At 47.3% G+C, this 115,343-nt stretch carries 109 protein-coding genes, 3 pseudogenes, 1 riboswitch and 1 other annotated feature (1 of these 114 running past the window's edge); of the genes and pseudogenes, 100 read left to right on the forward strand and 12 right to left on the reverse strand.

Annotated elements, in window-relative coordinates; all coding sequences use genetic code 11:
* Positions 1-1,089, forward strand: a 1,089-nt coding sequence (locus RCO25_RS12105; protein ID WP_308996406.1) for an energy-coupling factor transporter transmembrane component T, incomplete at its 5' end; no start/stop codon positions are given.
* On the opposite strand, the gene RCO25_RS12110 is transcribed toward RCO25_RS12105, so the two are convergent.
* Positions 1,069-1,662: an HAD-IA family hydrolase gene (locus RCO25_RS12110; RefSeq protein WP_308996407.1), complete on the reverse strand. Its 594-nt coding sequence runs from the start codon at positions 1,660-1,662 to the stop codon at positions 1,069-1,071. The genes RCO25_RS12105 and RCO25_RS12110 overlap by 21 nt on opposite strands.
* On the reverse strand, positions 1,659-2,870 hold the full coding sequence (locus RCO25_RS12115; RefSeq protein WP_308996408.1) for an MFS transporter: 1,212 nt from the start codon (positions 2,868-2,870) through the stop codon (positions 1,659-1,661). The genes RCO25_RS12110 and RCO25_RS12115 overlap by 4 nt, the downstream gene beginning before the upstream one ends.
* Positions 2,871-3,038: 168 nt before the next feature.
* Here RCO25_RS12115 and lepB point away from each other — a divergent pair, with 168 nt between their 5' ends.
* The 22 genes from lepB to RCO25_RS12225 all read left to right on the forward strand — a co-directional run bounded on the left by lepB (position 3,039) and on the right by RCO25_RS12225 (position 31,911).
* Positions 3,039-3,581 carry a signal peptidase I gene (lepB, locus tag RCO25_RS12120; RefSeq protein WP_308996409.1) on the forward strand — a complete coding sequence of 181 codons (543 nt, stop codon included), beginning with the start codon at positions 3,039-3,041 and terminating at the stop codon, positions 3,579-3,581.
* Between the two features lie 19 nt (positions 3,582-3,600).
* Positions 3,601-4,530, forward strand: a complete 930-nt coding sequence (locus RCO25_RS12125) for a DUF4184 family protein (RefSeq protein ID WP_308996410.1) — start codon at positions 3,601-3,603, stop codon at positions 4,528-4,530.
* A 164-nt stretch (positions 4,531-4,694) separates the two neighbouring features.
* Positions 4,695-6,173, forward strand: a complete 1,479-nt coding sequence (locus RCO25_RS12130; protein ID WP_308996411.1) for a sensor histidine kinase — start codon at positions 4,695-4,697, stop codon at positions 6,171-6,173.
* Complete coding sequence (locus RCO25_RS12135; protein ID WP_308996412.1) at positions 6,151-6,840, forward strand: response regulator transcription factor; 690 nt, start codon at positions 6,151-6,153, stop codon at positions 6,838-6,840. Before RCO25_RS12130 ends, RCO25_RS12135 begins: the two co-directional genes overlap by 23 nt.
* 24 nt (positions 6,841-6,864) lie before the next feature.
* Entirely contained in the window at positions 6,865-9,894 is a 3,030-nt protein-coding gene (locus RCO25_RS12140; protein WP_308996413.1) for an efflux RND transporter permease subunit, read from the forward strand.
* Between the two features lie 200 nt (positions 9,895-10,094).
* Positions 10,095-10,433, forward strand: coding sequence for a DUF3889 domain-containing protein (locus RCO25_RS12145; RefSeq protein WP_308996414.1), 339 nt, complete (start codon positions 10,095-10,097; stop codon positions 10,431-10,433).
* Positions 10,434-10,513: 80 nt separating this feature from the next.
* A complete protein-coding gene (locus RCO25_RS12150; protein WP_308996415.1) occupies positions 10,514-10,825 on the forward strand; it encodes a YbjQ family protein in 312 nt (103 codons plus the stop codon).
* Between the two features lie 184 nt (positions 10,826-11,009).
* Positions 11,010-13,379: a hypothetical protein gene (locus RCO25_RS12155; protein ID WP_308996416.1), complete on the forward strand. Its 2,370-nt coding sequence runs from the start codon at positions 11,010-11,012 to the stop codon at positions 13,377-13,379.
* Between the two features lie 107 nt (positions 13,380-13,486).
* Positions 13,487-14,419 carry an ABC transporter ATP-binding protein gene (locus tag RCO25_RS12160; protein ID WP_308996545.1) on the forward strand — a complete coding sequence of 311 codons (933 nt, stop codon included), beginning with the start codon at positions 13,487-13,489 and terminating at the stop codon, positions 14,417-14,419.
* Positions 14,416-15,318 (forward strand): ABC transporter permease, encoded by a 903-nt coding sequence (locus tag RCO25_RS12165; protein WP_308996417.1) that lies wholly within the window; start codon positions 14,416-14,418, stop codon positions 15,316-15,318. The genes RCO25_RS12160 and RCO25_RS12165 overlap by 4 nt, the downstream gene beginning before the upstream one ends.
* Before the next feature lie 108 nt (positions 15,319-15,426).
* The gene (locus tag RCO25_RS12170) at positions 15,427-17,193 is read left to right on the forward strand and encodes a coiled-coil domain-containing protein (RefSeq protein ID WP_308996418.1); all 1,767 of its coding nucleotides are present in this window, start codon (positions 15,427-15,429) and stop codon (positions 17,191-17,193) included.
* A gap of 15 nt (positions 17,194-17,208) precedes the next feature.
* Positions 17,209-18,198, forward strand: a complete 990-nt coding sequence (locus RCO25_RS12175) for an AAA family ATPase (RefSeq protein ID WP_308996419.1) — start codon at positions 17,209-17,211, stop codon at positions 18,196-18,198.
* Entirely contained in the window at positions 18,195-19,199 is a 1,005-nt protein-coding gene (locus RCO25_RS12180) for a DUF58 domain-containing protein (RefSeq protein WP_308996420.1), read from the forward strand. Before RCO25_RS12175 ends, RCO25_RS12180 begins: the two co-directional genes overlap by 4 nt.
* Before the next feature lie 37 nt (positions 19,200-19,236).
* Positions 19,237-21,237 carry a vWA domain-containing protein gene (locus RCO25_RS12185; RefSeq protein WP_308996421.1) on the forward strand — a complete coding sequence of 667 codons (2,001 nt, stop codon included), beginning with the start codon at positions 19,237-19,239 and terminating at the stop codon, positions 21,235-21,237.
* Complete coding sequence (locus RCO25_RS12190) at positions 21,221-24,106, forward strand: VWA domain-containing protein (RefSeq protein WP_308996422.1); 2,886 nt, start codon at positions 21,221-21,223, stop codon at positions 24,104-24,106. The genes RCO25_RS12185 and RCO25_RS12190 overlap by 17 nt, the downstream gene beginning before the upstream one ends.
* An 88-nt stretch (positions 24,107-24,194) precedes the next feature.
* Positions 24,195-24,506 (forward strand): rhodanese-like domain-containing protein, encoded by a 312-nt coding sequence (locus RCO25_RS12195; RefSeq protein ID WP_308996423.1) that lies wholly within the window; start codon positions 24,195-24,197, stop codon positions 24,504-24,506.
* A gap of 254 nt (positions 24,507-24,760) precedes the next feature.
* Complete coding sequence (locus RCO25_RS12200) at positions 24,761-24,988, forward strand: hypothetical protein (RefSeq protein WP_308996424.1); 228 nt, start codon at positions 24,761-24,763, stop codon at positions 24,986-24,988.
* Positions 24,989-25,168: 180 nt separating this feature from the next.
* On the forward strand, positions 25,169-25,915 hold the full coding sequence (gene map, locus RCO25_RS12205; protein ID WP_308996546.1) for a type I methionyl aminopeptidase: 747 nt from the start codon (positions 25,169-25,171) through the stop codon (positions 25,913-25,915).
* 178 nt (positions 25,916-26,093) lie between these two features.
* On the forward strand, positions 26,094-26,498 hold the full coding sequence (locus tag RCO25_RS12210) for a hypothetical protein (protein ID WP_308996425.1): 405 nt from the start codon (positions 26,094-26,096) through the stop codon (positions 26,496-26,498).
* 85 nt (positions 26,499-26,583) lie between these two features.
* Positions 26,584-26,816, forward strand: a binding site (T-box leader).
* A gap of 174 nt (positions 26,817-26,990) precedes the next feature.
* The gene (locus RCO25_RS12215) at positions 26,991-28,862 is read left to right on the forward strand and encodes an arginine--tRNA ligase (RefSeq protein ID WP_308996426.1); all 1,872 of its coding nucleotides are present in this window, start codon (positions 26,991-26,993) and stop codon (positions 28,860-28,862) included.
* Positions 28,863-28,933: 71 nt separating this feature from the next.
* Positions 28,934-31,228 (forward strand): heavy metal translocating P-type ATPase, encoded by a 2,295-nt coding sequence (locus RCO25_RS12220; RefSeq protein WP_308996427.1) that lies wholly within the window; start codon positions 28,934-28,936, stop codon positions 31,226-31,228.
* Positions 31,225-31,911: a sulfite exporter TauE/SafE family protein gene (locus RCO25_RS12225; protein WP_308996428.1), complete on the forward strand. Its 687-nt coding sequence runs from the start codon at positions 31,225-31,227 to the stop codon at positions 31,909-31,911. Before RCO25_RS12220 ends, RCO25_RS12225 begins: the two co-directional genes overlap by 4 nt.
* Positions 31,912-31,916: 5 nt before the next feature.
* Here the strand turns inward: RCO25_RS12225 and RCO25_RS12230 are convergent, their stop codons facing one another.
* A complete protein-coding gene (locus RCO25_RS12230) occupies positions 31,917-32,360 on the reverse strand; it encodes a FixH family protein (protein ID WP_308996429.1) in 444 nt (147 codons plus the stop codon).
* 189 nt (positions 32,361-32,549) lie between these two features.
* Positions 32,550-32,707, forward strand: a riboswitch (cobalamin riboswitch).
* Positions 32,708-32,851: 144 nt separating this feature from the next.
* On the opposite strand from RCO25_RS12230, the gene RCO25_RS12235 reads away from it, so the two are divergent.
* The 18 genes from RCO25_RS12235 (at position 32,852) to RCO25_RS12320 (ending at position 52,348) form a co-directional block, all read left to right on the forward strand.
* On the forward strand, positions 32,852-33,844 hold the full coding sequence (locus tag RCO25_RS12235; RefSeq protein ID WP_308996430.1) for an ABC transporter substrate-binding protein: 993 nt from the start codon (positions 32,852-32,854) through the stop codon (positions 33,842-33,844).
* Positions 33,845-33,848: 4 nt separating this feature from the next.
* Complete coding sequence (locus tag RCO25_RS12240) at positions 33,849-34,886, forward strand: FecCD family ABC transporter permease (RefSeq protein ID WP_374992103.1); 1,038 nt, start codon at positions 33,849-33,851, stop codon at positions 34,884-34,886.
* Entirely contained in the window at positions 34,883-35,671 is a 789-nt protein-coding gene (locus RCO25_RS12245; RefSeq protein ID WP_308996432.1) for a heme ABC transporter ATP-binding protein, read from the forward strand. Before RCO25_RS12240 ends, RCO25_RS12245 begins: the two co-directional genes overlap by 4 nt.
* A 25-nt stretch (positions 35,672-35,696) precedes the next feature.
* Positions 35,697-36,764 (forward strand): nicotinate-nucleotide--dimethylbenzimidazole phosphoribosyltransferase, encoded by a 1,068-nt coding sequence (gene cobT, locus RCO25_RS12250; RefSeq protein WP_308996433.1) that lies wholly within the window; start codon positions 35,697-35,699, stop codon positions 36,762-36,764.
* Between the two features lie 10 nt (positions 36,765-36,774).
* Positions 36,775-37,371 (forward strand): bifunctional adenosylcobinamide kinase/adenosylcobinamide-phosphate guanylyltransferase, encoded by a 597-nt coding sequence (cobU, locus tag RCO25_RS12255; protein ID WP_308996434.1) that lies wholly within the window; start codon positions 36,775-36,777, stop codon positions 37,369-37,371.
* Positions 37,368-38,348, forward strand: coding sequence for an adenosylcobinamide-phosphate synthase CbiB (cbiB, locus tag RCO25_RS12260; RefSeq protein WP_308996435.1), 981 nt, complete (start codon positions 37,368-37,370; stop codon positions 38,346-38,348). The genes cobU and cbiB overlap by 4 nt, the downstream gene beginning before the upstream one ends.
* Positions 38,330-39,142, forward strand: a complete 813-nt coding sequence (gene cobS / locus RCO25_RS12265; RefSeq protein WP_308996436.1) for an adenosylcobinamide-GDP ribazoletransferase — start codon at positions 38,330-38,332, stop codon at positions 39,140-39,142. Before cbiB ends, cobS begins: the two co-directional genes overlap by 19 nt.
* 20 nt (positions 39,143-39,162) lie before the next feature.
* The gene (gene cobD / locus RCO25_RS12270; protein ID WP_308996437.1) at positions 39,163-40,263 is read left to right on the forward strand and encodes a threonine-phosphate decarboxylase CobD; all 1,101 of its coding nucleotides are present in this window, start codon (positions 39,163-39,165) and stop codon (positions 40,261-40,263) included.
* Positions 40,263-41,867 carry a cobyric acid synthase gene (locus RCO25_RS12275; RefSeq protein WP_308996438.1) on the forward strand — a complete coding sequence of 535 codons (1,605 nt, stop codon included), beginning with the start codon at positions 40,263-40,265 and terminating at the stop codon, positions 41,865-41,867. The genes cobD and RCO25_RS12275 overlap by 1 nt, the downstream gene beginning before the upstream one ends.
* The gene (locus tag RCO25_RS12280; RefSeq protein ID WP_308996439.1) at positions 41,867-42,577 is read left to right on the forward strand and encodes an adenosylcobinamide amidohydrolase; all 711 of its coding nucleotides are present in this window, start codon (positions 41,867-41,869) and stop codon (positions 42,575-42,577) included. Before RCO25_RS12275 ends, RCO25_RS12280 begins: the two co-directional genes overlap by 1 nt.
* Before the next feature lie 176 nt (positions 42,578-42,753).
* Positions 42,754-43,704, forward strand: a complete 951-nt coding sequence (corA, locus tag RCO25_RS12285) for a magnesium/cobalt transporter CorA (protein ID WP_308996440.1) — start codon at positions 42,754-42,756, stop codon at positions 43,702-43,704.
* A gap of 25 nt (positions 43,705-43,729) precedes the next feature.
* Positions 43,730-44,554: a hypothetical protein gene (locus tag RCO25_RS12290; RefSeq protein WP_308996441.1), complete on the forward strand. Its 825-nt coding sequence runs from the start codon at positions 43,730-43,732 to the stop codon at positions 44,552-44,554.
* A 28-nt stretch (positions 44,555-44,582) separates the two neighbouring features.
* Positions 44,583-47,117 (forward strand): ATP-dependent helicase HrpB, encoded by a 2,535-nt coding sequence (gene hrpB, locus RCO25_RS12295; RefSeq protein ID WP_308996442.1) that lies wholly within the window; start codon positions 44,583-44,585, stop codon positions 47,115-47,117.
* Positions 47,118-47,181: 64 nt separating this feature from the next.
* Positions 47,182-47,472 carry a DUF1294 domain-containing protein gene (locus tag RCO25_RS12300; RefSeq protein ID WP_308996443.1) on the forward strand — a complete coding sequence of 97 codons (291 nt, stop codon included), beginning with the start codon at positions 47,182-47,184 and terminating at the stop codon, positions 47,470-47,472.
* Between the two features lie 80 nt (positions 47,473-47,552).
* A complete protein-coding gene (locus RCO25_RS12305; RefSeq protein ID WP_308996444.1) occupies positions 47,553-49,628 on the forward strand; it encodes a HelD family protein in 2,076 nt (691 codons plus the stop codon).
* 55 nt (positions 49,629-49,683) lie between these two features.
* A complete protein-coding gene (gene modB / locus RCO25_RS12310) occupies positions 49,684-50,346 on the forward strand; it encodes a molybdate ABC transporter permease subunit (RefSeq protein WP_308996445.1) in 663 nt (220 codons plus the stop codon).
* A gap of 56 nt (positions 50,347-50,402) precedes the next feature.
* Positions 50,403-51,260 carry an EcsC family protein gene (locus RCO25_RS12315; RefSeq protein ID WP_308996446.1) on the forward strand — a complete coding sequence of 286 codons (858 nt, stop codon included), beginning with the start codon at positions 50,403-50,405 and terminating at the stop codon, positions 51,258-51,260.
* 2 nt (positions 51,261-51,262) lie between these two features.
* Positions 51,263-52,348 (forward strand): nitric oxide synthase oxygenase, encoded by a 1,086-nt coding sequence (locus tag RCO25_RS12320; protein ID WP_308996447.1) that lies wholly within the window; start codon positions 51,263-51,265, stop codon positions 52,346-52,348.
* Positions 52,349-52,351: 3 nt separating this feature from the next.
* On the opposite strand, the pseudogene RCO25_RS35100 reads toward RCO25_RS12320, so the two are convergent.
* Positions 52,352-52,558 (reverse strand): annotated as a pseudogene (locus RCO25_RS35100) (phytoene desaturase family protein); the annotation flags it as partial.
* A gap of 598 nt (positions 52,559-53,156) precedes the next feature.
* Between RCO25_RS35100 and RCO25_RS12330 the strand changes: the two are divergent.
* From RCO25_RS12330 to cysI, 6 genes are all read left to right on the forward strand, one after another.
* Positions 53,157-54,305 (forward strand): DUF3900 domain-containing protein, encoded by a 1,149-nt coding sequence (locus RCO25_RS12330; protein ID WP_308996449.1) that lies wholly within the window; start codon positions 53,157-53,159, stop codon positions 54,303-54,305.
* 47 nt (positions 54,306-54,352) lie between these two features.
* Entirely contained in the window at positions 54,353-54,712 is a 360-nt protein-coding gene (locus RCO25_RS12335) for a Lin0512 family protein (protein WP_308996450.1), read from the forward strand.
* A gap of 33 nt (positions 54,713-54,745) precedes the next feature.
* Positions 54,746-56,059: a hemolysin family protein gene (locus RCO25_RS12340; protein WP_308996451.1), complete on the forward strand. Its 1,314-nt coding sequence runs from the start codon at positions 54,746-54,748 to the stop codon at positions 56,057-56,059.
* A 51-nt stretch (positions 56,060-56,110) separates the two neighbouring features.
* Positions 56,111-56,899, forward strand: a complete 789-nt coding sequence (locus RCO25_RS12345) for an undecaprenyl-diphosphate phosphatase (RefSeq protein ID WP_308996452.1) — start codon at positions 56,111-56,113, stop codon at positions 56,897-56,899.
* A gap of 381 nt (positions 56,900-57,280) precedes the next feature.
* Entirely contained in the window at positions 57,281-59,143 is a 1,863-nt protein-coding gene (locus tag RCO25_RS12350) for an assimilatory sulfite reductase (NADPH) flavoprotein subunit (protein ID WP_308996547.1), read from the forward strand.
* Positions 59,144-59,197: 54 nt separating this feature from the next.
* Entirely contained in the window at positions 59,198-60,919 is a 1,722-nt protein-coding gene (gene cysI / locus RCO25_RS12355) for an assimilatory sulfite reductase (NADPH) hemoprotein subunit (protein WP_308996453.1), read from the forward strand.
* A gap of 184 nt (positions 60,920-61,103) precedes the next feature.
* Here cysI and RCO25_RS12360 read toward each other — a convergent pair whose 3' ends face one another.
* Together RCO25_RS12360 and RCO25_RS12365 are read right to left on the reverse strand one after the other, a co-directional pair.
* Positions 61,104-61,397 (reverse strand): DUF3817 domain-containing protein, encoded by a 294-nt coding sequence (locus tag RCO25_RS12360; protein ID WP_308996454.1) that lies wholly within the window; start codon positions 61,395-61,397, stop codon positions 61,104-61,106.
* Between the two features lie 26 nt (positions 61,398-61,423).
* Positions 61,424-62,038 carry a TetR/AcrR family transcriptional regulator gene (locus RCO25_RS12365; protein ID WP_308996455.1) on the reverse strand — a complete coding sequence of 205 codons (615 nt, stop codon included), beginning with the start codon at positions 62,036-62,038 and terminating at the stop codon, positions 61,424-61,426.
* A gap of 133 nt (positions 62,039-62,171) precedes the next feature.
* On the opposite strand from RCO25_RS12365, the gene RCO25_RS12370 reads away from it, so the two are divergent.
* Positions 62,172-64,394, forward strand: a complete 2,223-nt coding sequence (locus RCO25_RS12370; protein WP_308996456.1) for an MMPL family transporter — start codon at positions 62,172-62,174, stop codon at positions 64,392-64,394.
* A 144-nt stretch (positions 64,395-64,538) separates the two neighbouring features.
* Positions 64,539-65,120 (forward strand): hypothetical protein, encoded by a 582-nt coding sequence (locus RCO25_RS12375; protein WP_308996457.1) that lies wholly within the window; start codon positions 64,539-64,541, stop codon positions 65,118-65,120.
* On the opposite strand, the gene RCO25_RS12380 is transcribed toward RCO25_RS12375, so the two are convergent.
* Entirely contained in the window at positions 65,104-66,516 is a 1,413-nt protein-coding gene (locus tag RCO25_RS12380) for a hypothetical protein (protein ID WP_308996458.1), read from the reverse strand. The two genes, RCO25_RS12375 and RCO25_RS12380, sit on opposite strands and share 17 nt — an antisense overlap.
* 122 nt (positions 66,517-66,638) lie before the next feature.
* Between RCO25_RS12380 and RCO25_RS12385 the strand changes: the two genes are divergently transcribed.
* Positions 66,639-67,079 (forward strand): DUF6376 family protein, encoded by a 441-nt coding sequence (locus RCO25_RS12385; RefSeq protein WP_308996459.1) that lies wholly within the window; start codon positions 66,639-66,641, stop codon positions 67,077-67,079.
* Positions 67,080-67,105: 26 nt separating this feature from the next.
* Positions 67,106-67,381: a hypothetical protein gene (locus RCO25_RS12390; protein WP_308996460.1), complete on the forward strand. Its 276-nt coding sequence runs from the start codon at positions 67,106-67,108 to the stop codon at positions 67,379-67,381.
* A gap of 63 nt (positions 67,382-67,444) precedes the next feature.
* Here the strand turns inward: RCO25_RS12390 and RCO25_RS12395 are convergent, their stop codons facing one another.
* Entirely contained in the window at positions 67,445-68,896 is a 1,452-nt protein-coding gene (locus tag RCO25_RS12395) for a SulP family inorganic anion transporter (protein ID WP_308996461.1), read from the reverse strand.
* 280 nt (positions 68,897-69,176) lie between these two features.
* The gene (locus tag RCO25_RS12400; RefSeq protein ID WP_308996462.1) at positions 69,177-69,794 is read right to left on the reverse strand and encodes a DedA family protein; all 618 of its coding nucleotides are present in this window, start codon (positions 69,792-69,794) and stop codon (positions 69,177-69,179) included.
* A gap of 551 nt (positions 69,795-70,345) precedes the next feature.
* Between RCO25_RS12400 and RCO25_RS12405 the strand changes: the two genes are divergently transcribed.
* The 21 genes from RCO25_RS12405 to fabI all read left to right on the forward strand — a co-directional run bounded on the left by RCO25_RS12405 (position 70,346) and on the right by fabI (position 91,456).
* Complete coding sequence (locus RCO25_RS12405) at positions 70,346-71,752, forward strand: MDR family MFS transporter (protein ID WP_308996463.1); 1,407 nt, start codon at positions 70,346-70,348, stop codon at positions 71,750-71,752.
* Between the two features lie 17 nt (positions 71,753-71,769).
* Positions 71,770-72,717 carry a serine hydrolase domain-containing protein gene (locus RCO25_RS12410; RefSeq protein WP_308996464.1) on the forward strand — a complete coding sequence of 316 codons (948 nt, stop codon included), beginning with the start codon at positions 71,770-71,772 and terminating at the stop codon, positions 72,715-72,717.
* A 328-nt stretch (positions 72,718-73,045) separates the two neighbouring features.
* Positions 73,046-74,371 carry a 5'-deoxyadenosine deaminase gene (locus tag RCO25_RS12415; RefSeq protein ID WP_308996465.1) on the forward strand — a complete coding sequence of 442 codons (1,326 nt, stop codon included), beginning with the start codon at positions 73,046-73,048 and terminating at the stop codon, positions 74,369-74,371.
* 67 nt (positions 74,372-74,438) lie between these two features.
* Complete coding sequence (locus RCO25_RS12420; protein ID WP_308996466.1) at positions 74,439-75,542, forward strand: XdhC family protein; 1,104 nt, start codon at positions 74,439-74,441, stop codon at positions 75,540-75,542.
* A complete protein-coding gene (locus RCO25_RS12425; RefSeq protein WP_308996467.1) occupies positions 75,454-76,083 on the forward strand; it encodes a nucleotidyltransferase family protein in 630 nt (209 codons plus the stop codon). Before RCO25_RS12420 ends, RCO25_RS12425 begins: the two co-directional genes overlap by 89 nt.
* A gap of 293 nt (positions 76,084-76,376) precedes the next feature.
* A complete protein-coding gene (locus RCO25_RS12430) occupies positions 76,377-77,534 on the forward strand; it encodes a BMP family ABC transporter substrate-binding protein (RefSeq protein ID WP_308996468.1) in 1,158 nt (385 codons plus the stop codon).
* Between the two features lie 168 nt (positions 77,535-77,702).
* Positions 77,703-79,238 carry an ABC transporter ATP-binding protein gene (locus RCO25_RS12435; RefSeq protein ID WP_308996469.1) on the forward strand — a complete coding sequence of 512 codons (1,536 nt, stop codon included), beginning with the start codon at positions 77,703-77,705 and terminating at the stop codon, positions 79,236-79,238.
* 95 nt (positions 79,239-79,333) lie between these two features.
* Positions 79,334-80,365: an ABC transporter permease gene (locus RCO25_RS12440; protein WP_308996548.1), complete on the forward strand. Its 1,032-nt coding sequence runs from the start codon at positions 79,334-79,336 to the stop codon at positions 80,363-80,365.
* A gap of 17 nt (positions 80,366-80,382) precedes the next feature.
* Positions 80,383-81,312 (forward strand): ABC transporter permease, encoded by a 930-nt coding sequence (locus RCO25_RS12445; RefSeq protein ID WP_308996470.1) that lies wholly within the window; start codon positions 80,383-80,385, stop codon positions 81,310-81,312.
* A 19-nt stretch (positions 81,313-81,331) separates the two neighbouring features.
* Positions 81,332-82,270: an FAD binding domain-containing protein gene (locus RCO25_RS12450; protein ID WP_308996471.1), complete on the forward strand. Its 939-nt coding sequence runs from the start codon at positions 81,332-81,334 to the stop codon at positions 82,268-82,270.
* 20 nt (positions 82,271-82,290) lie between these two features.
* Positions 82,291-84,567 (forward strand): xanthine dehydrogenase subunit D, encoded by a 2,277-nt coding sequence (gene pucD, locus RCO25_RS12455; RefSeq protein WP_308996472.1) that lies wholly within the window; start codon positions 82,291-82,293, stop codon positions 84,565-84,567.
* A gap of 6 nt (positions 84,568-84,573) precedes the next feature.
* Entirely contained in the window at positions 84,574-85,074 is a 501-nt protein-coding gene (locus RCO25_RS12460) for a (2Fe-2S)-binding protein (RefSeq protein WP_308996473.1), read from the forward strand.
* Complete coding sequence (locus RCO25_RS12465) at positions 85,071-85,556, forward strand: nucleoside deaminase (protein WP_308996474.1); 486 nt, start codon at positions 85,071-85,073, stop codon at positions 85,554-85,556. Before RCO25_RS12460 ends, RCO25_RS12465 begins: the two co-directional genes overlap by 4 nt.
* Entirely contained in the window at positions 85,553-86,053 is a 501-nt protein-coding gene (uraD, locus tag RCO25_RS12470) for a 2-oxo-4-hydroxy-4-carboxy-5-ureidoimidazoline decarboxylase (RefSeq protein ID WP_308996475.1), read from the forward strand. The genes RCO25_RS12465 and uraD overlap by 4 nt, the downstream gene beginning before the upstream one ends.
* A 16-nt stretch (positions 86,054-86,069) precedes the next feature.
* Positions 86,070-87,029, forward strand: coding sequence for a factor-independent urate hydroxylase (pucL, locus tag RCO25_RS12475; RefSeq protein ID WP_308996476.1), 960 nt, complete (start codon positions 86,070-86,072; stop codon positions 87,027-87,029).
* Positions 87,026-87,400 carry a hydroxyisourate hydrolase gene (gene uraH / locus RCO25_RS12480; RefSeq protein ID WP_308996477.1) on the forward strand — a complete coding sequence of 125 codons (375 nt, stop codon included), beginning with the start codon at positions 87,026-87,028 and terminating at the stop codon, positions 87,398-87,400. The genes pucL and uraH overlap by 4 nt, the downstream gene beginning before the upstream one ends.
* Before the next feature lie 66 nt (positions 87,401-87,466).
* Positions 87,467-88,528 carry an adenosine deaminase gene (add, locus tag RCO25_RS12485; RefSeq protein ID WP_308996478.1) on the forward strand — a complete coding sequence of 354 codons (1,062 nt, stop codon included), beginning with the start codon at positions 87,467-87,469 and terminating at the stop codon, positions 88,526-88,528.
* A 324-nt stretch (positions 88,529-88,852) separates the two neighbouring features.
* The gene (locus tag RCO25_RS12490) at positions 88,853-89,074 is read left to right on the forward strand and encodes an ADP-ribosylglycohydrolase family protein (protein WP_374992104.1); all 222 of its coding nucleotides are present in this window, start codon (positions 88,853-88,855) and stop codon (positions 89,072-89,074) included.
* Positions 89,075-89,111: 37 nt separating this feature from the next.
* Complete coding sequence (locus RCO25_RS12495) at positions 89,112-89,651, forward strand: hypothetical protein (RefSeq protein WP_308996479.1); 540 nt, start codon at positions 89,112-89,114, stop codon at positions 89,649-89,651.
* A 409-nt stretch (positions 89,652-90,060) separates the two neighbouring features.
* The gene (locus tag RCO25_RS12500) at positions 90,061-90,651 is read left to right on the forward strand and encodes an AAA family ATPase (RefSeq protein ID WP_308996549.1); all 591 of its coding nucleotides are present in this window, start codon (positions 90,061-90,063) and stop codon (positions 90,649-90,651) included.
* A gap of 28 nt (positions 90,652-90,679) precedes the next feature.
* Positions 90,680-91,456, forward strand: coding sequence for an enoyl-ACP reductase FabI (fabI, locus tag RCO25_RS12505; RefSeq protein ID WP_308996480.1), 777 nt, complete (start codon positions 90,680-90,682; stop codon positions 91,454-91,456).
* Between the two features lie 166 nt (positions 91,457-91,622).
* Here fabI and nagZ read toward each other — a convergent pair whose 3' ends face one another.
* Positions 91,623-92,885 (reverse strand): beta-N-acetylhexosaminidase, encoded by a 1,263-nt coding sequence (gene nagZ / locus RCO25_RS12510; protein WP_308996481.1) that lies wholly within the window; start codon positions 92,883-92,885, stop codon positions 91,623-91,625.
* Positions 92,886-93,102: 217 nt separating this feature from the next.
* On the opposite strand from nagZ, the gene RCO25_RS12515 reads away from it, so the two are divergent.
* Complete coding sequence (locus RCO25_RS12515; protein ID WP_308996482.1) at positions 93,103-94,299, forward strand: oxalate decarboxylase family bicupin; 1,197 nt, start codon at positions 93,103-93,105, stop codon at positions 94,297-94,299.
* A gap of 65 nt (positions 94,300-94,364) precedes the next feature.
* Here RCO25_RS12515 and RCO25_RS12520 read toward each other — a convergent pair whose 3' ends face one another.
* Complete coding sequence (locus RCO25_RS12520; RefSeq protein ID WP_308996483.1) at positions 94,365-94,727, reverse strand: winged helix-turn-helix transcriptional regulator; 363 nt, start codon at positions 94,725-94,727, stop codon at positions 94,365-94,367.
* A gap of 161 nt (positions 94,728-94,888) precedes the next feature.
* Here RCO25_RS12520 and RCO25_RS12525 point away from each other — a divergent pair, with 161 nt between their 5' ends.
* The 20 genes from RCO25_RS12525 to RCO25_RS12620 all read left to right on the forward strand — a co-directional run bounded on the left by RCO25_RS12525 (position 94,889) and on the right by RCO25_RS12620 (position 109,301).
* On the forward strand, positions 94,889-96,088 hold the full coding sequence (locus RCO25_RS12525) for an MFS transporter (RefSeq protein ID WP_308996484.1): 1,200 nt from the start codon (positions 94,889-94,891) through the stop codon (positions 96,086-96,088).
* An 18-nt stretch (positions 96,089-96,106) separates the two neighbouring features.
* Positions 96,107-96,946, forward strand: a complete 840-nt coding sequence (locus tag RCO25_RS12530; protein WP_308996485.1) for an aldo/keto reductase — start codon at positions 96,107-96,109, stop codon at positions 96,944-96,946.
* 131 nt (positions 96,947-97,077) lie between these two features.
* Positions 97,078-97,332, forward strand: a complete 255-nt coding sequence (locus tag RCO25_RS12535; protein WP_308996486.1) for an MmcQ/YjbR family DNA-binding protein — start codon at positions 97,078-97,080, stop codon at positions 97,330-97,332.
* A gap of 44 nt (positions 97,333-97,376) precedes the next feature.
* Complete coding sequence (locus tag RCO25_RS12540) at positions 97,377-97,919, forward strand: NUDIX hydrolase (protein ID WP_308996487.1); 543 nt, start codon at positions 97,377-97,379, stop codon at positions 97,917-97,919.
* A gap of 121 nt (positions 97,920-98,040) precedes the next feature.
* Positions 98,041-98,796, forward strand: a complete 756-nt coding sequence (gene hisA, locus RCO25_RS12545) for a phosphoribosylformimino-5-aminoimidazole carboxamide ribotide isomerase (protein ID WP_308996488.1) — start codon at positions 98,041-98,043, stop codon at positions 98,794-98,796.
* Between the two features lie 152 nt (positions 98,797-98,948).
* Entirely contained in the window at positions 98,949-99,884 is a 936-nt protein-coding gene (locus RCO25_RS12550) for an aminoglycoside phosphotransferase family protein (RefSeq protein WP_308996489.1), read from the forward strand.
* Positions 99,881-100,312, forward strand: coding sequence for a hypothetical protein (locus tag RCO25_RS12555; protein WP_308996490.1), 432 nt, complete (start codon positions 99,881-99,883; stop codon positions 100,310-100,312). The genes RCO25_RS12550 and RCO25_RS12555 overlap by 4 nt, the downstream gene beginning before the upstream one ends.
* Before the next feature lie 89 nt (positions 100,313-100,401).
* Complete coding sequence (locus tag RCO25_RS12560; RefSeq protein ID WP_308996491.1) at positions 100,402-100,842, forward strand: GNAT family N-acetyltransferase; 441 nt, start codon at positions 100,402-100,404, stop codon at positions 100,840-100,842.
* A 46-nt stretch (positions 100,843-100,888) separates the two neighbouring features.
* Positions 100,889-101,551, forward strand: coding sequence for an HAD family hydrolase (locus tag RCO25_RS12565; protein ID WP_308996492.1), 663 nt, complete (start codon positions 100,889-100,891; stop codon positions 101,549-101,551).
* A 534-nt stretch (positions 101,552-102,085) separates the two neighbouring features.
* Positions 102,086-102,613 (forward strand): YfiT family bacillithiol transferase, encoded by a 528-nt coding sequence (locus RCO25_RS12570; RefSeq protein WP_308996550.1) that lies wholly within the window; start codon positions 102,086-102,088, stop codon positions 102,611-102,613.
* 10 nt (positions 102,614-102,623) lie between these two features.
* Positions 102,624-103,019, forward strand: a complete 396-nt coding sequence (locus RCO25_RS12575; protein ID WP_308996493.1) for a GNAT family N-acetyltransferase — start codon at positions 102,624-102,626, stop codon at positions 103,017-103,019.
* Between the two features lie 34 nt (positions 103,020-103,053).
* A complete protein-coding gene (locus RCO25_RS12580) occupies positions 103,054-103,779 on the forward strand; it encodes an alpha/beta fold hydrolase (RefSeq protein WP_308996494.1) in 726 nt (241 codons plus the stop codon).
* A 267-nt stretch (positions 103,780-104,046) separates the two neighbouring features.
* Positions 104,047-105,036, forward strand: a complete 990-nt coding sequence (locus RCO25_RS12585; protein ID WP_374992106.1) for an ABC transporter substrate-binding protein — start codon at positions 104,047-104,049, stop codon at positions 105,034-105,036.
* Between the two features lie 145 nt (positions 105,037-105,181).
* Positions 105,182-105,541, forward strand: a complete 360-nt coding sequence (locus tag RCO25_RS12590) for a glyoxalase superfamily protein (RefSeq protein WP_308996496.1) — start codon at positions 105,182-105,184, stop codon at positions 105,539-105,541.
* Positions 105,542-105,600: 59 nt separating this feature from the next.
* On the forward strand, positions 105,601-106,401 hold the full coding sequence (locus tag RCO25_RS12595; protein ID WP_308996497.1) for an inositol monophosphatase family protein: 801 nt from the start codon (positions 105,601-105,603) through the stop codon (positions 106,399-106,401).
* 27 nt (positions 106,402-106,428) lie between these two features.
* A complete protein-coding gene (locus RCO25_RS12600; protein ID WP_308996498.1) occupies positions 106,429-106,908 on the forward strand; it encodes an SRPBCC family protein in 480 nt (159 codons plus the stop codon).
* Positions 106,909-106,973: 65 nt separating this feature from the next.
* Complete coding sequence (locus RCO25_RS12605; RefSeq protein WP_308996499.1) at positions 106,974-107,705, forward strand: ZIP family metal transporter; 732 nt, start codon at positions 106,974-106,976, stop codon at positions 107,703-107,705.
* Positions 107,706-107,818: 113 nt separating this feature from the next.
* Positions 107,819-108,241: a nucleoside hydrolase gene (locus RCO25_RS12610; RefSeq protein WP_308996500.1), complete on the forward strand. Its 423-nt coding sequence runs from the start codon at positions 107,819-107,821 to the stop codon at positions 108,239-108,241.
* Entirely contained in the window at positions 108,180-108,785 is a 606-nt protein-coding gene (locus RCO25_RS12615) for a nucleoside hydrolase (RefSeq protein ID WP_308996501.1), read from the forward strand. The genes RCO25_RS12610 and RCO25_RS12615 overlap by 62 nt, the downstream gene beginning before the upstream one ends.
* A gap of 3 nt (positions 108,786-108,788) precedes the next feature.
* Positions 108,789-109,301 carry an acyl-CoA thioesterase gene (locus RCO25_RS12620; RefSeq protein ID WP_308996502.1) on the forward strand — a complete coding sequence of 171 codons (513 nt, stop codon included), beginning with the start codon at positions 108,789-108,791 and terminating at the stop codon, positions 109,299-109,301.
* Between the two features lie 305 nt (positions 109,302-109,606).
* Here RCO25_RS12620 and RCO25_RS12625 read toward each other — a convergent pair whose 3' ends face one another.
* On the reverse strand, positions 109,607-109,747 hold the full coding sequence (locus tag RCO25_RS12625; RefSeq protein WP_308996503.1) for a hypothetical protein: 141 nt from the start codon (positions 109,745-109,747) through the stop codon (positions 109,607-109,609).
* A 132-nt stretch (positions 109,748-109,879) separates the two neighbouring features.
* Between RCO25_RS12625 and RCO25_RS12630 the strand changes: the two genes are divergently transcribed.
* From RCO25_RS12630 to RCO25_RS12660, 7 genes and pseudogenes are all read left to right on the forward strand, one after another.
* Positions 109,880-110,299: a BlaI/MecI/CopY family transcriptional regulator gene (locus tag RCO25_RS12630; protein WP_308996504.1), complete on the forward strand. Its 420-nt coding sequence runs from the start codon at positions 109,880-109,882 to the stop codon at positions 110,297-110,299.
* A complete protein-coding gene (locus RCO25_RS12635; protein WP_308996505.1) occupies positions 110,296-111,153 on the forward strand; it encodes a M56 family metallopeptidase in 858 nt (285 codons plus the stop codon). The genes RCO25_RS12630 and RCO25_RS12635 overlap by 4 nt, the downstream gene beginning before the upstream one ends.
* 54 nt (positions 111,154-111,207) lie before the next feature.
* Positions 111,208-111,942 (forward strand): thioredoxin-like domain-containing protein, encoded by a 735-nt coding sequence (locus RCO25_RS12640; protein WP_308996506.1) that lies wholly within the window; start codon positions 111,208-111,210, stop codon positions 111,940-111,942.
* A 218-nt stretch (positions 111,943-112,160) separates the two neighbouring features.
* Complete coding sequence (locus tag RCO25_RS12645) at positions 112,161-112,538, forward strand: VOC family protein (protein ID WP_308996507.1); 378 nt, start codon at positions 112,161-112,163, stop codon at positions 112,536-112,538.
* Positions 112,539-113,000: 462 nt separating this feature from the next.
* Positions 113,001-113,330 (forward strand): carboxymuconolactone decarboxylase family protein, encoded by a 330-nt coding sequence (locus RCO25_RS12650; RefSeq protein ID WP_308996508.1) that lies wholly within the window; start codon positions 113,001-113,003, stop codon positions 113,328-113,330.
* Positions 113,331-113,489: 159 nt separating this feature from the next.
* Positions 113,490-114,463: pseudogene (locus RCO25_RS12655) on the forward strand (aldo/keto reductase).
* 194 nt (positions 114,464-114,657) lie between these two features.
* Positions 114,658-115,343: pseudogene (locus tag RCO25_RS12660) on the forward strand (MFS transporter); it runs 484 nt beyond the window's last position.

The raw sequence follows: 115,343 nt of genomic DNA on the forward strand, positions 1-115,343 counted from the left end.
CCGCAGGCGCTTCGCGCGCTGGCGGAGCTGCGCGCAAAGGCGGCTTTGCCGCCGCTAGAGGCGGCGCTGGGCAGCGGAGCGCCGTGGCCGGCACCGCGCGAGACTGCAGCGGCGATTGTCGCGGAGCTGGAGCGCAGGGCGCAGGAGCATGAAGCCGTTGTTACAAGCGGAAACAGACGCGCTGCGAATGCAATTGAATCAAGAAGCGGAAAGAGCGTTCGTTCAGACGCCAAGGAGCACAACATAGAAAAAAGACAAAGGGATGAAATATCGGGGAAGCCTGAAGAGGAAAAGGGGTTCACTAACGAAAAACAGCTTTATATTAAAGCGCCGGCAGTTATAGGATCGAAGCTGCTTCGTTCTGACCGCTTCGATCCTCGTGCGGTTATACTCGTCTATTTATTTCTGGCAGCATGCGTATTGGCGCAAAAAACAGCTTTAGAGCTGTCGTTAGCTGCATTGGTTATCTTAGTTCTGCTGGCGCCGTTTCAAGTGCTTATATGGCCTTGGATCCGAGTGATTCGGGCGTATGCCATTATGATTATCATTTTTTGTATAATCGGCGGGATTGGAATTGTGCCGCTTTCCTTCGATTGGGATAAGGTATGGCCGATTGCGCTGAGGTTTGGAAAGCTGCTGCTTGTCATGGTTTTAAGCATGCCTATTCTAAAGCTGATGACGCCATATAGACTGCAGCGTGCCATTGAGCAAACCTTTGGATTTCTTGAGAGAATAAAGCTGCCTATTCATTCCTTCGCACTCATTGTTACGCTTATTTTTCGATTTATTCCGTTGCTGACAGGGGAGTGGGAGCGATTTGCCAAGCTTGCCCATGCGAGAGGAAAAGCTGTCACGCCTTTAAAAACGGTCCCGTTTAAAAATTTGGTTCCTATTCTTATTCCTTATGTACGTTCCGTTCTCCGTCTGGCCGAGCAAATGGCAGATGCCCTTGAAGCACGCGGCTTCGGTTATAAGAAGCGAAAGCCGACTTACGCCTTTCGTCTTCGCTTTAACCAAGCGGATGCAGGCTTGCTCAGCATCGGGTTCGTTAGCGGAGCTCTACTTCTGTTACTCGCCTATTTGCTTTAAAAGCGGAATGACCTTTTTAATCCAAAGTCCTTCCTCATCGGCAAGCAGCGTTCGCCAGCCAAGCGAAGCTGCTTGTTTTGTGTTTTTGGGATGATCATCGACAAATAAAACGGGACTGCCAGCAGGCAATTTTTCGATAACCTTAGCGAAGATATCCGGATGAGGCTTTTTCAAAGCGACCTCATTTGAAATGGTCATACTTTTCAAATAAGGTCTGATCGGCTGAACAATAGGATCAACCCAAGCGGATAGATGATTGCTGAGCAGATGGATTTCTGCGACTTCACTCCATTCCGCTACTTTTGCGAGAGCAGGAAGCGGCTGAAGACTCCGATCAATATAGCCGCGAGCCTGCTCCTTGTTTAGCTGATGCGCATAGGACTGGACCCAGTCCCAAAACTGCTCCTCGGTAATAACGCCCGTCCATAATCGTTCGCTCACCAGTTTTTTATAATCACCATAGATTACATCTTCAGCAAAGCCGACATCAGCCGCAAGAAGCTGCCAGAAAAGCGGTGACAAATTGGTTGCAAGCACACCACCGATATCAAGTACAAGTTGTGGCCTATTCATCCTGTAATCTCCTCTTTACGATGAAGCTGATTGTTATGAGCGACTTTAAGCTCTGACCTTGCCCATACTACGACTAACACGAATGCTAATGCGCCAAGCAGCGAACCGAATAAAAATCCTCCGTTTAGGCCCCAGCGTTCGTTCAGCCATCCTGCCAAAAAAGGACCAGAAAACATGCCGATGGCATATAAAGCTTGATATAAGCCCATTGCTGTCGCTCGACCAGGAAGCGCAACATCCCGAATGGCCAGACCAAGCAGCAGAGGCATGTGCAGGCCTTGGGCAAAGCCGTTCACCGCCTGCGTAGCTACCAAAACGCCGAAAGAATCCCCAAAAACCATTGCCGCAGTGCAAACGGTGCTCAGTATAAAACCAATGCCTATCGTGCCCCAATTACCAAATCGAGGCGTGAACCACCTTGCTGTCACGAGTGAAGCAAAAGCATGAGGGAGCATGAATGCAAATACAACTATCGTCAGCTTAAGCCCGTCTGCTCCAAGTTCCTCGGCCTTGAGCGGCGTAAAGCCAAACATCGTAATAAAAAGGACACCATGCGCAAGAATGGAGAGCAGGGATACCTGTAAAAGCGTTTTCGTTCTCACGACATTTTTAATCATTGCAAATGACATTCCTGGCTGATCCTTTTGCTCGGAACGAGGTTCTTTCAGCATGAAAGTAAGACCCAGCCCCAGTACTGCGATGACAGCTCCCATCACAAAAGGCGCATTCGCACTAAAGCCGTCTGTAAGCCAGCCGCTTAGCAGCATACCGATCATTTGACCGGATACCGTCATAACGCTAATATTTCCCATCGCCTTGCCTGTTTGTCCAGCACCAAAAAAACTGGCGTACAGAACGGTGAAAGCCACCCACGTGGAAGCACAAACGCCTGCCATAAGTCTGCCGGCGAGCGGCCAAAGCCACAGACCAGGGATGAGGAATAGGAGGCAGCTTATACAAGCCGTCAGCATGCCGAGTAGAATAAATGGCTTGCGCTTACCGAAACGGTCGGACATAATACCGAGCGGGAATCTCACGAACATTTGAACGAAGCCGTAGCTTCCCAGCACGATGCCGATAAAAGGCAGGGAAAAACCGCGATCACTAAGAAAAGGCGATAAAGTTGGGACATATACGTACATAGAAGTCCAGTATAAAATGGTTATCGTTGTAAATAGAAATCGCTGCGCCGCGGAGATCGGATTCATATTTGCGGAAGCCCCCTTTCGTTTCCACTTTAGCGCATCAGGGCTTCCATTGTCACTTTCTATTTTCAGAGTGCATATGGAAACTTTCTCCAATCAAATGCGTAATAAGCAAAGGCATTTTAAATAGCGCCCAGCAGCAGCTATTATTAATTGAAGAGGTGAAACCGAATGAAAACAGAAAAACGACAATCAAAAGGCTTCATGAAGGAATTAAGAGAATGGACGATATCGCTAGGGATTGCCTTTATTGCAGCCCTGCTGTTTCAAAACTATGTATATGCGCAATCCGAGGTTCAAAATGTTTCCATGCAAAATACGCTAATTGCCGGTCAAAGATTAATCGAAGATAAGTGGTCCTATCATTTTCATGAGCCGCGGCATGGCGATATTGTCATTATAAATGGACCGGAGAGTGATTTGAGGTTGATTAAGCGTGTCGTAGGCATTCCGGGAGATGTCATTGATATCCAAAACGGAGAAGTATATTTAAACGGAGAAAAAATTAACGAAGAATACGTTAAAGGACGGACATTTGCCGGCAGCGTACCCGTTCCTTTTACAATAGAGGATGGACAGTTGTTTGTCATGGGTGACAACCGTGAGCATAGCATGGACAGCCGCGCACTTGGACCAATCGCCAGATCAAGCATTGAGGGAAAAGCGGTATTGCGCATTTGGCCGCTGCCTAAGTTCGGTACACTTAAAGAATAAAAGGAGGATTTAAACCCGCATGCCATTTACGTTGTCACACCCTTTGTTTGCGGCACCCCTAAAGAAGGTAATTCCGTCATTAAGCATGACAGGCTTAATCCTTGGCAGCTTGTCACCGGACATAGAGTACTTTATCGCGATGCAGCCCTTTCGTTCCATTGGCCATTCCATAGAAGGATTTTTTCTGCTGGTTCTGCCCATTTGTATCGCTTTTGCTTTTGGATTTCACTTTATTATTAAGCCTTCCCTGCCAGAGCTGCTGCCAAAAATCGGCGGTATTCATCAATATGCTTCTTATCTGAACCGGACTTGGCGTATGAGCGAGATCGCGGACTGGATAAGGTTTATCATTTCCTTATTTATTGGTTTTTTGTCCCATGTGTTTTTGGATCATTTTACGCACAGCGGAGGTTGGTTCGTACTTCGAGTCCCTTTTCTGCAAACCGAGTTCATGGGCGATTATGTCTATCATATTCTCCAGCTCTCGTTATCGGTTCTTGGAGCTGCTATACCAGGACTTTATTTCATATATCGCTACTTAGATTGGAAAAGGAACTACAATCGGTCTGCGGCTTACCAACAATCGCGAAGCCCTTTTAAGTATTGGGGGCTTTTTCTATTGGCAGCATCTGTTCTTTTATTCGGCAAACTCATGATTTCAGGCAACTTTTTTTCAATAAGTATTTGGGTCGTTGCCCCAATTACTGCCGCGGTTTTGGCTTTATATTTAACTTCAATACTGCAATTGGCCTACATGTCCCATCAGAAAGGATGGGGGATATTTTTTGCTGTTCTTATATTAGCAATTATTGGAGGCTTTGAATGGGTTACCTATAATCAGAAGTTTTCAACGATAAGCTGGATATTATACACTTGGCTGCTTACAGCCGTTTTGCTCATAAGTTCTTTATCCATCATTAGTAAATCGAAAAGATATTCGACTAATTAACGAAGCTTAAATTTAATATCATTAAATAGTTATATCATTAATTAATTCTGTAAAGTCGATCAAACGTAATAATTTTGTAAGAATTGGTTTCAAGTTCGTTTAGAAATTGCCATTATGATAAACCATAGATTCAACAATATTGCATCTGCGAGGCGTGATCGGAATTGTCGATTCGAGTAAAGCTGTACATGTCCTACATAGCGATGGTCATCGTGCCGCTCATATTAATGAGTGCTTTCATGATATTCATTTTTTATGCTCGCGGGGTTGAGGATGTCCGGCAATATTTTGAAAAGGAAAACAAAGAACCTTATCTTCAAGCACTCGTGTATGGCGAGTTGTCTTATGTGCTGCGAAATGATGCGGGCGAGTTGGAGAAGCAGGAATACCTAGCCGAAATTCAAGAGAGGTTAGGCGAGCAGTGGGCGGGACTTCTTGTATCACGGGATGGACAAATCAAATCAGTCGCTCCTTTTTTGAAAGAGGCTGCACCGAATGCGGATTGGCAGAATTTGTTGGATCAACCGCCTTCAACCGTGACGTTTAATTCGTTTCGTTTTGAAACAAGTGCCGTTGATTTTTCTTATCCGGATGGTGGTAAGGGAAGAGCCCTGCTGTTCCGAAGATATGATACGGTACCTATTTATTGGAGGCCGGTCGGAACGGCATTCAGCCTGGCATTCATTGGCTTAACCAGCCTGCTGCTCACTTATTTCGTATCAAGGAGCATTATACGGCCGATCAAGAAGCTTGAAGCGGCAGCTCTTCAAATTAAAGACGGAGACCTCTCTCATAAGGTAGAGGCGACGACTAAGGGGGAGATTGGCCAGCTTAGCATCGCATTTGAGGATATGCGGGTGAGACTGAAGCAATCGATTGATCAGAGCCTTCAATATGAAGAAAACCGAAAAATGCTGTTGTCGCATATTTCGCATGATTTAAAAACACCGATATCAGCAATTAAAGGTTATGTCGAAGGCATCATGGACGGTATTGCGAATACCGACGAGAAGCGGATCCGGTACATGGAAACGATTTACCGCAAAGCATCAGACATGGATCAATTGATTGACGAGCTGTTCCTGTTCTCGAAGCTTGATCTCCAAACGGTGGCTTTCGATTTCAAGGTCATCGATATTCGCCGCTATATGGAGCATTTTTTGGACGAGCAGCGGTTTGATTTGGAGAAATCGGATATGGAATTAATTTATTCGATTCAAGAGGCAGAGCCGCTTTTCATTGCTGCTGACCCGGATAAGCTGAGTAGAGTGCTGACCAACATTTTGAACAATTGCGTGAAATACATGGGTGAGCATACCGAACCTGCTAGTATGAAAATTTTGGTTCAAGTAATGGAGCAGGAACAGCATGTTTTAATTGTGATCGAAGATTCCGGACCAGGGATTGACGAGGATGATTTACCATTTATATTCGATCGTTTCTATCGCGCAGAACAATCACGCAATCTAGAAACAGGCGGAAGCGGACTTGGCCTTGCGATCGTCAAACAAATAATCGAAGGGCATGGCGGTACGGTTTGGGCGGAAAATGCAGAGCATGGCGGTGCCCGGTTCTGTTTAAAGCTTCCTAAATCAGCAACCGTTAAAACGGTGGATGATCATGAAGAGCATACTAATCATTGAAGATGAGAAAGCCATTGCAGAGCTGGAACGCGATTATTTGGAGAGCTACGGCTTTTCCGTTCACATAGAAGGAAGAGGCGATATCGGACTTCAGAAAGCATTGGAAGGAAAGTTTGACCTTATCATTTTGGATGTCATGCTCCCAAAAGTCGATGGTTTCGAGATTTGCCGCCAAATTAGGCAATCCATTAATATTCCCGTGCTTATGGTAACAGCGAAAAAAGAAGATATTGATAAGATTAGAGGACTTGGTTTAGGTGCGGACGACTACATGACGAAGCCATTCAGCCCGAGCGAGCTAGTGGCAAGGGTGAAAGCGCATTTGGCTCGTTACGAGCGTTTGACAGCGAATAAAGGGGAGCGGGGCGAGCATATTCGTATTCGCGGTTTGTTTATTGATAAACCGTCTCGCAGAGTCATGATTCATGAACAGGAAGCGATGCTGACATCTAAGGAATATGAATTGCTGCTGCTGCTCGCTTCCCATCCTAATCGTGTGTTTGAGAAAGAAGAGCTCTTCGAGCGAATTTGGGGTTTGGATTCAAATGGAGACGCTGCTACGGTTACGGTTCATATTCGGAGGCTGCGCGAAAAAATTGAGCATGACCCGTCAAAACCCCAATATATCGAGACGATTTGGGGAGTCGGTTATCGTTTTAAAGTATAGATAGATGATAAGGAGTGGGGAAAATTGAAAAGTATTATCCGTTTTTCGCTTAATAACAAATTTGCTTTATGGATTTTGACGCTGCTAGTTTTATTTGCGGGACTCTATTCGGGTTTGAATATGAAAATGGAAACCCTGCCTGACATTACGGTTCCGATCGTCAGCGTCACAACGGTCTTTCCCGGAGCTGCGCCGGAAGAAATCATGGACAAAATTACGAAGCCGATTGAGCAGCGCACGCGAAATCTGAAAGGCGTAGAAGTGATCAGCTCTACGTCCTATGAAAATGCTTCATCGGTCGTTATTGAGTATACGTACGAGACGGATATGGATAAAGCAGCGACGGAAGTGAAAAACGCGCTGTCTGAGCTGACGCTGCCGGATGGTGCGCAAGACCCAGCGGTATCCCGTATCAGCCTGAATGCTTTTCCAGTTGTTTCGTTAAGCCTCTCTAATGATAAATTGGATCTGGAGCAGCTTACGAAGGAAGTGCAGGATAATGTTCTGCCGCGTCTGCAAGGGATTGAAGGTGTAGCCAGCGTACAAATTTCCGGACAGAACGTGAAGGAAGGCGAGCTTGCATTTAAACAGGATAAACTGAAGCAAACTGGTTTGACTGAGGACATGGTAAAGGGCATTATTCAAGCGTCTGCCGTCTCTGTGCCGCTCGGTATTTATGAGTTCGGTGACTCTGAGAAAGCACTCGTCATTGACGGCAATATTTCCACCGAAGATGATTTGAAAAATATGATCATCATGCCGGGCATCAAGCTGAGCGATATTGCGGATATCAGCGTTATCGGGAAAGCCGAGTCGATTTCCCGTACGAACGGCAAAGCAGCCATCGGATTAAACATCGTTAATTCCGCTGACTCCAATACGGTTGATGTCGTTAACAACGTAAAAGAGGAAATTAAAGAGCTTGAGAGCAAAAATGAAGGACTATCGTTTGTAATGACGCTTGATCAAGGCAAGCCGATCGAGGATTCCGTTCACACCATGCTTAGCAAAGCCATTATAGGAGCATTGTTCGCTGTCATTATTATCATGATTTTCTTACGCGATATCCGCTCCACGATTATTGCTGTCGTATCGATCCCGCTGTCCATCCTTATCGCGCTGTTAATATTAAGCCAAATGGATATTACGCTTAACATTATGACGCTGGGAGCGATGACCGTTGCAATTGGACGTGTTATCGATGATTCCATCGTCGTTATCGAGAACGTTTACCGCCGAATGGCTTTGCCTACGGAGATGCTGAAGGGCAAGGAGTTAATCCTTGATGCGACTAAAGAAATGTTCGTGCCGATATTGGCATCGACAATCGTAACGATTGCAGTATTCCTGCCACTGGGGCTTGTATCCGGCATGATCGGTGAAATATTTCTTCCATTCGCATTAACCATCGTATTCGCATTGCTGGCATCTTTGGTAGTAGCGATTACCGTTGTGCCTATGCTGGCACACATGATGTTCCGTAAAGGAACGAAGGCAGGCAAAGCGCATCATGATAAACCGGGTCGTCTGGCTGAATGGTATAAAAGCGTGCTGCGTTGGTCACTGGACCACAAAGCGATTGCTTTTGGTTTGGCTGTTCTCCTTTTAGTCGGCAGCTTGTTCCTTGTTCCCGTTATCGGCACAAGCTTCTTAGCTGGCGATGAACAGAAAATGATGGTCGTTTCTTATAACCCTGCGCCTGGGGAAACGCGCGAACAGGTTGAAAAAATGGCGCTTGATGCTGAAAAGCAGCTTCTGGGTCGCGAAGGACTTACCGTTGTCCAGTATGCAGTAGGCGGACAAAATCCGTTTAGTCCCGGCGCTTCAAAACAAGCGTTGTTCAACCTAAGCTATGAAGAAGATTTTGAGGATTTCACGGCTGAAAAAGAAAAAATCGTACCGCTTCTTCAAGAACTTGGCGGAGAAGGGGAGTGGAAGCAGCAGGACTTCTCAGGCGGCGGCCTAGGCGGATCAGGTATATCCATGCTGGTATATGGACCGGATATGAAGTCGCTCCAGCCTGTTGTGGATGATCTGACTAAGAAGCTTGCTGAAAATAAAGACTTGAAAAACATCGATTCCAGCTTATCGGAAACGTATGAGCAATACCGACTCGTTGCAAATCAAGAAAAACTGAGCCAAAACGGCTTAACCGCAGGCCAAATTGCGATGGCTTTAAGTCCCGTACGGGAGCGTCCGGTACTGACTACCATCGAAAAGGATGGCGAGCAATTTAACGTTTATGTGAAGGTTGAAGCGAAAACCTACAGCAATAAAGCAGATCTTGAAAATGTGAAATTGACTTCGCAAATGGGTACTGAGGTTTCGCTTAAAGATGTGGTAACGATTGAAGATGGCGAATCGCCTAATACGATTACAAGACGTGATGATCGCATTTATGCTGAAGTATCTGCGGATGTAACCGCATCTGATGTTGGTAAAGTATCAACTGAGCTGCAGAAAATGATTGACGAGACGGAGCTCCCGGCAGGTGTTGACATTGATATGGGCGGTGTAACCGAACAAATTAATGAATCATTCACTCAGCTCGGGCTTGCGATGCTCGCAGCCATTGCCGTGGTGTATCTAGTTCTTGTCATTACCTTTGGCGGTGCAGTAACGCCATTTGCCATTTTGTTCTCATTACCGTTTACCATAATTGGCGCATTAGTCGGTCTTCTTATCGCAGGTGAAACACTTAGCGTAACGGCAATGATAGGAGCACTTATGCTGATCGGGATTGTCGTCACGAATGCGATTGTCCTCGTTGACCGCGTGATCCAAAAGGAAAAAGAGGGACTTTCAATTCGCGAATCCCTTATCGAAGCGGCGGGCACTCGCCTTCGTCCGATCTTGATGACGGCGATTGCTACGGTTGGTGCCCTTCTCCCGCTTGCATTCGGTTTTGAATCCGGCGGTTTGATTTCGAAAGGGATGGCAGTTACCGTAATTGGGGGACTAACAAGCTCCACCTTGCTTACGCTCATTATTGTTCCTGTCGTGTATGAATTCTTGAATCGCAAGCGGAAGCACCGTGCGGTTGAAGAGGGCTAATAAAGTCACGGATTGCATTTGAAACGCAGAAGGCTGTCTTGAGGTGAAAACCTGAAGGCAGTCTTCTTTTTTCTCTTACTTCGTTTGATAATCATCTAGAGCAGGCTAACCTTCTGCTGGATGCTTTTGCAAACGCGAATAGGACGATTCTAAGTTGGTGAACCTAAGCCTATCTTTTTCAATTGACAGGTGGTGGTTAAATGCTGCGTCATATCGTAATGAAGGCTGTCTTTGTTTTGCTCAGCCTAGCTCATTCTGAGGTGACTTCATCGGGCGAAACGGCAATATATTCAGAGCCTGCTTACGCAAAGTGGGGGAGGATTGCAATCGAGGAAACGTCAAAGACTTACCGCGATGCCTCGATTATTGATTATAAATATGAAGGCAGAAAAGTTTTATCTGATGAACAAGCCGAGGAGAGCTTTGTGCTGTGGCTGCGTAAGGATGCCAGAGAATTTGGAGTCAGGGTCCGGATGACGATTCAAATTGGTTCAGATGAGCTTTTGCAGCTCAAGCTGGTAGAGCTTCCTTCCAATTAATTGAAACATTTAGCCAAGCTTCATCGTAATAGAAGCAAAACAATAAGAAACGCTTCTAGAGAAGCGAGAGGAGCTTAAGCATGCTAATTACGACAACGCCAACCATTGAAGGTCGTCCTATTCAGGATTATGTAGGAGTCGTTACCGGTGAAGCGATTATGGGTGCAAACGTCGTACGCGACTTCTTTGCATCGATAACGGATATTGTCGGAGGACGTTCGGGCGCATATGAGAGTAAACTAAAGGAAGCACGCGATGTAGCGATTGATGAGATGAAAAACCAAGCGGCAAGGCTTGGAGCAAATGCGATCGTTGCAATCGATATCGACTATGAGGTCGTACGTGAAGGCATGCTGATGGTCGCCGTTAGCGGGACGGCCGTTCGTTTATAAGGAAAATCATAGAATTTAAAGCGACAGTGTTCAGGTTAGCATAAGTTATTCTTATGCAATCGGTACTGTCGCTTTTTTTTGCTCAATTTGAAAATTAGGGAATTTTTGCAACCTTTTGATTGTAAAAACCGTTAAAATAAGGATGTACATAAATTGAATGACGAGTAAAGAGAGGGGTCGGAAAGTGAATCGATTTTTGAGAAAAGGAAACCGGGCCGTCATATTTACGGTCTTATTCAGCATGATTGCCGCAATATTGGGAGTGACCGGACAAGTACAAGCCGCTCCTGAAGAGAGCGGGATTTTGTTGAATGTCAGTGTAGGCTATCAAGGAAACATGAAACAAAATGAATGGTATCCGGCAAGGTTTACTTTAACAAATACGACGGATGCGGATTTGAAAGGCGAGCTTGTCATTTCTTATCTTATGGCTAACACACAAACCTCTAGCGATATCGTCATACCTGCCGAGCTTCCCAAGGGGACTGCTATTGAATTAACGGCATCCATTCCAGGCGAATTGCTTAATCAAAACAACAACCAAATTCGATTTTTTAAGGACTCATTCAAATCTGGCAAGACCGTTCCGATTATCGGTAATGACTTTATAAATGCGAGGACGACAAACACAAATACGATTGGCGTCATTTCTCGTGATCCGGATACATTGAATTTCATGCCGTCTTTAAACCAAAGGGGCTTTGATATCGCTGTTATTCCAATAGAAGAAAAGGAATTGCCGACAGATCCCGTTTTATTGAATACGATCGATACGCTCGTCATTAATGACATGGCAACGGCAAGCTGGGACGAGCTTAAGATAAAAGCGATACAAGATTGGGTCCGGCTGGGCGGAACGCTCGTGCTGTCCGGAGGAGTAGGTTACAGCAAAACTGCTGAAGGCTTCAAAGAAATTGCTCCTCTCGGAGCGACGGGAACAACGAAGCTAACGAGTGTTTCATCGCTTGTCAACGCAGGCGGAGCCGCGTTAAAGCTGGAGGCTCCAATGACCGTCTCGACTGGCACCATTACGGATGGAAAAGCGGTGCTTGCTGAAAACGACTTGCCGCTCGCAGTGTCTCGCGTGATCGGATTCGGCAGCGTAATTTATGTCGCTTTTGATCCATCGCTTGAGCCGATGTCTACTTGGTCTGGGAGCGCGGTGCTCTGGGCAAGTATGCTTCAAAAAACGCTAACTCCGATTCAGCCGGGATCGATCAATGTCTCAAATGAGATGTATTGGAACATGAATAATTTGATTGATCAATTTCCATCAATTAAACCACCTAATTTCACGTTGCTGCTGTTGATGTTCGTAGGTTATATGATTATTGTTGCTCCTGTGCTCTATCTGATTTTAGTAAAAGCAGATCGTAGAGAATGGTCTTGGTGGCTTATTCCGACTCTTTCGGTGATCACAGGAATCGCCATATTTTTCTTCGGCGCAGAAGATAAAAGAAATATCTCTTCCCATAGCATTGAGATTATCGAGCTCACCGGACGAGGAGAGGCAGTGCGTTCGGGCGCAACAGCGGTATTTATGCCCACTGGCGGCACGGTAAAAGCGGAATTCGATGAAAAAGTAAATATCAAAACGTATTCAGCAAACTTCCAGAACGCTGCGCTTGCGCTAGACGGAAAAGAACAGGTCATCATGGAGAATGACGGAACATCGATGATCTGGCGTTCTGTTCCCTATTGGTCAACCCGAAAGGTATGGTTGGAACGGCGCATGATGGACAGCGAGCCAGGGCAGCTGACGTTAGCTTATAAGCAGTCGAAGAATGAAATCGAAGTAACGGCAAAAAACGATACTTCGACCGATCTCACGGATGTAGCACTCCTTATTAACGGACAAACTTTGCTTTTCGGCGACTTGAAGAAAGGTGAAAGCGGAAAAACGACAATAAAGAATGGCATCGGCAGTTTTTCCGGCTATTATTCTTATGGAGACAAAATTTTTCCATACCCATCAAATCGCATGAAGGATGATTTCTATCGTCAACGTCAGCTTGTGGACAATTACGTGAATCGCAATAACGGCGGGATTTTGGCACCGAGCCCTGTTATCGTGGGCTTCAGCATTGACCATGATCAGAGTTACAAGGTGAACGGTAAAAACGTAAGGTCAGATAATTTGAAGCTCTGGACCCAGAAGCTTGAACCGTCCTTTGTCGACGGGAATCGCGCCATTGTACCGGCAGGTCTCGTTAATCCAATTATTAAGCAAAATAGCATGCAGCGATTAGAAAATTACGGAAACGGCACCTATTCCATGAGTGACGGCGAGCTTATTTTTGAATATCAGCTTCCCAATTCGGGACAGGTCAAGTATGACAAGCTAGATATTATATTTAATAACGGAATACCTAATACCATTATGACCGTTACGGCTTGGAATGATAAAACGGGAAAATGGACGGAAATAAAAGATGCAATCGCTGCTCCGGGCGAGTATCTGATTGATAACGAAATTCTTCGCATGAAGGTTACGGCAGCAGGGTCCATCGATATGAACCTGCCATTGATAGCAATGGAAGGAGAGGTGCAATAGCAATGAGTAAAAACAACGACGTCGAAATTATTAATGTAGAAGTGATAAAACCCGCAGTTGAGGAAAATGGCTCCAATCAGCAATCCGATGTACGGATTGATGTACCTATGATAGAAATTAGGCAGCTCACCAAAACATTTGGTAGCTTTCAAGCTTTGAAATCGATTGATTTAACCATTTCTAAAGGTACGGTATTCGGTTTTGTTGGACCGAATGGAGCAGGGAAATCCACGACGATGTCCATTTTGGCCACGCTGATGATTCCTACCTCCGGCACGGCAAAGGTAGATGGCTTTGATGTGACCAAGTATCCAGATGAAGTGCGGAAGCGAATTGGTTACATGCCGGATTTTTTTGGCGTGTATGATCAATTCAAAACGGAAGAATATTTGCATTTCTATGGAGCCAGCTACGGGATTCCGAAGGCGGAGCGGGAGCAGCTTATACCTCAGCTCTTAGAGTTGGTCAATCTAAGCGATAAAAAAGATGCTTATGTGGACACACTCTCTCGCGGAATGAAGCAGCGGCTTTGCTTGGCTAGGTGCCTTGTCCATGATCCTGAGCTGCTCATCCTTGATGAGCCTGCCTCAGGCCTTGATCCCCGTGCGCGTATCGAGATGCGGGAAATTCTCCGAGAGCTTAAATCGATGGGCAAAACGATCATTATCTCATCGCATATTTTACCTGAGCTTGCCGAAATGGTAGATGAAATCGGCGTAATCGAACATGGGCAAATGATAGCGATTGGAAACGTGTCGGATATACAAAACCGTTTGCGAGTAAAGAGATTCCTTCATATCAGGCTACTTGATCGTGAAGCTGAAGCGGAAGTTTTCTTGCGTGAACGGCCTTACGTAAACCGGATTTTGCGGGATGAACGAGGCATACAAATCCATTTTGGCGGTCAGGACACCGAGCAGTCAGAGCTTCTGCACGAACTAGTCGCGGCAGGGTTTCAACTCATTTCATTCAGCGAAGCGCAAACCAATCTTGAGGATGTATTCTTGGAAATAACGAAAGGAGGCGACGGTCTCGAATGAAGGAGCAAATCGCTGCAAGGCAGGCCAGAGCAAACTGGCGCAATAAGCTGATTAATCCGGTTTTAAATAAAGAATTCAAATTAAGAATGCGAACGCCTCGGGCAATGTGGACGCTGTTTTTCTATTTATTTGCTATCGGCTTGATGGCCTTAAGTGCAATTTATTTGATGGAAGTGAATAGAGGTGGCGGTCAGTCCTTTAATCCGGAGCAGAGCAAGCTGTTATTTTATTTTTTGAGTATGGCGCAGCTCGGATTGATTGCGTTCATGGCACCGGGCTTGACCGCAGGGGTCATTAGCGGGGAGCGGGAGAAGCAAACGCTTAACTTGCTGCTGACAACGCAGCAGAGCTCTGCTACGATCGTGCTGAGCAAGCTTGTTTCATCCCTTAGCTTTATGGTGCTGATTGTTCTGAGCACCATTCCAGTATACAGCATGGTTTTTTTGTACGGCGGCATCTCGCCTAAGCAGCTTGTACTCGTTTTTTTATTTTATGTGTTCATTATGCTGGTGCTCGGCTCTTTTGGCATTTTGTTTTCCTCGCTGTTTAAACGAACGATGATTTCAGTCATTGTCACATACGGCGTTACGTTGTTTATTTTTGGCGGGACGGCGCTAGTGTTTTTTGTAATGGTCGGCACGATGGATCGTGTGCCGCAATCCAGTTTGAACAATTACAGCTGGATGGGCCATATTCTCGCATGGAATCCTGTTGCGGCATTGTATAGTATTCTTGATCCGTCAATTACCGGGCAAGCCTATTCTGCATTTAGGAGCCCCCCGACGGGTCAGCAAGAACCATTCGCACTTTGGAAGGAATTTATGATTATTTATACGGTATTATCTGCCGTGGCGCTATGGCTAGGAATTCGCAGCCTGCGTCCTCGCTTGAAGAAATAATCAGCTATGCTTCATTAAGCTGCAATTATTTAAGCTAACGAAGTTAAGTTCTGCAAACTAATTAGGCATAGCCTAATTAAGTTGCAAAACTTTTAGGAGGAAGCGCTAATGCAGAAAAAAACTTTGATTGAGCTGCTGCGGCCCGTTAGAACGAGATTGACTTTGTTTGCTGTGATTCGTTATACGCTGCTGGGTCTGCTCTATGGCAGTGTTGCTGGGCTGTTGGTGCTAGGGGCTAGCAGACTATGGCCCATATTGCTCGCACGGCCTCTAGCAGTAGTTTTAGTCTGCGCTGGCTTGGCTTTAGGGGCAGGAGCGGGTGTTTGGAGGCGCGCTTCTTTAAGGGAAGCCGCTCGTGTAATGGATCGGCAAGAAACAGAGGATGCGATTTCGACTGCATTGGACGGTATGCTGCGCGAGGATATTCAAGAGCAGCCGATCGTTAAGCTGCAGCGCGAAGAGGCGACGCTGGCTGCCGAACGTTTTGTGAGCGCGCTGCGCGTAAGCTTGCCATGGCCGGCATGGCGCAGCTGGCGGTCACTCGTTTATGGCGCAGCAGCAGTATGGGTTGTGACGGCAGCGCTGCTCGTCATGCCTAATCCGCTCGATGGGCGGGCGGAGGCGCTTGCTCAGGCGAAGGAACGCCTGGATGCGCTGGAGCGCGAGGCGGATGAGCTGGCCGAGCTGGCTGAAGCAGCGGAGCTGCCGGAGGATGCGAAGCAGGAGCTGCTGCAGCCGCTGGAGGAGCTGCGAAGCAAGCTCGATGCGCTGAGCGGCGACGGGGCTGAAGCGCTGGAGCAGCTGGAGGATGCGATAAGCGAGCTGGAACAAACCGCTGAGGCGGCGCAGCAAGCCGCAAAGCGGATGGAAACTACGGCGGATGCGATGAGCAGGGAGCCTAACTTGCGGCAGCTCGGTCAAGCTTTGCAGGACCGGGACGCCGCAGGCATGCAGCAAGCGATCGATGATATGCGATCGCAGCTGCAAAGATTGTCGCCAGAGCAGCGTGAAGCGCTGGCGGAAGCACTTGAGCGGCTGGCGGCGGAGCAGCCGCAGGAGCAGGGCGCCGCAGAGCTTGCCGCGGCGCTTGAAAAGGCAGCGCAGCAGGCACGCGACGCTGGCGGCGAAGCCGCCTCTAAAGGCGAGAGCGCCGGCGATGCGCTCGCCGCTCTGGAGGAAGCGCTCGCCCGCGAATTGTCGCAGGCCGAGCTGGAGCAGCTGGCCCGGTCCATGTCGGGCCAGCTTGGGCAAAGCGGGCAGCAGCTGGCAGAGCAGCTAGCTGCGCAGGGCGGTTCGGTGCCGCCGGGATGGAGCGGCGTTGCGGGAGCAGGCGGAGCCGCAGGTACGGGCGGCGCGGCTGGCACTTCCTCAGGTTCAAATGCCGGATCGCCTTCGGGAGCTGCCTCCGATCCCAACTCCGGAGCGGGAAGTAATCCTAGCACCGGCTCTGGCACCGGCTCCGGTTCTGGCACTGGTTCTGGAACTGGTTCTGGTACTGGGTCTGGAACAGGGTCTGGAACTGGGTCTGGCACTGGCTCTGGCTCTGGCACCGGCTCCGGTTCTGGGTCTGGAACAGGGTCCGGATCTGGTTCAGGATCTGGCGCGGGAACGGGAATGGGCGGCAGGAACCTGATCACGACCCCGCGGAATATGCAAGGCTCCGGCAATGTGCAGCAGGATGGAGGCCCCTCCACGGGCGGTCAGACGGAGAAAGGCGGTCAATCTCCGATGATTGACGGCATGACAAGGCCGTATGAGGATGTTTATAACGATTATGCCACGGAAGCCAAGGAATCTCTTGGCCGTTCTCAGCTTCCTGACAGCATGCAGGAAAAAGTGAAGGAATATTTTGACCAAATACAACCAAACCGATAATGGAGGTGATCCGGGATGATTGAATCGAAAGCGCAATTAGAAGAAGCAGCGGCGAGGATCGCCGTACTTAAGGAGGAAATCGGACGGGTAATCGTCGGTCAACAAACCGTAGTGGAGCAGCTGCTTTGGTGCTTGCTTGCAGGCGGTCATGCCCTGCTGGAGGGCATTCCGGGCTTAGGTAAAACGATGCTCGTACGGACGATCGCGGACAGCGTCGCTTTACAATTTTCCAGGATTCAATTTACACCTGATCTGATGCCCTCGGATATTACAGGTACAACGTTGATTGACTTCGGCGCACAGGGAAGCGCGTCTCACCGTTTCCAGCCGGGGCCCATATTCGGGAACCTTGTGCTCGCAGATGAAATTAACCGTGCGACGCCGAAGACGCAAAGCGCCTTGCTGGAAGCCATGCAGGAAGGTACGGTAACAGCAGGCGGAGAAACGCATCGCTTACCTAAGCCTTTTTTCGTATTGGCAACTCAAAATCCGATCGAGCAAGAAGGGACTTACCCGCTGCCTGAAGCGCAGCTTGACCGTTTTTTACTAAAGATCGGTGTCGATTTTCCGACTCGTGATGAGCTAAAGCAAATCGTGCTGCGTACGACATCCGCCGTGCAGCCCCAGGCCTCTGTCGTCATGTCGGCTAGCGAGTTGACAGACCTTCAAGCAGCAGCCAAACAGATTCTTGTTGCGGACGATGTGCTGGATTTTGCCGTTAAGGCTGTGATGATGTCGCATCCGCATGAGCCGGATGCGCCAAGCGATGTCAAAAAATATGTTCGTTTCGGTGCAGGACCGCGTGCTCTTCAAGCGATGATCGCTGTTAGTAAGGTCAGGGCTTTAGCCTCCGGCAGGCTGCATATTTCGTGGAATGATATCCGGCACACGGCTTTGCCAGTGCTGCGCCATCGCATTGTGCTTAGTTATGAGGCGCAGGCAATGGGATTAACGAGTGATCGAATGACGGAATCTATATTATCAGCTATCGAGGCGGAACGATGAACGGGGACAAGGCTGCTGAGAATGGTGAGCATGCTTTATTTTCAGGGAGGGATACCGTAACGCCGCAGGAAGCGCTCCAACTATTGTTTCCGAATCTTTCCCTGCTTTCCGAGCTCGATCGTATGAGCATACGTGCAGGCAACCGGATTAAAGGGATGCTGGCGGGCAAAAGGCGATCAAGCACGCTCGGTGGCTCGCAGGAATTTGCGGATTACCGTCCTTATTCGCCTGGCGATGATGTCAGAAGAATCGACTGGAATGTTTACGGCCGCACGGGAAAAGCATTTTTACGGCAATATTGGGATGAACAGGAGCTTCAAGTGAGTCTATACATTGACGCATCGCGCTCTATGGATTTTGGGGAAGACAGCGTGAATAAGCTGCAGTATGCTTTAAGGCTCGCTGCTTGTCTAGGCTATGTGGCGCTAAGCGGCGATGACCGTATCTCGATTCGATTATTTCGTGACCGGATAGTCAAAGAACTGCAGCCTCTTCATGGCCGCGCTTCTTCTCCAAAGCTGTTTCAATTTCTTGCTGAAGCGATGCGGCAGCTCGAGTCTGATAATAAGGCGGTTGCAGCAGCGGTTGATTTCTCTAATCTGGCTGTACCTTTTAGTACGATAGCCGCATTGCCAAGACGCTCGGGTTCCGCATGGATATTGACGGATGGAATGTTTGAGAGCGGCGTGGAAGAGACCATCGTATCGTTAATTGCGGCGGGACAAAGAGTTGTGCTGCTGCATGTGTTATCGGAAGACGAACTGAACCCCGGTCTTAGCGGCGAGCTAAAGCTGATCGACAGCGAGCTTGGAACAGGGAAAGAGGTAGCCGTCGGACATAAGCTTTTGAAGGAATATGGAGAAACCGTAGCAGCGTTTCAGAGCGAGCTTAGGCGGATTTGCGCCGAACGCGGCGCCGTTTATGTTTTTGTGAATACAAGTATTCCGCTTGAAGAAACAATCAGGCATACCTTGCTTTCCTCGCAGGTGCTAAATAGCTGAGAATCGATGATGAATTGACCGGAGAGGAGGGGAATGGATGCAGTTTTTGTCCATTGCATCTGCTTGGTTTGCAGCTGCCTTACCAGCTATCGCTGCCATGTACTTATTAAAGCGAACCTATGAAAATAAAATCATTTCAAGCCATCTGCTATGGAAAAGAGTGCTTCAGGAGCAAGAAGCAAATCGGCCATGGCAGAAGCTTCGCAGCCGCTGGCTGCTGCTCTTGCAGCTGTTGATAGCGATCATATTAGTTCTCGCTTTAATGGAGCCTGTTTTAACGAGACCGGCTGCGCCATCCGGACATGCTGTTCTGCTCATTGACCGATCTGCGAGTATGGCGTCAATCTTAAGCTCAGCCAATCAAGCCTCAAGCCCAGAACCGGCTACCCGGCTTGAATTAGCTATTGAGGAGGCCGAACACTGGATTGATCTGCAGACGAGCAGCAGACCGATCACTTTAGTAGCGACGGGCGCCCAGCCTGAAGTGCTTGCCAACCGGAAAACCAATAAGGAAGAGATTATTCGGCAGCTGCGGGACATCGTACCGTTTTACGGCAAGTCTGACCAAGCGGCTGCGCTTTCGCTTGCGGATTCCCTGCTGCTGGATGACCCATCCGGGGAAATTGTGGTTTATACGGACGGACGTTGGCCCGATGCCCTTGAGGCAAATAAGCTGAAGCTTCAAGCTTCGGCTGAACTAAATGTTTTGGATGGTTCGGAGCCAAGCCATAATTTATCCATCGCATATTTTGGAATAAAATCGTCTGTAAGCAGTAACGGTAAGGGGAGTGGCGTTGTTACCCTTCGGAATGACGGCGGGCAGGAGATATCGCTGAAGCTTGTGGTGTACGCGGTGACTGCATCCGGAGAACGGATTTTAGCCGCGGAACCGCTTGTTTCCATTCCGGCAGAAGAATGGGAAAGCGTGGAATTGAGCGAGCTGCCGGAGGCGTTATACTATAAAGCACAAATTAAGCAATCAGATGATATTTATTTAGCGGATAATACGGCATATCAATTCCCGGCCATACCGCGAAAGAAACAAGCGCTGCTTATCACGGATGGCAACTTGTTTCTAGAAAAAGCGCTCCAGCTTGCCGGCGTGCAAACCGTTAAAATCAGTCCTGACAGCCCTGCACCAACAGACGAGCAGGCAAACAAAATCGACTGGATCGTTCTGGACGGGATGAATGAACGGTTGGCTGCAGATCAAGAGTGGTCTAAGCTGCTCGATTCAAAACCCGTCTGGATGATCGATCATCCAGAGCAAGCGGATAAGAATGCAGCAGTGCCCGCAAATAATCGCGTGGTGACAAAAGAGCATGTTGTAACTTCTTATCTTTCCTTTGCTGACACTCATATCGGCAGGCTTGCTCAGCCTCCTGCAACTGATTTGGCATGGGGAGAACCAGTGCTCAGCTACGGCGGAATTCCTGCCATTTATGCGGGGACATATGACGGAAAGCCGCGGCTTCGTTTCACCTTCAATTTTCAAGATACGGATCTCCCGCTGCGCCCAGAATTTCCCGTCCTTATCGTTCAAGCGGCGGAATGGATGAGCGGAGGGCTGCAGCTTGAGCTTGGTTCGGCCATTGCGGGGCAGCAGGTGGATCTCTCTCTTCATTCGGATACCGTGAAAGCGGAATGGAATACAGTGGAACTTGCTGCTTCAGGAACTTCCGCAGGGCAACAGAAATCTGACGAGCTCGAAATCGATGCAGCAGGGCTTTATCCAGCGCCTTCTATTCCAGGGTTATATCGACTAATCGAAAAGAACAAAGAAAATGCGGTTGTCAGCGATCGATTATTAGCTGTAACTACCGATCAAGCCGAGCTAATGAACCTTGCTTCTTCGGAAGAAAAGCTGCAGCTTGTGTCGGATCAGGCAGCCGCGCTTTCGGATGCGACAGAAGCGGCAAGTCCAGATCAACTGTCAATAAGAAAGCAGCAGCTTTCGCTTCAGCTATATGCGGCGCTCCTTCTGCTTCTGGTATTGGCTGCGGAATGGGAGGTATACCGTCGTGGGATTTCAAGCTAACAACCCTTGGGCGCTCTTACTCATTCTGCCTCTGCTTATTTATGTGTGGTGGATGTCGCGAATGACTCTGCGGCTGCGGGGCGGACGCAAGCTCATATCTATCGTCACTCGAACCACTATTCTCTTGCTATTAATCGCCATAATGGCGAATATCCAGCCTTTTATCGAGAGGGAACAGCGAAAGGTAGTATTTGTGGCAGACAGATCTGCAAGCATGCGGGCAGATACGCGTATGGGCGAATGGATTAAAGAAGCTTGGGCTTCCAAAGAGCAAGAGGACTTTGGAGGCATTGTTTCCTCTGGTTTAAATGCCGCAGTTGAACGATCGTTAACGCAGCACTTATTCGAGAACGAACAGAGCTTTTCGTTCCGGGCAAATATAAACCAACAATATACGGATTTATCGCAAGGACTGCAGCTTGCTGCAGCAATGCTTCAAAAGGACGGCGGAGGCCGTATCGTGCTGCTTTCGGACGGATCGGAAAATGCAGGCGATGCACGGAGACAAGCCCGTTTATTGAAAAATGCAGGCATTGCCGTTGATGTTGTCCAAATGGAGTCGGAAGTGGTAAAGGATGCTTCGATTGAGGAATTGAACGTTCCTGCGTCACTAAAGCAAGGCGAGACGTTCAGCTTTGAAATTGTAGTCAATAGTACGGCTGCCGGACCTGCCCAGCTGCGTCTTTATGCTGATAATGCTGAGCTGTCCGTTTCCGACATTCAGCTCGAAAAAGGAGAAAACCGATTCGCACTGCAAAGCCTCGCGGCTGAACCAGGTTTTCACCGCTTCAGAGCCGAGATCTTTGTTTCTGGCGATGAACAGCAGGCCAATAATACGGCACATGCCTTTAGCCGAGTAAACGGACCGCCTGCCGTATTGATCGTGGAAGGGGTTCGCGGTTCGTCCGCAAACATTGAAGCGGCGCTTCAAGCATCGTTGATTCGCTTTGAAACGATCATCCCTGAGCAATTGTCGGTGGAGCTAACCGAATATGCAGCTTATGACAGCATTATTTTGAACAATGTATCCGCAACGCGCATTGCCGAGAAACCAATGCAATGGATGGCGAAGGCAGTAAGCGACTACGGCGTTGGACTTATGATGCTCGGCGGCGATGAAAGCTTCGGTCTTGGGGGCTATTTCAAAACACCAATCGAGCGGGCGCTTCCGGTACATATGGACCTGCAAGGCAAGAAACAAATTCCATCACTCGGACTCGTCCTAGTTATTGACCGTTCCGGAAGCATGTCAGGCGGGAAGCTGGAGCTTGCGAAGGAAGCCGCCATGCGGACTATTGAGCTGCTGCGCGACACGGATACAGTAGGCGTGGTTGCATTCGACTCTTCCCCTTGGTGGGTTGTGGAGCCGACTCAGCTTAAGGATCGGGAAGCAATCCTTACAAAAATTAAAGGCATACAGCCTGAGGGCGGTACTGAAATATTTACCGCGCTGCGCGCAGGCTATGAAGGTCTAAAGGAGCTTGATGCTCAGCGTAAGCATATGATCATGCTGACGGACGGCCAATCCTCAACAACAGCCAATTACAAAGCGGTCACGGATGCAATGAATGAGGAGAATATGACGTTATCCACCGTTGCGGTAGGGGACGGGGCGGATCAACAGCTGCTTAAACGGCTGGCGGATGACGCGAAGGGACGTTACTATTTTACAAAAGATCAAAGCACGCTGCCGGCTATATTTAGCCGTGAGACCGTCATGATGTCAAGAACCTATATCGTAGAGCAAACCTTTACGCCCAGCATCGGGCAAGCAGGCGATTGGTCATCGCATTGGCGGAATGGATTGCCTGCCATTAACGCGTATATCGCAACTTCCCCAAAAGAAACAGCGGAGATTGCGCTATGGACGCCAGATGGCGATCCGCTGCTCGCCCGCTGGCCATACGGATCAGGCAGAACGGTAGCTTGGACGAGCGATTTGATGGGAAAATGGTCCAGCCAGTGGGTACAGTGGCCGGAGCTGCCCAGCGTATTCGTGGATTGGGTAAAATGGACGTTCCCGCAATTTGAGCGAGCGCCTTATTCCATTTCTACACAAATGACCGGAAATGAAGCAAAGCTAAGCGTTCGATCGCTTGCTGAAGGCGACATTGCCGACAGCGGTCTATCCGCGGGAATTCAAGATCAAGAGGGCAACCATGAAATAAAACGATTGATGCCTGTGGCGCCGGGTGAGTACGAAGCTAAGCTTAACGTATCAGAGCCAGGCGTATATCTAGCGCAAATTGGACAAAAGTCGGATGATTCCTCCATCCAAAACGGGAGCACCGCTGGCTTTGTTATTCCCTACTCACCTGAGTACCGTATAGCGAATGAGGATGGACCCGCACTTTTGGAGCAAATCGCCGCAACGACGGGGGGAAGGATAATCGATCTCTCTGAACCGGAGCAGGCTTATCAATTTAATCCTTTGCCTTCGAAACAGATCTATGATTGGACACGATCGCTGCTTATTTCAGCTTTATTGTTATGGCTGCTCGATATAGCGGTTCGAAGACTATCCATTCCATGGGAACGAATGATTTCGTTGATCAAACGCCCTTTTCATGCTAAAACTTATTCTGTGTTAAAGGAAACAAAAATGACTAGCGAGAGATCAGCATCGTATAGCGCTTTATCCAGGCTGAAGGAACGCAAGACGGAAGCCAATCGTTTTTATGGGAGCAGCGTGAGCAATCAGAATTCAACGGAGTCGAGACCGGTGCCGAGAAGCGAGCCCGCTCCTTCAACCGGGAAAGAAGTCATTCCGGAAAAATCGGTAAAGGGTCCGTCAGCGGTAACAAGCGAAGCGGCAAAGGATGCTACGATCAATCGATTATTAGCCGCGAAAAACAAAAATCGGCGGTAAAAGCAGCTAAGATAGACATGCAGATGCCTACGCGATACAATGCTTGTATACAATTAAACACTAAGCATCGCTTGAAGGGATGAGTACTATGTATCCAGAAATGACGGCAGCTGAGCTTGACATCCAGCTGAAAAAAGGCAAAAAATTAAATCTAGTCGATGTTCGTGAGCCTGACGAATGGCAAGAAGGCCATATCAAGGAAGCACGAAGCATTCCATTGTCTGAGCTTCAAGAGCGAATCAACGAGCTTCAACAGGGCGAGCAGGACATTGTTCTGATTTGCAGAAGCGGCGGACGCAGCGGCAAAGCATGTGACTTCCTACATAATCAGGGCTATAAAGTCGTCAACGTAACCGGCGGAATGCTCCAATGGCCTGGCGAGGTTGTTTACGGTCAATAAGTTTTCAATTTAAATACAAAACTGCATGTCAAAAAAGCCCATTAAGGGCTTTTTTATTTCTATATAAGAATTTATATGTTTTCACATATAAATGTGCTTATATATCTCCGCGAAACGACTGCTTTTGCCACAGAGGACGGCGACAGCCGTTTACGCTTGCTATTTTAAGGATATAAATTGAAGTCTTAGGGCAGAATCATATCCGATTATTTTTATTGGCCTTGTAAGCGACAATTTGAGAGGATGAGAATAATATGGTTAATGCCGAATATACGGCTGAACAAATCAGTGAGTGGAATATGATCGTGAAAAACGCGGTGTCGATAGAGCTGAGAGTGAGTAATGCAGAAGTAGAGAACACCGTAAGAATGATGGATAAGCAGGGCTTTAAGTCGAAGGGATCATGGGCCTCTATGGAATTATCAGACCATACGGTCATTAATTTTTGGAAGAAAGAGCTCATCAAATATACGAATGCGTAACGGGAGTAATAATTAATACTGACAACCTGGCGTTTCAATGCTGCTAGTAAGGGATAAGCGCTCAAACTCGCTGGATATTTTTTTGCGGCTGTTTGAGGTATTCTTAATATCACATGCTGCTATATAGAATAAAATACTTCAGACAGTTATGTCATTGGAGTAAAGGATTGGGTGATTGAAATGATTGTAATCAAGACAAACGAAGAAATCATGAAAATGAAAAAAGCGGGCGAAATTTTAGCTGCATGCCATCGCGAGCTGCGCACATTCATCCGGCCTGGAATTACGACGCTCGAAATCGATCAATTTGCCGAAAACTTTATACAAAACAATGGAGCGATACCGGAGCAAAAAGGATATCATGGGTATCCTTTTGCAACCTGTACCTCGGTTAACGATGTGATTTGCCATGGCTTTCCGAGTAAAACCGTGCTGGCTGAAGGTGATATCGTTACCGTTGATATGGTCGTTAATTTGGAAGGCTGGCTTGCAGATTCAGCATGGTCTTATGCAGTAGGCAGCGTATCTGAAGCTTCGCAGAAGCTGCTCGATGTAACGAAGGAGTCCCTCTACAAGGGAATTGAGCAGGCTGTAGTCGGCAATCGAATCGGTGATATTTCGCATGCGATTCAAGCATTCGCGGAAGCGCAAGGCTTTTCGGTTGTAAGAGATTTTATCGGTCACGGCATTGGGCAGGAAATGCATGAGGAGCCTCAGGTGCCGCATTACGGACCTCCCCATCGAGGTACTCGCTTAAAGGCCGGCATGGTGCTAACGATTGAGCCGATGCTGAATACGGGGAAATACCACAGCAAAATCGATCAAGACGGATGGACCGCTAGAACGGTTGACGGCGGATTGTCAGCCCAATACGAGCATACGCTTGCGATAACTGAGGACGGACCTATTATTTTGACAGAACAATAGAATGGTATGTACTGCCAAGGTATTATAAATGGTTATTGAATTTAAACAGGCTGACGTCATTGACGGCAGCCTGTTTTTTTCGTTACATTTTCAACAAAAATAACGTCTAATCTTATAGATAAATCGATTTTCTTCTAAGTAGGTGATCAATTCAACTTTTCAGAAGGCAGGAATAAAAGTGAACAAGAAAATGGGATGCATTTTGATAGGCGTTTTATCTTTGGTATTAGTCGTTTTTGTGTTTGATTTCGTGAGAAAGAATACCGATAACTTCGGTTATTTTCAGCGTTTTTCCGTGACGATAAATAATGAATCGGACTATGATATCGTTTCGGTAGAAATGGGAATCGTGTCAGGAACAGAGAAGGATTACTTCTCCGGAAAAATTAAATCAGGCGAAAGCTTGCGGATAAAACCGGAATTAAGCTTAGCGGGAGAAGGCGCCGTCTATTTGAAGTATACGGACGGCAGAGGGGTCATCGAAGAAACCATTGCATGCGGATACACAGAGTCGCTCTCCGGCAAAACACGAATAACGATAGACAATGACGGGGTTACCGAGAATGAACAAAAATGTTTGTAACGATAAGGGTCCTGATATTCCCATTCCCACTTGACACATGAAATCACATCCTGTATAAATACATTTAAGCAATCAATTGGAAATGAAAACATTAGCGATTGGAACAGTAATCTTTGACGGATAGTCACAGCGAGCCGGGTCAGTGGAAGCCGGTACGGAAGTCTGAGATGAAGCGGGTCCAGGAAATGGTTTGCCGAACCGAGCATGCAGAAGTAGGCAAATCCGGTCATCGACCGTTACGAAAACGAGGGGCTAAGCCGATATTAGGCTTGGCACTTAGAGTGGTACCACGGGATCTATAAAGCTCTCGTCTCTTATTTTAGAGACGGGGGCTTTTTTTAATATATAAGAATTTATAAGTTTTCACTTATAAATGTGCTTATATATCTCCGCGAAACGATAGCTTTTGCCACTGAGGACGGCGACAGCCGTTTACGCTTGTTTACAAAAGTATTTTTTTTACACTCGTATTAATCGATGGGAGGCATACGTATGATTCATGAACAAATTATCGGCGCGATAAAAAAAACGACGCAAAGCATACTGCTGGAGGCGAATGCGGTACGACCGGAACAGCTTAAAATTGCGGTCGAGCATCCCGTTAGTCTTTCGCATGGCGATTACAGCAGCAACATCGCAATGCAATTGGCAAAGGTATTGAAGCAGGCTCCGCTGCAAATCGCGAATGATTTTAGACAAAGGCTGCTTAAGCACCCAAGCCTTTCAGCAGCGATCGCTAAGATCGAGCTGGCTCCGCCCGGGTTTCTAAACTTCTATGTGAATTGGTCTTGGTGGGCTGAACATACGGCTTCGCCGGCAAAGATTAATCTTTCCGGCAACCAGAAGGTGCTTGTTGAGCATACGTCGATTAATCCAAATAAATCAGCGCATATCGGTCATTTAAGAAATTCCTGCGTCGGCGATACGATCGCTCGCATGCTGAGAAGAACGGGGTATCTGGTTGAGGTGCATAACTATATCGATGATCTGGGCAACCAGCTGGCCGATACGGTAGTTGGAATCCTTCAGTCAAAGCATGCGCAGCCGCATGAACGTTTTGGGGATTTTTGCTGGGACACATATGCAAGCATCAACAAAGCCTATAAGGAGCAGCCTGAGCTGCTTAAGGAACGCACGAGAGTTCTAACCGAGCTTGAGGAAGGCCATTCCAATACAGCTTGGATGGGCCTGCTTGTAGCAGAGCGTATCGTAAGAGAACATGTCGAGGAAATGAAGCAGTTCGGAATAACCTACGATGTCCTCGTATGGGAGAGCCGTATTGTGCGTGAAGGCTTCTGGGCTCGTGCGTTTGAGCTGCTGCAATCGACGCAAATATTCCGACAAGAGAGTGAAGGGAAGCTTCAGGGCTGTTGGGTGCTCAAGCATTCAGAGGATAAAGGAGAGGCAGACGAGCAATCGGAGTTTCAAACCGACAAGGTGCTCGTTCGCTCAAACGGCATCTTAACCTATACGGCTAAGGATATCGCTTACCATCTTTGGAAGTTTGGACTGCTGAAGCAGGATTTTCGCTACAAAAAATTTGAGGACCGCCTATGGACAACGCATTCCAGTGGAGTGAGAAAGAAAATCGGCCGCGCCGATATGGTAATTAACGTGATAGACCAACGCCAAGAATATCCGCAAGCAATGGTCAAGCAAGCATTGCAAGCGTTAGGCTTCCAGAAACAGGCGGATCAATTGCGTCATGTTAGCTATGGAGTTGTATCGCTAAGCCCAGAGACGGCAAAGGGACTTGGTATCGATACTTCTGACGGCAAACATGCCTATGCGATGTCCGGCAGGCAGGGCGTCGGCATCAAAATTGCGGAGTTTCTAGAAAAAATGGAGCAAATGATTGCTGCTAACCGATCGAAGCAAGGAGGTTTGTCCAGTCATGCGATTGCAGCAGCCTCGATCCGTTATTACTTGCTCCGCTTCCATTTGCAGACGGAGATCGTCTTTGATCTAGAGCAAGCGATGGAGATATCCGGCAATACGGGCGTATATTTGATGTATTCTTATGCGCGCTCGAGCCGTATTCTGAAGAATGCGGGCGAGTCTGCTTTTACGAATCGTTTCTTGTTGGATATGAATGAGCTACAAGCTCAGGAGCACTCGCTCCTAAGACAGCTTGCCTATTGGCCTGAAACGATGCAAGCAGCCGTAAATGAGATGTCTCCTAATCAGCTGTGCACGTATGTGTATGAGTTATCTACGCTGTTTAATCATTTTTATGCTACTTGCACGGTACTAAAGGCGGAAGGCCAAACCAAAGACTTTCGTGTTTGGCTCACTGAGCGCTATATGCGCACGATGAAGGACGCGCTTGAAATATTGGGAATTCCAACGCCAAACCGCATGTAGCCGCAGGTTCCATTCATGCAATCCGATTGCCTGTCATATAGTTAAACGCAGAGGTACAGGCGTAAAGGGCGATGAATGGAAGGCAGGTGCGCAAGTTGGAGCAAACGGTCAATCAAAATGAATCGGAAAAAGGCCTGACGATAGATTTCGCGGTGCATGGCATGAGCTGCTCTGCCTGTGCGGCAAGGATTGAGAAAGCAGTCAGCAAAATGGAAGGCGTTCAGATGGCTGCTGTCAGCTTTCCGCTGCGAACGGCGTGGGTGCAGTTTAAGCCTGAACGAGTGGAAGCCAAACAAATCGCTGAGCGGGTAAAGCAATTGGGTTTTATAGCTTTATTGAATGAAACCGCAAAGAAAGGCTTGCGCAAGGAGCATGATGTTCTCAGACTAAGGCTTGTCATATCCGCACTTCTTACGCTGCCGCTGTTAATTAGCATGCTTCAGCATATTCCGCTGCTTCAGCCTTTACTTGCCTATTTGCCGGGTTGGCTGAGCCTTCCTTGGCTGCAGCTATCGCTTGCAACGATCATACAATTCGCGATTGGCATGCCGTTTTATTTTGGCGCGTATCACGCTCTGCGGGAACGAAGCGCGAATATGGATGTGTTGGTCGTAATCGGGACGACCGCAGCTTATTTATACAGCCATTATGTGGTTTTTCAAAATGGCTTATTCCGACCGGTTGCCGAAACAGCCGCCCATGCACCTCCCTTATATTTTGAGACATCGGCAGTCGTGATGACTGCCGTGCTGCTGGGCAAATACATTGAAACCTCGGCATCGCTAAAAGCCCAGAGCGGATCTGACGGTTACAGCAAGCTTCAGAGCCAAACGGCCGTCGTTGAGAGGGCAGGCGAAATTGTACGATTGCAGACGGAATTCGTTCGAGCAGACGACATCATTATCGTGCTGGCTGGTGAAATTATCCCGGTAGACGGAATGATAATCGCCGGGCAGTCAGCCACGAATGAGTCATTGCTGACAGGCGAGAGTTTGCCAGTTGCCAAACGTGAGGGTGACCAGGTTTGGGCCGGAACGCGAAATGAAACAGCGCAGCTTCGGATCCGCACGCAGGCTGCCGGTCATGATACGATGCTAAACCGTATTCAGGAGCTGGTCCGCCTCGCCCAACGCTCGAAGTCGGCTATTCAGCGCAATGTTGATGCGGCGGCAGGCTGGTTCGTTCCGGTTATGCTGATTTTCGCCGTGGTGACCGTCATCATGTGGGGGTTATTTCTCGATCCGGGAGACTGGAGCAAAGCGTTCATATGCGGGATTGCCGTCTTGCTTGCGGCTTGTCCCTGCGCGCTAGGCTTGGCTGCTCCAATCTCTTTAGTTATTGCATCCGGGAGACTGGCAAAGCAAGGTATAATCGCTAAGGAAGCGGGAGCTCTGGAACGCTTGGCGAGCATCCAAACGATTATTTTTGATAAAACCGGGACGCTAACCGAAGGCAAGCCGCAGGTGAGCGCAATATTGGCCGTGAAAGGCAACCGAGCAGCACTGCTGAGAAAGGCAGCTGCCGCAGAAGCGGAATCGGCACATCCTCTATCCGTAGCTATTCGACTTGAAGCCGCAAAGCTAGGACTCGTTATTCCGGCTTCCAGCAACCACGTATTTACGCCGGGTGGAGGCGTTGAAGCGGATGTTGAAGAGCAGAAATTCTCGATTGGCAATGCTAAGTTTGCTGGCGAACGGAAGTGGCCGTTGAACAGCGAAGTCATCGTTTTTGCCAAATTTCATGAACAATTAGGGGAGACAGTTCTATATCTGGCGCTAGATGATATATGCGTCGGCGCAGTCGCATTCAGTGACAGAGTTAAAGCAAATGCCAAAGAAACGGTTAAACAATTAAAGCAGCTGGGCATTGCTTCTGTTCTCGCCACTGGCGATCACGAGGCGCCGGCGCTCGCTGCCGCCAAAGCGGCAGGCATAGCGCAGGTGCATGCTTCTATGCTGCCAGAAAGCAAGCTTGAGCTTGTCGAGCGCCTGAAGCGAAAAGGCAGACGCGTTGCCATGGCAGGCGATGGTTGGAATGACGCTCCGGCCTTGGCGGCTGCGGATGTCGGCCTTGCCATGGGAGAAGGGACGGACGCCGCGCTGAGCGCAGGGCACATGACCTTATTATTCTCAAGGCTTCAGGCGATACCGGAAGCGGTTAGAATTAGCCGGCTTACGATTCGTAACGTAAGGCAAAACTTATCGTTTGCATTTGTATATAACGTAATTGTCATACCGTTTGCGGCATTTGGCCTGCTTGAACCATGGATGGCAGGCACTGCAATGGCGCTTAGCTCCGTTTCCGTTGTCGGGAACGCGCTCCGGCTGAGCGGGCAGCTTAAGCGTAAGTCGGGGCCAAACCTATGACGCTTACATGGCAGCAAATCGGCTTTATTATTTTGACCGGCTTATTCAGCGCACCGCATTGCATTGGGATGTGCGGGGGAATCGTATCAGCCGTGTCTCTGAATTCCGCGGCAACGTTGAGGAAATCCATGCTGCTGTATAATATGGGACGCATTTTATCCTACGCCGCGTTAGGAGCAGTAATGGGCACCGTTGGCTCTTTTGTTGACGTGGCTGGCAAATTTGCAGGCGTACAAGGCTTAGCTTCCATCATCGGCGGCTGTTTCTTGCTGCTGTGGCTGTGGCGGAGATTCCAGCTGCCGCTGATGAACCGTTTATCATCCTTCCTTCACCAACGTTTGGCTGGAGGCGCGAAACGTTCCGAGCAGCAAGAAACCTTGCATTTGCTCGCGACGGGAATCGCGTTTGGCTTCCTTCCGTGCGGACTGACTTACGCGATGCAGATGACAGCCGCCTCTACCGGCTCCGGTCTGGAAGGTGCGGCTGTCATGGCGTTATTCGGCTTATCCACTTTTCCCGCATTAGCGCTTGCTGCATCTGTCGCAGCCTTCGCAAACAAAAAATGGCGCAGGTTTATGCGCAAAGCAAGCCTGGTGACAGCTATTGCGGTCGGCGTTATTTCAATTTTGCGCGGTCTTGCCGTCAATGGCTTGATTCCATCGGTCAACCCGTGGTTATGGTAGGCGTTCTAGTGGACTGCTCGCAGGAGCCTAACGATGGTATAGGTATGATCAGACATCTCAAGCGATAGGGTAGCCTTCCAAGTACCTGCCATTAATGGAACGCCATCACCTTCGTATTTTCCTGGTGCAGATTCGTCCATGTTGAATTCATAATCGCCGCAAACCATATCGAGCATTTCAAGCTTTACTTGAAAGGACGCGCCTTTAACGGGGCTTCCATTCAGATCGGTCAAATCGATTATAAAGCTGTTGCGGTGAAGTGCTTTGGCCGGGTATGCGTCAATTGTCCAAATGATATTTCCTTCTTCGAAAGCATGCTCAGTAACAGGCGGAGGCGCTTCTTCGCCCGGGCGAAGCCAAATAAATGCTATACCGGCAAGCAGCGCAATGATTATGAAAAAAAAGACGAACTTGAATAGTGATGAATGTTCTTTATGATGCGGCAGCATGTTGCTTAACCTCCTTCGTGCGACTGTATTGGATGAAGCACTTTTAAGTTACCTATGCAGTAATTGTATGAAGCAGAACGAAATAGGTAAGGGTTAGGAGTGCCAATTGTATTGGACAAAATCAAAAGGACAGTGTATATTAACAACGGATAATTTCATAGTTTATAGACAGGTGCGGATAAGAGTTTGTCCGATAAGGAAGCGATAGCTTATTGGAACTCATTGATGCTTAAAAGGGAAGCCCGGTTTAAATCCGGCACGGACCCGCCACTGTAAGGCAGCGCAGCAGTAACATAGATGTACTGTGCTAGCCAAGTCAGAAAATCTGCCTGTCTAATTAAACACTTAAACCTACGTGGACTTAGGTACAGTGTTGGAGAAGCTTATCGCTTAGCTGTTTTTTGGAAAAGCGTATGATAGCATTTCTGGCACATTAGCCAGGGATGCTTTTTTTATTTATACGAAATTAATGAATAGGGGTGCAGTGAAAGATGAATGGAATTAACCGCAATATGATGAAAATACTGCTTGGCTTGCTTCTCGCCATGATGCTTGTCGTTATGAGCGCATGCGGGGCTGACAATGCAGTAAACCAGAACAACCAACAGACGGCCAACTCGGAGCAGGCAGCGACAGATGAACCAACGCCAGCAGAGGAAACGACGACGGTATATCCTTTGACGATTAAAGATGATACCGGAACGGAAATTACTTTTGAGAAACAGCCAACCAAAGTCATTACGCTTGTACCTAGCGAAACGGAAACGATTTATGCCATTGGCTCGGGAGAGCAAGTCGTAGGTGTCGATCAATGGAGCGATTATCCGGAAGAGGCTGCTTCGAAGCCGAAGGTTGGCGATATGACAACCAATATAGAAGCTGTCGTAGCCTTGAATCCCGATCTCGTGCTTGCTTCATCATCACTGAATACCGATGCAATTACAAAGCTTCGCGAGCTGAAAATTGCGGTGTATGCGACTGACCCGCTTACCTATGATGCAGTTATTGCCAAAATCGAAAATTTAGGTCATATTATGAATAAACAATCCGAAGCTAAGGCCGTCGCTGATCATATGCGCGATGTAAAGCAGCAGGTATCGGATGCTGTAAAAGATGTAGAGAAAAAGAAGGTATATTTAGAATTTTCACCGGGCTGGACGGTTGGCTCGGGCACTTTCCTTGATGAGCTCCTGAGCTTGGCTGGAGGTAACAACATCTCTGCAGGTTCTTCTGGCTGGTACGAGGTTAACGCTGAAGAAGTTGTGACACAAAACCCGGCACTCATTATTTACCCTGATTTGAAGGAGGAGCCGAATCCGATCGTTGTTGGTATCGAGAGCCGCCCAGGCTGGGATGTTATCGATGCGGTGAAGAACAAGCAAATGTTTGCAGTGACCGAAAATCCGCTCGTCCGCGTAGGTCCGCGACTGGCAGATGGTTTGCTCGAGCTTGCCAAAGTGATTCATCCGGATCTCGTAAAATAATCCTATGACCTATAAATTAGCTTGGTATGGAGGAGCAGCTATGCTCCTTCTTGCTGTTTCTATCGTTGTTAGTTTAACTATTGGTTCGTCCGGGATCTCGGTTCGCGATGTATGGGGCATTTTGCTGCACCAGCTGCCTTGGCTTTCGGACAACCAAACTTCTTATTCACCTGGGGAAATCGCTATTGTCACGCAGGTAAGACTCTCGCGTGTGCTGCTTGCCGTGCTTGTCGGCGCTTGTCTTGCGCTTGCGGGTACAGGTTTTCAAGGGGTGCTGCGCAATCCATTAGCTGATCCTTATACGCTTGGCGTTGCCTCTGGCAGCTCGGTAGGTGCGGCATTCATCATTTTGTTCGGACTTCAAACCGTACTCGGCATGTGGACGATTCCGCTTGTAGCCTTCGGAACAGGTACCGTTACGCTGTTAGGTGTTTTTTGGCTGTCACGTAATAAAGGGGTTATGCATATTGAAACGCTTATTCTTTCCGGGGTCATCATTCAATCCTTTTTAGGCGCTTTTGTTTCCTTTATGGTTTCCATGTCTGAGGGTGTAGTCAATCAAATCTTATTTTGGTTAATGGGATCGCTAGCCATGAGAAGCTGGGAAAACGTATATATGCTAATCCCGTTTCTAGCGCTCGGCTTCCCTCTGCTGCTTGCCTACGGCCAATCGCTTAACTTATTTGTTTTAGGTGAGAGGCATGCGGCCCATCTAGGCATAAACGTTGAACGAACGAAGCTGGTTGTGTTAATCAGCTCGACGCTGCTTACGGCGGCGGCTGTTTCTGTGTCCGGCGTAATTGGCTTCGTCGGCTTAGTTGTCCCGCATCTGATTCGTCTGCTGGTGGGCCCGGACTATCGTTTAATTACTCCTTTGTCCGCGATCGGAGGCGGTGTATTTGTCCTTTGGGCAGATACGCTTGCACGGATGGCATTGACGCCAAAAGAAATTCCGCTAGGCGTCGTTACCGCGTTGATCGGAGCGCCGTTCTTTGCTTATTTGCTGCATAGGCGGAAGATGAAGCAAGGAGGCACGTTATGATAGAGGCGCGCAGCATTACCCAGACCGTTCAGGGAAGAGTTGTGCTTAACGAATTATCCTGTTTTTTTCAAAAAGGGCGAATGTATGGCGTAATTGGTCCAAATGGCGTCGGCAAATCAACGCTGCTGCAGGTTCTGTCCGGTGTGGAGCGGCCGAAAAGCGGTGACATACGCCTTGATGGACGCAGCTTATCTTCCTATCCGCGAAAGCATCTTGCCAAGCAAATGGCTGTCCTGCAGCAAAGCGGTCTTCCTCCAGTAGGCTTCACGGTACGCGAGGTTGTCAGTATGGGAAGGTATCCGTTTCAGAATTGGCTGGGCAGCGATGAAAAGGATTCGGATACCATTATTAATGAGGCGCTTACCGCGATGGGGCTGCAAGAATTGGAGCAGCGCAAGATGGATCAGCTTAGCGGAGGGGAACGACAGCGCGTGGCTCTGGCGAAACTAATGGCGCAGGAGCCGTCTATTATTTTGCTGGATGAGCCGACGACCTATTTAGATATTGGTTTTCAAGTGCAGTTGCTTGACACGGTGCGGGCTTGGCAGCAGACGCGAGATCTTACGGTTATTGCAGTTCTCCATGATTTAAATCTGGCCGCGCTTTATTGCGACGAACTTGTCGTGCTGCATCAAGGGAAGGTTGCCGCAGCAGGAACGCCGCATGAGGTGCTCACACCTTCGCTTATTGAGCGGGTATATGAGACGAAGACTACCGTTATCTCCCATCCCGTGACCGCTGCGCCGCAAATTATGCTGCAGCCGAATTTAAAATCTGAATCATAAACATGCTAGAGAAGGAGTGATTGGAATGGCAGAAGATTTATACATACAGCTATTAGAAACGATTAAGAAAATTAAACCCTTCAACGAAGAGGCCGCGGCCCAGGCAGTGCAGCACTCTGATTCCTTAACGAAGCCGCCGGGCAGTCTCGGAAAGCTCGAAGCGATTGCGTCACAAATTGCGGGAATTTCGGGTCATCTCTGGCCGGACTTATCGCGTAAAGCAGTCATAGTTATGGCTGGCGATCATGGGGTCTGCGAAGAAGGAGTAAGCGCGTTTCCTCAGGCAGTGACTCCGCAAATGGTAATGAACTTCTTGAATGGGGGAGCGGCTGTCAACGTATTGGCAAGGCAAGCAGGAGCGGAAGTAATATGCGTCGATATTGGGGTTAATGCCGATTTAGAGCATGAACGGCTTCTTAGTCGGAAGATTGTGCGGGGTACCGCCAATATGGCAAAGCAGCCAGCGATGACAAGGGAAGAAACCCTTATAGCGATCATGGTCGGTGTAGATATCGTTAACGAAAAGGTTAAGCTCGGTTTCCGCTTGTTTGCTACAGGTGAAATGGGCATCGGCAATACGACAGCAAGCGCGGCTCTTACAACGGTTTTAACCGGGTTATCACCGGAAGAATCGGTTGGGCGTGGTACGGGGATTAACGATGCGAGCTGGTTAAATAAGGTGGATGTCGTGAAGCGGGCGATTGCTGTAAATGAGCTGGATGCAGATGCTGATCCTATCGATGTGCTGGCTAGGGTAGGCGGTGCCGAGATCGCCGGACTTGCGGGCGTCATTATCGGTGCGGCGGCTAACGGTTGCCTTGTCGTCATTGACGGATATATTTCATCCGCGGCAGCGCTTGTTGCGTCACGAATTGCAAAGCAGTCTTTGCCCTATATGGTGGCATCTCATCTTTCCCATGAGCAGGGTCATTTGAAGCTGCTGGAATCGATTGGTTTACTTCCGATGATGCAGCTGGAGATGCGGCTTGGTGAAGGTACGGGTGCTGTATTGGGTTTTCATTTTATTGACGCTGCGCTTCTTCTAATGCAGGAGATGGCGACCTTTGAAAGCGCAGGCGTAACCAAGGGCTAGGTGATGAAAGTTGGCAGTATTAGTAACCGGCGGGGCACGCAGCGGCAAGAGCAGCTTCGCGGAGCAATATGCGATGAGGGTGGCGGCTCGCGGTATATATATCGCAACCTGCCAGCCTTACGATCAGGAGATGAGCGAGCGGATTACTATTCATCAGAGAGATCGCACGGATACCGGCTATAGCTGGGAAACGCTCGAGGTGCCCTATGATGCGGCTGAATGGCTCCATCAAATAGATAAAGAGCTGTCGCAGGATGCTGCCGTTGCGGACGGAAAAAAGCCGGCAGTCGTTTTGCTTGATTGTTTAACCTTGTGGCTGACGAATTGGCTAATGCGAATCGAGCATGAAGCATTAGATGCTTCCCGTCTGGAGATCGAAATTTCGAAGCTGCTTGATGGAATTCAAAGCTTCACTCATCCCTTGCTGATCGTTACCAATGAGGTAGGGGACGGAATTGTTCCGGCATACCCGCTCGGGAGGCTCTTTCGAGATGAAGCAGGCCGCCTTAATCAAAGGGTCGCCGCGATCTGTGAGCGTGTATTCCTTGTGACGGCAGGCATACCGATAGAACTGAAGGCTCATGCATTCAGGTGGGAGCAGTTATGATATTTTATTCCTTGAAGGAGTTATTTCTTCTTGCAGGAGCCGCGCTGATGCTGGATTGGATTGTGGGGGATCCGAAATGGCCGACGCATCCAGTCATTTGGATAGGGCGATTAATACGCGGGTTAGAACGATATCTCCAGCCAGAGCGCTGGAAAGAGAGGCCTTCCGTTGTTAGAGGCCTGGGAATTGTGTTAACCTTGTTAACACTTATTATAAGTTCTGGTTTCATGTGGCTGCTCGTATGGGCAGCGAATGCCGTGCATCCATGGTTTGGCTATGCGGTAAGCGCTTGGTTTATTTCAACGACGATTGCGGTTAAAGGACTAAAGGAAGCAGCCATGCTGGTTTATAAGCCTTTGGTTCAAGGAAAACTGGATGAGGCGCGGAAATATGTCGGTTACATCGTTGGGAGGGATACCGCGGACCTTGACGAACGGGAAGCTTCGCGGGCAGCAGTCGAGACTGTCGCGGAGAATACCGTCGATGCGCTCGTGTCTCCATTGTTATTTGCATTAATCGGAGGAGCTCCGCTAGCCATGCTATACCGCGCTGTAAATACGCTGGATTCCATGGTAGGCTACCGTAATGAAAAATATAAATACTTTGGGTGGTTCTCCGCACGCACGGATGATGTTTTCAATTATATCCCGGCACGGATTACAGGCGTAATGCTTACGATTTCTGCGTTGTTCGACCTTAGAATGAGTGCCAAGGATGCTATTCGTTCCATACGGGCCTTTGCTCATCTTCATCCAAGTCCGAATAGCGGAATTCCAGAGTCAGCGGTCGCAGGTGCGATCGGCATTGAGCTGGGCGGCATGAATACCTATTTTGGCGTGACGAGCGAACGGGCGCGCATGGGCTGGCCGAAACGCCCGCTTGTAGCTGAAGATATCGTTCTGGCTGTTCGTTTATTGTACCGGGTTAGCTTTATTTTATTTGCGGGGGTGATTGCAGGTTGGTTCATCGTGAATTAAAGCTGCAGATTCAAGCCCTAATTGCTGCTTTACAGTTTTTAACAAGATTCCCAGTTCCCGTGACGGTTCCCTTTCAAGCTGCCGTTTTGTCGCGAAGCGTCGTTTATTTTCCGATGGCTGGAGCAATCATTGGCGCTTGCATCTATGCCATCACTTGGTTGTTAGCTCTATTCGTACCTGCTTGGCCGAGCGCGGTACTGGTACTCATCTTCTGGACGGCGCTAAGCGGCGGACTGCATCTTGACGGCTGGATGGATACGGCAGATGGCGTACTCAGTCATCGCTCCCGTGAGCGAATGCTCGAAATCATGAAAGACAGCAGGGTGGGCGCAATGGGGGTGCTTGCTGCTGTATTTTTGCTGCTGTTTAAAGCTTCGCTGCTGGCTGAGCTTTTGCAGCATGAGAATTTCAAGCTGTACGGGCCGCTGTTTGTGATTATCCCGATGTGGAGCCGAGCATGGATGAGCACAGCGATTGCCGGATGGCCGTTCGCCCGAAAAGGCGAAGGAATAGCCATTCTATTTCATGAGGTGAAAGGTGCTCAAGCCGCTGCGGCGCTCCTTATAACGGCTGTCGGTACAGCGCTTATATTGCGATTGATTGGAATTAGCATAGATGAAATTGTTCTATGTCTGCTCGCTATTGTTTTTTGTGTGTTTGTTGTTGGCGGTATGCTTGCTTCTTGGCTAAATCATAAGCTGGGCGGACTAACAGGTGATACATATGGAGCGATGAACGAAGCCATTGAAGCAGTGCTGCTGTTTGCTGCTGTTGTTTGGCTGCATGCATATTAGAAAAGGAGCTGGAAGGTAAGATGTTAGAAAGATACGGTCATGGTGGTGATTTACGGACCGCAGAGGAAGCCTTTGATATACCAGCTCATAAGTTTGTGGATTTTAGCTCGAACATGAATCCGCTGGGACCTCCGCTGAGTGTGAAGCAAGCGCTTCATTCCTATGCGGAGCTCATTGGGCAATATCCTGATCCCGCGGTGCGCGGACTAAGGCGAAAGCTAGCCGAGCTTCACGATATCGATGAGCAATCTATCGTTGTCGGCAATGGCGCAGCTGAATTGATTGATTTAATTGTAAGGGCGCTTCAGCCCAAATTAACGACGCTGGCTATTCCATGCTTCGATGAATACGGCGATGCAATACGCAAAATCGGCGGAGCCATTTATGAGATCAAACTTACCCAAGACAATCATTTTGGATTGGATTTGGATTCAGAGCATTTATGCGGAGCCGCGTCAACGGGTTCATTGTTTATGCTGGGCTCTCCGAACAATCCGACCGGGCAGCTCGTCGAACCGGAGCTGATCCGCACGCTTTTGAGAAAAGGTGCGTATGTGGTCGTAGATGAAGCATTTATGGATTTTGTGCCGGAAGAATCCCGTTACAGCCTTATTCAAGAGGCAACGAGACATGAAAGGCTGTTTGTCATTCGCTCGATGACAAAGTTTTATTCCATACCTGGCATTCGTCTTGGGTATATTGTCGGCATGCCGAGAACGTTAAGCGGATTAAGACGTCTACAGGTACCTTGGAGCGTGAATTCGTTGGCGCAGCTAATAGGGGAAGCCGTACTGGACGAATCGGATTATGCGGACCGGACGATTTCATGGCTTCAAAAGGAGAGACCATGGCTAGTCGGGGAGCTTCAGGCCATTGGCTTTGAGGTGAACCCGAGCGCGGCTAATTATTTGCTCGTACGAATTCCTAAGGATGCAGGAATAAGCGCAAGCATGCTGCAGCTTGAGATGGGCAAACAAGGCGTGCTTATACGTGATGCATCGAGATTTTCCGGACTGGATCATACTTATATTCGGGTGGCCATCAAGCTTCGCAAGCAAAATGAACAGCTCTTAGCGGCATTAAAGCATAGCTTGGGCAAGTACAGGAGCCGAGGTGTTTAATGACATTAAATGAACAGGAAGCTTCTAATAAGGCGTTGGGCAGAACGATCATGATTCAAGGCACGGCGTCTGACGTAGGCAAAAGCTTAATTACGGCCGCGTTATGCCGTGTGTTTACCAAGGACGGTTGGCGTGTAGCCCCATTCAAATCGCAAAATATGTCTTTAAACTCCTACGTTACGTGGGACGGGAAAGAAATCGGGCGCGCGCAAGGCATGCAGGCGGATGCATGCGGAATTTTGGCGACGACTGATATGAACCCGATCCTTCTGAAGCCGACCGGTGAAATGTCCTCGCAGGTTGTGGTGCATGGCAAACCTCTGCGTGATTATCATGCAGTCGAATACCGCGAGAACTATTTGCCTACAGCCGGCGGAATCGTAAGGGAGGCTCTGCAGCGTTTGCGTGAGGCAAACGACATTGTGGTGCTGGAAGGAGCAGGCAGTCCCGCTGAAATTAATTTAAAGGACCGTGACATCGTAAACATGCGGATGGCAGCATGGGCAGACGCTCCGGTCATTCTCGCGGCTGATATCGATCGGGGCGGGGTTTTTGCTTCTATAGTCGGTACGTTGGAACTGCTAGAGCCATCGGAGCGTGACCGCATATGCGGCTTTATCATTAATAAATTTCGCGGTGATGTTTCCCTGCTTCAGCCTGGACTGGATTGGCTGGAAGCGCGGACAGGCAAGCCGGTTATCGGCGTGCTGTCGTTTATGCCGGGTCTTGAACTGGAGGACGAGGATTCTTTATCACTAAGCAAGCAGCATGCTGCAGTGGAAATTGAGGCCTCGAACCAGAAGCGCGAGCTGGATATCGCAGTCATTCGATTACCCCGCATTTCGAATTTCACGGATATGGACCCGCTGCGCTTTGAGACGGATGTTCATCTTCGATACATTGAGCATGCAGGGCAATGGGGAAGCCCTGACGCCGTCATCCTTCCCGGCAGTAAAAATACGATCGAAGACTTCGTTTGGCTGAAAGAAACGGGATTGGCTGATCTCGTTCAAAAGCATGCTGCTGGGGGAGGAGCGGTGGCAGGCATATGCGGCGGTTACGAAATGCTTGGCACTCGGCTATATGATCCGCTGCATGTAGAATCGTCTGTTGAGGAAACGGAGGGACTTGGTTTGTTTCCGTTTGAGGTGCGTTTTACGGCGGAAAAAAGAACGGTTCGAGTTTCAGGTACTGGTCAATTGAGCGAGACAGTTTCGCCCGTTAGCGTCGAAGGCTATGAGATCCATATGGGCGAGGTTATTTGGCGCATGGGCGAGGAATCTATTCAACGTCCTTTTCAAATAAAGGAACAAACCTCGTGTTCTGACTTAGAAGCTTCCTCTAGATATACAGCCGAAGGCGCGAGCGCAAACGATGGCAAGCAGTGGGGAACGTTTATCCATGGCATCTTGCATAACGATGATTTTCGCAGACAATGGTTGAATGGCTTACGGGAAGCAAAAGGATTGTTAAGCTTGCCTGCGGATTTACGCTTTCATGAAAGAAGGGAAGCGGCATTTGATCGTCTTGCTGAGCATGCTCGCCGTTATCTTAATATACCGCTTATCTACGAGCTGCTTGGGCATCCGAAGGAGGGAACGTGATGGCACAGCCATTCCGTCATGGGAATCTCTATGAATCAAAGCTGTGGAGAGGGGTTAGATTGCAGCTGCTCGAGGATCGGATTGAGTTAGCTTCCAAGGATCATCTCCATGCCTTGAGCAGTGCGGTCCATCCAGGAGGATTCTCTTCTGCAAACCGAATTATAAACTGGAAGGTGCCGCTCACCTACCAATGTGATGATCCTGTTCGCGATATCGTGAAGCAGTGCCAAGCTTGGGGCTGCAATCCGGAGAGTACGGTCGGTTTAATCACGGCAGCGAAGCTGACGCATGCATCCGTAGCAGAGCTTGAAGGCGATCGCTTCAAGCTGTTATGCTGCACAACGGTTGGCACGCGAAATGCCGCTAGAGCTGGAAAGCCGCGCAGCACCTTTTCGGCCTATTCGGCGGGTACGATTAATGTGATTGTTTTGATTGATGGGCAAATGACGGAAGCAGCAATGGTGAACGCAGTAATAACCGCAACCGAAGCAAAGTCAGCCGCATTGCAGCAGCTGGGAATCGTCGAGTTGGCGACAGGAGAAATCGCTACTGGAACGACAACTGACGCGATCGTGATCGGAGCTAGTCAGGCAGCTAGTTGGAATGCCGTACATGCCTATGCAGGAGCTGCGACGACAATTGGCTGCAGCATCGGCGAGGCAGTATATGAGACCGTGCTCGAAGCGGCACGTACACAGTCTGAAGAGTAACTTTAAATTTGGAAGCAATGCGCAAGTTTCAGGAGCTTTACAGCATAAGCATGAAAACAATGTCTCAAAAAATAGCATATGATTATTACAGGAGCTGCGATATCGTGTAAAATGGTTAAGTTGAACATTCGACGAAGCTACAGGTTAAGCAACACTTAGAATGGAGGACTTATCCTTTGATACGGATTGTAGGTTATACAAAACAAAAGGAATGGTTGACTGACCTAACGATGGAAGACTTAAAGTCGACCGAGCTGGAATGGTATTGGGTTGATTTTAACAATCCGAAGGAAGACGAGTGCAGGCTGTTGGATACTTATTTTCACTTTCATCCCTTAGCCATCGAGGATTGCTATCATTTGCTGCAACGCCCCAAAATAGATCATTACGAGGATGTTCATTTTTTTGTGCTGCATGAGGTGGAACGGAAGACTTTGACGGTGAATGAAATCAATATGTTCATTGGCCCAAGCTTTATCGTGACGTTTCATTACGAGCCTTCACCTGAAATAGAAGAAGCAAGGATTAAGCTAATGAGCAGCAAGAAGATAGGCGATAAGGGACAGCTCTATGCAGCGTATCTCGTGATGGACAAGCTTGTGGATCAATATTTCCCTGCGGTGCATGAGCTAGAGGATCAGCTGCTCGATATGGAAATAGGAAACGGTGAAGGACAAAGCCAAACGCTGATGACCGATATTTACAATATTCGGTCCCGGCTGCTGCGCTTGCGTAAAACGATTATTCCGATGAGAGATTTATTATACCGCCTAACGAATTCGGACCGTATTGACGGAATGGGACCTTATTTGGCATTTTATCATGATATTTATGATCATCTGCTTAAATTGTCAGAGATGATGGATACGAGCAGAGAAATGACGGCTGACCTGCGGGATAATTATATCTCCGTTAATTCGCATCGTATGAATGCGATTATGAAGACATTGACCGTTATTACGACGATCTTTATGCCCTTGACGTTTTTAGCCGGTATTTATGGCATGAACTTTAGCAATATGCCGGAGCTGGAATGGAGCGGCGGATACTATGCAGTCATAACGGTTATGCTCGTCATCGGAATCGGCATGTATGCTTGGTTCCGCAGCAAAGGCTGGTTTAAATGATAGGAATGAAGGAGATTGATCCGCAATGGAAGTGAAAGATACTGCTACGCTGAGCAGAAAACGGCTGTTTGCGGTCATTGGTATTTTGGCAGGCATCCTGCTTGCTTTGGTCATTATGCTTTATTTAATGATAATCGCGCTTGGCAACCGCAATGAAGCTAACCTATTGCAATCGGAGCAAGCATTGCATTATACCTATGATTCGCATACCTCTCCAAATGGAATGACGCTGCATGTGCTGAAGACGAAACCAGCCTATGTCACGCTGGAGACGATTAATAACAATATCACGCTGACGGGTAAGGTCGGAATTAACGGCGGCTTTTTTTATGGCGAGCAATTGCTAAGTATCGGCGTGGTAAACAGTATCCCGGTCAATAAGGGAATTGGCAATTTTGGAACAGGCAGCGAGAACGTGAAATACGCCCGGGGAACGCTTGTCTGGGATGGCGCTTCGGACTTGCTAAGCGTACAGGTCGCAAGCAAAGCTTCGGAGCTTAAGGTAAAGGATCACACGCGATTTTGGGCGCAAGGCGGAATCAGCATGAGCCTAGGCGATGATGCGAATTGGATCAAGCAGACGGAGATTGAGAATGCGCCGTTTCCAGAAGATGACCGTCTTCGTTCAGCTGCTGCTTTCGATAAAGAGGGAGCGTTGTATTTAATCGTGAGCGAGACAAAGGGTCCACTTGCGTTATTTAGGGAAGCCATTATCCAGACGGTTGGCGAGGGTATGCTGGTTGACGGGATTTTTCTAGACGGCGACGGTTCATCCCAGTTATTGAGCAGCGAGGCTTCGCTGCCTGGCGATAACCGTCCGGTCGTGCAAATGCTGAGAATTATAAAATAAGATGGTACAAGGTAAGGGAGCAATCAGTATGAGTCAACTGTTATTGCCGATTGATACGGTATTGCCTCAGCTTCAGGAATCGCTGCGCGGCGGAATGAATGCCGTATTAGTGGCGCAGCCGGGAGCGGGGAAAACAACCCGTGTGCCCCTTGCGCTGCTGGATCAGCCTTGGTTGTCCGGAAAGAAAATCATTATGCTGGAACCGCGGAGGCTGGCTGCTCGTTCAGCCGCCCAGTTTATGGCAAGGTCTTTAGGCGAACAGGTCGGGCAAACGGTTGGCTACCGTGTAAGATTGGATACTCGCATAGGGCCGAAGACGCGCATTGAGGTTGTAACAGAGGGTGTTTTGACGCGTATGCTGCAGGAGGATCCGGCGCTGGAAACGATTGGCGCCGTTATTTTTGATGAATTTCATGAAAGACATTTGCATGGCGATCTGGGATTAGCGCTCTGCTTGCAGTCGCAGTCACTGCTGCGTGAGGATTTGCGCTTGCTCGTCATGTCCGCAACGCTGGATGCGGCTCCGATTGCCGAGCTGCTTGGCGGCGCGCCGGTCATTCGCAGTGAAGGCCGGGTTTTTCCGGTCGAGACGCATTATGCGACATCTAGGGTGAACGGTCCGATCGAGCCCCAAATGGCTCGGACGATTGCTGAGTCGCTGCGCGCATATGAAGGCGATGTATTAGCGTTTCTGCCGGGTGTCGCAGAGATCCGCCGCACGGCAAGGTGGCTGAACGAGTCTGGTCTTACCTCATCCATTCGGATTGAAGAGCTGCATGGCAGTCTTCCGCTAGAGAAGCAGGATGCCGCAATAGCTCCATGCTCACCCGGTGAACGAAAGGTTGTTCTTGCGACAACCATTGCTGAATCGAGCCTGACGGTCGAGGGTATCAAAATCGTTGTGGACAGCGGTCTGATGCGCGTCCCCAAGTTTTCGCCAAAAACAGGAATGAGCAGACTGGAAACGGTGCCTGTCTCCGCGGCTTCAGCTGATCAGCGGCGAGGCAGAGCGGGACGGCTGGCACCCGGCGTATGCTTCCGGCTTTGGACGGAGCAAGAGCATTCATATCTGCCTGAGCAGAGCAAGCCTGAGCTGCTGGAAGCGGATCTTGCTTCACTTGTGCTTGAGCTAGCCATATGGGGCATACAGGATCCGCTAGAGCTGGAGTGGTTAACCTCGCCGCCCGAGGCGGCTTATGAACAAGCCGCTTCGCTGCTCCTTCAGCTGAACGCGATTGTTGCGAGTGGGAAACCAACCGCAATTGGTGTCAAAATGGCGAAGTTTGGATTACATCCGCGGTTAGGAGCGATGATTTTGCAGGCGGCAGGCTTTGGCGCAGCGCGTGTCGCTTGTGAGACGGCGGCTTTATTAAATGAACGAGATCTGCTTCCACAGGAACGGAATGTCGATATTCAGCTTCGGCTGGAGCTTCTCAAGGATTTGTCTGGTTATGGCCGAAGGCCGAACGGACAAACCGGCTCGGAGCATCCAGCCGCCGGAGCCGCGCGCCGGATCATGGCGCAAGCCGAACAATGGGCGCGGCTGGCCTTGCCACAAGAAGAGGCTGGAATACAGGTCCGGCCATCGGATCCCATTCCGCTCGGCGTTCTCCTTGCATTTGCTTATCCCGACCGCATCGCGCAGCGGCGCAGCGACGGCCGGTATTTATTGGCCAATGGGCGAGGGGCAGCGCTGCCGGAGCAGCAGCCCTTGTCTCTCTTTCCTTATCTTGCGATATGCGAACTTGACGATGCCGGAACGGAAGGCCGAATACGGATTGCGGCTGAGCTGCAATTAAGCGATATCGAACGGTATTTGCCTGAGCATTTAGTGAGCGAGGAAACCATCGAATGGGATGCATCGGCTCAAGCCGTGCGGGCGAGGAAGCGTACGTGGCTAGGCGCAATCATGATCAATGAAACCATCCTGCAGCGCCCTGATGAGCAACAGGTCGCTAATGTGATGCTCGCGGCTATTCGTCAAACAGGCTTTGCGCTGCTGCCGATGACCAAGCAGGCGCAGCAGTTGAAGGCTAGGATGATGCTAATGTCGCTTGCCGGCAATGATTGGCCTGAGGCTTCTGACGAAGCGCTGCTGAGCACGCTGGAGGATTGGCTGAAACCGCATATTTTCGGAATGAAGAGCCGCTCGGATTTACAGAAGCTCCCAATGCTGCAGCTGCTTGAGAGCAGTCTTAGCTGGAAACAGAAGCAGGAGCTCGACGAACAGGTTCCAACGCATATCGTTGTGCCGAGCGGATCACGTATTCCTGTGGATTACAGCGATCCCGAATCTCCCGTCCTAGCGGTACGTCTTCAGGAGCTCTTTGGAATGAAGGATACGCCAAGATTGGCAAGAGGGAGACTGCCTGTCACGCTGCATCTGTTGTCGCCGTCGCAGCGGCCTGTCCAAGTCACGCGCGATCTGGCCAGCTTTTGGGAGAATGCTTATTTTGAGGTCAAAAAGGATCTCAAGGGACGTTACCCGAAGCATTATTGGCCGGATGATCCTTATGCGGCTGTACCGACGAACCGTACTAAACCGAGGCCGGGGCCTCGTTAACCGGCTGGACAGCTGCTCAACCTATATGACTTGTCGGCAATAAAGAGAGGATGTGGCTGAAGCAATGCTGTATTTTTTGCTTATTATCTATTTACTTATAATGAACATATACACCTTTTCGTTGATGGGCTTTGATAAAAAGAGCGCGAAGAAGCAGCGCAGGCGCGTCCCTGAAAAACGCTTGTTCCTGCTTAGCGCAATAGGCGGTGCTGGAGGCACTTGGCTTGCGATGAAAGCTTGGCGCCATAAAACAAAGCACCGCACTTTTACAGTGGGCATTCCACTTTTAATTGGTTTGAATTTGCTGCTCATTCTAGGAGCTGTTTGGCTCATTGGAATGGCTCCAAACTCTTGATTGCATTGAGAAGCCGTCCTATGGTATATTGGGGCTTCTCTTTTTTTATCTCGAACACCATAACTTAGGAGGTAACTGACTTGCCAGTTCAAAGTGCCTATCAAGAAGAACAAGAACGATTAACGAAATCACTGCAGGACATTTTGACTCAGCTGCAGGCGATCGGACCCCGGTACAAGGGCGACGACTTTACGGAGCAAATGCTCGATTTGCAGCAAGAGGAACGCAGGTTAAGACTAGAGATCTCGAAACGCGAGCCGTATTTCGGCCGCATTGATTTTCAAGAGCTGCCGGCAGGCGATAAAAAGCCGCTATATATCGGAAAAGCAGGCGTAGCCAAGCAAGACAGCAATGAATTGCTCGTCATCGATTGGCGTGCGCCAGCAGCAAGCGTTTTTTATTCCTTTACAGGCGGAGAAGCTCCTGCTTCGTATGAATCGCCTGACGGGGATATCGAAGGATATGTTCATTTGAAAAGGAACTTCATGATTCGTCAAGGAGAGCTCGTTCGCTTGGTCGACAGCTATGTACGCGGCCAGGAAGAGGGCAGCGTGACGGATGAGTTTCTGCTATATCGCCTGGGCGAGAATAAGGACAATAAGCTGCGCGATATCGTCTCCACCATACAAGGCGAGCAGGACAAGATTATTCGTGCGGATCGAAACAAAGCTTTGTTCATACAAGGCGTGGCGGGAAGCGGTAAAACGACCGTTGCTCTGCACAGGCTTGCTTTCTTGCTCTATCAATATGCCGACCGTATGCGAGCGGAACGTATGATCATATTTGCACCCAACCGCATGTTTCTCGACTACATATCCGGCGTATTGCCGGAGCTTGGCGTAGGTGATATCCAACAAACCACTTTCAGCGATTGGACGGTTGAGCTGCTTGAGAAAACGATAGCGGTAAGCGATCCATCTGATACAATGACCTATTGGTTTGAAGAACGCCGAACCGCGGATGAAATTGAACATGCTTCCGGGAGATTTAAAGGGAGTTTGGCCTTTAAAGCGATAGTAGATGAACGAATCACTGATTTTGAACAGCGTATTGTTCCTGTGGTGCCATTCGTACCCATCGATGGTCTTGAGCTTTCGCCGGCACAAATGCGCGAATGGTATGATACGGATTACGGCGAAGAGACGCTTATGAAGAAGCGGGATCGTCTGGTTAGCCGAATCCGCCGCTGGTTTGAATCCGAGTTCAAAATGAAAGGCATTGCGGATAAGAAGGTAAGAGCAAAGGCACTTACGAAGTTCAACAGCTATACCAAAAAAATTCCGGCATATACCTCATTGCAGCTCTATGCTTCCTTGTTTAGCGGGAAGCAATCGCTTGGCAGCATTCCTAAGCGCATTTCTGCAGCCACGGCTGAGCGATTGAAAAATGGGATAGCTGCAGCGGAGGATTTGGCTCCGCTAGCTTATATTCAGCTTCAGCTGTTCGGTTTGCCGAAGCAGGCCTTCGATCACATCGTGATTGACGAGGCTCAAGATTACTCTCCTTTTCAGCTGGAAGTCCTTCGACTCTGCCAAAGAACGGCATCGATGACTGTTTTAGGCGACTTGCAGCAGGGAATTCATGCGTATGCGGGCGTACAAAGCTGGGATGAGCTGACGGTATTATTCGAAGAAGAGAAGATTGGATTCTATGAGCTAAACCGTTCCTACCGATCGACGATGGAGATTATCGAATTTGCGAATAAAATTTTAGGAAGCATGACTGGCGGCGTCAAACCTGCCGTTCCTGTTTTCCGAAGCGGCGATTCTGTTATAACCGAGCAGGTATCCAGCGAAAGCTGGCTATCGGCCATTGAAGCAACCGTACGGGAATGGCAAGCAGCAGGCGATTATGAAACGATCTCCATCATCGGTAGGACAGCGCTTGAGTGTGAACACATTCACCAGTATTTGATCGGACAAGGGCACGAAGCATCGCTCGTACAGAGCAAGCAGCCTGCCTATGGAGGCGGTTTGTCGGTTGTTCCGGTCTATTTATCGAAAGGGCTGGAATTCGATGCGGTGCTCGTTGCGGATGCCGGTGCTGAAGCCTACGCATCGCTGGATGCGAAGCTTTTGTATGTAGGATGCACGCGTGCTCTGCACAAGCTGAAGCTGTATTACCGAGGGGAACTCACATTTTTGCTGGGCGAATAAGCCAGTCTTCGGTATAATAAATAGCATCTTACTGTCTGACCGGAGGCTTCACGAAATGAACTGGGACGATTGGCTGTCGCCTGTTTGGCTATCTTTAAAAATATCTATTATCGCAAGCATTATCGTTGCCCTTATCGGAATGCTCGTCGCACGATTCATGACGCGGCATTCCTTTCGAGGCAAAAGCATCGTTGAAACGTTTTTTATGCTGCCGCTTGTCCTTCCTCCAACCGTTGTCGGATTCATTTTGCTTGTTTTACTAGGCAGAGGCAGCTGGATCGGGCAAGCATATGAGTGGTTATTTACGCAGCCTATCGTTTTCTCCTGGATCGCCGCGGTTATCGCGGCGGTCATTGTTGCGTTCCCGCTCGTTTACCAAACAAGCAAAGCAGGCTTTCTATCGGTAGACCGGCATTTGGAGGATGCCGCACGCTCGGCAGGGGGGAACGAGATTCAGGTTTTTCGCTTTATTACGCTGCCTCTGGCAAAACGGTCGCTAACTACGGCGTACCTTCTTGGGTTTGCTAGAAGCATAGGGGAGTTTGGTGCAACCTTGATGATTGCGGGTAATATACCTGGACGGACTCAAACCGTCCCTACCGCCATCTATATTGCCGTTGAGACCGGTGAAACGACGATGGCTTGGGCATGGACCGCAGCGATCGTTGTCTTTTCGTTCATTATGCTGCTGTTTACGGGGCGCAAATTAGAACAATAATGTGAACAACGAATCCGAATGGTTCCTAACCGCGTATTACTTGCGAAAGAAGGAGAGTGAACGAAGTGGCGCTGGACTACGATACGCAAGACGAATTAAAGACTTCCCTACAAGAGATTGAAGCTTGGGAGCGAGCTCAAAAAGATCTTTGGTTCTGGGAGAAGCTTGGACGACTGCCGTTCATGCTGCTCGATAAAATTACACCGAAAATCATTCAAGAAAAGCTGGGACAAGCGGTAGATGAGATTGGCAGCTACATTCAGAATGGCGGCAAATATCTCATTTCAGAGCGTTCGGTTATTGAACGACTGCAGCGGAACGCTGGTCAGGAAAGCAGGATTCAATCCGAGGAAGGAGAGCTGCTAGTCATCGAGCATGCTGCTCAAATGCCTCTATCGGTCATGAATTTATCTGCCGAGCAATTAGCTTCAAGCCGTTCCACGATGGCAACGCTGCAGGGCGCAACAACCGGAATAGGCGGGATTTTCACGTTAGCGGTAGATATACCGGCCGTACTCGGATTATCGCTGAAGATTATTCAAGAGATTGCCATTTGTTACGGTTTTGACCCGAAGCTTAAGGAGGAGCGCGTTTTTGCTGTCAAAGTGATGCAATTTGCATCGTCGGATATCGTAGGGAAAAAGGCTATTCTTGAGGAGCTCAGCGCTTATGATAAAGCAAACCGCAGCAGCCAAATGATGTCGCAATTGCAAGGCTGGCGCGAGGTCGTGACGGTATACCGAGATAATTTCGGGTGGAAGAAGCTGTTCCAAATGATTCCTGTGGCAGGCATGCTGTTCGGTGCTTTTATTAACCGCGGCATGCTGAATGACGTGGCTGAGGCTGCGACCATGCTGTATAGAAAACGCAGAGTCATGATAAAGATCGCAGAGAACGAGGCAAAAGCAGAATGACGATGACCATGAGAAAACAAATTGCCGAACAAGCGGCAGCTTTTTTAGGCGAAGCCTATTTTGAGCTCGAGAAAACCGAGGAGGACGCAAAGCGTCGAATCCAAGAGGTCATGCAGGAGATTGATCGAACGGGCACCTATGTACATACCTATGAGGAGCTTAAGCACGGCGCGAGGATGGCATGGCGAAACAATAACCGCTGTATCGGCCGGTTGTTTTGGCAAACGCTAGAAGTATTCGATGCGCGTGATACTGATGACGAGCTTGATGCGGCAAATCGTATTTTCCAGCATATGAATTATGCCACGAATAACGGCAAGGTTCGTCCGGCAATTACGATTTTTCCGGCTAACGGTTCAAAAAATCGCATACGTATTTGGAATCATCAGCTTGTTCGTTACGCAGGGTACGGCAATAAGGAAGAAATCGTGGGGGATTCGGCATCCTTAGCCCTTACGGCAGCTTGCGAGAAGCTGGGTTGGAAAGGTGAAGGAACACGCTATGATGTGTTACCGCTTGTGATTCAGAAAGGCGATCAAAAGCCGAAGTGGTTTACGCTGCCCGAGGAGACTGTGCTGGAGGTGCCGTTATCCCATCCTGAAAATGAACGTTTCGTACAGTTGGGTTTGCAGTGGTATGCGGTTCCTTTTGTTTCCGATATGGAGCTTGAAATCGGAGGCATATCGTACGCGGCTGCACCGTTTAACGGATGGTATATGGGGACTGAGATTGGCGCAAGAAATTTGTCCGATACGAATCGATATAACCAGCTGCCTGCTGTAGCAAGGCTTTTTCAATTGGACATGACGACGAATACTTCGCTGTGGAAGGATAAGGCATTAATCGAACTAAACTTAGCCGTGCTCCATTCTTTCAAGAAGCACGGCGTTAGTATAGTCGACCATCACACGGCTGCCGAGCAATTTCTGCGATTCGAGAAGCAGGAGCAAGAGAAGGGAAGGCAGGTAACGGGACGTTGGTCATGGCTCATACCGCCGATGTCTCCTGCAACGACAGGGATATGGCATCGCAGCTATGACGATATCGAACGCTCGCCGGTCTATCGGACCCAGCCTATGCCTTACTGAGATTTAAATAACGGCTTGCTTCAATAAATCTTCACGAATCAAGTCAGCGGTTAATTGGCCGCTTAAAGTAACCATCGGCACACCTCCGCCAGGATGCGTTGATCCGCCGACAAAATACAAGTTGCCAATCATGGCGCTGCGGGAAGGGATTTTGAAACCGCCGTTCAGCTTGCGGTCCGTTACAACCCCGTAAATGGAACCGCCGTTCGCACCACTGTGCTGCTGGCGCATATCCGAAATTCCTGTGATTGAACGGCTATAGAAGCTTTTCAGGCTGAGCTCATATTGCTGCCGGCAATAATCCATATAACGAAAGAAATGTTCTCTGTCTGCTGAAGATAATGAACCTATCTGAGCCAGCATACCCGGCAAATCCCCTAGAATATCCAGCGCTGTTCCATCTTCATACTTTGCACGCCATTGCGGCTCCACTCGTTTTAAAGTCATATAATCTTCCAATCTCTTTTCAGCGGATGCAAACAGCTGCTCCAGAACCCAAGGCATTGTCAAAATAGAAGGTCCCGTATCAAAACGGTAGCCCATACCCTCATGGATATTCAGCTTGTTTACGATAGAAACGCGGCGAGGCGATTGGGCCCATTGGTATATGCTGCTTTTGACCCCCTGTTCATGCTTTGGAATGAGGATGGAGCATGATAATTGTGTTTAGCTATGCTTTTGCGGCTAATATGCCATGTTTACTTGTTCAGCTTTATCATCCTGCGAGGTTCTCACGGCTGATGTCGCGACGTGTCGAGATATGCTATCCTAAGGAGATGACATCAGCTGGCTTGGAGGAATTATAAACGTGGATTTTAATATGCAATATTTATCTTTTTTCGTTATCCATACCGATGGAGAGGAGAGCGCGACCTCGTCAGGCAAACGATTCAAGCATTATCAGACTTTAGAAGAGGACACCTATGAGGACAGCGAGATACAAAAGTTTCTGGACGACGAGTTTAAGCGGATCGTAAAAAGAAAGGTAGAGCGTAATCCAAACTCTGCAAACGCGCCTACGAAAATCGGCAGGTTTATGGTCGAGCCCGGCTATGAGCTTGGCAGCAACCAAAACTACAATTTGTTTCAACGGCTTCGCGATGCCGATTCGAAGGAACGGTTTATCGGAATCGCAGACGAGCTCGTCCGGATTTATATGGATACGAGCGCGGTGAGGGGAGGCGCGTTTATTATTGCCCTCTCGAAGCTGAATACGTATTTCGATGAGCCTTTTCTATTTTTGCTAAAATGTGATTTTGAACCGAAGATCGCAAGAATCTCCGATGAGAAAAACTTGATCTCGCAAGTTGAAATGGCAATCAGCGCCCGCAGCATCAAGTCGATTCAATATCCGCATATGCCGGAGGAAGGGATGCTCGAGCATTGGGAGCTCAAAATCCATCAAGCGTCGCATGCCCGCTATTTCGAGGATTTCTTGAAGTATGTTTCTTATGAGAAGCCGCTGCCTGAGGTTATGGGTGAGCAGGTTGTTGAGATGGTACATCAATATATCGCTGACAAATGGCAAGAGGATGAGAGCTCCGAGCGCCGCGAGGAAGAAAATGCGGTTGAGGTATGGGCGGCAAGCGAGAAGCGCGACATTCAGGAATGGTGGACTCCGGAGCAGGTAGAGGTCGCGGCCGCTGCTTTGGTTGAACAGAAGCCGGATTTGCCGTTTTCATTTAAGCTGGGCGACGTAACGGTAAAAGGACTTTTGGCTGATTTTGGCGACAGCATTCATTTTGCCAAGCATAATGGCCGATATGTCGTTGTCATCGAAGGCGACTTCTTCCAGTTTGAGAAGGGCATGTCGCCGGTTGAGCTCGTACAGCCATTGGATTTAGTTGATGTCATGCCTCGTATTGGCAGCAAAGTGCCTGCTGAGGATGCTGACTCGGGTTACAGCTACACGCCTGCAGGCGAAGGTACAAGCAGTAACGATGATGTGCCTTGGTAAACAAGCCGGCAGGTATGAATTTTAAGACTGAGGGAGAGGATATTTAAGTGGACAACTTATTTTTTATAGAAATAGGCATGGGATGCGATCTGCACGGTCAAAATATTACGAAGGCATCGGTGCGGGCGGTACAAAACGCCATTCACCACAATTCGATGCCGGGACTGCGGTCAGTGCTGCCAGGCGGAACGCTGGACAACATGAAGGTGCGCGTAAGGCTCGCGCTTCCTTGCGATCATGAGCTGCTCGATGTAGAGCAGGTGAAAGCTGTGCTGCCATATGGCCAAGTGACCATTGAGGTGCTGGACGGTGGCATGCTCACGACTAGCGGTGTAGTTCTTCCGGATAAAGATGATAAAAACGATTTGATCTACGTCGTTAATGCATCCGTTGAGGTAGGCTACTAATAGCATCTCCATTTGCATAAAAGGGAGAAGACGATGGTTTTAAAGCTTGCATTATTTGTGTTGCTGCTCGTATTTACCGCATTCTTCGTAGCGACGGAATTCGCTATTATTCGAATGCGCTCAAGCCGCGTGAACCAGATGGTGGCCGAAGGGATCAAAAATGCCAAAGCCATTGAGCAAGTAACGAACAAGCTGGACGGTTATTTATCCGCTTGTCAGCTTGGCATTACGATTACTGCGCTTGGACTTGGTTGGCTTGGTGAACCCACTATTGAGCTTATTTTGCATCCGATTTTCGATCGATTACATTTGGAGGGCGATATCAGTAATGTGCTGTCTTTCGTCATCTCCTTCTTGATCGTGACTTATTTGCATGTGGTGCTTGGAGAATTAGCTCCGAAGACGTTAGCCATCATCAAATCGGAGCAAGTCAGTCAGGTAACGGCACCGATTATCATCGTGTTCTACAAGGTGATGTATCCGTTCATTTGGCTGCTTAACGGATCTGCGAATTCATTGGTCAGGCTGCTGGGATTGAAGCCAGCGAACGAGCATGAAGCGCATTCCGAAGAAGAGATCCGTATCATATTATCGGAGAGCTATGAAAGCGGGAAAATAAACAAAAGCGAATATGGCTATGTGAGCCGCATTTTCGCGTTCGACGATCGGCTGGCACGTGAGATTATGGTACCTAGAACCGATATGGTTTGTTTATACGTGAATCTATCTCTCGAAGAAAACTTAGCGATTATAAAGAAAGAGCAGTATACCCGCTTTCCTGTCGCTAAAGGCAGCAAGGATAATATCATTGGGATACTGAATACGAAACAGTTTTTTCTGCGTTACGAATCAGATCGAAATATTGAAGTAAACTCACTTATGCAGCCGGTCATGTCGGTACCAGAGGTGATGCCTATCAATAAGCTTCTCCGCAAAATGCAGCAGGATCGCGTCCACATTTCCATATTATTGGATGAGTACGGCGGAACGGCAGGGCTTATCACCATCGAGGATATCATCGAGGAGATTGTAGGGGAAATCCGCGATGAGTTTGACGAGGATGAAGTGAAGGAAATTGAAATATTGGAGCAGCAGCGTTATTTAGTGAATGGTAAAGCGCTGATTAGCGATGTGAACGAAGCTGCGGGAACTGACCTCGTATGCGACGAGGTAGACTCTATCGGAGGCTGGCTTTTCAACCTGAAGCCGGAACTGCCCATTGGGGAGCCGTGGACGTATGACAACATAACCTTCATCATTCGCGAGCGTGACGATAATCGTATTCGGAAAATCGAAATTCAAACGGAATTGCTTGAAAGTGAAATGGGCACATACGGACATGCATAAACTGGTAAGGAGCAAAAAAATTGCAGCCAAATTCGAGGGGGAGATCGGGCGTTGGGCGATTTAATTAATGCGATAATTATGGGGATTGTTGAAGGACTGACCGAGTTTTTACCTGTATCATCAACGGGCCACTTGATTTTGACGGCTGAGCTGCTTAATTTCACAGGAGACCGCGCGAAGACCTTTGAGGTCGTTATTCAATTCGGTGCGGTGCTGGCAGTGCTCGTTTTGTACCGAAAGCGCTTTGCAAGCCTGCTTAATTTTAAGATAGGCAAAGGCTCTGGATTGAATGCCTTACATATTATTTTAGCAATGGCTCCGGCTGGCGCATGCGCTGTATTGCTTCACTCGTTCATAAAAGGAGAACTGTTTACAGCCGAAAAAGTTCTAATCGGCCTCGTTGCCGGCGGAATATTGATGATTATCGCCGATCGCGTTCGAAAGAAGCCGAGCGCGGAGGAGCTTGATGACATTACCTATAAGCAGGCCTTCGCGGTAGGATGCTTTCAGGTGCTAGCTCTTTGGCCGGGCTTCTCGCGTTCGGGATCCACGATATCGGGAGGCATGCTGTTCGGCGTTAGCCAGAAAGCGGCAGCGGAATTCACGTTTCTCGTATCGGTGCCGATTATGGCGGCCGCTAGCGGAATCGATCTGCTGAAGAGCCGAGAGTTTCTTACAACGGCAGATTTACCTCTATTTTTAATCGGTCTTATCGCAGCGTTTATCGTCGGCATGATTGCTGTTGTAACATTCATCAACATGATGAAAAAAATCAAACTTTCATGGTTTGCTTATTATCGTTTTGCGTTAGCTGCACTCTTTTATTTTATTATTTTATAAGTTACATAAGAAATACTTTTGAGTAATTTCGCGCATCCTTTTTGGAGCAATTATTGTAATTTTCATGAAGCGACGAGAATGGTTTTCAATTAGGGAAATATGCAAGGAAAACGTAAAAAAAGACCTATCACTTATTTATATCCAAGCCATTACTTTTTCTAATAAATCTAAAGAAATCAGGGCAAAATGCCCTGATTTCTTTATTTTTGCGGCGAATAATGGATTTTTGCATAAAAATGGATTTTTTTGCAAGAACGTACCCGATTGAAGGTTTTGTCTGATTATGTTAGGTTAAGTAATATTAGAGTACTGATGAAGTACTGTTATTTTACTGACTATGAAAATAAAAGTTGATTTTATGTTTATGAGAGGTGGATATTGTTGCAACTTCAGGTAACGAACAGTCCTTTTAACCAAGAGCAAGTCGAGCTTTTAAACCGCCTTCTGCCAACGCTGACGGAATCGCAGCAAGTATGGCTTACAGGCTTTTTGTTCGCTCGTCAAGCATCCGCTAGTGCGCCATCCATTGCTGGTGATGTTCAAGTGATTACAGAAGCTGCCGGCGCAGCGGAAAGCATCGCCACAAGCAGTCAGCCTGCGGCTTCTCGTGAGGTAACGGTGCTCTTTGGTTCCCAAACCGGAAATTGTCAGAGACTAGCTACTAGCTTGTCACGCAAGCTTGAAGAGCAAGGCATGCAAGTCACGCTTGCTCCAATGAACAAATTCAAGACGAATGGCTTGAAAAAGGTTGAAAATTTATTGCTGGTCGTAAGTACGCATGGCGAAGGCGAGCCGCCAGACAATGCTCGGGCTTTCCATGAATTCCTTTACAGCAAGAGAGCACCACAATTCGACAACCTGTATTTCTCCGTGTTGGCGTTAGGTGATACTTCGTATGAGTTTTTCTGTCAAACGGGCAAGGATTTTGATCAACGCCTTGAGGAACTTGGCGGAAACCGCCTTGCTCCGCGCGTGGATTGTGATCTGGATTATGACGAGTTCGTCGCAAGCTGGTCCGCACAGGTTATTAGCTCTTTGACAGAGCGCATGAACGGTTCTTCTGGTGCAGCTGCTGCAGTCAGCGATTCTATCAATGAAGTTAAAGCTGAACCATCAGCTTACTCACGCACGAATCCGTTTAAGGCTGAAGTGCTCGCGAATTTGAACTTGAATGGTCGCGGCTCTGATCGGGAAACACGTCATTTGGAGCTGTCGTTAGAAGGCTCCAATTTACAATATGAACCAGGCGATAGCCTTGGTATTTATCCGGAGAACCACCCTGCATTGGTGGAAGCGATTATCCAGGAATTCAATTGGAATCCTGAAGAAATCGTGCCGATCAATAAGATCGGCGAGCAGGGCTCATTACGCGATGCGCTGCTTAAGCATTATGAAATTACGGTACTGACGAAGCCTTTGCTTACGCAAGCAGCCGAACTATCATCCAACTCCGCTTTGCGCGAGCTGGTGGCTCCGGGCAAAGAGCAAGAACTCAAAGATTACATCAACGGCCGTGATCTGCTTGATTTGGTACAGGATTTTGCACCTTGGCAGGCTACAGCTAGCGAATTTGTAGGCATATTGCGCAAGCTTCCGGCACGGTTGTATTCAATCGCAAGCAGCTTCAAAGCGAATGAAGATGAGGTTCACCTAACGATTAGAGCTGTCCGTTATGAAGCACATGGCCGTGATCGTTACGGCGTATGTTCGATTCATTGCGCGGATCGCGTTCAACCCGGCGATAGCCTTCCAATTTACATCCAAGAAAATCCGAATTTCAAGCTGCCGTCGAACCCGGATGCGCCGGTTATCATGATTGGACCTGGTACGGGCGTTGCTCCGTTCCGTGCTTTCCTTGAGGAACGCGAAGAGCTTGGCGTTGAAGGGAAATCTTGGTTATTCTATGGCGACCGTCATTTTGTTACTGATTTCTTGTATCAGACGGATTGGCAGAGAATGCTTAAAGACGGCGTACTGACGAAGCTAGATGTGGCTTTTTCCCGTGATACGGAAGAGAAAGTTTACGTACAGCACCGTTTGCTGGAGAAAGGCCGCGAGCTGTTTGAATGGCTTAAAGAAGGCGCCCATGTTTATATTTGCGGCGATGAGAAGCATATGGCACATGATGTGCATTCAGCGTTGTTAACTATTATTCAACAAGAAGGTTCATTAAGCGCAGAAGAAGCTGCGGCTTACTTGGATGAAATGCAGCAGCAGCAGCGCTACCAGCGTGACGTGTATTAATATATATATTAATCAGCAAGAGTTCGTGAATGATCGCGAGAGGAGACAGCAACAATGGCAAAAGAGCAATTGGTAAAGCCTATCGGTGGGCCGCCAAGTGAAGTTGAACATATTAAGATCGAAAGTAATTACCTGCGCGGAGCATTGGTTGATACGTTAAGAAACCCGATTACGGGCGGATTGCCGGAGGACGACAATCGGTTGTTGAAGTTTCACGGGAGCTACATGCAGGATGACAGGGATTTGCGCACCGAGCGTGAACGCCAGAAGCTGGAGCCTGCATTCCAATTCATGATTCGGGTTGTTTTGCCTAGCGGCGTAGCAACTTCTGAGCAATGGCTTGCAATGGATGGTTTAGCACATAAGTACGGTAACGGCACGCTTCGTTTGACAACTCGCCAAACCTTTCAGATGCACGGCATCTTGAAATGGAACCTGAAGCCTACGCTTCAGAAAATCAACAGTGAGCTGATGACAACTTTAGCAGCCTGTGGCGATGTAAATCGTAACGTAATGTGCAGCCCGAACCCGTTTCAATCAGATGTTCATGACGAGGTCAGCTACTGGGCACGTCAGGTGAATGATCATTTGGCGCCGCGCACTCGCGCTTACCATGAGATTTGGCTTGACGGCGAGAAGGTCATAGACGGACAGCAAGAAGGCGAAGTTGAGCCTATCTATGGTCCGGTTTACCTGCCTCGTAAGTTTAAAATCGGTTTCGCGATTCCACCTCATAACGATGTTGATGTGTTCTCGCAGGATATCGGATATATCGCTGTCGTTGAAGACGGCAAGCTGAAAGGCTTTAACATTTCGGTTGGCGGCGGCATGGGGATGACCCACGGCGATACGGCAACTTATCCGCAGCTTGGTAAAGTAATTGGTTTCTGTCCGCCTGAGCGTATCGTAGCTTTGGCAGAGAAAACGGTTATGATCCAACGCGATTACGGAAACCGCTCCATTCGTAAAAATGCAAGATTTAAATATACAATCGACCGTCATGGCATTGATTGGTTCAAAACAGAACTTCAAAACAGACTAGGCTGGCAGCTTGAGGATGTTCGTCCTTTTCAATTCGATAATAGCGGCGACCGTTATGGCTGGTTGAAGGGCAGCAACGGCAAATGGAATTTGACGTTGTATATTCAAAGCGGACGCATCGATGATCAAGAGGGCTATCCTCTTATGACTGGCTTGCGCGAAATCGCAAAAGTTCACACGGGTGATTTCCGTATTACGCCAAACCAAAATCTCATCATCGGTAACGTAACGAGCCAGAAAAAACGCAAAATCACGGAATTGATTGAGCAATACGGACTTACCGATGGCGCTCAGCATTCTGCACTTCGCAGAAGCTCTATATCCTGTGTATCGCTGCCGACATGCGGACTTGCAATGGCGGAGGCTGAACGTTACTTGCCGACTCTAATTGATAAGCTTGAGCCGATTATTAATGAAGCCGGTCTTCGCGACCAAGAAATTAACATTCGGATGACTGGCTGCCCGAACGGCTGTGCAAGACCGGCATTGGGTGAAATCTCATTTATCGGCAAAGCTGTCGGCAAATACAACATGTATTTAGGCGCAGGTTTTGCGGGTGAGCGTTTGAATAAGCTTTATCGCGAAAATATCGGCGAAACCGAGATTTTGGATACGTTAAAGCCTATGATTAACCAGTACGCGAAGGAACGTGAGTCTGGCGAGCATTTCGGGGATTTTGTTATCCGCGCGGGTTATGTTAAAGCCGTTCATGACGGTCAGGAATTCCATAATTAAACGATCATTAGCTTATAAATAAACAGAACAAGAAGACCGGGCACAAGCCTTGGTCTTCTTGTTCGTATATAGAGAAGGAAATCGCAAACATTCACGATAATTTGAAATCCATACTAAAGCTGCAGTGAGTCAATTGGAAAACGAAAAAAAGCTATTCCTTGGTATTGGAATAGCTTTTTTTCGTTTAAGCTTGGTTGCGCAGCAGCTTCTTATCGAGTACAAACGTACCGAAGGGAAGGAAGGCAGCTATAAACGCGGCAGCAACCTTAATGATGGACCAACGATGTGTGATCCATACATGCAAAACGGCTAGTAAATAAAGGACAAATAATATCCCGTGCAAGCCGCCGACAACGGTTACAACCTGTGGAATATCCGCCCAATATTTGAGCGGCATCGCGATAAGGAGCAGCACTAGAAAGGATATCCCTTCATAGAATCCGACTACGCGCAGTCGGCCTAATGCGGTTTTTAACATCTGATTACCTCCATCTAATGGTCATTCTAACGCGGCACTAAACCAGTCCACAGTAATTCTACGATTTCGGCCGCTGCTTGTTCCACTGTTTTTTTGTTATTAATAATTTCTTTGCGATTTCGTACGGTCAGCATGGCTGTAAAGACATAAGCAAGCAGCAGCGGATCGCTTTGAACGATTTCGCCTTCATCCATGGCTTTTTTAAACACAGAGCTGACCAACTCGTGTATGGCGCTCTCACTGGTTCGAATACTCGCAATTTGCTCCTCGGATAAGCCAGTGGAGGCTTCGCGCATCATCGTTTCGAATTCTACATGCGCATTGTTCATATGACGCTCTGCGACCTGCAGCAATCGATCCTTGAGCGATCCCTCGTTCTGGACAAGCATTGCGGTTTGATCATGCGCCATTTTCAGTACAAACTGAAGACATTCTGTAAACAAGATGCTTTTATTATTAAAATAATAATAAACGCTGGCTTTCGTAATTCCGCAAGCTTGAGCAACGCCCTCCAAGGATACTTTCTCAAACCCTTGATCCATAAATAGATAAGCAGCGGTGCGCAATATTTGCTGCATTGTCTGAATTGAACCTGTGCCTTTAGGGCGGCCTGGCTTGCGTTTTATTTGCTCATCGCTCATGGCCATGACCTCCATTCATAAAATTGTAATATATATCGAATGATTAATTAACCTTCGGGTATATATAATTAATTAACCGCTTGTTTTAATTTTAAACTAAAACAGGTTATATGTGAAATGGAGGATTTGAAATATGATTGAAAAATTTGCCGGAATGATCGCTGGGCCCCGTACGCGATGGGTAACGTTAATCGCTTGGATTATACTCGCTGCGCTTCTCAGTGTGTTTCTTCCTGCTGTAGGCGAGAAAGAACAGAGTAATGTTCCTAATCTTAAATCGGACAGCCCGTCAGTACTTGCAGATCAGCTCATTAAAGAAAAATTCCCCAGCTCATCTGGTATACCGGCTTTAGTCGTCTGGCATCGCGAGGGAGGTTTAACAGATGAAGATTACAGCCTCATTCAGAAAACAACGCAGCATGTTATAGAAAATCCGTTGGATGCGCAGGGCGAGGTAATCCCGCTCCATCAGATGCCGTTGCCTGCTTTGAAGGCATTCGCTTCTAAGGGTGGTACAACACTCGTGCAGCCGATTTCATTCGGTGAACAGACAGAAACTGAAATTTTGAAAGAAAATATCGAAGAAATAGAAAGGGTAATCAGCGACGCTTCGGGTAAGAAACCTTTTGAGACAGCTGTCGACGATTCATCAGAGCTAAGCGTGCGCGTGAGCGGTCCGGCGGGCATTTCCGTGGATGCTACTGATTTGTTCAAAGGAGCGGATGTTTCGCTTCTTATCGCAACCGTCCTAATCGTTCTTGTACTGCTGCTACTAATTTACCGTTCGCCTATTCTCGCTATAATCCCGCTTATCGGTGTCGGCTTCGCGTATGCGGTTACGAGCCCAATACTTGGCTGGATGGCAGGCGAGGGCTGGATAACAGTAGATGCGCAGGCAATTTCCATCATGACGGTGCTTTTGTTCGGTGCAGGCACGGATTATTGTTTGTTTTTCATCTCACATTTCCGTCAGGAGCTAACACGCGAGAACGACAAATTAATTGCGCTGAAGCGTTCCTTCAAGGACGCATCGGGTGCCATTGCGATGAGCGGGTTTACGGTCGTGCTTTCTTTACTGGCCCTGCTGGCAGCACAATATGGCGTTTACGATCGTTTTGCCGTACCTTTTAGCTTGTCCATACTCATTATGGGTATTGCAAGCTTAACATTGCTACCTGCTTTGCTTGCCATCATTGGCAGAGCCTCGTTCTTCCCGTTTATCCCGCGCACGGAATTTATAGAGCATGTACGCGTAGGGGAAAAAGGGAAAACCTATCTTAAGCCTAATCCAGAGAAAAAGCTGGGTTCCAAAATTGGCAGCCTGGTAATTGCGAAGCCTTGGATGGTGGTCATTACATCCGTATTGATCCTTGGTATTTTAGCAAGCTTCTCGAGCCAGATTAAATTCACTTATGATCTGTTATCCTCCTTCCCGGAAGACATGCCATCAAGAGAAGGCTTCGAAGTCATCTCCAAGACGTATGCGCCAGGCGATTTGGCCCCGATTACTGTCGTTGCACAAACCGACGGTGCGGCTTCTGATTTAGCAGAGAAGCTGGCCGCCGTTCCGCTTGTCGATCATGTTCTAGAACCAAAGCAAAGCGTGGATGATCCGAATCTGCTTTCATATTCCGTTATCCTGAACACGAACCCCTACTCTCAAGAAGCGATGGACACGATTCCGCTGCTTAAAGAAGCGGCAGTTAAGGCGCTCGAAGATGCGAAGGCAAAGGATGCTGTACAAAAGGTTTGGATTGGCGGACAGACGGCAGCACAGTTCGATTCTAAAGCGCTGACTGATCGCGATAACCTAGTCATTATTCCATTAGTTATTGGTCTCATCATGGTATTGCTGCTTGCTTACCTACGATCGATAACAGCAACGCTTTACTTGATTGGCACCGTATTGCTTTCTTATGCAGCAGCGCTTGGCTTAGGCTGGATTATTCTGCATTACTTTATGGGCGTTGACGCCATACAAGGAGCAATTCCGCTTTATTCGTTTGTTTTCCTGATTGCGCTAGGAGAAGATTATAATATTTTCATGATCTCAAGCATTTGGCAAAAACGCAAAACGATGCCATTGAAGCAGGCGATAAAAGAGGGCGTAAGTGAAACAGGCGGTGTCATCACCTCAGCAGGTCTTATTCTTGCAGCTACTTTCGCCGTGCTTGCGTCACTTCCGATCCAAGTGCTCGTCCAATTCGGTTTAATAACAGCGATTGGGGTTCTAATGGATACCTTCATTGTCCGTCCATTCTTAGTTCCTGCGATCACGACATTGCTTGGTAAAAAAGCTTTCTGGCCTGCAAAAGCCGAGCTCGTGGAAGAGTCTAAGCAGACTTTAAAAGGGTAAGAAAAGAAAGGCAGTTTCTGACGAAGCATCGGCTTCATTAGAAATTGCCTTTTTCATTTCCATCCTTGCAACTTTTTCCCATATATAAACGTCTTATTTTAAAGGCTAAAAAACCTATTATAGAGAGAATTCGGGGGATTATGAATGGCTAACAAGAAGATTTGGATGTGCATCGCTTTAATTTTAGTATTGAGCACGACTGGCCTTTTTTCATTCCCTACGGCTGCAAATGCATGTATATGCGTAAAATCGGATGCTGTGCTAGAGAACAAAAGCAGCAGCGATGCCGTATTTGAAGGAACGGCAACATCGGTAAAGGCATCTTCGCTTTCTGTATTCCGATCGGATGGTAAAACGATCAAAGCAAGCTTTCAAGTGAACGAAGTATGGAAGGGCCATGTAGCGCCATCCATTGAAGTGCTGACCGCTGATGCGGAAGATAGCTGCGGTTTTGCCTTTAAAGAAGGTGAGCGCTACTTGGTGTATGCGACAGCAACCGGAAAATCGCTAGTAGCAAGCTGCAGTGCAACGGTTCTGCTCAGTGATGCGGGCGAGCATATTGAGCTGCTGGGAAGCGGTTCATTGCCTCCACAGCCAGATCGTGTCGAGCAAGTTGTTAAGGATTCAAATTCAGGTTTGTTCTTCCTTTCTATAGGAGCGGCTGCGGCTTTGGCAATTATCATTCTTTTTTTCTGCAAACGAAAACAAATTAAATCAAGAACATAGCAACAATCGTTGTTACGCATAGTCCAATGAACACAGGCTTCAAGTTACGGCGAGCGAGTTCGAAGGGATCAACGCCGCAGATGGCAGCAGCAGGAATGAGCGCCCAAGGAATAATCGTGCCGCCGCCAACCCAAATTGCTGCTACTTGGCCGAGAGCCGTTAAAGTGGAAATGCCGGAGCCGATAGCATGGCCGAATAGCTGTGCAATCGAGCCAGCTAATGAAATGCCTGAGAAGCCGGAGCCGTCTAAACCGGTCACAGCGCCTACAAGAGTCAACGTAATAGAGCCTACGACGCCATTCACAGGAACGACATGCGCAAGAGCAATACCTAGATCGTTAACGATTCCATGCGATGCTTCAGGAAGTTTCTCGCCGAACATCGCAAGGAATCCAGAGTCGCCCAAATAGAAAAAAGCGGCTATAGGGATAACGGGACCAAAAACCTTAAAACCAAATAGAAAGCCTTCTATTAAATAACTCGTTGTTTTCTCGAAGCCTTTGCCGCGATGTGTAAGCATCGTTATAAACAGCATAATAATAATGGCTGTTCCGCCGATAAGCGCAGTAGCATCCCCGCCTTGAAGATCCAGGATGAACATAGCTACGACATCTAAAGCGAACAGGATTGGTATAATAGCAGCTAACCAACGCTTCGTGCGCAGAGAAAGCGCATAACGGTCAGCTACCGAGCTAAGATCGTAGTATGGAGTAGATTCTGCCGCCGAGACGACAAGCCCATTTCGCCACTTGCCTGATTTCTGATCTCTCCGCATCATCCAATACGCGGCCACCGTCGTAACGACTCCCATGACAATAACTAAAGGAATGCTGGCTTGCATGACTGAGCTGACAGGAATGCCGGCGGCATCAGCCGTGAGCTTAGGCGCGCCTTGTATGATATAATCACCTGATAAAGCGATGCCGTGTCCAAACAAGTTCATGGCAACCGCTGCTCCCAGCGCAGGCAAACCGACGCGTAATGCAACCGGCAGCAAAACGGCACCGATGAGAGCGACCGCCGGCGAAGGCCAGAAAAACCATGAAGTGACCATCATGATCAAGCCGATTCCCCAGAAGGCTAGTGCTGGCGTTCTTAAAAACCGGGTGAACGGAGAAATCATAATTTCGTTTATTCCGGTTCGGATGAGAATGCGACTCATGGCCACGATAATGGATATAATTAAAATCGTTCCCAGTAATTCTTTTATAGCGAAAATAAAGCTGTTAAAAATTCCGCTTACTGAACCGCTGGCTGAAGTCGTTGCAAGTATACCGATGCCTAATATGCCCGCAATACAGATTAACGTCGTATCGCGGCGCATCAGCATGAAACCGATAATAGCGATGATGAAGCCCAAATAAACCCAATGCAGAGCCGTTAATTGAATGTCCATCCCGATCATCTCCTTGTGAGATACACGAAACCAGCATTTGCTGAACTCGTATAGTAATGTATGCATGATCAAAGATAGGCGTTCATCTCGGGTTCGGGACGATTTTAACGAGGAGGGATTTTATGATAAAGCGTAGTATAACGATGTTAATGCTCTCTATAATGCTTCTGACAGCAGGCTGTGGTATGATTGAAGAAGTAGGTCAAACGGTAAATTTTGCAACGGAAACGACGAATTACCTGCAAACGCTGACGGACTTCGGACAAGATATGAATACACTTGCGGCACAAGCTGTGAATGATCTTGATGCAAGAACTAATCTGAAAGAGCAGCTCGTTGCGCTGAAGGAACAGGTCATTCATTATGAGGGACTGCAGGTGCCTGATTATGCCAAGGAGCTCCATCAGTCAATTGCCGAATATAATGCGTCGCTGCAAAAAGGGATTGATCAAGCTCTCACCAATATCGAGCAGGGAAGAGCTGTATTCGAATCAACGGGAATTCCGGATACGATCAACAAAATCAATGAGCTGCTCAACCAAATTAATCAACTGACACCGTAACGAACGAACAGGAAGGAAGATTGAAAGTGATTAACATCAACGTATTAGAAGCATCGATGACTTATTCAAAGGAAGACGGTTATATTGGCAAGGTGCATTTCGGGGTAGAAGGCCACGTGAATGAGTACGAAATAGCTCTTCACAGTAAGAAAGGAAAAGAATGGGGCTACGGCTTGTTTTTCTTGCATGAATCAGGCAAGGAAGAGCAATTGCTAGCGCTTGAGGATCTTTTGGAAGAAGATGACGAGCTGTTTGATTTTCTTGTCGATACGGCAAAGGAAAAGCTTGAAAAACCAGAATAGCCGTTTCATTAAAAAGCCCATGCGATCACACATGAATAGTGTGTATGCATGGGCTTTTTTTGATTAATGGCTGCCTGATGACGTTAAACCTAAATTGCGAATGATCAGCTTGCTTTCTTCGTTAAGTCCAATGAACGATACCTGTTTGTTCAATTGCTCGTATTTGCTTTTCACCTTCGCGATCGCGGTTACAGCTGATTGATCCCACACATGCGAGCTGCTGAAGTCCAGTGTGATATGCTTAGGATCATTTTGGTAATCGAATAAGGAGACGAAACGGCTGGTTGTACCGAAGAACAACTGACCAGTTACTTTGTAGGTTCGTGTCCTGGAATTGTTTGCAGCAGCAGAAACACGTATTTTTGCCATTTTGCTGACGAATACAAAGGCACTAAGCACAACGCCTGCAAAAACCCCCTTCGACAGATCATGCGTAATTAATACAATAATTACCGTAACGATCATAATGATAGCGTCGGTTCGCGGTACCTTGTGGATTTGGAAAACGGATTTCCAATCGAAAGTGCTGATCGAGACCATGATCATGACGCCTACTAAGGCAGCCATCGGAATTTTATTGACAACATCACTAAGTGCCATAATTAGAAAAAATAAAAAGGCGCCCGCCACTAGTGTTGAAAGTCTTGTACGACCTCCGGATTTGGTGTTGATAACCGATTGACCAATCAATGCGCAGCCGGCCATTCCGCCGAAAAAGCCGGTCGCCATGTTAGCTATGCCTTGACCGCGAACTTCTTTATTTTTATTACTGCCTGTATCGGTCATTTCATCAAGCACCGATGCAGTCAAGAGCGACTCTAATATGCCTACAATAGATAATGAGAAGGAATAAGGCAAAATGATCCACAGCGTCTTAAACGAGAATAGGATATCCGGAATGTGGAACATAGGCAGCGTGCTTTCAACTAGACTTCTATCGCCAACGGTTTTGAGATCCGCTCCAATGGCTACTGCGATGATGGAAACGATAATGATCGCGGCAAGAGGTGAAGGTATGATCTTGGTGAACTTTGGCAGCGTGTAGATGATAACTAATGTCAAAGCAACTAATGCATACATAATCCAGCTCGCGCCTACAAAATGAACAAGCTGAGTAGTGAAGATTAAAATGCCCAGCGCGTTGACAAAGCCGAGCATGACGGACTGCGGCACAAACGAAATGAGCTGTCCTAGCTTTAGAACTCCCATTATATATTGCAAAAGTCCTGCCAGAATTGTCGCTGCAAACAAATATTCGATGCCATGGTCCTTGACAAGCGAAACCATTAACAGAGCCATAGCACCCGTCGCTGCTGAGATCATGCCGGGTCTGCCGCCGACAATAGAAATAATGACTGCGATGCAGAATGAGGCATATAAGCCAACCATCGGTCCGACTCCTACCATTAACGAGAAGGAAATAGATTCTGGAATGAGAGCTAATGCTACCGTAATCCCTGCCAGAATATCGCCTCGTACATTCGAAAACCATGATTTTTTTAGTTTTTCAAGCAAAGCAAAGAAACCTCCCTTAAAATAATTGAAACGCGAAGATGGTTTGGAGTATATGTATCTCCTAGATGACTTTTCACTCTCAGAAAAGTCGGGGCCGATGCACACTGAGCGTAATTATACATCAATAGATGAACGATAATCACGTTATGAAACCTTGTTTAAGCGCTTACATCGCGGAAATGCTCTTCATTTCACTTGGAATCTTTATTTTCGATAAATAGTTAATGACATACAAAAGAACCATCGCCCGTTAGCGATGGTTCTTTTGTTGGAAAATATTCTACATCGGCCGCTCAACCTGATTCTTTTGCTGCCTGCTTTTCACAAATCGATAAACAACAAAGCTTAAACCGGCAGCGGCCAGCGCATAAACGATCCAAATGCCGTATTTGTAAATATGATCTGAGAGAGCTTGCACCTGATCCCCTACGAATGAACCGATAATAAAGTAGATCAGGGTCCAGACAAACGCGGAAGGATAGGCAAAGAGTGCAAATCGTTTGTAATTCATCCGATTCATCCCCATCACATAGGGGGTTACATGCCTTAGAAAGGGAAGGCAAAGGCTGAGACTAATGGCATAGCCACCATAACGTTCGCTAAGCTGTTCGGATTTGGTTACAAACTTGCTTATGTTTTTTTTGCTGCTAAACCAGTTGGATAATTTGCTGCCAGCAAATCTTCCGATGCTGTATCCGAATGTCATTGCAGAACAGATGCCGAGGCAAGTCATGATAAATGCAGGTATTGGCAATAAAACGCCCGATTCCGCTAATGCGCCGCCGGTCATCACGACTGCTTCGTTGGGTATAGGTAAGCCGATTAACCCGAGACATAAGACGAGAAATAAGGCAAAATATCCGATTTCTTCAATTATATTTAATAATAGATCATACATTACGCAACATCCTAACCTTCCAAAAAATAGAATTCATAATAATTCACTTCAAATATGTTAACATATCCGCATCCGAAAGGATACCATTCATACGTACATCGTGACGAAAGGATTCAAATTTAACCATTTCGTAACTAATTACATAAACGGAGCAGATACAATAGGGAATAGGTTTATGTGTATGAAGGGGCGGCTATTCTCATGTTTGATTTCGGGCAAAAGGTGTTGGCGTTAAGGCGATATGAATCGCTAAGTTATACATTATGCGTGACGCTGTTAATAGATGAACAAGCAGCAAGCAAAGCGGCGGAGCATGTTCTATGCCAACTGTTCACTGATCGGGATTTTTGGAAATTGTCAGAGATCGAACGGCAGCCTTATCTCTTGCGGCTTTGTACCAGGGTCTGCTTACAATGGAAGATGGATGCTGTTCCAAGAACATCTTAATCGGAATAAAAAGTTGATATTTCGAGCTTACAGCGATCATAATAGAATAGGTCATCTTCGGTTTTAATCTGGCTCCTATTTGCAAGTTACTGTAAGGAGGAACAATGAACGCGAATCAAACTCGGAAGAAAGTAACGATCGCCTTATTCGTTGCCACATTTCTGGCTGCCATCGAGGGTACGATCGTCAGTACGGCAATGCCCAGCATCACGGGTGAGCTTCAAGGCATTCAGCAATACAGCTGGATTATTTCGATTTACTTGCTGGCAACGGTCATAACAACGCCAGTGTACGGTAAGCTGTCCGATTTGTATGGACGTAAAACAATGTTTATCATTGGAGCGTTAATTTTTCTTGCCGGCTCGATGCTATCGGGTGTGGCACAAACGATGAACCAGTTAATATGGTTTCGGGCACTTCAAGGCTTAGGCGCAGGGGCGCTAACGACTATACCCTATACGATTATCGGGGATTTGTATTCCTTTGAGCAGCGAGCTAAAGTGCAGGGCTGGATGTCAAGCATTTGGGGAATAGCAGGTATCTCCGGTCCTCTGTTTGGCGGATTATTAGTGGACTATATATCCTGGCGGGCTATATTTTATATGAACCTTCCGTTTGGTATCGTGGCTATTTATTTATTATCTACTTCACTTCGGGAAGCATTGGAGAAGAAAAAAAGACATATCGATTTTCCGGGTATTATCACCTTTACGATCGCGATGTTCTGCTTCTTATATGCTATGACGCTTATTCGTAACGAGGAAGGAAGCGGTACAAGCGCTCTCGGATTGATTGTCTTGCTACTTGCCATTTCCATTGTTTTTTTCATCCTCTTTGCCCGAATCGAAAAACGGTCGCCTGAGCCGATTATTCCATTTCAGCTTTTCCGGAATAGAATCATCAGAATGGCCAATATTGACAGTTTTTTATTATGTGTCATAAATGTCGTCGTTATTTTTTATCTGCCGCTATGGATTCAAGGGGTATATGGCAAGCCGGCTACTTATTCGGGTCTCGCCATGATTCCGCTTTCGATTGCCTGGCCGTTAGGCTCGATATTAGCAGGAAATTGGATATCCAAAAAAGGTCTGCGCTACATCTCTGTTGCAGGGGCATGTTTCCTGCTAGCAAGCAGCATTGGATTTTCTTTCATGACAGCTGATACCCCGAATGTTTTATTTATCGCGTATACGTTTATGGCAGGTCTGTCCTTTGGATTGTCGCTGACCTCATTAACCGTTGCCGTTTCTTCAGCTGTTGAATGGGAGCTGCGCGGTTCGGCTGTTGCAAGCAATAATTTCATCCGTACACTGGGTCAAACGATTGGAATAACGATATTTGGCTTGCTGTTGCAAACAGGAAGTGCAGATCGGATTGAACCAACCGTTCTTGCTGGAAGTCTACATACGATTTTCTTCTGGGTTGCCGTTTTATCGGTATTTGTCGTCATTGTTTCTCTAAGGATGCCAAAGCTTAAACAAGCCGTACAGCAGCAAAGAAACGCTTCTTAGAAAGGTCGATATTGCCTATGAAATCCATTGATCTGGACTCTTACTGCAAACAGTTTACCGATAAAAAAATCAAATCGGTCATTGTGTTAAAAGGAACAGAGCTGCTTGGGGAATGGTTTGATAGCGGAAAGGATTCAATCGGTCCGCTTTATTCCTGTACGAAGAGCATTTTATCCGCTTTGATTGGTATCGCAATCGATAAACAACTGATTTCAAGCGTTGATCAACCGATTACCGATTTTCTGGAGCATCCACCGGAGATCAGCGATTCGCTCGGAAAGATCACAATCGAGCATCTGCTGACCATGACGCCGGGCTTTGATTGGCCGGACTTTGACAAGCCCTATAAGGCTTTTAAAGCAGCGGAAGATCCTGTTCAATTTGTGTTTAAGCAGCCGCTTATCTCTGATCCAGGAATGGCTTTCGCTTATAACTCAGGCGGGTCGCATTTATTATCGGTCATACTCACGAGAGCAACAGGGAGGTCGGCGCTTTCTTTTGCAAAGGATTATTTGTTTGGTCCCCTTGGTTTTCAGGCGGCTCGCTGGATGGAACGGGCAGGAGTGAACGAAGGCGGCACCGGCCTTTATCTGTACGGAAAAGATCTCGCTAAGGTCGGGAGCCTATTTGTTCAAAATGGCTGCTGCGAAGATCGTCAGCTTCTTTCGACTGGGTGGGTAGAGGAATCAACAAGGCTGCATCATCGCGGGTTACTGCAATATGAGCCGCCGATTTATGGCGGTTACGGCTACCATTGGTGGCATTCACCCGAGAGCCACAACGGGCAGTGCGATTGTTTTTTTGCTTTTGGCCATGGCGGTCAATATTTGCTTGCAGCTCCCCAGCATGAGCTTGTCATTGTCGTTCGAAAACAAATAACGAAACGAAACGATGCCATTTGGTCGAGGCGTCTTATCTTCGAGCATATTATTCCTGCATGTCTGGGAAAAACAGCCAGCGAATGACTGAGATTCGCTGGCTGTTTTTATGTTGATAGCGAAAAAACGTTATATATGTCAGGTATATGCGAGAAGAAAACCTGAAGTTTATAAATATTTTGTATACTGTCTTGCCTAACCATCGATTCTGCATTATGATGTTAGATAATCTTACATATCGCAAGTGTTCTTCCGTTTTACCTTGCTGTTTGGAATTGATGGGGAATCCGTAATCTAAATAGACAGAATATTATGATTATTTGTTTTTTGATTACAACATGGAAATATAGCGTGCATAACGACTGTGTTGAATATGTTATTCAGAAGCAGCTATATAGGCTTGAGGAGGGTTAACATGACAACCATACTAATTCAGAACGCCGTCGTGATGACAATGAATGAACAGGAGCATATTTTCACTGGCGATGTATTAATAGAAGGAAACCGGATAGTCCAAATGGGAGAAAGGCTGGAAGTGAGCTCAGCGGATCGCATATTGGATGCTGGGGGTAAAGTGCTGCTTCCCGGATTCGTTCAAACGCATATTCATCTTTGTCAAACGCTATTCCGCGGCAGAGCGGATGATCTTTCGTTGATTGAATGGCTTAAAGAGAAGATTTGGCCGCTTGAAGCTGCTCACAGCGAGGATTCCGTTTATTACTCCGCCATGCTGGGAATCGGGGAGTTGATTCGAAGCGGTACGACGACCATTTTGGACATGGAAACCGTGCATCACACGGAATCGGCTTTCCAAGCCATTAAAGAAAGCGGGATTCGGGCACTTTCAGGCAAGGTCATGATGGATCACGGTTCGGAGGTTCCGCTTCCCTTGCAGGAGAATACGCAAAAATCGCTTCAAGACAGTGTGGATTTGTTGGAGAAATGGCATGGCGCGGAGAATGGAAGAATTCACTATGCCTTTTGTCCAAGGTTCGTTGTTTCCTGCACGGAAGAGCTGCTGATTGGCGTTCGTGATCTCTCTGCGAAGTACGGTGTTATGGTGCATACGCATGCATCGGAAAATGTAGGCGAAATCGCAATGGTAGAAGCAGAGCGCGGCATGCGGAATGTAGTTTATTTGGATCATATCGGGTTGGCTAAACCTAATTTGATACTGGCGCATAGTATATGGCTGGATGAAGAGGAGAAAAGAATCATCCGGGAGAGAGGCGTTAAGGTGACCCACTGCCCGGGTTCTAATATGAAGCTTGCTTCAGGCGTAGCAGAGATCCCGCTCCTGCTGGAACAAGGCATTGATGTCGGAATCGGTGCGGATGGCGCGCCATGCAATAATAATTTAGATATGTTCCAGGAGATGCGTCTAACCGCTTATATGCAAAAGGTAAAACATGGACCTACGATTATGAACGCTAAAACGGTGCTTCGGATGGCGACGATGGGAGGGGCCAAGGTACTTGGGTTAGAGAAGGAAATTGGCAGCATCGAGCCAGGGAAGCTGGCGGATTTACAGCTTCTTGATTTAGAGGATTTTCATGTTTATCCGTCCTTTGACGCGGATTGGTATTCGAGAGTCGTTTATGCGGCGACGAGAGGCGATGTGGATACGGTATTGATCGATGGTCAAATTGTGATGGAGAACAAGCTGGTGCGAACGGTTGACAAAAAGATTGTTCTAAAAGAAGCGGATCACGCATTGCGCAGATTAATCGAACGTTTGTAGGTATAGGATTTGTTCAAAGCGTTGGATTCAACCCTTATATGGGCTGATGCCTAGGGAGGAATAACGAATGGATATGCATGAGATATTGGAATGGATAGAGGGTGGCAATGATCAAAGCGTAATTGCGACGATCCTCTGCGTTGAGGGGCATTCCTATCGCAAAACAGGTGCGTCGATGCTGTTTACGGCGAGCGGTATACAAATTGGCTCGGTTAGCCCAGGCTGCTTAGAGCATGATTTGCAAGAGAGGGCGATAAGGGTAAGGGAGTCGGGCCGATTTGAATGCATGACCTATAACTTGAATGCAGATGAGGATGTGATTTGGGGAGAGGAAATCGGCTGCGGCGGTGAGCTTCGGATATTGCTGGAGCCCGTTGAGGGCCGGCTGCGAGAGCTGCTGCTCGAAGCGAAAAGACGGAATGAAACGGGAGAGTCGGTTAGGCTTGCGCGCAGCTGGGATGAAAAAGAAATCAAGTATTCGCTTCATGCCGAATCGGAATGTCATTTCGCCATTGCCTATTTAGATAAGAAGGATGATGTCCCTAATCAGCTTTCCGTCATGATAAGCCCAAGACCAAGGCTGATTTTATTCGGTGCGGGCAAGGATGCAGAGGCGATCTATTCGCTCGTAAAACAAATCGGATTTCAAGTGGTAATGACGGATTGGCGGCCGGCTTTATGTACAAAGGAGCGTTTTCCCGAGGCGGATTTCGTTATAGGTACGCCTGAACAAATCGCGGAGCAGCTTCAGTTTCGTTCCACTGACTATTTAATCGTCTGCAGCCACAATTTGCAGCGGGATAAGGATATGATTCGGTTGGCACTGCCGATTCCGCTTGTTTATCTCGGAATATTAGGCTCGAAAAAACGGATTCGCATGCTGTTTGAGACATTTTTAATTCCATCAAATGTTAGAGCGCCGATCGGACTGTCTATTGGTGCGGACGGCCCTTATGAAATTGCGGTTAGCATTGCTGCCGAATTGATTGCTATTCGCGCAGGACGTCAAGCGGGTCAGCGGAAGGGGAGAGGGAGAGATGCTTATTTCAGCCCTTTATTTGGCAGCGGGACAGAGCAAACGCATGGGGACTCGAAAGCAGTCGCTCGAATTAGCGAAGGGCCAGCCGCTCGCAAGTCTGGGACTGCGTGCTCTATTAACCAGCCCTCTTAATAGCATAAAGGTGGTCGTGAGTACGGAGGATTCACGTGAGTGGATAGCTGCAGCAGAAGGGATAGCGGATTTCGCTATTTCTTCTGCAAGCCCTTCGTTATCGATTGTTTCATGCGCAGAATCAACCATGGGCATGTCCCATTCGATTAGACAAGGCGTTCACGCGATCATAAGCGATGAGCCGGCTACCGATGCCATATTGGTCACTTTGGCAGATCAGCCGTTTATTTGTGCTGAAATGATTGCAGAGCTGATCCGTTACTGGACTGAGAGGCCTGAGCTGGATTTTGTTGCGACAGCAATACATGACACAGAGGAGAAAGAAATCGCATTAACGCCTCCTGCTGTTTTATCAAGGTCCATGTTCGCTGCTTTGCTTGGCTTACAGGGTGATGCTGGAGCTCGTAAACTATTTCATTCGCCACAATTCAAAGGGTATTGTTTAGTGGCTGCGGATGAGCAGGCTTTATTTGACGTGGATACGCCTGCTGATTTGGAGTGGGCCAAAAAACACTTTTTAGACACTGAATTCCAGTGCTAGATCAATATAATGTGAATATATATAACATAAATGACAGTTCATTTGTGCGAATTGCACATAAACAAGCATATTCTTATGGCTTAAAAATATTAATGTTATATATATTGACATATAGTTAACGTGTAATTATATTGAAATTACGTTGTTGGTTTTTACTCCAAAACTAGCGAATTCGATTGAAGCCTTATCCGGCACAAAATCGAAAGGATTTCGCGATGAGAGATTGACAGTGTACATGGAAGACTTGTACGTTATCAGCTTTCGAAAAAAATAGAGAGTCGGGGAGGAACCGTATGAAAAAGCACAAAAAAGCATTATCCGTAAGCGTAGCCCTATTGCTAGCATTTGTATTCGTCATTAGCGGCTGTTCCGGCAGCAATGCGAACAACGCCAATGAAGGTGCAGCAAATTCTCCTACTGAATCGGCTGCCGAAGGCACTGCAACCGATGCGCCGGCCAAACTGCCGCGCGTCGCATTTGTTTATATCGGGCCTCCTGGTGACGGCGGTTGGACTTTTGAGCATGACAAAGGCAGATTGTACATGGAAGAAAAGCTGGGCATCAAAGCAGATACGGTTGAAAACGTGCCTGAGAGCGCGGATGCGGAACGTATTATTACAGAGCTGGCCCAGAACCATGACGTTATATTTACAACAAGCTTCGGCTACATGGATTATACCCTTAACGTCGCAAAGAAATTTCCAAACGTGAAGTTTCTTCATACGGCCGGCTACAAAACGAATGATAACATGGGTACCTTCTTCGGCAAAAACTTTGATGCCAGCTATTTAAGCGGTATTGCAGCCGGAAAAATGACGAAGAAAAACATCATTGGTTATGTGGGGGCATTTCCGATACCAGAGGTTATTTATAACATAAACGCCTTCACACTGGGCGTTCAAAGCGTAAACCCAGATGCGAAGGTTAGTGTCGTATGGACAAATACTTGGTATGACCCGACGACTGAGCGTCAGGCAGCCGTAAGCTTGCTGGATAAAGGCGCCGATGTTCTGCTGGCTTATCAGGATTCACCGGCAACGCTGCAAGCTGCAGCCGAGCGAGGCGCTATGGCTGGCGGCAATGACTCGGACATGACCAGATTTGCTCCGGAAGCGTACTTAACGAATCCGATATGGAATTGGGGTCCTTATTATACGAAGACCGTACAATCGGTCATCGACGGGACCTGGAAAAGCGAGCAGTATTCAGGCTCTATGGCAGACGGAATGGTAGATATCGCGCCGCTTGGACCAAGCGTGCCGGAGGACGTGAAGACGCTGGTGACCGAAACGAAAGCGAAGCTAGTAAGCGGCGAGCTTAATGTGTTTTCGGGTCCGATAAAGGACGCTTCGGGAGCCGTGAAGGTTGAGGATGGCAAGACCTTAACGCTTGATGACATTTTGATCATGGATTGGTTCGTAAGCGGAGTAGAGGGCACGATTCCGAAATAATTGCTCTTTGCATATATGGAGAAGTCAACAAATCCCTGAATTAAGGGATTTGTTGATTTATTCACAGCTTTTCGGATAGAGAGCAAGTTTATGGAGCAAGTTTGTTCCGCAAGTTGTAAGCTATTGCTTACGAAAATGGTTTGTTCCACATACCTTAGGAGGTACTGCATGCATGAAACTTATTCGGTAGAAATGCGCCAGATCGTTAAGCAGTTTGGCTCTGTCGTAGCGAATGATCTTGTCGATTTTCGCGCGAAGCCTGGACAAATTCATGCGCTGCTCGGAGAGAACGGTGCCGGCAAGAGTACGATGATGTGCATGCTGTCAGGCGTGTACAGGCCAACTAGCGGCGATATCCTTCTGCATGGTGAGCTGGCAAGGATCCGATCGCCAAAGGATTCGATGAAGCTCGGTGTCGGCATGGTTTTTCAGAACTTCCGTCTCGTACAGACGCTGACGGCTGCTGAGAATATTGTTCTGGGCGAAAAATCATCGTTTTGGCGCGGTGCGAAATGGATGAACGACAAACAGCAGGAAATTGAAGCGATTGCTAAGCATTTTGGCTTAGCGTTCCCCGTAAACCGCCCGATCTGGCAGCTCTCCGTGGGGGAGCAGCAGCGCGTAGAAATCGTAAAGACGCTTTACCGCGGCGCCAGCCTCATTATTTTGGATGAACCGACCTCTGTGCTGACGCCCGGCGAGGCCGAGCAGCTGTTTGAAACGCTTCAGCATATGAAGGCTGAGGGGAAAACGGTCATTCTAACTACGCATAAGCTGAAGGAAGTCATGGCCGCTTCGGATCATATTTCGGTGATGCGAAAAGGGAAGCTCATCCACAGCATGGAGAAATCAGCAACGAATGAGCGGGATCTTGCCAGACTGATGGTCGGCAAAGAGCTTGGTGAAAGCAGGACGTTTCTCCCTCGTGCTCCAGGAAAACGATTGCTTGATGTAAAGCAGGTTGACGTATATGCAGATCACGGCAGAAAATCGCTGGATCATTTTACACTGCATGTGAATGAAGGGGAAATTGTAGGCGTAGCGGGAGTTGCAGGTAACGGCCAGAAGGAGCTTGCCGAGATGCTTACGGGCTTAAGAACGTGGAAGCGCGGGACGATACTTTTTGACGGAAAGGATTTGAAAAACGGATCGGTTCGCGCAGCGATTGAGGCTGGCATTGCCCACGTGCCTGAGAATCGCATGAAAAGCGGACTTGCCGGCAGTCTCGGCATTGTCGACAATTTATTGTTCAAATCCTACCGGACAAAAGAACGCTCGCGCTTTGGTTTTCTGCGAATGGGAATGAATCGTTCATGGGCGGAAGGGCTGGTCGAGCAATTCGATGTAAGAACCTCTGGACTTGACGCTCCCGTACAGCAACTGTCTGGCGGGAATCAGCAAAAACTATTATTCGCAAGAGAGATTCATCAGGAGCCGCTGCTGATGGTAGCCGTTCATCCGACACAAGGGCTGGACGTTGGAGCAACGGAGGGAGTCCACCGTTTATTGGCTGAAATGCGGGACGGCGGCAAGAGCGTTTTGCTTATTTCAGAAGATTTGGATGAAGTGATTCAGCTGTCTGATCGGATTTTGGTTATCTATAACGGTCAAATTGTAGGGGAAATGTCGCGGGAACAAGCAGATCGCGAAAAAATTGGGATGTATATGGCTGGTCTCCAGGTCGATGAGGAGGTAGCTGGATGAGTGAACAAAAGCCGAACCTTAGCAAGGATGGAACGCTGTCCATAAAACCGGCTCTTGAACCTAGCAGATGGAAATGGCGATCCTATCGCATTGAAATGGACAACTCGAAAAAAGGAAGCTCGTGGTGGATTCCTAGTCTTTCGGTATTGTTAGCCTTAATCGTATGCGGAATATATATTGCAGCGAATGGAATGAACCCGTTTCCTGTATACAAGAAAATGTTTACAGGCGCCTTTGGTACCTCATACGGCTTAACGGAAACGCTTGTGAAAACCATTCCGCTGCTGCTCTGTGGTCTTGGCGTAGCGATTGCTTATCGATTATCCGTATGGAACATTGGCGCGGAAGGTCAATTTGCTGCTGGCGCGATGGCTGCGACCGCGGTTACGATTTATTTTCCGAATATGCCCGGTATCTTTATTATCCCAGCGATGATCGTATTGAGTATCGTTGCCGGCGGCATTTGGGGGTTGCTAACCGCGATTCCCCGCACGTACTTTCAAGTGAATGAATTGGTGACGTCGTTGATGCTCAATTATGTCGCGCTGCTGGCCATGGATTATTTCGTTTTTGGTCCTTGGAAGGATCCAAAGGGGATGAATTTTCCCGGTACACCGATGTTTACGGCTGCCCAATCCTTGCCTGTGCTGGGGGATACGAGATTGCATCTCGGTTTGTTGTTCGGCATTATCGCCATCGTTCTTTACGGTTTCTTCATTAAATATACGCGCTGGGGCTATGAGCTCCGGTTGATCGGCGCTAATCCCGAGGCGGCCAAAAATGCAGGTATCCGAATCAGCAGACACATTTTGCTGGTCATGCTAATCAGCGGCGGCTTGGCCGGACTTGCGGGAATGGCGGAGGTATCCGGCGTAACGCACCGACTCATGTACGGCATATCCCCAGGCTACGGCTATACAGCAATCATTGTAGCATGGCTGGCTAAATTACATCCGATCGGGCTGGTCGTTTCTTCGTTTTTATTCGGCGGATTGATCGTAGGGGGATACAGCGTGCAAACGATCGGTTTACCTTCCTCGATCTCCGAAATGCTGCAGGGGGCCATTTTGTTTTTTCTCATTGCCGGCGGCACCTTAAGCAAATTCAGGCTTCGAAAAATCCGCTGAAAAGGAGCGTCTAATTGATGGAAATCGTGTATCAAATGCTGCTGGCCGCCATATCCTCTGGTACACCGTTATTGTTCGCAACGCTTGGCGGCATTTTGATCGAAAGATCGGGCATTATTCAGCTTGGCGCCGAGGGGCTGATGCTCATGGGTGCTGTTACGGCATGCCTGACCTATCTGCAAACCGGCAGCTTGACGATAACGCTGCTTGCCGTTTGCGGAATAAGTGTTATATTGGGCGGCATTCATGCTTTTCTAAGCGTATCGCTGAGGGCGAATCAGATCGTATGCGGTCTGGCGATGACGCTATTTGGAGCAGGGCTTAGCGCCTATCTCGGTAAGCCGGTCAGCGGACTTCCCGTGCCGAGAGCTGTTCCGAAGCTGGATATGCCTTGGCTGGAAGCCGTTCCTTTTATCGGTCGAATTTTTGCACATCTCGATTTATTGACCTGGTTCAGCTTTGTGCTCGTCATCGCGCTTCATTTGTTTATTCACCGGACCTCGTGGGGATTGCATTTGCGGGCGATGGGCGACAATCCTGCTACCGCAGATGTGATGGGCATTCGTGTGCAAGCCCTTCGTTACGGCTACATCGTTGCGGGCTCCATCTTAATCGGCATAGCCGGTGCAGACCTGCTGCTCGTTTACTCTCCAACCTGGACCGAAGGGATGACGACGGGCAGAGGCTGGATTGCGGTTGCTTTAATTATTTTTGCAAGATGGAACCCGGTCCGCGCGCTCTTCTGCGCTTACTTCTTTGGCGCTTTGGATATGCTGGGTTTCCGCATTCAATTAATCGGGAGCGACATTCCATCATATTTCTTAAAAATGATTCCTTATATCGTAACGATATTAGTCCTGATGTTTCTCGGCTGGCGAAATCGCAACAAGCCTTCCGGTTCGCCCGAAGCGCTTGGCGTACCTTACGTTAGGGAGCAACGATTTTAAAGACAACGGGGGGAGAACGATGGGCATGAATGTACAGGAGACCATGGCGTCTCCTCTGGTATGGCACCCGCAAACGCCCGCGGAGGCGTGGCTTATGAAACAGACCTATGGAACGGAAGCCGTATATATTTCTGGAGGAACGCTGCTTCGCACGCACTGGGAGTCCGGGACGGCAGCTATGCCGAAGCATTTAATCGATCTAAGTGCCATTAAGGGGCTGAATGAGATTAGAGTCGGTGAGGCCGGTCTTCAAATCGGCGGCCAAATGAGTCTGCAGGCATGTCGGACGAATGATTTCCTAAAGCGCCATTTTCCAATGGTCACAGAGGCCATCCGCCTTATAGCCGCGCCGTCCATTCGCCAGTTGGCAACGATTGGGGGCAATGTCGCATCCCTCATTGGTGATTCTCTGCCTGCTCTGCTCGGATACGATGCCGAAGTGATCTGGTTTAACGGAACGGCGGAGCAGCGGATTTTACTGGCGGATTGGCTGCGCTTAGCAAATGATCCAAGCCAAAGAACCGAGCGGCTGCTCCTCGGAATTCAGCTGCCCTTCAATGAGCTGACGGAAACGGTGGGCGACGAAGCTGGTATCGATCAGGTAGTGATTTCGAAAATAAAGCGTTTTTGCGCTTACCATAAAGTAGGGCGACGTGAGGCTTTTACGCCATCTGTCGTTACGGTTGCCATCAACGGAGCTTTATCGGATTCGGGAATTGTCAATGAGATCCGCATAGCGCTTGGCGGAGGTCAAATGATTCCGCTTAGACATGAGGATCTGGAAAAGGAAATCATCGGCAAGTCCGTCGATACCCCATTGCTTCAGCATGTGTACAATCGGATTTTCCAGCTGTATGAGCCTCGAGAGGATTTGTTCGCCTCAGCTGCTTATCGCAAGCAGACAGCTGCGAATTTAATCGTAACGGAGCTGTGGAAAGCAGCCAAAAACGAAACGTAAACGGGAGGAGGAGGAGGCGTATGCTCTTAAACCGATCAAGCAGCGGAGGGCGATGGCGGATTCGCCCGGACGGCTTAGGCAAGGTGACGGGAAGCTTAGCTTATTTAACGGATATGACAAGCGAGCAAATGCTTTATGGCCTTGTGCTGCGGAGTGAACATCCTCATGCCCGTATTGTATCCATCCAAACAGATAAGGCGAAGCAGTTGCCGGGGGTTCATGCGGTGCTTACTTATTTGGACGTACCGGGATTAAATGCTTTCGGGATCGCTCATCCGGATCAGCCTGTTTTATGCGAGGATTTTGTGCGATACGTCGGAGACGCGCTTGCCACGGTTGCGGCCGAGTCGGTAGCCATCGCTCAACATGCGATTGGGCTGATCGAAGTGGAATATGAAATCCTGCAAGTGTTGGATGATCCCGAGGCGGCGCTCCAGCAGGATGCTCCCAAGCTGCATCCTCAGGGGAACGCGATGCACCGGACCGCATTCTCCAGAGGGAATCCGGACGAAGGATTTAAGTATTGTGCGCATATTGTAGAAGAAACCTACTCTACTCCTCGTCAAATGCATACCTACATGGAAACGGAAGGCGGCTTATTCGTACCAGGTGATGACGGTCGATTGACGGTATTTTCCCCGACGCAGCATGGTTTCATGGATCGCATGCAGCTGGCTCGAATTCTCTCGAAGCCGCAGGAGGACATTCGAATCGTATCCAGTCCAATCGGCGGTTCTTTCGGCGGGAAGGATGAGCTGAACGTACAGCCCTATGGGGCATTGTTGGCCGTAATAACCGGAAAGCTGATCAAGATGCATAATTCGCGTCAAGAATCGGTTCGTGCAGGCTTAAAACGGCATCCCATGAGGATTGCGATGAAGACTGGCGTTGATGCGAAGGGCAAATTAGTGGCACATCAAGTCCGAATCCTTTCGGATACCGGACCGTATTCAACGCTTGGCGCAGAGGTGCTGAATTTTGCGACCGAGCATGTCATTGGTCCTTATAAATACGTGCACTTGGAAGTAAATGGCGTATCGGTATTTACGAACAATGGAATGTCCGGGGAATTCAGAGGATTTGGCGGCAATCAAGCGATATTCGCTTTGGAAGGTCAAATGGACCGGCTAGCAGAACGGCTGGGAATGGAGCCTTGGGCATTCCGCAAGCTGAACATGCGCCAAGTGGAGGATCCCGGCCCATTCGATCAGCCGATAGCGATGACTGAAGGTGCCGAGCAGGTATGGCGTGCAATCGAAAAGAGTTCGTTGTGGCAGGAGAGGAATGCTTTGAATGAGCCGAAAGCTCTTCATTCAGAGCCGTGGATAAAAACGGGCATTGGCGCTGCGTTTACAATGCATGGCGCGGGACTTGGCGTTGGCATTCCCGATCCGGCAGGCGGACGACTCGAGCTTGCGCCTGACGGGAAAATCGAAGCGGTCTTTGGCTACGAAGAGTTCGGTCAAGGCCTCATCGCAACGCTGGAGCAAATGCTCATTGAGCAGTATGGGCTCGGAGCAGGCGATATCCGAATCATAATCGGCGATACCGATATTGTGCCTGACAGCGGATCAACAACGGCTTCCCGCGCAACCGCGATGATGTGGAAATCGCTGCAAAGGCTGAAGAAGCCTTTCACTGAACAGCTGCTCACGCGGGCCGGAGTCATGCTGAACCGTTCCACAGATGAGCTTCGCCTGAGTGACGGCGGAATTAGAGGCGTATCGGAAGATGAGCTGCTCCTAACCTTTGAAGAACTCGCAAAATCGGGAAATCCCCCTATCCGATGTGAAACATCCTTTTCGTTCCCGACATCTCCTACGGATCGTGTTGGCGCCCATTTTATGTATACGTATTCGGCCGTTGCGGTCAAGGTCGAGCTCAACACGTTAACGGGACGCGTGAAGGTATTGCAGCAATATCATGCGGTTGCGGCGGGACCGGTTGTGAATCCTCAGGGCTATCTCGGGCAAATCGAAGGCGGCAGCAGCATGGCGCTTGGCTTTACTTTAATGGAAGATGCCGTGATGGAAAAGGGTCATTATATCACGCGTAACCTGGATACGTATTTGGTTCCGACGATTGTTGATCAGCAGGGACGGGTAGAGGTCGAGCCGATTGAGCATTTGCCGGAAAATGATGATTATGGCCCGCGCGGCATTGGCGAGGTCGGGTCCGTAACCTTAGCACCGGCCATAGCCGCGGCAGTGCGGCAAGCAAGCGGCAAATGGGTAACGAAATTGCCGATAGAGCCGAGCTTTTTGCAGGAGGAACCATTTTTTCTGAGGAAAGGGTGAACGGTCATGAGCGATCAAACAGAAAAAGTTCAAAAGCCGTTTGCGCTCCATTGCAACATCAACGGAAACGATAAAACCATGGAGACGGCGGCATCCACAAGGCTGCTGACCCTGATACGAGATGAGCTTGCGCTGACCGGCACGAAGCGTTCCTGTGAAATCGGCCGCTGCGGCGCATGCATGGTGCTGATCGATGGGAAAGCCGTTAATTCTTGCTTAACGATGGCTTATCAGTGCTCAGGAAAAAGCATTACGACGATCGAAGGGGTTGCGGAAGGCGGGATTGATCCGATCCAACAGGCATTTCTGGAGGAGGGCGGCTTCCAATGTGGATATTGCACACCGGGCATGATCATATCGGTTAAATCGCTGCTTGATAGCAATCCGGATCCCTCGGAGGATGAAATCGCTGAAGCCTTATCAGGAAATATTTGCCGTTGTACCGGCTATGGCGGGATATGGCGGGCAGTTAAACGAGCGATGGAAGGGAGGCGTCTAGCGACATGACAAATAAAAATTCGCATTTATTTTATTTATTGGAGAGCATTGAAGTGTCGCGGCAGGCCAGAGAAGCCGGTAATACGCCTTTTGGCGCTATTCTGGTAAACGCAGAAGGCGAAATCGTGCTAAAGCAAGGAAATGTGGAAATTACGGAGTCCAACTGTACCGGCCATGCGGAAAGAACGCTTATGGAACAAGCATCGAAACGGTACAGCAGAGACGAGCTTTGGCACTATACGCTTTACACGACGGCAGAGCCCTGCGCCATGTGTGCCGGCTCCATTTATTGGGGAAATGTCGGCATGGTGGTTTACGGCATTTCGGAGAAACGATTGGCGCAGTTAACCGGCGACGATGAACAGAATCCGACTCTGGATTTACCTTGCCGCATCGTGTTTGCGCAGGGGCGAAAAGCCATTCAAGTGATCGGCCCGTTTCCAGAGGTTGAGGAAGCAGCGGTAGCTGTGCATGAGGGGTACTGGACATGAAGATAACGATGGAAAAAATAAATGAGAGCAATCGCGAGCAATTCGTTGAGCTGCTTGGCGCCATTTTTGAGCATTCGCCGTGGGTAGCGGCCTCTGCTTATCACGCTAGGCCGTTCGCATCCGTAGACGTTCTGCATACCGCTATGATAAATGTCGTGCGTGAATCCAGGGCAGAAACGATCATTGATTTGTTTCGCGCGCATCCTGACCTCGGAACGCGGCTCGCAGTGGCGGAGTACTCCGCTTTGGAGCAGCAAGGCGCGGGCCTTGACCAGTTATCCGCAGAGGAATATGAGCATTTTTACGGATTAAATCAGACGTACGTAAAAACATTCGGATTTCCTTTCATTCTAGCGGTGAAAGGGAAGAACAAGGCACAAATTCTTGAAGCGATGGTAGCGAGAGTTTGGAATTCATCAGCTGAAGAAATGGAGCAAGCCTTGCGTGAAATTGAGAAAATATCCGGGTTTCGATTACGAGATCTCATCATAGAGTAGGAAGGGACGGAGTAATATGCTAAAATTACGCAGCGGTCGCACGCTTTACTATGGAAAAGGGGATGTGCTGAGCTATCGGACTTACGCCGCTCCGCTCAATGTTCAAGCCATACCCGAGTCGCCGTTTACGGGTGACAGCAATATTATTTTTGCCCATAACATTACTTTCTCCGTCAGCAGTGAGGTGCTGCTTACCTCCTTCACGGAAGGCGACAATACACAGGTTGTGGCTACGGACTCGATGAAAAACTTTATTTTGCGTCAAACTGCAAGCTTTGAAGGAAGCACGACAGAAGGACTTATCGCTTTCATCAGTGAACGGTTTCTAGAGCGATATCCGCATATTGATGCCATTGAGATTAAAGCTGACCGTCTCCCTTTCAGTTCGGTTACCATAGCCGAAGGAAGCGGGTGGAGCGACAGCCAGCTCGTATTTCGCCGTTCGCATAACGAGCATGCCAGCGCTTCTCAAAAATGGATTCGCACCGCAGATGAGATTAAGCTCGTTGAACAAGAAAGCGCATTGGCGCATATTCAGCTCATTAAGGTAAGCGGCAGTTCGTTTTATGGCTTCGTACGCGATGAATACACCACTTTGCCCGAGAGCTTTGACCGCCCTTTATTTATTTTCCTGGATATCTTTTGGACATATGCGGAGGCAGAGGATGCTGCCGACACCACGCGCAGCCGATATGTTCCTTCCGAGCAAATCCATGATCTCGCCCATACGCAATTCCATTCCAAAAATTCGCCTTCTATTCAATATTTAATCTATCAGATCGGAAGAAGTATTCTAAAGACCTTTCCGCAGTTGGCTGAGGTTCGTTTCGAATCGAACAATCGAACATGGGAGACAATCGTCGAGCCGGAAAACGCTGCAGCTGCGGGTGTATATACGGAACCTCGTCCGCCTTATGGCTTCCAAGGCTTTACCCTTACGCAGGCTGATCTCGAGGAAGGGGGCGATCCGGCATGAGAGGCCGGATAACGACACATGTTCTTGATCTGGCAGGCGGCAAGCCTGTTATAGGCATTTCGATAGAGCTGTGGTATCTGGGTGAAATTACAGGTGCGGAGCAGGCTCCGCGACTTATGGGTGCTTATAAAACGAATAATGACGGAAGAATGGATCAGCCTCTTCTGGAAGGGGATGAGGTGCAGCCGGGGGTCTACGAGCTGATATTTGCAGCAGGCGAATATTTTGGCCGTATGGAGCATCTATCCGCTTTATCCGACAGTTTATTTGATTTCATACCGATTCGATTCCGTATTCGAGATGCAAGCGAGCACTATCATGTGCCGTTATTAGTAGCTCCCGGAGGGTATAGTACGTATCGCGGGAGTTAGATATCGCTAGGGGATGTATACGAGCAGTAATGAATGTGTATGAATATACCGAAAGGGGATTTGACGATGACGTTAAAAAATGAACAATCGGCAGCTGTAAGGACGTTATTGTCGCAGCTGCCAAAGGTCGATTTGCATGTGCATCTAGACGGGAGCGTAATGCCAGATACGTTAAAGGAGCTTGCTATCGAGCAAGGAAATCCAATATCAGTCAGCTCGCACGCTGATCTGCTGAGTCATATGCAGGTGGGCGAGCATTGTGAGAGCTTGAAGGAATATTTGAGTAAGTTCAGCTTTGTTTTGCCTTATTTACAAACGGGTGCCGCACTGGAGAGAGTTGCATTCGAGGTGGTTGAGCAGGCTGCGAAGCAGCGCGTTCATTATATCGAGGTGCGCTTCGCTCCCCAGCTGCATTGCGTGCAAGGATTAACCCTTCATGAGGTAATCGATCACGTCGTTAAAGGCTTGCAGCGTGGAGAACAAGCCTTTGGAACGATAGCGAGAGCGATCATTATATGCATGAGAAATCATTCCTATGAATTGAATAAGGACGTTGTTCTAGAGGCAGCGCGATTTTATAAAAAAGGGGTCGTAGCCGTTGATTTGGCTGGGGACGAGGCATCATTTCCGGCAAGGCTGTTCCAGCAGCTGTTTGCGGATGCCCGGCAGCTCGGTTTGCCGGTGACGATCCATGCGGGCGAAGCGGCCGGCGCGGAAAATGTTAAGGTCGCCATTACAAGCTTAGGCGCAGTGAGAATCGGGCATGGCGTGCGGATGCTGGAAGACCCCGAGGTCGTTTCTCTTGTCAAAGAGCGCCAAATCCCGCTTGAGATGTGTCCGCTTAGCAATTTACAGACGAAGGCTGTTCCCGGCTGGGATGCCTATCCGCTGCGCCGATACTTGGAGGATGGAATCGTCGTCACGGTAAACACGGATAATATGACCGTCTCAGATACAACGATTCAGAAGGAATACGAGCTGCTGATCAAGCATCTTGGTCTTTCTGTGAACGATGTGGCAAGGTTGATCATGAACGGGGCAGCTGCAGCTTTCTTAGAAGAAAACGAGAAGGCTTTGATGATCAGTAGGTACGAGCGAGAATTAAAGGCCTTGGGCTTGCTTGTATAAAAGCGGGATTGATTGAAATGAAGCGGCTTCGCGTCCGATATTGGACGTGAAGCCTTTTTAATATATAAGAACTTATAAGTTTTCACATTAGAAATGTGCTTATATATCTCCGCGAAACGATAGCTTTTGCCACTGAGGACAGCGACAGCCGTTTACGCTTGTTTACAGATAAGAATTTTAGCCAAACGATTGCTTTTGCTGCAGATGTCGGCGTCGGTCGTTTACGCTTGGCCAGGATTAGGATGGTTTCGCAATCAAAGCAATCTTGCTATACTGAAGGGAATTATTATGCTTTGACTCCAAAAAAACGGAGATGATGCAGTCATGACAAAAGTACGCGATGGCATTCTGGGATTATGCGTCGGCGATGCGCTTGGTGTTCCCGTAGAATTCCTCTCACGTCAAGCTTTGCAGAAAAAACCTTTAACGGATATGGTTGGCTTCGGCACACATTCGCAGCCGGCAGGAACTTGGTCAGATGACAGCTCACTAGTCTTTTGCCTAATGGAAAGCGCCACTGCATTTCGCTTTGTGCGAACGATTTGAAGAATCGATAGGCTTATCAATATAAGGTGGAGATAGGATGGATCAGCAATCAACGCGGGCAAAACAATTATTTACCGACCATTACGGCAATTATTTTCAAATGCATCGCGAAGGAAATTACGAAGAGTACAAGACCTACGAGATTACGAAGGAACAAGAAGTCGCCTGGTATGAGGAATTAATCGAAAAAAATGCCGGCGAGCTTTCCTTTCGGAATTGGGATGCTGCGGTTCAATTGCTGGCTATCGCCAAAAACTATCCGGACAGCCGGATTTTAGAGCGTGTCATCGCATTCGCAGCCCGGCATGTTATGTCTTCTGACAGCATCGTTAAGCTTATGTATGCGGAGCATATTATTGAAATCATAAAGCTGGTCAAAAGCAAGGCAGAAATTGATATGCTTCATCGAGCGTATAAAACCGCTGCCCAAATTTTGGATGACATAATGTCAAAGCCATTGATTATCGACCCAGGCCATGACCTGCAATCATTAAGTCTGAAGGATAAAAAGTCTCTGAATCACAGGGCGGCTAAAAATATCGAAGTCATAAAAGAGCTGTTGGCTTCGGATAAATAAATTGGGCGTTAGAGCCAGATCAAACGAAAAAAATGAAAACAGAGGTGCAGTATAGATGGAAAATGTCGTGTTGACTGTTGTTTCACCTGAAAATGAGGATTTACGGCAGTTAAAAAAAGTGATCATCCATTGGAAAAGGCATTAAGCTTACTTTCCCATATTCTCGCGGCGGAGAAGGTGTGGCTTGCCCGGATAATGGGAGAGGACGCATCCGCTTTTTCCATTTGGCCATCGTCTATGCTTACTGCTCAAACAAGCGGGCTTAGTACCTGAAAATACGGATTACATAACCTATGTCAGACAGCAGACAGTCAATAAAGGATCGGCGGACATGAATTAGAAGTTGAATATCTCATGGGTTATCGTTAGTATAGTACAGTGGCAGGAGCTACATATCGAGGTGTTGCTGGTGATCATATGGATTAATGGCGCCTTTGGGGCGGGCAAGACACAGACCGCACATGAATTGCATAGACGATTGGAGCATTCTTTTCTATACGATCCGGAAAACGCGGGTTATTTTATAAGAAAGAATACGCCGCGCTCAACGCATATAAGCGATTTTCAACATTATCCGATGTGGCGAGACATGAATTATGCGATGCTGAAGCATATGGATGAATCCTATGAAGGTATTATTATTGCACCGATGACGCTCGTAGATCTGCCTTTTTTTGATGAAATCATAGGACGCCTGCGAGAAGACGGGGCAGCCGTTCATCATTATGCGCTATGCGCGTCAGAAAATACACTAAAGAAGAGGCTCCGGGGCAGGGGAGAACGAGCTGACTCCTGGGCGGAGCAGCAAATTACAAGATGCGTGACAGGACTTTCGGATGCCAGATTGGGCCATCATATAGATACGGAGCATAAAACTGTCAGCGAGATTGCAGAGCAGATTGCAGCAATGTCAAATCTCAGTCTGCTGCCGGATCAAAGAAGCAAATTCAAAAAAGCGTATGACCGCGTACTAACGCAGGTTAAACATATACGATTTTAAGCTGGGAAGAACAACTAGGAGGAGCATCATGTCAAACTTAATGAACAACAAAGTTATCGTTATTATGGGTGTAGCCAATGACCGCAGCATTGCATGGGGAGTTGCGAAGTCGCTGCATAATCAAGGGGCTAAGCTTATTTTCACCTACCGTAAGGAAAGATCATTGGATAAGCTCAACAAGCTGCTCGAACAGCATCAAATCAATGCGCTGCAAAAGGTATCCTGCGATGTGCTCGATGATAACAGCATAACGGCTGCATTTGACGAGATCCAAAAAAACACGGGTGTTATTCACGGCGTGGTGCATTCCGTTGCTTTTGCCGATAAGGATGAGCTGCAGGGGGAATATGTTGATACGACTAGAGAGGGCTATTTGCTAGCGCAAAATTCAAGCTCGTACTCCTTGGTCGCAGTTGCTCGCGAAGCGAAGAAGCTGATGACGGAAGGCGGCAGCATCGTAACCCAAACCTATATCGGCGCGGAGCGGGTCGTAAAAAACTATAATGTTATGGGCGTTGCCAAAGCGGCTCTCGAAGCCAGCGTAATGTACTTGGCTGAGGACCTTGGCAAATACGGCATACGTGTAAATGCCGTTTCTGCAGGACCCATCCGCACGCTCGCTGCAAAAGGAGTATCCGGCTTTAATGATATTATGTCTACCATTGAAGAAAGAGCTCCGCTTCGCCGCAATATTGATCAGGAGGAAGTTGGTGACGCAACGATGTTCCTGCTGAGCAGCTTGTCCAGGGGCATTACGGGAGAAGTGCTTCATGTAGATGCTGGCTACCATATACTCGGCTTGTAAGATGCCGTCTTGAAGGATGAAGAAATAAAAGGCTCAGAACTCGTTATCGAGATCTGAGCCTTTTTTGAAATATAAGAAAGTATAAACTTTAAAGTTATACTATGCTTATATTTCACCGCGAAACGAGCTTTTGCCGCCAAGGATGGCGTCAGCCGTTTGCGCATGTTTATTTGGCTTGCAGCGCAGCATTGATTTGTTGATTAACAGCCTTCACATCGATAGCTTCAATCGATTTGTCTTGCAGCTTGTATTTTTCTTTTAGGCTCAGAATACGATAAACGCTCTTATCCAGTGTATCCTTGGAAATAATGCCATCACGCGCGCTAAGCTTCAGCGCTTTGAGTACAGAAATCTGCGTTTGATAATCATGTCCGATTAAGATAATGTCGCTTCCGGCTTGAACGGAACGGACTGCCGCTTCTCCCACGTCAAAATGGTCGGTTATACCGCCCATGGTCATATCATCCGTTATGACCACGCCATCATAGCCAAGGTCCACGCGCAGAAGATCCGTGATCATCGTTTTGGAGAGCGAGGCTGGATAGTTTTTATCGATTTTCGGGATCAATAAATGCGCGATCATGATCGCATCCGCATCCTGATGGATGGCTTCAACAAAAGGAAGCAGCTCGAATGCTTCAAGGTCAGCCAAGGTTTTGTTAACGACAGGCAGCTCAAGATGAGAATCGACCGACGTATCCCCGTGTCCGGGAAAATGCTTGACCACGGCGGCAACCTGCTTGGATTGGATCGCTTTCATCGTCTCGATGCCATGCTTCATGACGGTCTCGGAATCGGAACCAAAGGAACGATTGCCGATAACCGGGTTATTTGGATTGCTGTTAATATCCAGTACTGGCGCAAAATCCATATTAAAGCCAAGTGCGCGAACCTCTGCAGCCAGCGCCTCGCCGATTTTCCGTGTGTAAGCGAGCTGATCTGCTCGTCCTACCTCGGCTGCCGGGGGGATTTTGGTAAATTCCGAAGGCATACGGCTTACTTTTCCGCCTTCTTGATCAATGCTTAGCCAAAGCGGAGCTGGATTTCTAATATTTTTTTTCTTTAATTGATTTAGCAGCTTTAAGGTTTGCGAGGCATCCGCAATATTTTCTTTATACAAAATAAACCCGCCAACATGGTATTTATCAAGCATCTCGCTCGCGTTCGCCTGCATCGTTGTGCCTTCGATACCCACGAGCACCATTTGGCCTATCTTTTCATCTAACGTCATGTTGGCTATTTTCTCTTTGAGCGGGTCTACCGTTTCAGTAGGTTCAGGGGTTGGCGCAACGGTTGGTTGAATGGTCGGCTGTGCAGAAGGACTTGAGCTTGGATTTGGTGAAGTAGTTATAGGTTCAGATGTGTTATTCTGGCTGCAGCCAGAACAAATCATCAACAGTGCAAGGATTGTAACTGCTTGTTTGATCATCGAATATTCCTCCCTCGTTGCAATATCCCCTTGTTCTTCGTATCACATACCTGTCAATTGTCCTTAAACCTGACGAATAAACGGATTCAGTTGTTGCAGTTTGATGGATAGGCCATGACATGATCTCAGTAATCGAATATTCCGCTTACTCCTATCATAAGCTGTATAGGTCATGAATGCATCGGTTTATAGGCAAGCAAGGTTAAGGAGGGGGAATATGAAAGACCAATCGCGGGATGAACAAACCTGGCAGGCCCAGATTCCTCAGCCAATAAGGCAAAGCGATGGAGCGGGAAATGTAGACCGTGGTCCTCGTGATATCATGCGCGATATTGAAAATCCAAATATGTTCGTGCCGCCTGTTACAGATGCAGGCTTACTTCCCAATTTGAAATTCTCGTTTTCGGATACGCATATGCAGTTGAATCAAGGCGGATGGTCGCGTGAGATTACTGTTCGGGATTTTCCCATTTCGACGACGATAGCGGCAGTCAACATGAGCTTAACGGCAGGCGGCGTTCGTGAATTGCATTGGCATCAGCAAGCGGAATGGGCTTACATGCTTCTTGGCAGAGCGCGTATTACATCCGTTGACCAAGCAGGCCGGAATTTTATTGCAGACATTGGAGAGGGGGATCTATGGTATTTCCCGCCAGGTATCCCGCATTCGATCCAAGGACTGGAGAACGGATGCGAGTTTTTACTTGTTTTTGATGACGGCAACTTCTCCGATTTAAATACATTATCGTTATCGGATTGGTTCGCCCATACGCCAAAGGAAGTGCTCTCAGCCAACTTTGGCGTACCGGTGAGCGCTTTCGATCACATCCCTAAGGAACAAGTTTATATCTATCAAGATAACGTACCTGGTTCCCTGGAGAGCCAGAAGGTGCAATCGCCCTACGGGACGATCCCGCTTAGCTTTACGCATCGTTTGTTAGCTCAGCCTCCGATTCGGACGTCGGGAGGCAGCGTGCGTATTGTGGATTCCTCCAACTTTCCAATCTCGAAGACGATTGCAGCCGCATTGGTTGAGGTGGAGCCTGGAGGGATGAGAGAGCTTCATTGGCATCCGAATAATGATGAGTGGCAGTACTATTTGGCCGGGCAGGGGCGGATGACGGTATTTGCGGGTAACGGGATTGCCCGCACTTTCAATTATCGAGCGGGCGACGTAGGTTACGTTCCTTTTGCAAATGGGCATTACATTCAAAATACTGCCGATGATTCGCTATGGTTTCTGGAGATGTTCAAAAGCGACCGATTTGTGGATGTGTCATTAAATCAATGGCTGGCTTTAACACCGCGGGAATTGGTTCAGCATAATGTGAATGTCTGCCCAGAGCTGCTGAACGCCCTTCACAAAGAAAAGCTGCCTGTTGTTAAATTCCCGGGTTTTACCTATAAACCTTAGAGAACGACGAACGAGATAAAAGAAGACTTTCCTGCTCGCCGAACCGGCTGCTGGAAAGTCTTCTTTTATTTATTAAAGATGTTCTCTTCCAAGACATCATATTTATTCCCGAACACTTTTACAATATGGTTTTCTCCCCACGCAGAAAGCGAATCTAAAATACTTTTTAAGCTTTGTCCATATTCGGTGAGCTGATACTCAACCTTCGGAGGCACCTGGTTATAGACGATCCGTTCGATAATGTCGGCGTCCTCGAGCTCTCGAAGCTGCTGTGTCAGCATCTTTTGGGTGATTTCCGGCAGGAGCCGCTTAAGTTCGCTTGTCCGCTTCTTACCGTGTGTCAAATGACAAAGGATTATACATTTCCATTTGCCTCCGATTACTTCAAGCGTCGCTTCTACGGGAACATTATATTTCTTTTTAATCAAAGTCATTCTCCCTTACAGCAAATTACAGGTACTTTTAAGTACCTATAGTACTTTTAAGTACGTACTGGTCATTTTCTTTCGCATAAACGATAATAACATTCATCGGCCGATCAACGCTACATTAATTTAGTTCATAAGAAATAGGATTGGGGAGAAGCTTGATGACATTAGAGAAAAAAAGAAGCACGTTAGCCTTATTAGCGCTAGCGGTCAGCGCTTTCGCAATCGGAACAACGGAATTCATAAGCGTCGGATTATTGCCGCTTATTTCAGAGGATTTGAATATATCGGTTACAACGGCAGGCTTGACCGTAACGTTATATGCGCTTGGCGTTACCTTCGGTGCACCTGTTCTGACATCCTTAACAACAAGAATACCGCGTAAAGCTTTATTGCTTTGGATCATGGTCATTTTCATTATCGGAAATACGCTGGCAGCGGCGTCTTCCTCCGTTGAGCTGCTGTTGATCGCCAGAATTATTTCTGCCCTATCACATGGTGTGTTTATGTCGATTGGCTCAACGATCGCAGCAGACGTGGTACCTCCGAACCGAAGAGCAAGCGCCATCGCCATCATGTTTACGGGTCTTACCGTTGCAACGATAACGGGGGTTCCGATAGGGACGTTTATCGGACAGCAGCTTGGCTGGAGAGCTACGTTTGTCGCAATCGTAATCGTTGGGATTGTCGCATTTGTGGCAAACAGCATTCTTGTGCCGTCGGATCTGCGAAAAGGAACGCCTACTACGCTTGGAGAACAGTTTAAGCTGTTTACGAATGGGAGATTGCTGCTTATCTTTATCATCACCGCATTAGGGTATGGCGGAACATTTGCTGTCTTTACTTATTTAACCCCATTGCTGCAGGAAATAACCGGATTTCAGGAAAAACATGTTACCGTCATCCTGCTTCTCTATGGTATTGCTATTGCAATAGGTAATGTCATTGGCGGAAAGCTTGCTAACCGAAAGCCGTTAAAAGCATTATTATATATGTTTATCGTACAAGCTGTTGTTCTATTCCTTTTAACCTTTACAGCTTCGTTCAAAATTGCGGCATTGCTTACAATCGTGTTGATGGGATTGTTCCATTTCATGAACGTAGCAGGGCTGCAGGTGTATGTTGTTATGCTGGCGGAACGTATCATGCCTGGCGGCGTCGACGTCGCATCTTCGATTAATATTGCTGCATTTAATGCGGGCATTGCAATTGGCGCTTATTTAGGTGGAGTCGTAACGGATTCGATGGGACTCATCCACACCTCATGGTTTGGAGGCATCATGGTTGTAGCCGCCGTCATCCTGACCGGTTGGAGCATGAAGCTTGAGCAAAAGGACACAACAAAAGAAGTATTATCATAAATGGGAGGCTATTATAAAATGAAACATTTACAAGCAACAACGACTTTGCATAACGGTGTAACGATGCCGTGGTTTGGATTAGGCGTATTTAAAGTTGAAGAGGGCGCAGAGCTAGAGAGCGCGGTGGCTTCTGCGATCAAGCATGGGTACCGCAGCATCGACACTGCTGCCATATATGGAAATGAATCAGGCGTAGGACAAGGAATTGAACAAGGCTTGCAGCTGGCAGGAATCGAAAGGACGGAGCTGTTTGTCACTTCCAAAGTGTGGAATGCTGATTTAGGGTATGAGTCGACCCTTGCGGCTTATGAAACAAGTCTAAACAAGCTCGGTCTTGATTATCTTGATTTGTACCTTATCCATTGGCCCGTGGAAGGAAAGTTCAAAGAGGCATGGCGCGCTTTAGAAACCTTATATGAGCAAGGTAAGGTCAAGGCTATTGGTGTCAGCAATTTTCAAACGCATCATTTAGACGCTTTAATGGCAACTGCCAAAATCAAACCTATGGTCAATCAAGTGGAATATCATCCTCGTTTGACGCAGATGGAGCTAAGGAGCTACTGCAAGCAGCATGGAATTCAATTAGAGGCATGGTCGCCATTAATGCAAGGGCAGCTTCTTGAAAATCCGCTCCTTCTGGAAATCGCAGCTAGCTATCATAAAACCGTCGCCCAAATCATCCTGCGCTGGGATTTGCAAACCGGTGTGGTGACTATCCCGAAATCAACAAAGGAAGCCAGAATCATTGTCAATGCGGATATCTTTGATTTCGAGCTGTCAAGCGAGCATATGGAGCAGATCAGCGGGCTGAATGAGAATTACCGCGTAGGCCCTGATCCCGATAATTTCGATTTTTAAGAAGCCTAAAGACAAAGAATATAATTTCTTTGTCTTTTTTATGCTCTTTTTTCAACTTGTATTCGTCTACTCAATCAAAGCTCCTATGTGTTAAAATATTTCCAAGAAGAAATAAACAGACGGAGGCGCTGGTGTTTGGACATCATAACGATGGCAGGATCGCTTTATGGTGCGCTGCTCCTCCAGGCATGCAATCCATTCTGGTGGAATCGGATTCGAATATTTATTTTCAGCCGGCTTATGTCGGGCATCTAGGTTGGATCGGGGTCAGACTTGATCGTGATGCGGAGTGGCATGACATGGTGGGCGTCATTCAGGAGGCTTACTTGACACGGGCGCCAAAGAAATGGATTACGTTATTGAAAAATAATAATAAAGAAATCTGACTAATTTCATTTAAGAACGCTACGCTACGGGGAGATTTATTGAGATGCTGAAATACAATATTTGTTTTATTAAGCGCGGTGAAGAAATATTGCTTCTCAATCGGGAGAAAGCAAGCTGGATGGGCTGCTGGAACGGTATAGGCGGCAAGCTTGATTCACTAGAGACACCGCGGGCGGCCATGATCCGTGAACTGGAAGAAGAAACAGGGATACAAGCGTATTCGCTGCACTTTAAAGGATTGGTTACATGGAAAGGCGATGATTTTGATTATGGCGGGATGTATGCCTACATCGCCGAGGTACCGCCTGACTTTGAATATCCTACACCGAGAAAAACAGATGAAGGTATATTGGATTGGAAAAAAATAGATTGGATCATGAATGCTGACAATGCCGGCATCGTATCTAATATCCCGGTTACCTTGCCGTATATGCTGAATCAAGCCAGTTGCTTCGACCATCATTGCTTGTATAAGCTGGATAAACTACTGGAAATTGTTCATAGCGAGGTTTCCCCAAGCCTTGAAACCAATGAGACGGATAGAGTGATCTACTTAGAAAAGTATGCCTCCAAAATAGAAGCTTGAATTTTGACGAATCGGGAGACGTTGATTCAAAGGGTTGATTTACATAGACCGATAGGTTATTTTTCTAAAGAGGATATACAAACATGTACACAAATAGAAATTAAAGAATAGAGGAATGACGTTGAAGTTTAGACCTTGTATCGATTTGCATGATGGGAAAGTGAAACAAATTGTCGGTGAGACGCTCAATACTGAAATCATAGAAAATTTTGTATCGAAACAGGATTCTGCTTACTATGCAGAGCTCTTTAAAAAGGATGCATTAACAGGCGGACATGTTATTATGCTAGGCGGTGGAAATGAAGCAGCGGCGGCTTCAGCACTCTCGCATTATCCAGGCGGCTTGCAAATTGGCGGGGGCATAACGGCGGACAATGCTGCCTTTTATTTGGAGAAAGGCGCATCGCATATCATCGTGACTTCATATATTTTCAAGGATGGCCTATTAAATGAAGACCATCTTGCCAAAATCGTTGCGGAGGTTGGGAAGGATCGATTAGTTATTGATCTTAGCTGCAAGGAGAAAGACGGCAAATGGTTTGTTGTCACGAATCAATGGAAGCAATTTAGCGACTTTGAAGTGAATAAAGAAAATATTGAATTTCTCGAACAATATTGCAGCGAATTTCTTGTTCATGCTGTAGATGTAGAGGGCAAACAGCGCGGTATTCAGCAAAGTCTAGTAAGTGCGCTCGCGGATTGGGTGAATATACCGACTACTTATGCCGGCGGAGCCAGATCGATTGCGGATATGGATCAATTTGATGAGCTGTCGAACGGTAAGCTGGACATTACGATTGGCAGCGCGCTCGATATTTTTGGCGGTCATTTATCGTATGAAGAAGTGGTTGCTTACAGCAAGCAGAAACAGATGTAACAAAACTTTTTCTTGAAACTTCTACCAATCCACTCAGCTAGCTAACATTTTCGTTGGCTAGTTTTTTTATGACCGAGGAGGATGCGAAAGAGCTTACCTTTCCTTGACCGTGCTGACGCTGCTTATTATACTTTGGGAAAAGAGGTGTTTGAATGAACGATCAAGCACAATTTGAACGACTAATCAATCAAATCAAAATGCTAAAAGGCAGCAGCTCCATAAACAAAATTAACAAAGGTTATTCCAACGATCAAAAGTTCATTGTCGAGAAAAATAACCGGCTTTATTTATTGAAATGTTTTGATTTGGACGAGTTAGCAAATAAAAGAGCTGAATATGAAGCGATTCAACATTTGGAGTTTTATAAAGTCAATTGCTCAAGAGGCATTGAGATAGATGCGTTGCCCAATGAGCATTTGGGTTATATGCTGCTAACTTATACAAATGGTGAAGAAGCTGCCGATGCGCTGCATTCCTATGAAGCGTCCGTTCAATACGAGATTGGCGTGGATGCGGGGAAAGAGCTGGCTAAGATGCATCAATGGCATGCACCGGACAGCATCGCACCCTGGTATGATCGAAAGCTTGCGAAGCATGAGAAGTATATGGAGCAGTATTTAAAGGGTGAGGCTCGACTGAAGGGCGATGAACAGTTCCTCTCTTTTATTGATCACCATCTTCATCTGATGCGAGGCAGACCTAATCTCTTCCAACATGATGACTTTCACGTGGGCAATTTGATTGTTGAACAAGGAAAGCTAGCGGGCGTAATTGACTTTAACCGTTTTGATTGGGGAGATCCCATACATGATTTTCTAAAAGCAGGGATGTTTAGCAGCGAGGTTAGCGTGCCCTTCACGATAGGGCAAATAAAAGGGTATCACGGAAACGAAGAACCTGATGAGCATTTCTGGACCTTATATTCGCTATATCTGGCTATGACGATCGTATCTTCAATCGTGTGGATATTGAAAGTGAGACCAACGGAACTCGCGATTATGCAGCAAAAGCTGTACAGAGTACTCGAGGATCATGATAGTTTTAATAATGTAATACCAAGCTGGTATTTGGAGGGACGAACGCAATGAGACCGGATCATTACAAGCTCATGTATGAATTTGTAAAATGGGCAGGGGAGCAATCGCATATTGAAGGTATTGCGTTGGTAGGCCCTTGCGCAGACGATGAGAACGAGGAAGACTCGAATTTGAGCTTTCTAATTATTACTCATAAAAAGAAGAAGACGTTAGAGGCGATTCTCCAGCTTCCTCTGGAACCGATTGAACAAGCCTCGCAGGAGGAATACGGATTGCTCACATCCATTAAAGTTGTCTATGCAAGCGGAATTGAAGCCGATTACGGCGTTGCAGGAGAAGAGTGGCTTCACCTCCCATTGGAGGATGAGCTAGGAGCGGCATTAATGAGCGGGTTTAAGGTCATTTGGGCGGGCGAGGAGCTTTTTGCAGGGCTTCAAAGAGCAATTGCTGATTTTGCTATGTATAAGGAAATGACGTAAACAGGGATACCGTTACAAATAAACAAGCTTTCTTCGTAAGATGGCTTGTTTTTTTGCGTGTTACACTGTTGACAAAAGGAGAGTAGATCATGATTCACGTTCGACCCTATCAACCTGAGGATTTAATAGTCATGACTGAGCTTATGAAGGATCTCGGTTATCCAACCACGGAAGAGCAAATGAGAAACCGGATGAGCGTCATTGAAACTCTATCCGGGACCTTTACGTTCCTTGCAGATCTTAACGGAAAAGCGGTAGGGATGATGGGGATTCGTCATGTCTATTCCTATGAGGAGGACGGATTCGTCATTCAGATCTCCCTGCTAGTCACGAAGAAGGAATATGAGGGCCAAGGAATCGGGAAGGCTCTGGTAAGCTTCGCGGAGTCGTGGGCAGTTGCCCAGGATGCGGAAATCCTATATCTAACGAGTGGAATTAAGCCTGAGAGAGAGCGTGCGCACGCGTTTTATAAAGCGATCGGTTTCGAAGCGACTGGCTATCGTTTTGTTAAAAGATTGACTATCCAGTAAACTATTTAAGTTGTATAATCATGGAAATGATTGGAGTGATTCGGCAATGTCAGAGGTTAAAGCGGTTATTTTTGATTTGGATAATACCCTTTTAGATCGTTCAAGCACGTTTAAAGCATTCGCTATTTCCTTTCTTAATCATTATTTTTATCAGTTGGAACCCCGTCAGCAGCTGCTTGAGCGGATCATTGCATTAGATCAAGACGGTTACAAGGACAAGCGGGTGCTGTTCCAAGAGCTGATTGAGGAACTGCCATGGCCAAGCAAGCCAGATCATACAGAACTTATCCGTTATTACAACGATCATTATGTAAAAAATGCCATACTCATGGAACATGCACAAGATGTCATACGCCATATTAAAAGCAAATACCAGACCGCGCTTATTACGAACGGAAGAAATGCGATTCAATACGGGAAAATCGATCATTTAGGAATAAGAGATGCTTTTGATTTCATTATTGTTTCAGAGGAAGCGGGATGTAAAAAACCGGATAGGCGAATTTTTGAAGCTGCGTTGAATGCTCTAGCGCTGCAGCCCGCTCAATGTATTTACGTAGGCGACCATCCTGTCAATGATATCGAGGGTGCTTGTCAGGCAGGTCTGTCTGCAATATGGATACAGGTAAACCAGCCATGGCGCGAAGAACTGAAGGCACAGCCGCTGCACACGATTACGAGTTTAAATGAACTGTTAATCTTACTATGAGTGGAGGAAGGCATGCGGATATCATTGACCATACAAGACTTGAAAAGCGAGCAGCTATCTTGGTTATGCGTAAAGCCTTTTTTGGAGGAGGTAAGAGGGAAGTCACCAACGGTCAAAGCGGAAGCCTACAACCAACTGAATGAACCTCAAAAGGCGCTATACCTTTTTTATGCATTTCATAACCATACGCATTCAATTGCTGAGTTTTATTGGTTTTCTTCCTATTTTATTGGTGAGCTTAAGGTCTGGCCTGCACTCGTTAAGGGGTTAATGGTCTTTGAATTGGAGGAATTTGTACAGATATGCAAAGAGCTTGAGGAATTGTCTGCGGTTTATCCAAAGCAATCCGATGGTTCTTGGCAGCAGGCGATGGTATCAGATCTGGATCGAGACGCATCACTGCTTGCCAAAGTAACGGCTTTATATGAACGATATGTTCCGTTAGCCGAGCAAAGTATTTTGCAAATGAACCAGTATGTTCAAAACAACCATGAGCAATTTTGTGAAATTTCAATTGAAGAAAGAAGGATTAAAATGGATGAAAAATATCCGATAGGCAAATTTGATTGGACCGGCGAAGTTTCAGCGCTTCAGCGGGAGACTTGGATCGAAGAGATTGAACGGCTGCCGCAGCGATTGCGGGCAAGCATTGAGGGTTTGAACGAGTTAGAGCTGGAAACACCTTATCGTGACGGCGGCTGGAAAATAAGACAGGTTGTCCATCATATAGCGGATAGCCATATGAACAGCTACATCCGTTTTAAGCTCGCATTAACGGAGGAAACGCCTACGATTAGACCTTATTATGAGGATCGGTGGGCAGAACTGCATGACTCTATTCAAGCGGATATTGAGCTTTCCCTAACGCTTATCGAGCAATTGCACAAAAGATGGGTTATTTTACTGAAATCATTGTCTGATTCCGATTATAAAAAATCCTTCTATCACCCGGAGTCCAAAGAAACCTATCGCTTGGATTATAATTTAGGCAATTACGCATGGCATGGCAATCATCATATAGCCCATATTATGGCGGGGAGAAGCCGCATCGGGAAAGGATGAACATATCAAAATGATAAACTATCATACGGATAAAAAGATTGACGCAGCGGATCTCTCACAGCTTTTTGCCAGTTCGGGCATCAAGAGACCGTATCAAGATTTGGAACGCCTGCAAAAGATGATAGATAACGCAGATATGTCCATCAGCGCATGGGACGGCGAGCGGCTGATAGGGATAGCGCGTGCCATTACGGATTTTGTATATTGCTGTTATCTCTCTGACCTTGCCGTTAACCACGACTATCAAAGGCTTGGCATAGGGAAGAAGCTTGTAGAGCTGCTGAGGGAGACGCTGGGACCCGAGGTTTCACTCGTCCTGCTTTCTGCTCCAACGGCTGTCGATTATTATCCGCGCATTGGGTTTACGAATTCAGATAAGTGTTATCTGATTCCCAGAGAACGGTAAGCTCCCGGTTAATAATAAGGAAAAGGTGATCATATTGATTAAATCAGTCATGGTAAATAATCAAGATGTTCAAATTCATTATTTGGATACCAAGCCGGAATCTGATCTGCAGCTAACGCCTATGGTTATTTGCCCCGGGCTGTCGGAAACGGCGGAAGAGTACGAGGATCTGTTAACGTTTCTTCTGCCGCGAAGAGCCATCGTCCTTTCCTTTCGGGGAAGAGGAAATAGCGATACTCCTCAAATGCATTATGATTTAGAAGATCATCTTTCGGATCTAGCTGCGGTGATTCAAGATGCATCGATAGACTGCTTCCACTTGATGGGTTACTCTCGCGGCGTATCCTATGCATTAGGCTATGCCCAGCTGCATGTGAATCGGTTGACGTCACTCATCGTAGAGGATTATCCTCCGGAGCATAAGCAGATGTCTCCTGAATGGGCTGAGGATTATATTTCAAATTATCTTGTACCCTCCGGACGTGTAAATAACATAAGTCCAGAAGCGGTACGCGGCATTCAACGAGAATCTACGCAGCTAGAGCTGGAGGCTAAGCTTAGCTTGCCCACTTTGGTCTTATACGGCTTGCAAGAGGGATCACTTCTTAAGGAAACGGATTTATCGAAATATAAGCAGCTGTTCAGCGATATTACGGTTCGACCTTTTGTGCAGTCAGGACATAATATTCGCGGCACCGAGAAGTCCAGGCTGTATGAATCCATTAAGCATTTTTTGAATGAGGCGGATAGCATAAGGTAGAAATAGGAATCCGCGTTTCTTGTGAGTCGAAGCGCAGGTTTCTTTTTTTAATATATTAGAATTTATAAGTTTTCACTTATAAATGTGCTTATATATCTCCGCGAAACGATAGATTTTGTCACTGAGGACGGCGACAGCCGTTTACGCTTGTAGTAAGAGCATTTAACCTAGTTGACAATGAAAATGATAATTGTTATCATTAGGTGTCTTTTGAGGTGGCGTTTCACTTCAAGCCAATATAATTGTCCTACAGGGGGAAGCACAGTGATTAAACGCAACAAGAAGTTTGTACTGGTATTAGTGAGTTTGATGGTCATGTCGCTTTGGCTAGCGGCTTGCGGAAGCAATAAAACAAATGAAGCTGGAAACAATGTGGCAACCAATGCGGCAACCAATGCGCCGGCAGCTACGGAAGCACCAACAGAAAGAACGCTTACGGATGCGCTTGGCAACGAAGTAACGGTACCCGCTAACCCTCAACGTATCATTGCATCATACTTAGAAGATCATTTAGTAGCTTTGGGTATTAAACCTGTTGCGCAATGGTCCGTTCCGAACGGTACTCAAGATTACTTAAAAGATTCACTTGCCGATGTGCCTACTATCGCTTATGACCTTCCTTTTGAAGCAGTAACAAGCTTTGAACCGGATCTTATCCTTATGGCTTATGACAGCAATGTAGAAGGCGACAAGTTTGCACAATATTCTAAAATCGCTCCAACATTTACAGTTGGCGATAAATTAACGGCTGACTGGCGCGCAGCTTTGCTGAAAATCGGCGAGGTTGTCGGCAAGAGCGAAGAAGCACAAAAAGTATTGGATGCTTACGACGTGAAAGCGAAGGAAGCGAAAGAAAAAATCCAAGGCGCAGCAGCAGGCGAGTCAGCAGCAGCACTTTGGTTCGTGCAAGGAAGCTTTTATATCGTAAGTGAAAAGCTTTCGAGCGGCGACTTGCTTTATAACCAACTTGGATTGGCCGTTCCTGAGGTCGTAAAAGAGATCTCTGCTGCGGGAACTGGTAACTGGAATGCGATTCCTCTTGAAAAGCTAGCGGAGCTGGATGCTGATCATTTGTTCCTTATCAACAGCGGAACAGAAGCTGATTCGAAAGCATTAAGTGATCCAATTTGGCAGAACATTCCTGCCGTTAAAAACGGCAAGCTTTACGAATACCCTAGCACATCAAGCTGGCTGTACGCAGGTACGATAGCATACTCACAAGTTATTGATGATGTACTGGAAAGCATCGTAAAATAATAGATACGGCTTGGATAAAAGGACTGTACTTACTAGCGATTTTCGCTGTAGGCTGCAGTCCTTTTTCCTGTTTTCTGTCTTCTCTATGGCGAGAAACCAATGTATAATCATGGAAGATTAACTACAGGCAAAGGATGTGTAATCGATGATAACCGCAATGAAGCGTACCGTTCCGATCCTACGTATCTTTGACGAAGCGAAGGCACGTGAATTTTATTTGGATTTTTTGGAGTTTACATGCGACTGGGAGCACCGATTCGAACCGGATATGCCTCTCTATATGCAAATCTCGAATGGAGACTGCATCATTCATTTATCTGAGCATTATGGAGATTGCACGCCAGGCTCTGCCGTTCGGATAGAGGTTGAAGACGCAAAGGCGCTCCAGCAGCATTTGCTAAGCAAGAACTTCAAATTTGCTAGACCTGGTTTTGATGATGAATGGAATCAAGTTAAGCTGACCGATCCGTTTGGAAATCGTTTGCATTTTTACACAGGCAAATAAAGACTTTATTTATACGCGCGTACATCCCGAGTGAAAAATAAATGAAGGAGGCCATTGCATTGAACCATACGATAATAAATACGGCGAGAGAGATTGCCATTGCAGCAGCCTATGAAGCGGGAAGGCTTGCCAAGGAACGGTTCGGAACTCTTGATAGCTACGAGGAAAAGGATGATCACGGGGATATTGTTACCGAAGTTGATCATTTAGCAGAACGCATTATTTTAAATAAAATTCGAGGAGTATTTCCGGATCACAAGATACGATCTGAGGAGTATGGGGAAAATGATCTTTTGAGCGACTGGATGTGGTTAGTGGATCCGCTTGACGGAACGAATAATTTTGCGGTGGGCATGCCGCTATTCGGCATTTCGATCACGCTGGCTTATAATCGAAACCCTGTATTGGCAGTTATTTATGAGCCGATGACCGATCGGTTATATGTTTCAAGTTTAGGGGAAGGCACACGCTGTAATACGCTTCCCGTACTTATGAATCGGGCAAAGGCGTTCAATAAAGCGAGAGTCGGCTGGATCCAAGGCCATGCTGTTCAGAATGAGCAACGGGCGGTTAAGCTTAGACATTACATAGACGTAAATACGAAACGAATGATGCGGCTTTGGGCGCCGACTCTGCAATGGACGATGCTCGCTAGAGGTGATTTGGATGCCATCATAGTGTATAACTCGGAAGGCGAGGACCTTTACTCTGGTATTCTTATGGTAAAGGAAGCTGGCGGGGTTATCATTGATTACAGTGGCGATTCATTTACCGGGATAAACGAACAGCCTTATTTGATTGCATGCCTGCCGGAGCATCAAGCCTATTTTATGAACCTTGTAAAAGAAGGATTGGCATAGTATTGAAAGAAAAGAGCGGTGAACGTAATGGTTGAAGTTAGGACGGAAATATTTATTAAGGCTCCAATTGAGGTTTGTTTCGATTTGGCCCGCGATATCGATATACATACAAGAACGGTTTGGAAGCATACCCGTGAGCAAGCGGTAGCCGGCGTGACGTCCGGCCGAATTAATGGAGGGGAACTCGTCACGTTTGAAGCGACGCATTTTGGGATTAGGCAAAGGCTGACCTCGAAAATAACGGAGTTTAACGCCCCGTACTTATTTGTAGACGAAACGCAAAAAGGAGCCTTTAAAAGCTTAAAGCATGTTCATCGATTTGAGAAACAAGGTGCAGGTACGCTTATGACTGATACATTGCGCTTTGAGGCGCCGCTTGGTTTTTTGGGCTGGTTGGTAGAACGTCTTGTTTTGAGACATTACATGAGGAGGTTTCTGGAGCATCGCAATGAGCAATTAAAGCAATTAGCCGAGCAGGAACCGTTGCCTGTATATTGGATGGTTTGAAATTGTATCGCATAATATAAGGAAGAAGCTTAGGGGTAGTGCTCTGCCCGGTTAGGAGAGACATCATGGTAGAAGCACTCATAGGAAGCTTTATCTCGGCAATGGCAACCGTACTAGGAGCGGTACCGCTGCTATTTGTAAAAAGCCTTTCCGAGAAATGGAAGGATGTACTTATCGCCTTTACCGCCGGAATTATGGTTTCGGCTTCTACGTTTGGTCTATTGCCGCAAGCATTGAAGGAATCAGGAATCATTCCGTTAACTTTAGGGCTGTTAATCGGCGTCATCGCGCTTGATCTGTTGGAGAAAAACATACCTCATATCGATATCGAGCAGAAAAGGGGGATATCATCCTTTGACAGCAAGTCGCTGCTCGTTATTTTCGCATTGTTCATACACAATATTCCGGAAGGACTGAGTACGGGTTTTAGCTACGCTAGCGCGAATGGCGGACTTGGTCCCATGGTAGCCATTGCTATCGGTGCGCAAAATATACCGGAAGGACTGGTATTGGCCATTTTCCTCATTCATTCAAAGGTAAGCAAGCTGAAGCTGATGCTTATCGTTACCTTGACTGGACTAATGGAAGTAGTATCTGCGATCGTGGGTTATTTTGCCGCAAGCTATATATCGGGACTGATTGGTTATGGGTTAGCTTTCGCATCAGGAGCCATGCTGTTCATCGTATATAAAGAGCTTATTCCAGAAACCCATGGACACGGCTACGAACGGTCGGCGACGTATTCTTTTATCATTGGTTTGCTTATTATGATTTATATTAGCTTTTATTTTGGTTAATGGTTACAAAATAAGGTTTCATTATCGTAAAGAAGCACATCTTTTTTGCTGCTTCTTGGTTTTTCTCCCTTTGTTCGTTTACAATATACGATAGTAGAGGGAGGTATCATGACATGTCAAAGAGAAACAGGATGCTGCTGGACGTAGATACTGGCATTGATGATGCTTTAGCGATTTTATATGCATTGCTCTCGCCACAGATAAAAGTAGAAGGCATTACGACCGGATTCGGTAATACGGATGTTGTACAAGCCACGGAGAATACGCTGCGTGTCATTCAAGTTGCGGATTGCGGCTATGAGGTGCCTGTAGCAATAGGGGCTTCAGGACCTCTAAACCGGGTATTTCCAGGGGCTGTTCCACATATTCATGGCCATAACGGGATTGGCGATGCGGTCTTGCCGGCTTCACCTCATCAACCTGTGAAGGAATCCGCCGCGGAGTTCATCGTGCAGAAGGTAAACGAGGCACCGGGTGAGCTTATTTTTGGTAACGGTGGGGAGATTAACGAATCTGGCATTAGCTTTGCAGCTTGATCCATCCATATCATCTAAATTTAAAAAAGTTGTTATTATGGGCGGTACGGTATTTGCCCCTGGTAATATTACGCCCGTGAGCGAAGCTAATTTGTATGGAGATCCGGAGGCTGCCGCTCTCGTTTTTGAGTCGGATCTTCCTATAACGATAGTGGGACTTGACGTCACGCAGCAAACTCGTTTAACGAAGAGCCATATGCAGTATTTATCTCGTGAGGTCGCTGCGGACAAGCGCGAAATATTTAACTTCCTGGACGCTGCATTAGAGTGTTATTTTGATTTTTACGCCTTCTCTAATCATTTTGAAGGGGAGTGCCCTATGCATGATCCGTTGGCGGTAATCGTAGCGGTTAACCCGACGCTTGTGCATGTGGAAACGATGAACGCAGTCGTAGATTGCGGAATCGGCTTCACCGCGGGTATGATCATCACGGATCGCAGAGTTCGATCTGTCGTTGGCCGGCCCGTAGATATCTGTTTAGAGGTTGATAAAGAAAAAGCGATTGCAGAGCTGCTATCTGTATTTACAAAAGGGGAAAGATAATCGATGGAAAAAAGATTCTCACGCGAATCAAAATGCTATAAAACAGCAAGGGTATTTCCGCCGGACGTCAATAATCACAATACTTTATTCGGCGGCAAATTAATGGCTTATATCGATGATATAGCGTCGATTGCGGCGACAAAGCATTGCCGGCGTTCCGTTGTAACGGCATCAACGGACTCCGTAGATTTCTTGCATCCCATTCGTCCTTCGGATTCAGTATGCTTAGAATCCTTCGTTACATGGACGGGACGCACCTCCGTAGAGGTGTTTGTGAAGGTGATCAAAGAAGATTTGCTCAGCGGAGAACGCAAGGTAGCTGCCACATCCTTTTTAACTTTTGTTGCGCTTGATGAGAATCGCAAGCCTGTACCCGTACCGCTCGTCGTACCGGAGACGGAAGAAGAGCTTAAGCTGTTCGAAACAGCTCCGCACCGTGCGGAAATGCGTAAGATAAGAAGAGACGAGAGTAAAAAATTCGCGGGATTTCTGACGGTTAAGCATCCATGGGACTGATGAGTTCTCTTCTATTGATGTTAAATGAGGTTTTTTTAGCTGTTTTTGATCAAAAAATGGCGAAAACCCGGGAATGAGAACAAATGTTCTGATTTGTTTTATGAAGAAAAACGTATATAACTTGTAATGATGGTAAAATTTACATATCATGCGAATCAACTTCTTTATTAAGCATAAAAATTATGAAATCGCTTGTTGATATCGGCTAATTATTGAAAAATGCCCTTTTTGCGATACGGGAACAAATGTTCTATTTTGGTTTATTTGTAAGGGCAGCTCCTGTTAGGGGCTGCCCTTGCTGCATATTAGCAGCTCTTATTGTTGTTTTTGTTCGATTTCTTAGGAATCGATTCGTCATCCCGGCTCATTTTGTCGCCGAATTGTTCAAGCCGGGAGGGACTTGCAGCTGGACCATCATTATCGGGCTTATTGTTTCTTCCTGTCACTTTAATCACCTCCAGCAAGTATAGGGTGAGCAGCAAACATACATTTCATACTTGCTATCTATAGAGCGCCATATGTTCTCACTTGAAATGAGATTTTGACTACACTATAATATGTAGTGAAAGGGGAGACCCATGGATATAAAAAACTTTAAATACGGTGAAGTCGGCTTAAACCGATTTTTTGGTTCTTTGGAAGCCAAGATTATGGACATTCTATGGGAAGCTGAGGAGCTGAGCATTAAAGAAGTCCAGCTTCGTTTGGAGAAGGAAAAGCAAATTAATTTTAATACGGTTATGACCGTTATGAACCGCTTATTAGAAAAAGGCATTTTACAAAAAAGATCAAAAGGCAGGCTATCGCTCTTCCGCCCCGTCGAATCGAAGGATGTGTTCATTGAGCAGCAATCCAAACGTTTAACCGAAAACCTAATGGACGAGTTTGGCGGCGTAGTCATCAATCATATGATAGATGCCCTTAAAGACGTCGATCAATCTTTGCTTGATAAACTTGAACAAAAAATTCAGCAATTAAAAAAGGACAAACCGTCATGAGATGGAAGCGGAAGTCCACTGCGATAATGGCTGTAAGTTTCTTCATCGCTATTTTGGTCTGGAGCCAGATGGGAATGTATTTAGCTCATCTCCTGTTCGACGTAAACGTAAAAGTGAATTTTTTTAAGTTTTGCATCAGTTTATTTAAAGAGAATTCCTTGTATTATTTTTTAGTTATTACTTTTCTGAACTCCTTAATCGCTTATGCTATTGTAATTACATGCCTGAAGCTAACCCAGCAATACGTGCTCTCTAGACGGTTTAAAACGAGACTGATGTCGCTTCGAAATATCGTTCTGACGGCGAATATCATTCAAGATTTTCAGCCTCTCAATCAGAACATAATTGTTATCGATCACGATCGTGCCATGGCGTTTACGGTGGGATTCAGAAGGCCGTTAGTCGTGCTGTCCAGCGGGTTAGTCGAGATGCTTGACCAGGAAGAGCTGGAAGCGGTTATTGCACATGAAGCGTTCCATCAATCGCATTACGATTCTCTGAAAATATTTCTACTGCAGCTAATCTCCCAATCGCTATGGTTTATTCCAATAACGAAATGGACTTATCGGAATTTTAAGCTGATTAGCGAGCTGCTTGCAGACGAATATGCTGTTCAGAAAACAGGCTCAGAGCTCGGTCTCGGAAGCGCATTACTAAAGCTTATAAAAAAAGGATTCAGCGATAATCCTACACCGGTATTAGTTTATTTTTCCGACGGGGCAGTCAATTACAGATTGCAGCAGCTCGTCGATCCGAATCAAGTGATTCCTGTTCGTTTAGGAATGATTTCTATTGTGATTTCTATACATGTTCTGCTCTTATTTATGGGCATGATTGTATTAGCCGTCACATAGTTTTTTACCATTATACACTACATAATGTAGTGTCAGGAGCGTGTGGATAATTTTATGAATGATCATATGTTAATACATCAGCAATCGGGTTCTTCTTACTTTTTACTTTATACGGCAGCCATTATTTTGGTCATGGCGCTGCTTGGCTATTGGTTTGCATCCAAATGGAATAAGGAAAATACGAGCAAGCTAAAGAAGGAGCAGAAAGCAGCTTTAAAACAAAAAACAAAAAAAATGCGTTGGGCAGCGCATCTGCTTTTGAGCATATCTGTCATTGTCGCAATCGTACACTTTGCTAAGGATCTAGGAAAAGAATTCGATGTAGACACTTTGAATCTAAAAGCAGACATTGATGTAACCGACGACAAAAATTACGGATCGGAGCATTCGGATGATCCCGTTTCCTATGAAATGAAAATTCCTACCTCAGGGACGCATAGTCCACATGATTTGAAATTTGGCTTTTATACGGAAAAACCGTCAAACGAGATGCTCGTTCATAATTTAGAGCATGGCGATATCATTATTTATTACCGTCCCGGAGCAGATTCAAAGATTATTGAGCAGCTGAAATATTTTGTGAACTTTAGAGAAGCGGGGGCCGGAATATTAGCCGTGCCAAATGAAGATATCCCCGCCGGTAAAGAGGTCGTCGTCACAGCATGGACCAAATCGATGGAGCTGGCCGAATACGATGAGACGAAAATTGCTACGTTCATTTATGACTATATTAATGAAGGGCCTGAGAAAATTCCCGCACAAATTCGTAGAGGCGGAGGTACGATGTAGACCGGACAGCAGTCATAAAGCTAAGCATAACCAAACTGATAACTACAGTTTGGTTATGCTTTTTTATACTCTAGAAAGTAGAATTCATGCTATGTAAAGGGCAGAATAGTTGAACTGAATTGTAAAATTTTATATAATAAAAATGCAAAAATACTATTGAAGTGTTTCGAAAAGCAATGAATTATATACAAAATTAGAAGAATGGAGATGATTAACAAATGATTAATAAAATCGGTCAAATTATGTTATATGTGAATGACCAAGATGAGTCATTGAAATTTTGGACAGAAAAAGCAGGGTTTCGCTTAGTTGCTGAGGAAAAAAACGAGTATATCAGATGGATTGAAATTGCTCCAACAAACGAAGCGCAAACGAGTATCGTACTCCACAATAAGGAACTAATTGCTAAAATGCAGCCAGAATTAAATCTCAATACGCCTTCGTTATTGTTTTTCTCGGAAGAACTCGATACCTTATATCAAGATTTTACAGACAAAAATATCACAGTCGGAGAACTTGTAAATATGCCTCATGGAAGAGTGTTCAACTTCGCTGATAATGAAGGTAACTACTTTGCGGTTATGGAAAAAAAGTAATCACTTAATTAAGAAAAAACATTTTATAGCTGAACAGAAAAAGAAGCAGTCTGCTACGGCAGCTGTTTCTTTTTTATAATAAGCTAACTGTCAGGAAATGCGTGTCGGGAATGTAAATAACAATCACCTGTAATAAAGATGGATTTGAACATAGAGGAGCAGTTAGCCTAAGGCATCTGCTTCTTATTTTATTGAATATAACTATTTGGCAGTCACCATGCTTAGTAATAATAATTAACGATAATAAAGCATTTGTATACAAATTGACAAAGAGCCCCCTTTTAACCATTGCATACGTTCTGTATCTGCTAATATAATTTTACACAAATGTTCATTAATGTATTTAGGTTTATTAATTTTTTGAAGTTTAGGCTCTTTTACCGAATTAGCTGCTGACTCAATTTTTCAAAGCTGTACGTCTTCTAAAATCAACAGAGATGTAACGAAAGAGAGGAATACAAAATGTCAAATAATAAAGAACTTACAGCCGCACAAAGAATGATAGGTGATTTTTTGCCGAAAATCGTAGAATTGACCGATGATGTTTTATTCGGGGATATATGGGAGCGTAAAGAGCTTTCTCCACGTGACCGCAGTTTAATAACCGTATCAAACTTAATAACTAGCGGAAATACGGAACAACTGGGATTTCATTTGAGAAAAGCGAAAGAAAACGGTATTTCGGAAGAAGAGCTAAAAGAAGTATTTATCCATCTTGCTTTTTACGCTGGATGGCCAAAGTCGATGTCCGCAATTATGGTTGCAAAAGAAGTGTTTTCGAAAGACTCATAGAAATCACTTGACGCGCCAAGCTTGGTAATCTAAAAAGCTGTCTAAAATTAATGTTGACTTGGAGTTAACTCCAGACTGTAAACTGCTTAATACAACCAGAGTGAGGAGGAATATGGTAATAGTTTATCTTCCAATAAAATTAGAGGAGCGTATCGACGAATGGACTATGTAAAACTTGGCCGAACTGGTTTGGAAGTTTCACGAATATGTCTTGGCTGCATGAGTTATGGGGTACCCGAACGCGGGATCGCTCCATGGTCGCTGAATGAACGAGCAGGCCATTCATTAAAGGAGCTTTAGAACTCGGCATTAACTTCTTTGATACTGCGAATGTATACTCTGACGGAACAAGCGAAGAAATCGTAGGACGTGCATTGAAGGAATTCGCGCATCGTGATGAGGTCATAATTGCGACAAAGGTACACTTTCGCATGCATCCAGGTCCGAACGGTGGGGAACTTTCCCGCAAGGCCATCATGAGCGAAATTGATAACAGCTTAAGACGGCTGGGCACGGATTACGTCGATTTGTACCAAATCCACCGCTTCGATCACACGACGCCAATCGAAGAGACGATGGAGGCACTCCATGATGTAGTAAAGGCAGGTAAGGCAAGGTACATAGGAGCATCCTCGATGTATGCTTGGGAGTTCTTGAAAGCGCAGCATGTCGCCGAAAATAACGGGTGGACCAAGTTTGTCTCCATGCAGAATTTATTAAATTTGCTGTATAGGGAAGAAGAGAGGGAAATGCTGCCACTTTGCCGCTCAGAGGGAATCGGTGTGATTCCATGGAGCCCGCTAGCTAAAGGCAGGTTAACTCGAGATTGGAATGAGAAGACAGCCCGTTCAGAGATAGATGAAGCCGGACAAAGATTAGTTGCAGCAATGGTCAGCGCCGATCGCAAGATCGTAGAGAGAGTGGCCGAAATTGCCGCAAAGCGGGGCATTTCTCGCGCGCAAGTCGCGCTTGCTTGGGTACTGCAAAAGGAGCCGGTAACGGCACCGATCGTCGGGGCAACAAAGTCAATTCATCTGGAGGATGCAGTTGCTGCTTTGTCGGTAAAGTTGGATGCAAATGAAATTGCGTACCTAGAGGAGCCTTACTTACCGCATCAGATTTACGGTATCTAAACGAGAAGACGGACCATTGAACGCACAATGGTCCGTCTTTCTCTACAAGGAAAATGGACGACTATCCAGGAATCGAGAGAAACTCGAACTTATAGGCATCATCTAGTGCTCATCAAGCTCGCTCGTGCGCGGCAAATCGATGTAACGAAAAGATAGAGCGCAGTATCTTTCTTTCACCCGAGGAGGAATGAAATTTGAAACGTCTATGGACGAAGTCGTTGATTCTCATGACCGTAGGGATGCTTTTCTTATTTACCGGATTTTTTTTCCTGCTACCTACCCTGCCAATGTTCATCAAACAGATGGGTGGCAATGAATCGCAGGTCGGTTTGGCTGTAGGCGCGTTTATGCTGTCTGCCGTTATTTTTCGCCCAATCGTCGGCGGTCTGCTGGACCGATTCGGCAGGCGTCCATTTATCGTGTGGGGACTGCTTCTCTTCACTTTAGCGATGTATATGTATGACTGGGTTGGCGGAATCCTCGTTCTGATGGGGCTTAGAATATTACATGGAATGAGCTGGGCCGTATCTACAACCGCAGTTTTCACGGCGGTTACGGATATCATACCGTCAGCCCGACGCGGAGAAGGCATGGGGTGGTTTAGTACAGCCATGACCCTGGCTATGGCGGTCGGCCCTTTGTTCGCCATCTGGATTACAAAGAGCCTATCATATCACGCTCTGTTTCTAATCGCCACCGGACTCTCTGCGGCAGCGTTATTATTGACGATGGGTGCAAAAATGCCTTTCCGGCCGCAACCGGGCGCTCGGAAAATCGAATTATTCGAAAAATCGGTTTTGCCCATCACGGCATCGGTTTTTTTTCTTACAGTTGCGTATGGCGGCATTACAGCGTTTGTCCCGCTATTCGCTGACTCGAT

This window comes from Paenibacillus sp. LHD-38 (assembly GCF_031157315.1).
Taxonomy (GTDB): Bacteria; Bacillota; Bacilli; order Paenibacillales; family Paenibacillaceae; genus Pristimantibacillus.

What these genes read in the sequence shown, in the direction of transcription:
- cysI (WP_308996453.1), top strand. Translation starts at nt 59,198, where the DNA reads ATGGCAAAAGAGCAATTGGTAAAGCCTATCGGTGGGCCGCCAAGTGAA.
- RCO25_RS12230 (WP_308996429.1), bottom strand. Translation starts at nt 32,360, where the DNA reads ATGCTGCCGCATCATAAAGAACATTCATCACTATTCAAGTTCGTCTTT.
- RCO25_RS12185 (WP_308996421.1), top strand. Translation starts at nt 19,237, where the DNA reads ATGCAGTTTTTGTCCATTGCATCTGCTTGGTTTGCAGCTGCCTTACCA.
- RCO25_RS12110 (WP_308996407.1), bottom strand. Translation starts at nt 1,662, where the DNA reads ATGAATAGGCCACAACTTGTACTTGATATCGGTGGTGTGCTTGCAACC.
- RCO25_RS12320 (WP_308996447.1), top strand. Translation starts at nt 51,263, where the DNA reads ATGACCATGAGAAAACAAATTGCCGAACAAGCGGCAGCTTTTTTAGGC.
- RCO25_RS12280 (WP_308996439.1), top strand. Translation starts at nt 41,867, where the DNA reads ATGGCACAGCCATTCCGTCATGGGAATCTCTATGAATCAAAGCTGTGG.
- RCO25_RS12645 (WP_308996507.1), top strand. Translation starts at nt 112,161, where the DNA reads ATGATTAATAAAATCGGTCAAATTATGTTATATGTGAATGACCAAGAT.
- RCO25_RS12570 (WP_308996550.1), top strand. Translation starts at nt 102,086, where the DNA reads ATGGATGAAAAATATCCGATAGGCAAATTTGATTGGACCGGCGAAGTT.
- uraH (WP_308996477.1), top strand. Translation starts at nt 87,026, where the DNA reads ATGAGAGGCCGGATAACGACACATGTTCTTGATCTGGCAGGCGGCAAG.
- RCO25_RS12235 (WP_308996430.1), top strand. Translation starts at nt 32,852, where the DNA reads ATGAATGGAATTAACCGCAATATGATGAAAATACTGCTTGGCTTGCTT.
- RCO25_RS12560 (WP_308996491.1), top strand. Translation starts at nt 100,402, where the DNA reads ATGATTCACGTTCGACCCTATCAACCTGAGGATTTAATAGTCATGACT.
- RCO25_RS12115 (WP_308996408.1), bottom strand. Translation starts at nt 2,870, where the DNA reads ATGAATCCGATCTCCGCGGCGCAGCGATTTCTATTTACAACGATAACC.
- RCO25_RS12490 (WP_374992104.1), top strand. Translation starts at nt 88,853, where the DNA reads ATGACAAAAGTACGCGATGGCATTCTGGGATTATGCGTCGGCGATGCG.
- RCO25_RS12530 (WP_308996485.1), top strand. Translation starts at nt 96,107, where the DNA reads ATGAAACATTTACAAGCAACAACGACTTTGCATAACGGTGTAACGATG.
- RCO25_RS12425 (WP_308996467.1), top strand. Translation starts at nt 75,454, where the DNA reads ATGGGGACTCGAAAGCAGTCGCTCGAATTAGCGAAGGGCCAGCCGCTC.
- RCO25_RS12290 (WP_308996441.1), top strand. Translation starts at nt 43,730, where the DNA reads ATGGAAGTGAAAGATACTGCTACGCTGAGCAGAAAACGGCTGTTTGCG.
- RCO25_RS12600 (WP_308996498.1), top strand. Translation starts at nt 106,429, where the DNA reads ATGGTTGAAGTTAGGACGGAAATATTTATTAAGGCTCCAATTGAGGTT.
- RCO25_RS12245 (WP_308996432.1), top strand. Translation starts at nt 34,883, where the DNA reads ATGATAGAGGCGCGCAGCATTACCCAGACCGTTCAGGGAAGAGTTGTG.
- RCO25_RS12495 (WP_308996479.1), top strand. Translation starts at nt 89,112, where the DNA reads ATGGATCAGCAATCAACGCGGGCAAAACAATTATTTACCGACCATTAC.
- cobT (WP_308996433.1), top strand. Translation starts at nt 35,697, where the DNA reads ATGGCAGAAGATTTATACATACAGCTATTAGAAACGATTAAGAAAATT.
- RCO25_RS12405 (WP_308996463.1), top strand. Translation starts at nt 70,346, where the DNA reads ATGAACGCGAATCAAACTCGGAAGAAAGTAACGATCGCCTTATTCGTT.
- cobD (WP_308996437.1), top strand. Translation starts at nt 39,163, where the DNA reads ATGTTAGAAAGATACGGTCATGGTGGTGATTTACGGACCGCAGAGGAA.
- RCO25_RS12360 (WP_308996454.1), bottom strand. Translation starts at nt 61,397, where the DNA reads ATGTTAAAAACCGCATTAGGCCGACTGCGCGTAGTCGGATTCTATGAA.
- RCO25_RS12365 (WP_308996455.1), bottom strand. Translation starts at nt 62,038, where the DNA reads ATGAGCGATGAGCAAATAAAACGCAAGCCAGGCCGCCCTAAAGGCACA.
- RCO25_RS12620 (WP_308996502.1), top strand. Translation starts at nt 108,789, where the DNA reads ATGGAAAAAAGATTCTCACGCGAATCAAAATGCTATAAAACAGCAAGG.
- RCO25_RS12605 (WP_308996499.1), top strand. Translation starts at nt 106,974, where the DNA reads ATGGTAGAAGCACTCATAGGAAGCTTTATCTCGGCAATGGCAACCGTA.
- RCO25_RS12380 (WP_308996458.1), bottom strand. Translation starts at nt 66,516, where the DNA reads ATGGACATTCAATTAACGGCTCTGCATTGGGTTTATTTGGGCTTCATC.
- RCO25_RS12550 (WP_308996489.1), top strand. Translation starts at nt 98,949, where the DNA reads ATGAACGATCAAGCACAATTTGAACGACTAATCAATCAAATCAAAATG.
- RCO25_RS12370 (WP_308996456.1), top strand. Translation starts at nt 62,172, where the DNA reads ATGATTGAAAAATTTGCCGGAATGATCGCTGGGCCCCGTACGCGATGG.
- pucL (WP_308996476.1), top strand. Translation starts at nt 86,070, where the DNA reads ATGCTAAAATTACGCAGCGGTCGCACGCTTTACTATGGAAAAGGGGAT.
- fabI (WP_308996480.1), top strand. Translation starts at nt 90,680, where the DNA reads ATGTCAAACTTAATGAACAACAAAGTTATCGTTATTATGGGTGTAGCC.
- RCO25_RS12165 (WP_308996417.1), top strand. Translation starts at nt 14,416, where the DNA reads ATGAAGGAGCAAATCGCTGCAAGGCAGGCCAGAGCAAACTGGCGCAAT.
- RCO25_RS12610 (WP_308996500.1), top strand. Translation starts at nt 107,819, where the DNA reads ATGTCAAAGAGAAACAGGATGCTGCTGGACGTAGATACTGGCATTGAT.
- RCO25_RS12175 (WP_308996419.1), top strand. Translation starts at nt 17,209, where the DNA reads ATGATTGAATCGAAAGCGCAATTAGAAGAAGCAGCGGCGAGGATCGCC.
- RCO25_RS12375 (WP_308996457.1), top strand. Translation starts at nt 64,539, where the DNA reads ATGGCTAACAAGAAGATTTGGATGTGCATCGCTTTAATTTTAGTATTG.
- RCO25_RS12150 (WP_308996415.1), top strand. Translation starts at nt 10,514, where the DNA reads ATGCTAATTACGACAACGCCAACCATTGAAGGTCGTCCTATTCAGGAT.
- RCO25_RS12635 (WP_308996505.1), top strand. Translation starts at nt 110,296, where the DNA reads ATGAGATGGAAGCGGAAGTCCACTGCGATAATGGCTGTAAGTTTCTTC.
- RCO25_RS12540 (WP_308996487.1), top strand. Translation starts at nt 97,377, where the DNA reads ATGCTGAAATACAATATTTGTTTTATTAAGCGCGGTGAAGAAATATTG.
- RCO25_RS12180 (WP_308996420.1), top strand. Translation starts at nt 18,195, where the DNA reads ATGAACGGGGACAAGGCTGCTGAGAATGGTGAGCATGCTTTATTTTCA.
- RCO25_RS12125 (WP_308996410.1), top strand. Translation starts at nt 3,601, where the DNA reads ATGCCATTTACGTTGTCACACCCTTTGTTTGCGGCACCCCTAAAGAAG.
- cbiB (WP_308996435.1), top strand. Translation starts at nt 37,368, where the DNA reads ATGATATTTTATTCCTTGAAGGAGTTATTTCTTCTTGCAGGAGCCGCG.
- RCO25_RS12340 (WP_308996451.1), top strand. Translation starts at nt 54,746, where the DNA reads ATGGTTTTAAAGCTTGCATTATTTGTGTTGCTGCTCGTATTTACCGCA.
- RCO25_RS12145 (WP_308996414.1), top strand. Translation starts at nt 10,095, where the DNA reads ATGCTGCGTCATATCGTAATGAAGGCTGTCTTTGTTTTGCTCAGCCTA.
- RCO25_RS12410 (WP_308996464.1), top strand. Translation starts at nt 71,770, where the DNA reads ATGAAATCCATTGATCTGGACTCTTACTGCAAACAGTTTACCGATAAA.
- RCO25_RS12200 (WP_308996424.1), top strand. Translation starts at nt 24,761, where the DNA reads ATGGTTAATGCCGAATATACGGCTGAACAAATCAGTGAGTGGAATATG.
- add (WP_308996478.1), top strand. Translation starts at nt 87,467, where the DNA reads ATGACGTTAAAAAATGAACAATCGGCAGCTGTAAGGACGTTATTGTCG.
- RCO25_RS12135 (WP_308996412.1), top strand. Translation starts at nt 6,151, where the DNA reads ATGAAGAGCATACTAATCATTGAAGATGAGAAAGCCATTGCAGAGCTG.
- RCO25_RS12525 (WP_308996484.1), top strand. Translation starts at nt 94,889, where the DNA reads ATGACATTAGAGAAAAAAAGAAGCACGTTAGCCTTATTAGCGCTAGCG.
- RCO25_RS12440 (WP_308996548.1), top strand. Translation starts at nt 79,334, where the DNA reads ATGGACAACTCGAAAAAAGGAAGCTCGTGGTGGATTCCTAGTCTTTCG.
- RCO25_RS12465 (WP_308996474.1), top strand. Translation starts at nt 85,071, where the DNA reads ATGACAAATAAAAATTCGCATTTATTTTATTTATTGGAGAGCATTGAA.
- RCO25_RS12555 (WP_308996490.1), top strand. Translation starts at nt 99,881, where the DNA reads ATGAGACCGGATCATTACAAGCTCATGTATGAATTTGTAAAATGGGCA.
- RCO25_RS12650 (WP_308996508.1), top strand. Translation starts at nt 113,001, where the DNA reads ATGTCAAATAATAAAGAACTTACAGCCGCACAAAGAATGATAGGTGAT.
- modB (WP_308996445.1), top strand. Translation starts at nt 49,684, where the DNA reads ATGAACTGGGACGATTGGCTGTCGCCTGTTTGGCTATCTTTAAAAATA.
- RCO25_RS12435 (WP_308996469.1), top strand. Translation starts at nt 77,703, where the DNA reads ATGCATGAAACTTATTCGGTAGAAATGCGCCAGATCGTTAAGCAGTTT.
- RCO25_RS12430 (WP_308996468.1), top strand. Translation starts at nt 76,377, where the DNA reads ATGAAAAAGCACAAAAAAGCATTATCCGTAAGCGTAGCCCTATTGCTA.
- RCO25_RS12215 (WP_308996426.1), top strand. Translation starts at nt 26,991, where the DNA reads ATGATTCATGAACAAATTATCGGCGCGATAAAAAAAACGACGCAAAGC.
- RCO25_RS12170 (WP_308996418.1), top strand. Translation starts at nt 15,427, where the DNA reads ATGCAGAAAAAAACTTTGATTGAGCTGCTGCGGCCCGTTAGAACGAGA.
- lepB (WP_308996409.1), top strand. Translation starts at nt 3,039, where the DNA reads ATGAAAACAGAAAAACGACAATCAAAAGGCTTCATGAAGGAATTAAGA.
- RCO25_RS12220 (WP_308996427.1), top strand. Translation starts at nt 28,934, where the DNA reads ATGAATGGAAGGCAGGTGCGCAAGTTGGAGCAAACGGTCAATCAAAAT.
- RCO25_RS12575 (WP_308996493.1), top strand. Translation starts at nt 102,624, where the DNA reads ATGATAAACTATCATACGGATAAAAAGATTGACGCAGCGGATCTCTCA.
- RCO25_RS12240 (WP_374992103.1), top strand. Translation starts at nt 33,849, where the DNA reads ATGACCTATAAATTAGCTTGGTATGGAGGAGCAGCTATGCTCCTTCTT.
- RCO25_RS12160 (WP_308996545.1), top strand. Translation starts at nt 13,487, where the DNA reads ATGATAGAAATTAGGCAGCTCACCAAAACATTTGGTAGCTTTCAAGCT.
- pucD (WP_308996472.1), top strand. Translation starts at nt 82,291, where the DNA reads ATGCTCTTAAACCGATCAAGCAGCGGAGGGCGATGGCGGATTCGCCCG.
- RCO25_RS12225 (WP_308996428.1), top strand. Translation starts at nt 31,225, where the DNA reads ATGACGCTTACATGGCAGCAAATCGGCTTTATTATTTTGACCGGCTTA.
- RCO25_RS12515 (WP_308996482.1), top strand. Translation starts at nt 93,103, where the DNA reads ATGAAAGACCAATCGCGGGATGAACAAACCTGGCAGGCCCAGATTCCT.
- RCO25_RS12460 (WP_308996473.1), top strand. Translation starts at nt 84,574, where the DNA reads ATGAGCGATCAAACAGAAAAAGTTCAAAAGCCGTTTGCGCTCCATTGC.
- nagZ (WP_308996481.1), bottom strand. Translation starts at nt 92,885, where the DNA reads ATGATCAAACAAGCAGTTACAATCCTTGCACTGTTGATGATTTGTTCT.
- RCO25_RS12415 (WP_308996465.1), top strand. Translation starts at nt 73,046, where the DNA reads ATGACAACCATACTAATTCAGAACGCCGTCGTGATGACAATGAATGAA.
- RCO25_RS12450 (WP_308996471.1), top strand. Translation starts at nt 81,332, where the DNA reads ATGGGCATGAATGTACAGGAGACCATGGCGTCTCCTCTGGTATGGCAC.
- RCO25_RS12420 (WP_308996466.1), top strand. Translation starts at nt 74,439, where the DNA reads ATGGATATGCATGAGATATTGGAATGGATAGAGGGTGGCAATGATCAA.
- RCO25_RS12630 (WP_308996504.1), top strand. Translation starts at nt 109,880, where the DNA reads ATGGATATAAAAAACTTTAAATACGGTGAAGTCGGCTTAAACCGATTT.
- RCO25_RS12565 (WP_308996492.1), top strand. Translation starts at nt 100,889, where the DNA reads ATGTCAGAGGTTAAAGCGGTTATTTTTGATTTGGATAATACCCTTTTA.
- RCO25_RS12275 (WP_308996438.1), top strand. Translation starts at nt 40,263, where the DNA reads ATGACATTAAATGAACAGGAAGCTTCTAATAAGGCGTTGGGCAGAACG.
- RCO25_RS12400 (WP_308996462.1), bottom strand. Translation starts at nt 69,794, where the DNA reads ATGTATGATCTATTATTAAATATAATTGAAGAAATCGGATATTTTGCC.
- RCO25_RS12300 (WP_308996443.1), top strand. Translation starts at nt 47,182, where the DNA reads ATGCTGTATTTTTTGCTTATTATCTATTTACTTATAATGAACATATAC.
- map (WP_308996546.1), top strand. Translation starts at nt 25,169, where the DNA reads ATGATTGTAATCAAGACAAACGAAGAAATCATGAAAATGAAAAAAGCG.
- RCO25_RS12590 (WP_308996496.1), top strand. Translation starts at nt 105,182, where the DNA reads ATGATAACCGCAATGAAGCGTACCGTTCCGATCCTACGTATCTTTGAC.
- hrpB (WP_308996442.1), top strand. Translation starts at nt 44,583, where the DNA reads ATGAGTCAACTGTTATTGCCGATTGATACGGTATTGCCTCAGCTTCAG.
- RCO25_RS12195 (WP_308996423.1), top strand. Translation starts at nt 24,195, where the DNA reads ATGTATCCAGAAATGACGGCAGCTGAGCTTGACATCCAGCTGAAAAAA.
- RCO25_RS12385 (WP_308996459.1), top strand. Translation starts at nt 66,639, where the DNA reads ATGATAAAGCGTAGTATAACGATGTTAATGCTCTCTATAATGCTTCTG.
- RCO25_RS12640 (WP_308996506.1), top strand. Translation starts at nt 111,208, where the DNA reads ATGAATGATCATATGTTAATACATCAGCAATCGGGTTCTTCTTACTTT.
- uraD (WP_308996475.1), top strand. Translation starts at nt 85,553, where the DNA reads ATGAAGATAACGATGGAAAAAATAAATGAGAGCAATCGCGAGCAATTC.
- RCO25_RS12445 (WP_308996470.1), top strand. Translation starts at nt 80,383, where the DNA reads ATGGAAATCGTGTATCAAATGCTGCTGGCCGCCATATCCTCTGGTACA.